Here is a 112,176-nt window from a genome sequence, read left to right on the forward strand (position 1 = left end):
TCGATCAGGGCCTGCGGCGCGATCTCGTCGCGCAGCGCGGCAATGGCCCGCACCTCGTCCACCATCTGCATGGGGGTCTTGCGCACATTGGCCATGGAGTGCGCGGGGCTGGCCGATACGGGCAGGGTGACCTTGTGGACGCCGGCGCGCAGCGCAGCCTCGGCGCCGCGCAGATTGGGGACCAGGGCCATCACGGTGACGCCGGGCAGCGTGATGGCGTGGGCGACCACCTCGGCCGCGTCGGCCATCTGGGGCAGCAGCTTGGGCGAGACGAAGGAGCCGACCTCGATCTCCTGCAGGCCCGAATGGGCCAGGGCGTCGATCCACGCCAGCTTGTGCGCTGTGGACATGGTGGAGGCCACGGACTGCAGGCCATCGCGCGGGCCGACTTCGCTGATGAGTACGTCAAAACGGTGGGAGGACATGGGCAGGGACATCCGGGGGTGGGTGACGATGACCGCAGGATTCGCCTGTTGACATCGGTTGCTTGAGTCGTTCTAATAGATAGAACTTGATTCTCTCTATTGAAATATTCCCTGCTGCACGCGCCATCGTCAAGCCTGCGTGCCTGGGGTTTTCCCTTGGGTGCCTTCGATATGCCTCGCAAATCAGTGACGGAATCGGTAGCCGACGAGAACGCCGCGCCGGGCGGCGTGGCTGCGGTGGACCGGGCCTTGAGCCTGCTGGCCGCCTTTGGCGACGGAGATGACGGGCTGACGCTGGCCCAGCTGTCGGAACGCACGCGCCTGTACAAGAGCACCGTGCTGCGGCTGCTGGCTTCGCTGGAGCATGGCGGCTGGGTGCTGCGCATGGATGATGGCCGCTATGCCGTGGGCCCGGCCGTGGCACGGCTGAACACCGTGTATGCCCGGCATTTCTCGCTGGACAGCGTGGTCATGCCCGTGCTGCGTACCCTGGTGCAGGCCACGGGCGAGAGTGCGGCCTACCACGTGCGCCAGGGGCAGGACCGGCTGTGCCTGTACCGCGTGGATTCGCCCCACCCCGTGCGCGACCATGCGCGCACCGGCGATCTGCTGCCGCTGGGGCAGGGCGCGGGCGGGCGGGTGCTGTCCGCGTTCGATGCCGAGCTGTACGCCGCATCGCGCGGCGGCAGTCGCACGCAGCTGGCCCGCGTGCGCGCCGATGGCTACTGCGCCATGGTGGGAGACAGGCACCGGGAGATCGCCGGGATTTCTGCCCCGGTCTTCAAGCGCGATGGAGAGTTGGCAGCGGCACTGACACTGACCATGCCAGCCCACCGCTACGAGGAGCGCCACGCCCGCCATGTGCTGGCGGCGGCGCGGGAGCTGGGGCTCTTGCTGCCCTGAGCCAGGCGTGCGCGGTGCGCGGACTCAGCCCAGCGCCGTGTCCAGCACCATCATCAGCACAAAGCCCAGCATGAGGCCGCCCGTGGCAAAGGCCTCGTGGCCCTTGCGGTGCGACTCGGGAATGATCTCGTGGCTGATCACGAAGAGCATGGCGCCTGCCGCAAAGCCCAGGCCCCAGGGAAGCAGCGCGGCCGAGCCGCTGACGATGACTGCGCCCAGCACGGCGCCCAGCGGCTCCACCAGGCCCGATGCCATGCCCAGCGCCACGGCAAAGCTGCGCTTGTAGCCCGCAGCCAGCAGGGCCACGGCGACCACCAGGCCCTCGGGCACATCCTGGATGGCAATGCCTGTGGCCAGCGCATTGGCGCGCAGTCCGTCGTTGCCCGCATAGCCCACGCCGATGGCCAGGCCTTCGGGCAGGTTGTGCAGGGCAATGGCAAAGACGAACAGCCAGGTGCGCTGCAGCTTGCGCGCGCCTTGCGGGTCCAGGCCTTCGCGGCCCTTGATGAAGTGCTCGTGCGGCAGCAGCCGGTCCATGAGCATGAGCGCCGCGCCGCCCAGCAGGATTGCCGTGCCGATGACAGCGCCTGCCGCCCAGCTCCCGCCCCCAAACAGGCCCTGCGTACGCACCGCCTCCAGCCCCGGCAGGATCAGCGAGAAGGCGCAGGCCGCCAGCATGACGCCGGCGCCAAAGCCGAACAAGGTGTCCTGCGTGCGCTCGGACAGGCGCTGGGACAGCATCACGGGCACGGTGCCCAGGGCTGTCGCCAGCGCGGCTGCCGAGCCGCCGGCCAGGGCCTGGAAGACCACCGGATGGTTCTGGGCATAGGCCCAGAACTGGCTGGTGAGCGCCCAGGCGCCGGCCATCATGATGGCCAGGCCGATCCACAGGCGGATGTTGGACCGTACGCTGGTCTTGGAGCGGAAGCGTTGTGGCAGATCCATGCTGGTCGGGAATGGGTTGGGGCGTTGGCGGGCAGGCTTGGCCGATCAGCCGCGGGCTGCGGCGTAGCGGCGGGCCACTTCGGCCCAGCTGACTACGTTGTAGAACGCCGCGATGTATTCGGGGCGGCGATTCTGGTACTTGAGGTAGTAGGCGTGTTCCCACACGTCCAGGCCCAGGATGGGGGTGGCTCCGGAGCCGATGCCGGCCATCAGCGGACTGTCCTGGTTGCCGCTGCTTTCCACGGCCAGCTTGCCGTCCTTGCCCACCACGAGCCACGCCCAGCCGCTGCCAAAGCGCGTGAGCGCGGCCTGGGTGAAGGCGGCCTTGAAGGCATCGAAGCCCCCCAGCTCCCTGTCGATGGCCTGGGCCAGCTCGCCCGAGGGGGCGCCTCCGCCACCCTGGTCTGCCGGGGCCATCACGGTCCAGAACAGGCTGTGGTTGGCATGGCCGCCGCCGTTGTTGCGCACGGCGCCGCGCACGCCTTCGGGCAGCAGGGACAGGTCGGCGATCAGCTGCTCCACGGGCTGGCTGCCGTGCCGCGTGTCCTTGAGTGCGGCATTCAGGTTGTTCACATAGGTCTGATGGTGCTTGGTGTAGTGGATCTCCATGGTCTGCGCATCGATATGGGGCTCCAGCGCGTCGTAGGCGTAGTTCAGGGGAGGCAGGGTGTAGTTGCTCATGTGGTTTCTTTCAGGGACTACGGGGGAAATCGGTGCGTCGTAAGGCGTGTGGGGGCGAGACCTGCAGTCAGTGCGCCAGCCGCGAGGGCGGGGCCGTTGCCGCGATGTCGAAGACCCGGGACGAGGCCGGCTGTGCCGCATCGATGGGGGCTGGAACGGGAGAGGGCAGGCTGAGGTCAGGGGTTGCTTGCATCTCTGCTGGCTCCGAGGGTTTCAGAGATTCCTTGATATTGATCTGAGAATTGTATTATTCATGAGAATCATTCTCATTCAAAACAAAAATGACTTCAGTCAAGCCGATGTGTATTTCCTTGCGCGTGCAGGCAGGACCCGCAGTCGTGGGTTCCGGGCGAAAAAAAGCCCCGCAGGCGGCAATGCCTGCGGGGCCGGTCGGGTGGCGGTGGCCGCTTAGACCTGGTCGGCCGACAGGCCTGCAGTCTGGCTGAAGCCGCCGTCCACGTAGGTGATCTCGGCCGTCACGCCCGAGGCGAGGTCCGACAGCAGGAAGGCGGCCACATTGCCCACATCCTCGATGGTCACGTTGCGGCGCAGCGGCGATGCATCGGCCACGCGGCCCAGCAGCTTGCCGAAGTCCTTGATGCCCGATGCGGCCAGCGTCTTGATGGGACCGGCCGAGATGCCGTTGGCGCGGATGGCGCGGCCGTCTGCCGTGCGGCCCACGGCCTCGGCCAGGTAGCGCACCGAGGCTTCCAGCGATGCCTTGGCCAGGCCCATGGTGTTGTAGTTGGGGATGGAGCGCAGCGCGCCCAGGTACGACAGCGTCAGCAGCGAGGACTTGTCATTGAGGTAAGGCAGGGCCGCCTTGGCCATCGCGGGGAAGCTGTAGGCGCTGATGTCGTGCGCGATCTTGAAGCCCTCGCGCGACAGGCCTTCCAGGAAGTTGCCGGCGATGGCCTCGCGCGGCGCGAAGCCGATGCTGTGCACGAAGCCGTCGAACTTGCCCCAGGTGGCGCCCAGGTCGGCGAACAGCTTGTCGATCTGGGCGTCGTCGGCCACGTCGCAGTCGAAGATCAGCTTGGAGTCGAATTCTGCGGCGAACTCGGTGATGCGGTCCTTGAAGCGCTCGCCCACATAGCTGAACGCCAGCTCCGCGCCCTGTGCGTGGCAGGCCTTGGCGATGCCGTAGGCGATGGAGCGGTTGGACAGAACGCCCGTGATCAGCAGTTTTTTACCGGCGAGAAAGCCCATTGTTGTTCTCCAGAGGAAGTGAGTGGAAGTGCGCAGCAGCTGGCGGCGAAGGCGGGGCTCCGCGTCAGCGTTTGCCAGCGGGCGGCTGGCTGCGTGGTGCAGAATTGTCGCATGCGCCATTGGATGATTTCTTCGCTGCTGCTGGCCTCGGCGTGTGTGCCGGCGTGGGGCTCGCATGCCTATGCCCTGTGGGGAGAGCCCCGCTATGCCGAGGGCTTCAGCCATTTCGACTATGTCAACGCCAAGGCCCCCAAGGGCGGCGAGCTGCGCCTGGTGAGCAACCTGCGCATCTCCACCTTTGACAAGTACAACCCGTTCACCATCAAGGGATCGTCTCCGGCCTATCTGGCCGAACTGATGTTCGACACCCTGCTGTGGCCCTCGCTGGACGAGACCGCCACGGGCTACGGACTGCTGGCAGAGGATGTGCAGGCTGCCCCCGACGGCCTGTCGGCCACGTTCCGGCTGCGGCCGCAAGCGCGCTTTCACAACGGCAAGCCCGTGCTGGCTGCCGATGTCAAGTTCAGCTATGACACGCTGGTGGGGCCGCACGCATTGCCTGGCTACCGATCGCTGTTCTTCGATGTGGCGGGGGTCGACGTGCTGGATGAACGCACGGTGCGCTTTCGCTTCAAGCAGCCGAACCGGGAACTGCCGCTGGTTGTGGGCGCCATTCCCGTCTTCAGCCGCGACTGGGGCATGGAAAACGGCAAGCCCAAGCCCTTCGACCAGGTGGTGACGGATACGCCCATCGGCAGTGGACCCTACAGGATAGGACCTGTGCGCTTCGGCAAGGACATCACCTATGTGCGCGACCCGGACTACTGGGGGCGCGATCTGCCCGCGCGCGTGGGCACGGCCAATTTCGACCGCATCTCCGTCAAGATCTACCGCGACAACACGGCGAAGCTGGAAGCGCTGAAGGCCGGCGAGTTCGACCTGATGCGTTTTTACAGCGCTGGCGACTGGGCGCGGCGCCTGTACGGCAAGCGCTTCGACCGGGGCGAGCTGGTCAAGGGCGAATTCAGCAACAAGCTGCCCTCGGGGTTCCAGAGCTATGTGCTCAATACCCGGCGCCCTTTGCTGCAGGACGTGCGCGTTCGCCGTGCGCTGGACCTGGCCCTGGACTACGAATGGATGAACCGGCAGATGTTCTACGGCTCCTACCAGCGCGTGCGCGGGCTGTTCGGCAACACGGCCTGCGAGACCCATGGCGAGCCCTCGCCAGAGGAGCTGGCGCTCATGGAGCCCCTGCGCAAGAGCATTCCGCCGGAGGCCTTCGGCCCCATGGCCGAGCCGCCGCGCACCGATGGCAACAACTCGCTGCGTGCCAACCTGCGCCAGGCGCGGCAATTGCTGGCCGATGCCGGCTGGACCATTCAGGATGGTGTGCTGCGCAATGCGCGGGGCCAGGCCATGGAGCTGGAGTACCTGGACAGCAGCGAGTCGGGCATACGCCAGGTCTCGCCCTGGATACGCAATCTGGAAAAGCTGGGCATACGGCTGCGCTTTCGTTCGGCGGACTTTGCGCTGTACCAGCAGCGCGTGGAGAAGTTCGACTACGACATCATCTCCATTGCCTACCAGGGCACGAACAACCCGGGCCAGGAATTCGCCGACCTGTTCGGCAGTCGGGCGGCGGACACGGACGGCTCGGGCAATTTTCCCGGAGTCAAGAATCCCGCCGTCGATGCCTTGATCCGGCGCATGACCGAGGCCAAGACCGAGGCGCAGCTGTTGCCCGCGTGCCACGCACTGGAGCGTGTCATCGCGCATGGACACTACCTGATTCCGCAGTGGAGCGCGGGAACGCACCGCATGGTCTACGACTCCTGGCGGCTGGTGCGGCCCGCCGTGGTTCCCGCCTACGCGAAGGGCGAGAGCTGGGCCATGGATACCTGGTGGGCCCGCATGCCGGTGCTGACCGCGCCGCCTCCATGAGCGGGCGCTGCCGCCGCATCGTTGCGATCCGTTGCATGATGGGCACGCTCCCGGGCCGGGGTGCCCCCCGGCAATCGACATAATGCAGGACTTCTTATGTGGGCCTACATACTCAAACGCTTGCTGCTGATGGTGCCGACCCTGCTGGGCGTGCTGCTGCTGACCTTCGTGGTCGTGCAGTTCGTGCCCGGTGGCCCGGTGGAGCAGTACCTTGCCGAAGCCAAGGCCAGCGTGGGCCGTGGCGGCGAAGGCGGTGGCCTGGCCTACCGTGGCAACCAGGGGGTGGACCCCCAGCGCATAGAGCAGATCAAGGCCCTCTACGGGTTTGACAAGCCGGCCCATGAGCGCTTCTTCCAGATGCTCGGGCAGTTCGCGCGGTTCGACCTGGGGCGCAGTTTCTTTCAGAACAAGGATGTCTGGCAGCTGATCAAGGAGAAGCTGCCGGTCTCGGCCAGCCTGGGCCTGTGGACCTTTTTCATCAGCTACCTCGTGGCCGTGCCCCTGGGCATTGCCAAGGCCGTGCGTGCCGGCTCGCGTTTCGACTTCTTCACCACGCTGCTGATCCTGGTGGGCTATGCGATTCCGGGCTTTGTGCTGGGCGTGGCGCTGCTGGTGATCTTCGGCGGGCAGCTGCAATGGTTTCCGCTGCGCGGGCTGACCTCGGCCAACTGGGATGAGCTGTCCTGGGGCGCGCGCATCGTGGACTATCTATGGCATATCGCGCTGCCGGTCACGGCCATGGTGGCGGGCAGCTTCGCCATCACCGCCATGCTCACCAAGAATGCCTTTCTGGAAGAGATCCGCAAGCAATATGTGCTGACAGCCCGCGCCAAGGGCCTGTCGGAGCGGCAGGTGCTTTATCGGCATGTGCTGCGCAATGCGCTGATTCCCATCGTCACCGGCTTTCCGGCCGCCTTCATCGGTGCCTTCTTCACGGGCTCGCTGCTGATAGAAACGCTGTTCTCGCTGGACGGCCTGGGCCTGCTCAGCTATGACAGCGTGATACGGCGCGACTATCCCGTGGTGCTGGGCACGCTGTACCTGTTCACGCTGATCGGCCTGGTGACCAAGCTGGTCAGCGATCTTTGTTATGTGTGGGTGGATCCGCGTGTACGGTTTGACTAGGTACCTTCCGAGCCGCTTCGCGGCTTGCCCGGTATGCACGGCGCCCTGTATCACGGGGGGCGGACGGGCGGCGCGTGGCGCCGGGCTTCGTTTCCTGGAGCGACATGGACACTGAAATGCAATCCGTTGTGGTTTCTGGAACGGGGCTGCCGGGGGCTGGGGCGCCTGCACCGCTGGCGGCGGCGGCGGTTTCGCCGGCGCGGCGGGCCTGGCTGCGGTTCAGGCGCAATCGGCTGGGATATTGGAGCCTGGTCGCTTTTTGCGTGATGGTGGTGCTGAGCCTGGGCGCCGAGCTGATCAGCAACGACCGGCCCCTGGTGGTGCGCTACGAAGGCCAGACCTACTGGCCGCTGTGGAACGATTATTCCGAGAAGACCTTCGGCGGCGACTTCGAGACGGCGGCCGACTATCTGGATCCCTACATCCGAGATCGCCTGAGCCAGGGTGGCAACTGGGCGCTGTACACGCTCAACCCCTACGGGCCGCAGGCGCTCAACTACTTTGCGAGCTTGCCCAATCCGGCGCCGCCCTCGCGCGAGAACCTGCTGGGCACGGACGATCGCGGGCGCGATCTGCTGGCGCAACTGATCTACGGCTTTCGCGTGAGCGTGCTGTTTGCGCTGGCGCTGACGGCCTCCGGCGTGGTGCTGGGCGTGGTGACGGGGGCCATCCAGGGCTTTTTCGGCGGCAGGACCGATCTGGCGTTTCAGCGCTTCATCGAGATCTGGGGCTCCATGCCCGAGCTGTATCTGCTGATCATCTTCAGCGCGGTGCTGGCGCCCAGCGTCTCGCTGCTGCTGGTGCTGCTGTCGCTGTTCGGCTGGATGGGGCTGTCGGACTATGTGCGGGCCGAATTCCTGCGCAACCGCCAGCTCGACTACGTGAAGTCGGCGCGTGCGCTGGGCGTGGGCAATGGCGCGCTGATCTGGCGCCATCTGCTGCCCAACAGCATGACGCCCGTGGTCACCTTTTTGCCGTTTCGCATGAGTGCAGCCATCCTGGCGCTGACTTCGCTTGATTTCCTGGGCCTGGGCGTTCCGCCCGATACGCCCAGCCTGGGCGAGCTGCTGAGCCAGGGCAAGAACAGCATCGATGCCTGGTGGATCTCGCTGTCCACCTTTGCGGTGCTGGTGGTGACGCTGCTGCTGCTGACCTTCATGGGCGATGCGCTGCGCGATGCGCTGGACCCGCGCAAGGCCGCTGCCACCGATGCAGCCCCGGCCGTTGATGCGAAGGACGCCGCATGAACGCAGAGCAGCCGGCAATGGACATGCCTTCCGCCCCCGGTCGCGGCCGGACACTGCTGTCTGTGCGCAACCTGCGCGTGCGCTTTGGCAGCAAGGACGTGGTGCACGGCGTGAGCTTCGATCTGGCGGCCGGTGAGAAGCTGGCGCTGGTGGGTGAGTCCGGTTCGGGCAAGACCATCACGGCGCTGTCCCTGCTGCGGCTGGCCGGTGACGCCCAGCTGGGCGGGCAGGCGCTTTTCGACGGCCGCGACCTCCTGCGCCTGCCCGAGCGCGAGATGCGGGCCGTGCGCGGCGGCGACGTGGCCATGATCTTCCAGGAGCCCATGACGGCGCTCAATCCGCTGATGACCGTGGGCGAACAGGTGGGCGAGGTGCTGCGCCTCAAGCAGGGGCTGACGCAGGCGCAGTCCCTGGCCCAGGCGGCCGAACTGCTGGCGACCACGGGCATTGCCGAGCCCGTGCGCCGTGCCCGCGCCTTTCCGCATCAGCTCAGCGGCGGCCAGCGTCAGCGCGCCATGATCGCCATGGCACTGGCCAGCAGCCCGCGCCTGCTGCTGGCCGATGAGCCGACCACGGCGCTCGACGTCACGCTGCGCGGACAGATCCTGCAATTGCTCGATGACCTGCAACGCCAGACCGGCATGGCCGTGTTGATGATCACCCACGACCTGCACCTGGTGCGGCGCTTTGCCGATCGCGTGGCGGTGATGGAGCGCGGGCAGCTGGTGGAGCAGGGCGAGGTGCCGGCGGTCATGGCAGCTCCGCGCCATGCCTACACGCGCAAGCTGCTGGCCAGTGTGCCGCGCCGCGATCTGGTCGAGGCGCAGGCCGGTACACCGGGGGCGGCTCCCGAGCCGCTGGTCCATGCGCAGGGCCTCAAGGTCAGCTACCCGGTGCCGTTGACGGGCGTGCGCGGCTGGTTTGGCCAGGGGCGTTTTGTTGCCGTGCAGTCCGCCGACCTGGACCTGATGCCCGGGCGCACCGTGGGTGTGGTCGGGGAGTCGGGCTCGGGCAAGTCCACGCTGGCCCAGGCCGTGCTGGGCCTGCTGCCGCATGAAGGCCAGCTGCGCATCGCTGGCCAGGCCTGGAGGCAGCCGGCCACGCGCAACTCGCCGGCCAATCTTGCGCTGCGGCGCAAGGTGCAAGTGGTGTTCCAGGACCCGTATTCATCGCTGTCGCCACGGCTGACGCTGGAGCAGATCGTTGGCGAGGGCCTGCGCGTGCACGCCCCGGCGCTCACGGGGCGGCAGCGCCGTGACCGTGTCGTGGACATGCTGTCTGCCGTCGGGCTGACGGATGAGCAGTTCCCCGGTCTGCTCGATCGCTATCCGCATGAGTTCTCCGGGGGCCAGCGCCAGCGTATCGCCATTGCGCGTGCCCTGGTGCTGGAGCCTGAAGTGCTGGTGCTTGACGAGCCTACCAGTGCGCTGGATGTGACCATTCAGCAGCAGGTGCTGGGCCTGCTGCAGCGGCTGCAGCGCGAACGTGGCCTGGCCTATCTGCTCATCACGCACGATGTGGACGTGATCCGCGCCATGGCCCATGACGTGGTGGTGATGAAGGATGGTGCCATCGTCGAATCCGGCCCCGTGGCCCAGGTGCTGGGCGCGCCGCGTGAGGCCTATACCCAGCGGCTGGTGGAGGCTGCTGGCTTTTCGGGTGACGGCATGCCCGAAGGGTTCTGAGTTCGCCGGCCTGCCGCCGGGCCGCTACCAGCTGCCTGTGGGATTGACCCCGTCCTGAAGAATCCACTGCACCTTGTCCACGGGCACGCCCAGCAGCCGGGCCTGGGCCAGCAGGCGCGCTGCCACGCCATCGGGCAGTTCAGGGGTGCGCGAAAGAATCCAGAAATAGCGCAGGTCCGAGCCGACCACCATGGCCCAGCGGTAGTCGGCATCCAGGGCCACCACGTTGTAGCCGCCGTAGAACGGTCCGAAGAACGAGACCTTGAGCGCCGCAACGCCGGGGCCATGCACCGTGCGGGCCTTGCCTTCAGCGGACTTCCAGCGCCGGCGGCCTGCGTCGTAGCCCCGGTTCAGCACATGCACGCTTCCATCGGGAAGCGGCGTGTATTCGGCCTGGGTGCGCTCCAGGCCTTTTTCGAAGCGGTGGTCTATGCGGGCCACCTCGTACCAGCGGCCCATGTAGCGCTGGATGTCCCAGCCGCGTACGGGCTCCACTGTGGCAGGAATGGGCGGGTTGCGCAGGCCCTTCCAAAGCAAGGCGGCTGCAGCGGCCCCGACGGCAAGCCCAGCCAGGCCTGCCGCGGGCCGAACCCAGGCAGGGCGGGGTGTGGACGGGGTGGTGACTTCTGTGCGTGGTTGGCGGGGTGACATCGTGCGGAACTCCGTGTTCAGGCAGAGCGCATGCCAGGGGCATCATGTGCGCTTGGCAGCGTGCTCCTACTTTAGGACAGAACGCCGGGCCGCGGTGTAGGCCGGCGCTGCCGGAACTGCGGCTGTGCGGGCTGCGCAACGCAGGAACTTTCCCTATGCCGGAGCAGGCCATGTGTTTTTTTATGCGCGGGCCTGCAGGTCTATGGCCTAATTGCGCGTTCTCATTTTTTTGAAGAAGGAAATGCCATGGGCAACAAGATCGTTACCGAAGCCGACCGCAAGTTCACTCCCCAGCCTCCCCTGCCCAACGGCGTCACCCTGCCGACGCCCGGCCGTGGCCAGCGCGTGAGCCGCGCCCGTGGCGCCCACACCCATACCAAGAAGAACCCCGGCAAGCGTCACCGCTGAGCACGGCGGGCCGCGTGCGTGCCTGCTGCGGCCGCGTTCTGAAAGCAAGAGCCCTCGAAAGAGGGCTTTTGCTTTTGGGGCGAATGCGCTCAGTGCTGCAGTGCCTGGAGCTTGCGGCGCAGCATTTGCACTTCCTCGATCAGGTCTGCTGTCAGCGCAGCCAGTTGGGGGTCTGCATCAAAGCTGTGTTCCAGATGGGCAATGCGGCGCGCACGCACCAGCATGTGGCTGCTGAAGCGCCACTGTGCCTGCGCGTCGGCCGCGTCGCCGGCCGGCTCGTTCTCGCAGTACAGCACCCCGGTCTGCACGCGCTCCACCACCCAGGCGGTGTTGCGCTGGCAGTGGCGTGCGAGATCCTGCAGGTCCAGAGCGCCTTCGCCCAGCAGTTCTGCGGGCTCGTAGAAGGGATACAGCGGCGTGCTCATCGCGTGGCTCCTTGGCCCGTGCCGTGCTGGCGGGCATCGAACGAGGGGAAGGCCTGGGCCAGTGCCTCATAGGCCTTTCGCTGGGCGTCGGTCTGCGGCTCCGGCAGGCTGATGCCCAGCACCAGATACAGATCGCCCGGCGTGGCGGCGGGCAAGCCCTTGCCCTTGATCCGCAGCTTGCGGCCTGCGCGGCTGCCGGCAGGGATGCCGACATCGAATTCGCCGGCAATCGTGGCGAGACGGACCGTGCCGCCCAGCGCGGCTTCCCAGGGCGCGAGCGCGATGGGCTGATAGACGTCCTTGCCCTCGGCCCACCAGCGCGGGTCGTGACGCAGATGCACCTGCAGCAGCAGGTCGCCTGCAGGACCCTTGCCCAGGCCCTGGCCGCCCTGGCCGGCCAGACGGATCATCTGGCCTTCGCGCACCCCCTTGGGAATGCTGACCTGCAATTCCTTGTCCCGCGCCACCGGCCGCCCGTCCTCATCCAGCACCGTGCTGCGCAGGTGCAGGCTGCGCTGGGCGCCGTGGTAGCTGTCCAGCAGGTCCAGCTCGATGCTGGCGTGCTGGTCCTGCCCGCGCAGGTCGGGTGGAGGTCGGTGCTGCCCGCCGCCCGCATGGCGCGCGCGGGCGCCCTGGCCGAACATCTGCGAGAAGAATTCGCTGAAATCCGCATCGCCGTCCGGCATGGCGCCATCGCCGCTGCGAAAGTGGAAGTCCTGACCTTCCCAGTCCGGTGGCGGCTGGAATCCGCCGGCGCCTGCGCTGCGGCGGGGCGCATCGGCCAGCGCGTCGTAGGCGGCACGCTTTTCGGGATCGGACAGCACGGCGTTGGCTTCATTGATCTCGGCCATGCGTTGCGAGGCATCCGCTTCCTTGCTGATGTCCGGGTGGTACTTGCGCGCCAGCTTGCGGTAGGCCTTCTTGATCTCGTCAGCACTGGCCTGCCGGTCCACGGCCAGGATGCGGTAGTAGTCCTTGTATTCCATGAATTTCCGTCCTCCAGCCCTTGCGGGCGATGTTCTGGACAAGCCAGAAGCCAGCATAGCCCGGTCATGGCAGGGTCTCAACCGATGGGCCTTTTCCTGCTGGACTGGCATCTTGTGACGGGTTTACTACATTCGCGCGTCGGCAGGACGCAACAGGAGGCGTCGGACATGGCACATGGCAGGCGATGGCGGTACGGGACAGGGCTTTCAGGCGTCAAGGGGGCAAGGAGCTTGCTGGGCGCATGGCTGGCGGCCTGTGCATGCGGCGTGATGGCGCAGTCCGCCCAGCCGGCACCGGGCGTGCCGATGGCGGACCTGCCCCCCGCCGTGGTCAGTGCGCCTCTGCCCGATGTGGGCTCCATGGCGTCCAGGGTGCTGGCCTGCACGGCCTGCCATGGTCCCGAGGGACGGGCCACACCCAGCGGCTACTTTCCTCGCATTGCGGGCAAGCCTGCGGGCTATCTTTACCGCCAGCTCAAGAATTTCCAGCAGGGGCGCCGCAGCTATCCGGCCATGAACCGGCTGATCGAATTCATGTCGGACGACTATCTGCGCCAGATCGCCGTGCATTTCGCAAGCCTTGAGCTGCCCTATGCGCCGCCCGTGCCGGCGCAGCTGCCGCCCGCCGACCTCGCGCGTGGCGAGCAGCTGGTGCTGCAGGGCGACGCGCAGCGGGGCCTGCCCGCCTGTGCTGCCTGCCATGGCCAGCGGCTCATGGGCGCGGGCGACGATATCCCGGGTCTGCTGGGCCTGTCACGCGACTATCTCAACAGCCAGATCGGCGCCTGGCGCTCGGGCCAGCGCCAGGCGGCCGCTCCCGATTGCATGGACCAGGTGGCCAAGGCGCTGACGCCGCAGGAAGTCGTGGCCGTCACGGCATGGCTGTCGTCGCGGCCTGCATCGGCGACGCCGGGAGGACATGAGGCCTTGGCGCGCTCCTTGCCGCTGCGCTGCGGTGCGGTGGCCGCTGTGGGCGGTCAGGAGGGCAGGCCATGAGTGTCCAAGTGGAAAATCCGGCCAGCGCGAGCGTACGCGGGCGGTGGCCCCTGCTGGCTCTTGTGGTCCTGGCCCTGGTCCTGGTGGGGCTGCTGCTGGTCTGGCTCAACCTGCGGGGGGAGCAGGGGGTTCATGCCTATGGCCACGGCGGCTGGTCAGGATCGACCGAAACACGGGCCGCCCTGGTCGAGCGCGGCGCCTACCTTGCGCGGGTAGGCAACTGCGCTGGCTGCCACACGGCGGCGGGCGGTGCCGAATATGCGGGCGGGCGGGGCTTGCCCACCGCGTTCGGCACGCTGTACACCAGCAATCTCACCTCCGACAAGGAGACGGGCTTGGGGCTGTGGTCGGCGCAGGACTTCTGGCGTGCGCTGCACAACGGGCGCTCGCGCGAAGGGCGCCTGCTGTATCCGGCCTTCCCGTATGACAGCTACACCCGCGTGACGCGCGCCGATTCGGACGCCTTGTTCGCCTATCTTCAAAGCCTGCCCGCCGTGCGCGCGCAGACGCCGCCGCATGCGCTGGACTTTCCCTATGGCTGGCAGGGGTCGCTGGCCGTCTGGCGGGCGCTGTTCTTCTCGCCGAAGGATTGGCAGGACCAGCCAGGGAAGGCCCCGGCCTGGAATCGCGGCGCCTATCTTGCCCAGGGGCTGGGCCATTGCGCGGCCTGCCATGCGCCGCGCAATGGCCTGGGTGCCTCCGGCCAGGCCATGTCCGGCGGCTTTGTGGCAGGGCAGTCCTGGTATGCGCCTTCGCTGCTCGATCCCGGCGAGGCGGGTGTGCGCGCCGGCCAGGAATCCGCCTGGGTGCAGTTGCTGCAGACGGGGTCCGGCCCTTCAGGCTCGGCACTGGGCCCCATGGCCGAAGTCGTGGCGCGCAGCACCCAGCACTGGCAGCCACAGGATCTGCAGGCGCTGGCTTCCTATCTGCAGGAGCAGGGCGCTGCTGCCCCATCTGCCGGCACAGACGGGCACGGCGCCATCAAGGCTGTGCAGCCTGGGCAGATGGCCTTGGGGCGGGCCGTGTACGAACGGCAGTGCGCGGTCTGCCATGGTGCGCAGGGCCAGGGAACACCGGGCGCGTTTCCTGCGCTGGCCGGCAATGCCTCCGTGACCATGGCCGAGCCGCGCAACCTGCTGCTGGTGCTGCTGGACGGTGGCTATCCCCCGTCCACGCGGCAACAGCCGCAGCCGCATGGCATGCCGCCCTTTGGCCATGTGCTGTCTGACGCACAGGTGGCCGCCGTGGCCAGCTATGTGCGCAATGCCTGGGGCAACAAGGCGGCGGAAATCGGTACCATGGAGGTTTATCGCGCCCGGGAAGGGCGTGGTTTCTGAGAGGTTTTCCATGGATTCAATGGCCGGCAAGCTGCCGGACGACAGCGCGGCAGCCAGCCCCTGGTGGGTGGTTTGCCTGTGTGCGCAATGGTGCGGCGTTTGCAACCAGTACCGGAGCGCGTTTGCGGAGCTGGCCACCCAGTTCCCGCAGATGCACTTCGTCTGGCTTGATGTCGAGGACCGCGAGGATGTGGCCGGGGACCTGGACATCGAAACCTTTCCCTCTGTGCTGATCGCTGACGGCGAGCGCGCGCGCTTTCTGGGGCCGGTGCTGCCCCAGCCGGGCGTTGTGGCGCGCATGCTGCAGTCATTGGCCCAGGACCCTGGCGCGGCCCCGGCCGACCCCGCCGAAGCGCAGGCCCTTTTGCGGCGGCTTCAGTCGGCGCAGGCGCTTGAGCGCGTGGGCGCCTGAGCATCCGGCGGAGGGGTGTCCGCCCTGGCCTGGGCTGCCTTGCGCAGTGCCTGCCAGCGCCTGTTTTTGTACGGCGCGAACTTGGCCTGGAGGTCGTTTGCGGATACAATGGCATATTCACGACCAAACGGGCGGGTACCAACCGCCCTTTTTTTTGGGCGATCTTCGGGCGACCTTAGGGATTGCCATGGGGCTCGGCGCTGTTGGGACATGGCTGCTGCCAAGGTTCCAGGGGCGTTCCGGGTCTTTTGTGTTTGCAGGATTGAATTTAATTACACGTGGCACTACAGCAAATCGTTGAACAAACCGTGACAGGTCTGGGCTATGACCTGGTGGAAATAGAACGCTCGGCAGGCGGGCTGTTGCGCGTCACAATTGATTTGCCTTGGCAGCCCCCGGTGGAGGGCGAGCCGGTGGTGCCGGAGCAGTTCGTGACAGTCGAGGACTGCGAGAAGATCACGCGCCAGCTGCAGTTCGCGCTGGAGGTCGATGGCACGGATTACACGCGCCTCGAGGTCTCCTCCCCGGGCATCGACCGCCCCCTGCGGCATGAGCAGGACTTCATCCGCTTTGTCGGGGAAGTCATCGACCTGACCCTCAAGGAGCCCATCGGCGCCGCCGCTGAAGGGCAGGTCAGCGCCAATCGCAAGAAATTCCGCGGCACGCTGGAGCGTGCCGAAGGTGGTGGCTGGCAGATCGTCTGGAGCGACGAGCCACCCGTCAAGCCTGGCCAGAGGGTCAGCAAGAAGCGTGTTCCCGCGCCCCTGCAGGCGCTGGGTTTCACGCTGGAGGAGCTGCGCGAGGCGCGTCTGGCTCCCCTTGTGGATTTCAAGGGGCGTTCTGCCAAGCCGGTCTGATCGGAGCGGGCAGGGTACGTCGAATCATTGGGGCAGAAGGGCATTGCCATCCCCTTTCTGCGTGATTGAAATAGGAGAGTCGTCGCATGAATCGCGAATTGTTGATGTTGGTAGAAGCCATTTCGCGCGAAAAGAACGTGGAGCGCGATTTGGTGTTCGGTGCAGTGGAATCGGCCCTGGCCCAAGCCACGAAGAAGCTGTACCAAGGTGAAGTGGACATCCGCGTGGCCATCGATCGCGACAGCGGTAACTACGACACCTTCCGCCGCTGGCTGGTGGTGCCCGATGATGCGGGCCTGCAAAACCCCGATGCCGAAGAAATGCTGATGGACGCACAGGACCGCGTCCCCGGCATCTCCGAAGGCGAGTACATCGAGGAAGAGATCGAGTCGGTGCCCATCGGCCGCATCGGTGCGATGGCGGCCAAGCAGGTCATCCTGCAAAAGATCCGCGATGCCGAGCGCGAAATGCTGCTCAACGAGTTCCTTTCGCGCGGCGACCGGATCTTCACGGGCACGGTCAAGCGCATGGACAAGGGCGACATCATCGTCGAGGCCGGCCGTGTCGAAGGACGCCTGCGCCGCAGCGAAATGATCCCCAAGGAAAACCTGCGCAACGGCGACCGCGTGCGGGCCATGATCATGGAAGTGGACGCCACGCTGCGCGGCGCGCCCATCATCCTGTCGCGTTCGGCGCCGGAGTTCATGGTCGAGCTGTTCCGCAACGAAGTGCCCGAGATCGAGCAGGGCCTGCTGGAGATCAAGAGCTGTGCTCGCGATGCCGGCAGCCGCGCCAAGATCGCCGTGCTCAGCCATGACAAGCGTGTCGATCCCATCGGCACCTGTGTCGGCGTGCGGGGCACCCGCGTCAACGCCGTCACCAATGAATTGGCTGGCGAGCGCGTGGACATCGTGCTGTGGTCCGAGGACCCTGCACAGTTCGTGATCGGTGCGCTGGCTCCGGCCAATGTGTCGTCCATCGTTGTGGACGAGGAAAAGCACGCCATGGACGTGGTGGTTGACGAGGAAAACCTCGCCATCGCCATCGGCCGTGGCGGCCAGAACGTTCGCCTGGCTTCCGAGCTTACCGGCTGGAAGATCAACATCATGGACGCGGCTGAGTCTGCGCAAAAGCAGGCGGACGAGTCTGCTGTTGCGCGCCAGCTGTTCATGGAAAAGCTCGATGTGGACGAGGAAATCGCCAACATCCTCATCGAGGAAGGTTTCGAGACCCTGGAAGAAGTGGCCTACGTGCCGCTGCAGGAAATGCTCGAAATCGAGGCGTTCGACGAAGAGACGGTGAACGAGCTGCGCACCCGTGCGAAGGATGCCCTGCTGACGCAGGAAATCGCGCACGAGGAAAACGTGGGCAAGGTGTCGCAGGATCTGCTGACGCTCGAGGGAATGACTCCGGAGATCGTGGACAAGCTGGCCGAGGCCAATGTGCACACTCGCGACGATCTGGCCGATCTGGCCATCGATGAGTTGACCGAGCTGACCGGGCAGACCGAGGAAGAAGCGAAGGCTTTGATCATGAAGGCGCGTGAGCACTGGTTCACCGAAGGGCAAGAGTAAGGTCAGGGAGGTTCAGAGCATTTATGTCCAGTAATACGGTTGCCGAGTTTGCAAAAGAGCTCAACAAGACCCCTGACACGTTGCTGCAGCAGCTCAAGGCTGCAGGCGTCGCCAAGGACAACGCATCGGATGCGTTGACCGACGGCGACAAGCAGCAACTGCTCAGCCATCTGCAGGCCAGCCACGGAAGTGGCGCCAAGAAGATCACGCTGACCAAACGGTCCACCAGCGAGATCAAGCAGGCCGATTCGTCGGGCCGCGCCCGCACCATCCAGGTGGAAGTGCGCAAGAAGCGCACCTTCGTCAAGCGCGACGAGGCCGCCGAAGGCGCCTCCGACCCCGCTGCCGTTGCGGCTGCCCAGGAGCAGCGCGCGGCGTCGGAGCGCGAATCTCAGGAATTGGTGCGCCGCGAAGGGGAAGCACGTCGCCAGGCCGAAATGATCGGCCGGGAGGAGGAAGAATTGGCACAGCAACGCCGTGAGCGCGAAGAGCGCGAGCTAGTCCAACAGCGCGAGCGCGAAGCCGAAGAGCGCGCAGCCGCCTATGCGGCTGCCGAAGCCGCAAAGATTGTCGAGGCCAACCGCGCTAAGCAGGAAGCCTCGCGCGAGCAGGCTGCCGGCCAGATAGCGCGCGCCGAAGCCCAGCTCGCGGCACGCGCCAAGGCCGAGGAAGAGTCCAAGGCCCGTGCGGCCGAGGAAGCCGAACGCGCCAAGGATCTGGAAGACCGCCGCCGCAAGGCGCTGGCCGAAGCCGAAGCCATTCGCGCCATGATGGCCGCGCCCAAGAAGGTGCTCGTGGCCAAGAAGCCCGAAGAGCCCAAGCCCGTGGCAAAGCCTGCAGCGCCTGCTGCCGCCGATGCCAAGAAGACCACGCTGCACAAGCCCGCTGGCACGACCGCCGGCGGAGCCGGTGCGCGCGCGCCTGCCGGCGCCGGCAAGGAAGTCAAGTCCGCCAAGCTCTCCTCGAGCTGGGCCGGCGATGGCAAGAAGAAGGAAATCAAGACCCGTGGCGACAGCTCCGGTGGCGTGGGCGGCCGTTCCAACTGGCGCGGCGGCCCGCGTGGCGGCCGTCGTGGCAATGACCGCAATGACGGACAGCACCAGAGCGCGGCAACGGAATTCCGCGCCATCGAAGTGCACGTGCCCGAGACCATCACCGTGGCCGAGCTGGCGCACAAGATGTCGGTCAAGGCATCCGAGCTGATCAAGGTGCTGATGAAGATGGGCCAGATGGTCACCATCAACCAGCCCCTGGACCAGGACACGGCCATGATCGTGGTCGAGGAAATGGGCCACACCGCCAAGGTCGCTGCGCTGGACGATCCCGAAGCCTTCACGGCCGAGGAAGTGTCCCAGCAGGAAGCTGCCCAGGAGTCGCGCGCCCCCGTGGTCACCGTCATGGGCCACGTGGACCACGGCAAGACCTCGCTGCTGGACTACATCCGCCGCACCAAGGTTGCGTCAGGCGAAGCCGGCGGCATCACCCAGCACATCGGTGCCTACCATGTGACGACGCCCCGCGGCATCGTCACCTTCCTGGACACCCCGGGCCACGAGGCCTTCACGGCCATGCGTGCCCGTGGTGCACAGGCCACCGACATCGTCATCCTGGTGTGCGCTGCCGACGACGGCGTGATGCCCCAGACCAAGGAAGCCATCAAGCACGCGAAGGCGGCGGGTGTGCCCATCGTGGTTGCCATCACCAAGGCCGACAAGCCCGATGCCAACCTCGACCGCGTCAAGCAAGGCCTGGTGGCCGAGCAGGTGGTGCCTGAAGAGTACGGCGGCGAGTCCCCGTTCATTGCCGTGTCGTCCAAGACCGGCCAGGGCATCGACGAGCTGCTGGAACAGGTCCTGCTGCAGGCCGAAGTGCTGGAGCTGACCGCTCCCGTGGAAGCCGCTGCCAAGGGCCTGGTCATCGAAGCGCAGCTGGACAAGGGCCGCGGCCCCGTGGCCACGGTGCTGGTGCAGTCCGGCACGCTGAAGGTGGGCGACGTGGTGCTGGCAGGCCAGACCTACGGCCGCGTGCGCGCCATGCTGGACGAAGACGGCAAACAGACCAAGTCCGCTGGCCCCTCCATCCCGGTGGAAATCCAGGGTCTGTCCGACGTGCCCCAGGCCGGCGACGACTTCATGGTGCTGCAGGACGAGCGCCGCGCTCGCGAAATCGCGACCTACCGCGCCGGCAAGTTCCGCAACACCAAGCTGGCTCGCCAGCAGGCTGCCAAGCTCGAGAACATGTTCGCCGAAATGGGTGCGGGCGAGGTCCAGACCCTGCCCATCATCGTCAAGGCCGACATGCAGGGCTCGCAGGAAGCACTGGGCGCATCGCTGCTCAAGCTCTCCACCGAAGAGATCCGCGTGCAGCTGGTCTACTCGGGCGTGGGCGGCATCAGCGAGTCCGACGTGAACCTGGCGCTGGCCTCCAAGGCCATCATCATCGGCTTCAACGTCCGGGCCGATGCCCAGGCGCGCAAGACGGCCGAGAGCAACGATGTGGACCTGCGCTACTACAACATCATCTACGACGCCGTCGAAGAGGTGAAGGCAGCGATGTCCGGCATGCTGGCTCCCGAGCGCAAGGAAGAGATCATCGGCATGGCCGAGATCCGTACCGTGTTCGTGGCGTCGAAGATCGGCACCGTGGCTGGCTCGTACATCACGCAAGGCCAGGTTACGCGCAATGCGCATTTCCGCCTGCTGCGCGAGAACGTGGTCATCTACACGGGCGAGATCGAATCGCTCAAGCGCCTGAAGGACGACGTCAAGGAAGTCAAGGAGGGCTTCGAGTGCGGTATCAAGCTCAAGAACTACAACGACATTCGCGAAGGCGACGTGCTCGAAGTGTTCGAGATCAAGGAAATCGCGCGCTCGCTGTAATTCGACATGGCAACACGCAAGTCCGCTGCGCCGAACCGCAGCTTCAAAGTCTCCGACCAGATCCAGCGGGATCTGGCGGAGCTGATCGCACGCGAGTTGAAGGACCCGCGCGTGGGCATGGTGACGCTGCAAAGCGTGGAGGTGACTCCGGACTATGCCCACGCCAAGGTCTACTTCAGCCTGCTGATCGGCGATCCGCAGGAGACGCAGGACGCCCTGAACCAGGCCGCAGGCTTCCTGCGCAACGGCCTGTTCAAGCGCCTGCACATCCATACCGTGCCCACGCTGCACTTCATCTACGACCGCACCACCGAGCGTGCGGCCGACATGAACGCCTTGATCGCCAAGGCCGTCTCCTCGCGCGGGAAGGAAGAGTAGCCCCATGAACGCGCCACGCACAAGGGTGCAGCGGCGCCCTGTGCATGGGGTGTTGCTGCTCGACAAACCGCTGGAGCTGTCCAGCAACGACGCCTTGCAGAAGGTCAAGTGGTTGCTGCGCGCCGAAAAGGCCGGACACACCGGCACGCTGGACCCGTTGGCCACCGGCGTGCTGCCGCTGTGCTTCGGTGCGGCGACCAAGTTCAGCCAGTTGCAGCTCGAAGCTGCCAAGACCTACGAGGCGATTGCGCGCCTGGGCCAGACCACGACCACGGCCGATGCCGAGGGCGAGGTGCTGCGCGAGCGCGCCATCGATCCCGCCGCCCTCACGGCCGAGCGGCTTGCCGCCGTGCAGGCGCAGTTCACGGGCTCCATCCGCCAGGTGCCGCCCATGTACAGCGCGCTCAAGAAGGACGGCAAGGCTCTTTATGAATATGCGCGTGCCGGCATCGAAGTCGAGCGACCGGCGCGCGAAGTGACAATCCACGCACTGAAGCTTTCGCTGACGCAAGACAGCCAAGGCCAGCCGGCGATCCGGATGCTGGTGACCTGCAGCAAGGGCACCTATATTCGCACGCTGGCGGAGGACGTGGGAGAGGCCCTGGGCTGCGGCGCGCACCTGCGCGCGCTGCGCCGTATCGACACCGGCGGGCTGGGTGTCGAGCGCTGTATCTCGCTGGAGGCGCTGGCCGCCATGGGCGAGGACGAGCGTCTGCAGCAGTTGCAGCCTGTCGATGCCTTGCTGGCCAGCCACACGGCTGTCACGCTGGGCGAGCAAGATGCGGCCCGTTTTCTCACGGGCCTGCCCCGCAAGGGCGCTTGGGCCGATGCCGAGGCGGTGGCTGTGTATGGCGAGAAGCCACAGGCTCTGCTGGGAGTGGGGCGCGTGGTGCGTGGGGAACTCATCCCCGCCCGCCTGCTCAGTTCACTGGAAATTCAACAGATTTTGGAAGACACGCCGCGCCCATGACGCAGCGGCAATGGGAAAACACTATGAGCAAACAAATCCGCAATATCGCGATCATCGCCCACGTGGACCACGGCAAAACCACCATGGTGGACCAGCTGCTGCGCCAATCCGGAACCTTCGCCGAACACGAGAAAGTCGTGGACACGGTGATGGACAACAACGCCATCGAACGCGAGCGTGGCATCACCATCCTGGCCAAGAACTGCGCCGTGAGCTGGAACGACACGCACATCAACATCCTCGACACACCCGGCCACGCGGACTTCGGCGGTGAAGTGGAGCGTGCCCTGTCCATGGTGGACGGCGTGGTGCTGCTGATCGACGCGCAGGAAGGCCCCATGCCCCAGACGCGCTTCGTGACCAAGAAGGCGCTGGCCCTGGGCCTGAAGCCCATCCTCGTGGTCAACAAGGTGGACAAGCCCGGCGCGCGTCCCGACTACGTGGTCAACGCCGCGTTCGACCTGTTCGACAAGCTGGGTGCCACCGACGAGCAGCTGGACTTCCCCGTGGTGTACGCCTCGGGCATCAACGGCTGGACCTCGCTGGAAGAAGGCGCTCCGGGCGAGCAGTGGGGCCCCGACATGTCGGCCCTGTTCGACACCATCCTGAAGCACGTGCCTTCGGTCAAGGGCGATCCCGCCGCTCCGCTGCAAATGCAGATCTCGGCGCTGGACTACTCCACCTTCGTGGGCCGCATCGGCGTGGGCCGCATCACCTCCGGCACGCTCAAGCCTTCGACCGACGTGCTGGTCATGGAAGGTCCTGACGGCAAGAGCTACAAGGGCCGCATCAACCAGGTGCTGAAGTTCCAGGGCATCGACCGCGTGCAGGTGACCGAAGCCGGCCCCAGCGACATCGTGCTGGTCAACGGTATCGCCGACCTGGGCATGGGCGTCACGCTGACCGACCCGCTGAACCCCCAGCCGCTGCCGATGCTCAAGATCGACGAGCCCACGCTGACCATGAACTTCTGCGTCAACACCTCGCCGCTGGCGGGCCGTGAAGGCAAGTTCGTGACCAGCCGCCAGATCTGGGACCGCCTGCAAAAGGAACTGCGTTCCAACGTGGCCCTGCGTGTCAAGGAAACCGACGAAGACGGCATCTTCGAAGTGTCGGGCCGCGGCGAACTGCACCTGACCATCCTGCTGGAAGAAATGCGCCGTGAAGGCTACGAGCTGGCCGTGTCCAAGCCCCGCGTGGTCTACCGCGACGTGGACGGCGTGCGCCACGAGCCCATCGAGCTGGTGACGGCCGACATCGAGGAAGGCCACCAGGGTGGCGTGATGCAGGCCCTGGGCGAGCGCAAGGGCGAGCTGGTCAACATGGAACCCGATGGCCGCGGCCGCGTGCGCCTGGAATACCGCATTCCTGCGCGTGGCCTGATCGGCTTCACCAACGAATTCCTGAACCTGACCCGTGGTTCCGGCCTGATCTCCAACATCTTCGACAGCTACGAGCCGCACAAGGGCGAAATCGGCGGCCGCAAGAACGGTGTGCTGATCTCCATGGACGAAGGCGAAATCTTCACCTACGCCCTGGGCAAGCTGGACGACCGTGGCCGCATGTTCGTCAAGGCCAACGATCCCGTGTACGAAGGCATGATCATCGGCATCCACAGCCGTGACAACGACCTGGTGGTCAACGCCACGCGTACCAAGCAGCTGACCAACTTCCGCGTGTCCGGCAAGGAAGATGCCATCAAGATCACGCCCCCGATCGACCTGTCGCTGGAATACGCGGTGGAATTCATCGAGGACGACGAGCTGGTGGAAATCACCCCCAAGAGCATCCGCGTGCGCAAGCGCCACCTGTCCGAGAACGAGCGCAAGCGCGCTTCGCGCGCAGGCGCATAAGCGCCGTGGCGCCGAGGGCGCGCGCAAGCCAGCCGGCTTCGCCGCCCTGATTGTCAAAGGCCGCATCCGCGGCCTTTGTCTTTTCTGCGGCGGCTTCTGCCACGCCGTCCGCCAGGCCGTCCGTCAGGCATTCAGCCGCAGCAGCAATTCGCGCAGGCGCTGGCCGGCCGCTGCGCTCTGGTGCGGGTTGAGCGCCAGGGCCAGGCCGATGGAGGGCAGGTTCTCGGTATCTGCCAGCGCGCGGAACACCACCCCCGGCGTGCTGCCCTTGGCCACGACGGCCGGCACCAGGGCCGCGCCCAGGCCCGCGCCCACCAGGCTGACCAGGGTCTGGGCCTGCACCGCATGCTGCTTGACCTGGGGCATGAAGCCCGCGTTCTGGCAGGCCAGTACCACCAGCGCATGCAGGCCGGGCACTTCGCTGGGGCGGTAATTGATGAATGGCTGGTCGGCCAGATCCCGCAGCCGCAAGGCGGGCCGCTGCAGCAGCGGGTTGCCTTCGGGCAGCACGGCCACCAGTTCGTCCTTTTCCACGGGCGTGATGGACAGCTCGGTGGCCTGCGTCACCGGGTAGCGCAGCAGGCCGGCATCGAAATCGCCGCTGGCCACCTGCGCGCAGATCTCGCGCGTGGTCGATTCGGTCAGCACCAGGTCGATCAGCGGATATTCGCTGCGAAAGGCCTGCACCAGCCGTGGAATCAGCGAGAACGTGGCCGAGCCTATGAAGCCTATGTGCAGCCGGCCGCGCTCGCCACTGGCCGTGGCCTGCGAGACCTCCTGCACCTGGCGCGCATGGTGCAGTGCCAGCTCGGCACTTTCCAGGGCTGCCCGGCCTGCCTCGGTCAGCTCCGTGCCCCGGCGGTCGCGCTGGAACAGCTGCACGCCCAGGCTGTCTTCGAGCCGGCGGATGGATTGGGACAGCGGCGGCTGCGACATGTGCAGCTGCTCGGCCGCCTGCCGGTAGTTGAGCGTGCGGGCCAGGGTGACGAAGTGACGCAGTTGGCGCAGGTCCATTGATATCCACCGTGTATCAGCGATGCTGAATTAAGTCTTAGACGCGACTTCAAAGATATCAAATACTGGCTCCCTGAAGCAACATGGAGACCACAGTGCAGGCTGCGTTGACAGGGATTCGGGTGCTGGATCTGTCCAGCGTGGTGTTCGGGCCGCTGGCCAGCCAGGTGCTGGCCGACTATGGCGCCGAAGTCATCAAGATCGAGCCGCCGGCCGGCGACTCCACGCGCCACACCGGCCCGGCCGTGGAGCCCGGCATGGCAGCCATGTTCATGGGCACCAACCGCAGCAAGAAGAGCGTGGTGCTCGATCTCAAGCAGGACGAGGCGCGCCAGGCCCTGCATGCGCTGCTGGCCACGGCCGATGTGTTCATGCACAGCATGCGCCCGCAGAAGCTGGCCCCGCTGGGCCTGAACCCCGACACGCTGCGCGAGCGCTATCCGCGCCTAGTCTACGCAGGCCTGCATGGCTTTGGCGAGGACGGCCCCTATGCGGGCATGCCCGCCTACGACGACGTCATCCAGGGCATGAGCGGCCTGGCCGACCTGATGGAACGCCAGACGGGCGAGGCGCGCTACCTGCCCACCATCGCGGCCGACAAGACCTGCGCCCTGGTGGCCGCGCATGCCGTGCTGGCGGCGCTGTTCCAGCGCGAGCGCAGCGGCCACGGCTGCTTTGTCGAAGTGCCCATGTACGAGACCATGGTGGGCTTCAACCTGGTCGAGCATTTCTACGGCATGCACTTCAGCCCCGCGCTCAGCGGCGCTGGCTACCCGCGCGTGATGGCGCCCTGGCGCAAGCCCTACCGAACGCTGGACGGCCACGTCTGCATGATGCCGTACACCGATGCGCATTGGCAGCGCTTCTTCGCCGCCGTGGGCCAGCCGCAGCTGGCCCTGGACGCGCGCTTTGCCAGCCAGGCCAGCCGCACGGCCCACATTGCCGAGCTGCTGGAGACCGCTGGCGAGCATGTGGCCCTGCACGGCACCCAGTACTGGCTCGATACCTGCCAGCGCCTGGAGATTCCCGCCGCCCCGGTGGCGCGCATGGATGAGCTTCCCGCCGATCCGCATCTGCAGGCCACGGAGTTCTTCGTGCCGCTGCACGACCCCGCCATGGGCACCGTGCACCTGCCGCGTTCATCCGTGCGCATGGATGGCCGGCAGGCGCCCATGGGCATGCCGCCGCGCCTGGGCGAGCACACAGTGGCGCTGCTGGCCCAGGCGGGCTGGAGCGCCGAGCGCATTGCGGGCCTGAATACCCCGCAACAGGAGATTTGAAATGACTGCAGACATCACTCCCCCGCCCGCCGCCTCCGCACCCGCCTGGAACGCCGTGCCCCGCATGGGCCAGGGCTTTTTCTGGCAGGACCTGCAGGTTGGCCAGCAGCTGCGCACCTTCCGCCGCACCGTGACCGAATCCGACCTGGTCGCCTTCATCAACGCCACCGGCATGCTGGAGGCCATCTTCATCGAGGACGGCTATGACGGCGGCGCCATCGCAGGCCGTCCCGTACCGGGCGCGCTGACCTATACGCTGATCGAAGGCTTCATCCTGCAAAGCATGATCCAGGGCACGGGCCTGGCCATGCTGGAGCTGCACCAGAAGATCCTCGGCCCCGTGCTGGTGGGCGACACCATCGAGGCGCTGGTCGAGGTCACCGCCATCAGTCCCACCTCCAAGGGCAACCGCGCCGTCGTCACCTCGCGCATCGAGGTCTTCAACCAGGGCCACCACAAGGTCATGGAATACACGGCCGTGCGCCTGCTGGCCGGGCGCAGCTAGACGGACAAAAGAATTCCCATAACGACACCAGGAGACAACAGCATGGACAAGAAAGGCAACAAGGCCGCGGGCAGACAAGGGCGGCGCAGGGTGCTGGCCGCCGTGGCGGCCTGCATGGCAGCCGCAGCGGCAGTGCAGGGAGCGGCCCTGGCACAGCAGCCCTGGCCCAGCAAGCCCATCACGCTGGTCGTGCCTTTCCCGCCGGGCGGGCCCACCGACCTGGTGGCGCGCGTGCTGGCCCAGCAGGTCGGCCAGCAACTGGGCCAGACCGTGATCGTGGACAACCGGCCCGGCGCCAACGGCAACATCGGCAACGCCCTGGTGGCCAAGGCCGCGCCCGATGGCTACACCGTGCTCTACAACACCTCGTCCATTGCGCTGAGCCCGTCGCTCTACAAGAAGATGAGCTACGACGTGAACAAGGACCTGATGCCCGTGGCGCTGACGGCCGTGGTGCCGCTGGGCCTGGTGGTCAACCCCAAGCTGCCGGTGAAGAACGTGCAGGAGTTCGTGCGCCATGCCAGGGACAAGGCGGGCCAGCTGTCCTATGGTTCGGCCGGCAACGGCAATGTCACGCACCTGGCGGCCTTCCAGGTCGTGCAGCACTACCAGATCGAGGCCAGCCACGTGCCCTACAAGGGCAGCGCGCCGGCCGACGTGGATCTGGTGGCCGGGCAGATCGACTTCATGACCGACACCATCAACTCCGTCGCACCCTTCATCAAGGAGGGACGGCTCAAGCTGCTGGCCGTGAGTTCCTCCAAGCGCCTGCCCAACTTCCCCGATGCACCCACGCTGGCCGAAAGCGGCATGTCCGGCTTCGAGGCCGGGGCCTGGCAGGGCGTGATGGTGCCCGCGAAGACGCCAGCCGCCATCATCCAGCGGCTCAACCAGGAGCTGATGCGCGCGCTCAAGGACCCGGGCGTGGTCGAGAAGCTGCAGCTGCAGGGCGCCGAAGGCCTGGGCTCCACGCCGGAGGAATACGGCGCCTACATCCGCAGCGAGATCAAGCGCTGGGCCGGCGTGGTCAAGAGCACGGGCGTCTCTCTGGACTGAGTGCGCTGCGGTGCGCGGCGGCTGCCCGCCCTGTCGTGCACTTGCGCAAATTGGCACCTGTTTGTCAGGGGTGGGCGCGGATTTTCAGCTATGGTTGCGGCTCATCGCCCCGGGCTGCCGGGGCAGGGCATGCATAGCAACAAGGAGCAAGATATGACGGGAGCTGCCGGCGAAGTCCTCAGCGAAGTGCGGGGCCGCATGGGCATGATCACCTTGAACCGGGCCAAGGCGCTGAACGCGCTGTCGCTGGGCATGGTGCGCGATCTGCTGGCCACCCTGCTGGCCTGGCAAAAGGATGAGCAGGTGCTGGCCGTGGCCATCCGCGGCATGGGCAAGGAAGGGGCCTTCGGCGCCTTCTGCGCGGGCGGCGACATCCGTTTTCTGCACGGCGCAGGCAGCACGGGCAATCCGCAGCTGGAGGACTTCTTCACCGAGGAGTACGCGCTCAACCACCTGATCCACACCTTCGGCAAGCCCTACATGGCCTTCATGGACGGCATCGTCATGGGCGGCGGCATGGGCATCAGCCAGGGCGGCACGCTGCGCATCGTCACCGAGCGCACCAAGATGGCCATGCCGGAGACGGCCATCGGCCTGTTCCCCGATGTGGGCGGCGGCTACTTCCTATCGCGCTGCCCCGGTCACGCGGGTGAGTGGCTGGCGCTGACGGGCGACGTGATCGGCGCGGCCGACGCGCTGGACTTCGGCCTGGCCGATGGCTATCTGCCCTCGGACCAGCAGCCTGCGCTGTGGGAGGCCCTGGCCGCCGGCAGCTTTGCCGATGCAGCGGCCGTCGAGGCGCTGGTGAAGTCGAAGTTCACGGCCCCGGCCAAGCCAGCGGCCCAGCCCCGCGCCGAGATCGACCGCGTGTTTGCCCTGCCCACGGTGGCTGCCATGGTGCAGGCACTGGAAGCGGCGGATGGCGAGTGGGCGCAGCACACGGCAGCCACGCTGCGCAAGCGCTCGCCGCTGATGCTGCACGTGGTGCTGGAGCAGATTCGCCGCGCACGCGGCATGACGCTGGCCCAGGACCTGCGCATGGAGCGCGACATGGTGCGCCACTGCTTTTACCTGCGCCCCGGCCAGAGCGAGACCATCGAAGGCATTCGCGCCCTGGCCGTGGACAAGGACCACCAACCGCGCTGGAACCCCGCGCGCATCGAAGACGTGCAGGACGCGCAATGGCGTGCCTTCTTCGACAGCCCCTGGCCCGCGCACTCGCACCCGCTGGCGGCGCTGGACTGATCGCGCGGCGGTTGCCCAAACCTCCAAGGGTTCAAAAGGCCATCCGGCACCGCGCCGGATGGCCTTTTTTCGGTTCAGCAATCAGCGGGCTCCATGCGGCAGGAATGGCCTGCCAGCAGCCGTACCGCGTCGTCAATGCGCGGGCCCGGATCCCATTCGGGCACGGGCGGCGTCAGGCCCAGGGCCATCTGCCGCAGCGGCTCGGCAATGGCCATGGACAGCAACAGGTCGCAGATGACATCGGGCTGCTCTGCCCTGAGCAACCCCTTCGCGCACTGGCGCCGCAGCCAGTCCACCAGCATGCCGCGGCCGCGCTCTATGCCGTTGCGCTGGTAGACCTCCAGCAACTCGGGCTTGGCGGGGAAATCGGTGGTGAGCAGGCGGAACATCCCCACCGCCTCGGCCGACAGCACGCGCGCGGCAATCACGCGCAGGATCTCGGCCAGCGCCGGAGCCACCTCTGAGGCCGACTGCGCATCGGCCGACAGGGCGGGGCGGAAACCGTCGGTCCAGCTGCGCACCACCAGGGCCACCAGATCCTCGCGGTTGGCGGCAAAGCGGTAGAGCGTTTTCTTGGCCAGCCCCGCGCGCCTGGCCACGGCTTCCATGGTGGTGGCGGCATAGCCTTCGTTGAGCAAGAGCCAAGTGGCGGCGGCCAGGGCGGCATCGTTGGCCTCGTGCTCGGGCCGGGCCGGCCGCCCGCGCGGCCTGGGGGCCGCAGGAGTGATTTCGGATTCCATTGGATTTCTTGTCGTTCCGTTCGGTGTTGTGCAGGGTCGTGCCTGGTTGTGCAGCATTTTGTTACCCGGCTGGGATTATCCGATTGTTTGGAAACGTTGTTCGTTTCTTTAATATAAGATGGCTTTTCCTCATCAACCCAGGAACGGAAAACACCCATGAACTCCCATGCCTTCGAGCCCGACATTTCCCGCATCGACGAGCTGCTGCACATCACGCCGCTGCGGCTGGAGACGGGAATCCAGCGCCTGCCCAGCGGCTGTCTGGTGGTGGCCTGCCGCACCGACCTGCACGGCTGCAGCGGCCGCATGCTGGACTGGTGGTTCAAGTTCTTCGAGACCACGCAGCACATCAAGTGGTGGCATCCGCATGACCACATCGCACATCGCGGCTGGGATGCGCAATGGAAGAAGGGCGAGAGCTACATAGGCGCCTCCATCGAGGCCGTGGAGTCCCTGGCCGATATTCCGCCCGTGGCGGCCAGGCTCAAGTTCCATGATCCGCGCGAGCTGTTCGACCCTGCGCAACTGGAGCTGGCCTTTGCCGAAAAACGCGCCTCGGCCGCCGTGTATGCGCGTATCGGCTTCGGCGAGCATGTGCAGCTGGATGCCAGCGGGGACCCGATGGACGGGCAGATGGTGCACCTGGCGCGCGATACGCCCTTTGGCTGCGTGCTGCGCAGCCGCTTCCTGCTGGGGCAGTCCTGCACGGACCCGGCGGCCGAGCTGCCCGACGCTCTGGGCCTGGGCCTGCTGCGCCACTGCTACACGGAGTTCACCTACCTGTCGCGCTTTCTGCCCTCGCTGTACTACGGCGAACATGGCAACGGCGAGGCGGCGCCGCTGCCCTGGTAACTGCGGCCCCAGGGCTTCAAAGCTGCTGGTGCACGGCCGTGGCCAGCTGCAGCAGCCGGTTGCGTGGCAGGGCGCCGCTGAGGGCATAGCCAAAGCCCTGGTCCACCCAGTAGAAGCTGGGCACGGGGCCGTCGCTGCTGAAGCGAAAGGCGGTCTCGCCACGCGTGGCCGGGTCCTCCAGCGCGCCCAGATACAGGGTGATGCGCTCGCCGGCCGCATCCTGGTACATGAACTGGGCGCGTGCGCCGCTGTCGCCGGGCAGCAGCCGGCCGCCCACCAGCTCATAGCCCAGTTCCGTGAGGGCTGGCAGCTTCAGCGGCCGGCCCAGCCGCTTGGAAAGCCATTGCAGCAAATGGGCCTGTTGCGCTGCCTCGACCTCGACCGGGTGGCGCTGCTCGGGCTGGTAGACCGCGTGGGCGACTGCTGCCTGATGGGCGAAGCGGGCAGGTGCGGCAGCGGCCAGCGTGTCCGCCGTTGAGGGTGCCGCAGGCGCTGCCTGCTGCCCGTGCACCAGCCAGCCCAGGCCGAAGGCCAGCAGCCAGCCTGCGGCCATGCCGCCCCAGCGCCACCATTGCTGCTGGCGCTGTTGCAGGCCCTGCAGCTGCTCGGCGGCGGCGCGCATTTCATCGGGCATGGGCGGTTCGCTGCGGGCGCCGTGCAGGGCGCGCAGCAGCTGCCGCTGGCGCTGCCATTGCTCCACGCGTGCTGCGCTGTCTGCATCCAGCTGCTCGCGCAGCGCCTGTGCCTGTGGGGCCGGCAGGCGGTCATCGACCAGGGCATGCAGCTGCTCGTCGGGGATGGCCGTGGCAGCCGAGACACAGGAGGAGGGGGAGGTGGGGGCGGGGGCAGTCATGGCGGCCTCGTCATTTGAGCCGGCGCAGCGACGGGGCTGCGGCTTGGGGTGCAGCAGTCTGGGCGGGCGAAGCTGCGGGCGGTGCCTCCATCAGCTCGCGCAACCGGGAGCGTGCGCGCGACAGGCGCGACATCACGGTGCCCAGGGGCAGCTGCAGCACGCGCGCCGTGTCGGCATAGCTCATGTCCTCCACGCTGACCAGCAGCAGCACGGCCCGCTGCTCGGCGGGCAGGCGCTGCAGGCAGCGCTCCAGGTCCAGGGCAGCGTCGCTGCTGTCCTCGGGCGCTGCCAGGGACTCGGACAGGCTGTCGATGTCCAGCCACTGCCCTCGTGCGGCAGAGCGCCGCTGGTTCAGGTAGAGGTTGTGCATCAGGGTGAACAGCCAGGCGCGCAGATCGCCATCGGAGCGCCACAGCAGCCATTTGCGGCAGGCGCGTTCCAGCGTGTCCTGCACCAGGTCGTCGGCTGCCCAGGCATCGCCTGCCAGCAGCCGCGCGTAGCGGCGCAGGCCGGGCAGGTGCTCCAGGATCTGGCTGCGGTCCATGGGCAGGTCCGATCGCGCAGGGGGCCGGACTCAGGGGCGTGCGGTATGCCAGACGCCCATGACGCCGTCGCCCGTGGTATCGCCGGCCTTGCCGTCCTTCACCCAGTAGTACAGGGGCTTGCCCTTGTAGGCGATCTGGCTGCTGCCATCGTCGCGCTGGATCACGCTGTAGTTGCCGCCAGAGGGCGCCTGCTTGCCCATCAGGGGTGGCCAGTTGGTCGCGCAGGGGCCATTGCAGACGGACTTGCCACTGCCGGCCGTGTCCTTGTCGAAGGTATAGAGCGTCATGCCGTTGGCGCCGACCAGAATGCCGTTTTGCACGCTGACCGCACTGGGCGGCGTCTGGCCAGAGGCGTTGGCCGCAGGCGCGGAATAGCAGCCTGCCAGGGCCAATGTCAGGGCTGCCGTGAAGGCACAGGTACCAAGTTTCATGCCGAGCTTCTTCATCGCTGTCTCCGGTGCTTGCCGGCGCGCGAAATTGCGGCCGGACACTGCAATGAACACTGGGCCGTGCCGGTTTATTCCGCAGCAGTGCAAAAAAAGCTGCGGATGCCCGTCAGCGGTTGAAGCTCTTCATGGCGCGCTCGACCTCGCGCTTGCCTTCGCGGTCCTTGATCACGTCGCGCTTGTCGTGCTCGGCCTTGCCCTTGGCCAGGGCAATGTCGCATTTGACATAGCCGTTCTTCCAGTGAAGGTTGATGGGCACCAGGGTGAAGCCCTTTTGCTCCACCTTGCCGATCAGGCGCAGGATGTCGTCCTTCTTGAGCAGCAGTTTCTTGATGCGCGCCGCGTCGGGGTTGACGTGGGTGGAGGCGGTCTTGAGCGGGTTGATCTGGCAGCCGAGCAGGAACAGCTCGCCGTCCTTGACGATGACGTAGCCGTCCGTCAACTGCACCTTGCCGCTGCGCAGTGCCTTCACTTCCCAGCCGTGCAGCACGATGCCGGCCTCGAAGCGTTCCTCGAAGAAGTAGTTGAATGCGGCTTTTTTGTTGTCGGCGATGCGCGACTGTGTTTCAGGTTTCTTGGCCATGGAGTAATAGATGCGGCGAAAACCTGGAGATGAAAGGTCTCCCTACAATACTGGATTGCCGTCTTCCCGCCGTGCGGGATTTTAGTTTCGCCTTGCCGTCATTGTGACAGCCGGCTGTGCCATGGCGGCGCTGCCGGTGTTTTGCATGCCGTGCAGCCCGCCCCATTCATGAAAAAAGTCAACAAGTCCGTCCTGATCTGGTACAGCCCCCAAGAAATGTTTGCCCTGGTGACGGACGTGGCCCACTATGCCGACTTCCTTCCCTGGTGCGATCAGGCCAGGGTGCTGGAGCAGGACGAGCAGGGCATGACGGCCGAGGTGGGCATTGCATTCGGCGGCATGCGCAAGTCCTTCGTCACGCGCAACACGCACAGCGTGCTCGACGATGGCGGGCGCCAGGTCAGCATCCGCCTGATCAAGGGGCCGTTCTCGCGGCTGGAGGGCCACTGGATGTTCCGCCCCGTGGGCGACGGATCGCAGCGCGCCTGCCGTGTCGAACTGCAACTGGACTACGGTTTCGACAACATGGCCCTGGCCGCCGTGGTCGGCCCGGTGTTCGACCGCATTGCAGGCTCCATGGTCGATGCCTTCATCAAGCGTGCCGAGCAGGTCTATGGCTGAGCCCCAGCCCGCTGTGCGCATCACGCTGGCCTGCAGTGCGCGCGCCGGCGAAGTCGTCGAGCTGTTTCTGCAATTGCCGGCCGGTGCCACGATTGCCGATGCGGTGGCGGCGGCGGGCGGCTGGCAGGCGCTGGGCTTTGCGCAGGCCGGGCCGGCAGGCCTGTGGGGCCGCAGCGCGCCTTTGACGCAAGCCCTGCGCGACGGTGACCGAGTGGAGCTGTACCGGCCCTTGACCGTGGACCCCAAGGTGGCGCGCCGCGAGCGTTTCGCACGCCAGGGCGCTCGGGCCACGGGGCTGTTCCAGCGCCAGAGGCCTGGAGCCAAGGCCGGCTACTGAGCCGGCCCGGATTCGGCGATCAGCGCATTGCGCCGCAATCGGAGGCGATGATGGCGTCGGCGCGCTTGAGTTCCGCATCGCGCGTGGCGTCGTCCATGAAGCCGCGCTCGCCCTGCTCATTCGTGTAGCCCAGCAGGCGGCCCGAAGACAGCGCGGTCTTGGACTGCTTGGCGCGTGCGCAGTTGTCCTGGCGCTGCTTGGCAATCCGTTCCTTTTCCGCCTTGGCCTTGGCGGCCTCCTGGGCTTCGGCCTTGCGCTTTTGTTCTTCCAGGGCCTTGTCGGTGCCTGCGGGCTTGGTGTCCTTGGCGGCTGCGGCAGGTGCTGCCGGTGCCGCGGCGTCCGCCGCAGGCGCCGTGCCTGCATCCGCAGCTGCCGCAGCGGCGGAGGGCGCGGCGGCAGGCGGCGGTGTGCTGCCGCCAGGCTGGCGCAGGATGTTCTTGGCGGGAATGTCAGGAGGCGGTGCGCGGTCGCTGAAGACCTTGCGGCCTGTGGCGTCGACCCATTGCCACTGGGCGGCTGCGGGCAGCGAACAGGCGGCAAGCGTGACTAGCAAAACAAGCTTGATGGCGTGCATGGTGAGTTGGGGATCGGGCCGAATGGCCTACAGCATACATTGTGATCCGGCGCACGGGTACAATCCTTCTTTTGGAGCTCTCACATGCGCCTTCTCGGTAAAGCCCTGACCTTCGACGACGTCCTTCTGGTCCCCGCTTTCTCCCAGGTCCTGCCCAAGGACACTTCGCTCAAGACGCGCTTTTCGCGCAACATCTCCCTGAACATTCCCCTTGTGTCCGCCGCCATGGACACCGTGACCGAGGCGCGTCTGGCCATTGCCATCGCGCAAGAGGGCGGTATCGGCGTCATCCACAAGAACATGACGGCCGAGCAGCAGGCCGCCGAAGTGTCCAAGGTCAAGCGCCACGAATCCGGCGTGGTGCACGACCCCGTGGTCATCACCCCCGAGCACACCGTGCTGCAGGTGCTGCAGCTGTCCGAGAATCTCGGCATCTCGGGCTTTCCCGTCTGCGACGGCGGCAAGGTGGTGGGCATCGTCACCAGCCGCGACCTGCGCTTCGAGACCCGCTACGACGTCAAGGTCAGCCAGATCATGACGCCGCGCGAGCGCCTGATCACCGTCAACGAGAAGGACGGCACCACGCCCGTGGAAGCCAAGGCCCTGCTCAACAAGCACAAGCTCGAACGCATCCTGGTCGTGAACGACGCCTTTGAACTCAAGGGCCTGATCACCGTCAAGGACATCACCAAGCAGACCACCTTCCCCAACGCAGCGCGTGACAGCGCAGGCCGCCTGCGCGTGGCCGCCGCCGTGGGCGTGGGCGAGGGCACCGAGCAGCGCGTGGAGCTGCTGGTCAAGGCCGGCGTCGATGCACTGGTGGTGGACACGGCCCACGGCCACAGCAAGGGCGTGATCGACCGCGTGCGCTGGGTCAAGCAGAACTACCCGCAGGTGGACGTCATCGGCGGCAACATTGCCACTGGCGCCGCTGCGCTGGCACTGGCCGAGGCAGGCGCCGACGCCGTCAAGGTCGGCATCGGCCCTGGCTCCATCTGCACCACGCGCATCGTCGCCGGTGTGGGCGTGCCCCAGATCATGGCCATCGACAGCGTGGCCCAGGCCCTGCAAGGCACGGGCGTGCCGCTGATCGCCGACGGCGGCATCCGCTTCTCGGGCGACATCGCCAAGGCCCTGGCCGCTGGCGCCTCGACCATCATGATGGGCGGCATGTTCGCCGGCACCGAAGAGGCTCCGGGCGAAGTCATCCTGTACCAGGGCCGTTCGTACAAGAGCTATCGCGGCATGGGCTCCATCGGCGCCATGCAGCAGGGCTCGGCCGACCGCTACTTCCAGGAATCGAGCACCGGCAATCCCAACGCCGACAAGCTCGTGCCCGAAGGCATCGAAGGCCGCGTGCCCTACAAGGGCTCCATGGTCTCCATCGTCTACCAGATGGCCGGCGGCGTGCGCGCTGCCATGGGCTACTGCGGCTGCGCCACCATCGAAGAGATGAACAACACGGCCGAGTTCGTGGAGATCACCGCCGCAGGCATCCGTGAATCGCACGTGCATGACGTGCAGATCACCAAGGAAGCGCCGAACTACCGCGCCGACTGATCCAGGTCCAGCGCCTTGGCGCTAGATGGAAAAGAGGTCCGGGCAGCCGCTGCCCGGACCTCTTTTTTTCGTGCGCTCACGAAGCTCAGATGGCGAAGCTCAGATGACGACGCTCAGATGACGACGCTCAAATGGCGAAGTTGTCCAGCACCGCGCCCGAGCTGGCGCTCGATGCGTTGAACGCGAACTTGGCCTGCACGCCCCGCGTGTAGCGGGGCGCGGGGGCCTTCCATGCCGCACGGCGCTGGGCGAGCACGTCTTCGGGCACGTTCAGCTGCAGCTGCAATGCGTGCGCGTCGATGGTGATCGAGTCGCCCTCGTGCACCAGAGCGATGGTGCCGCCCACGGCCGCTTCCGGCGCCACGTGCCCGACCACCATGCCCCAGGTGCCACCGGAGAAGCGGCCATCGGTGATCAGGCCCACGCTCTCGCCCAGGCCGGCACCGATCAGGGCGCCCGTGGGTGCCAGCATTTCCGGCATGCCGGGGCCGCCCTTGGGGCCCAGGTAGCGCAGCACCATCACGTCGCCGGCCTGTATCCTGCCGTCGAGGATGGCCGCCAGTGCCGATTGCTCATCGTCGAACACGCGTGCCGGGCCGGTGATGACCGGGTTCTTCAGGCCCGTGATCTTGGCCACCGCACCTTCCGGGCTCAGGTTGCCCTTGAGGATGGCCAGGTGGCCCTGCGGATAGAGCGCATCCGAGAGGGGGCGGATGACCTGCGGGTTGGGTGGTTCGTCAGGCACGCCGGCCAGGGTCTCGGCGATGGTCTGGCCCGAGATGGTGATGCAGTCGCCGTGCAGCAGGCCCGCATTCAGCAGGATCTTCATGACCTGCGGGATGCCGCCCGCCTGATGCAGGTCCACCGCCAGGTATCTGCCGCTGGGCTTGAGATCGCACAGCACCGGCACCCGCTGCCGGATGCGCTCGAAGTCGTCGATGGACCAGGGCACGCCGGCCGCATGGGCGATCGCAAGAAAGTGCAGCACGGCATTGGTGGAGCCTCCGGTCGCCATGATCACCGAGACCGCGTTCTCGATGGACTTGCGCGTCACGATGTCGCGCGGCTTGAGGTCCATCTTGATGGCCTCGATCAGCACCCTGGCGGATTCCTTGGCCGAGTTTTCCTTTTCATCATGGGGATTGGCCATGGTGGAGGAGTAGGGCAGGCTCATGCCCAGCGCCTCGAACGCGCTGGACATGGTGTTGGCGGTGTACATGCCGCCGCACGAGCCCGTGCCGGGAATGGCGTGCTGCTCTATGTCCTTGAGCTCCTGGTCGCTGATCTTTCCCGCAGCGTTCTCGCCGACGGCCTCGAACACGCTGACGATGTTCAGGTCCCGGCCTTTCCACCTGCCGGGCAGGATGGTGCCGCCGTAGACATAGATGGCCGGCACATTGGCGCGCAGCATGCCCATCATGCCGCCCGGCATGTTCTTGTCGCAGCCGCCGACCACCAGCACGCCATCCATCCACTGGCCGCCCACGCAGGTCTCTATGCAGTCGGCGATCACCTCGCGGCTGACCAGCGAGTACTTCATGCCTTCCGTGCCCATGGACATGCCGTCCGAGATGGTCGGCGTGCCGAACACCTGCGCGTTGCCGCCGGCTTCCTCGATGCCTGCGATGGCCGCGTCCGCCAGCCTTTGCAGGCCGGAGTTGCACGGCGTGATCGTGCTGTGGCCGTTGGCCACGCCGACCATGGGCTTCTTGAAATCCTCTTCCTTGTAGCCCATGCCGTAGAACATGGAGCGGTTGGCTGCGCGCGCCTTGCCTTCGGTGATGTGGGAGCTTCGGCGGTTGATCTGGTTCGGCGGGGTCATGGCATGTCTCTCGTTGTGGGGGTTGGATGAGTATGGGCCGACTGATTCATCTGATCCAATCCTATTCATCGGCATGATTGATATGCTGCGCATATGAATGAGCCCCCCATTGATCTGCGCGTCTGGCGGCAATTCCTAGCCGTGGCGGACGAGCTGCACTTCGGCCGCGCCGCATCGCGCCTGCACATGACGCAGCCGCCGCTCACCCAGGCCATCGCCCAGCTGGAGCGCAGCCTGGACGTGGCGCTGTTCGAGCGCTCAAGCCGCCACGTCGCGCTGACGCCGGCCGGCGAGGCGCTTGTGCCGCAGGTGCGTGAGCTTCTGGCGCGGGCGGCGGCGCTGCCGGGGATTGCGCGGGCTGCGGCAGCGGGAGAAGTGGGGCGCGTGCGGCTGGCCTTTGTCTCCACCATCGGCTTCACCCGGCTGCCGCTGTGGGTGCGGGACTTCGTGGCAGGCACGCCAGGTGTGGCGCTGGAGCTGGTCGAGGCCACCAGCGATGTGCAGATGGAAGCCTTTGAGCGCGGGCAGATCGATGCCGGACTGATGTTGCATGCCCCCGGGCATGCGCCGGCCGGCCTGGAGCGCCTGGCCGTGGGACGGGAAGCCATGGTGCTGGCCCTGCCGCAGCAGCATGCGCTTGCCGGTGCGGACCGGCTGATGCTCGACGAAGTGCTGGAGCAGCCGCTGGTGATCTTTCCGCGCCGCATCATGCCCTCGCTCCATGACGCGGTGACGGATCTGTACCGACGGCACGGACATGTGCCGCGCATCGCGCAGCAGGCGATACAGATGCAGACCATCGTGAACCTGGTCTGGGGCGGCATCGGCCTGGCCTGGGTGCCCGCCAGCGTGATGCAGTTCTGCAGGCCCGGCGTGGTCTACCGCGAGGCGGTTTTCGCCAGCGCCCGACCAGGCAGCAAACCCGTTGCCCTGCCGGTCTGCGATACCAGCCTGGCCTGGCCGGCCGGAGCCATGTCGCCCGCGCTGGCGCGGTTTGTCGGCTTCGTGCGCGAACAGCGCTGAGTGGCGTTCACCGATAGCCCTCCCCGAGGCAAGGCCCGCGAATATCCGCATGGTTCTGGTCTGAATTTTTGGAAATTCTGGCCAGAATGATAGAATTCGGGCCAGGCCGGACACCAGGCCTGCTTTTGTTTTCAGCCCCGCCATGCAATCTGTCGGCATCTACGAAGCCAAGACCCGTTTCTCCGCCCTGATCGAACTTGTCGAGCAGGGCGAGGAAGTGCGCATCACCCGCCACGGCAAGGAAGTGGTGCGCATGCTGCCGGTGCGCCGCCGCCCCGTGATCACCGACGAGCAGATCGCCCGCGAGCTGGAGCAGATGCAGGCGCTGCAGGCCACGGTGCGGCCGGCCCAGCCGGCACAGGCGCCGGACTCCACCACCCGACTGCGCCACGCAGGCCGGAGCCAGGCATGACCTCCTTCGTGCTCGATGCCTCCGTCACCGCCGCCTGGCTGCTGCCCGATGCCGCCAGCGTGCACACCCAGCGCCTGTATACCCGCATCCGCCGCCATGAAGTGGACCCGCAGGCGCCCAACCTCTGGCAGTGGGAATGCGGCAACCTGATCGCCTCGGGCGTGCACGGCGGCCGCATTCCGCACAGCTCGGTCGAGGGCCTGTGGGGCGTGCTCGAGGCCATCCGCCACCGCGTGGAACTGCACGAGCTGGCACCCGCCCAGCACAAGGCCGTGCTCGACGTGGCGCTGGACACCCGCCTGCCGGTCTATGACGCGGCCTACCTGTGGCTGGCGCAGTCGCTGCGCCTGCCGCTGGCCACCTTTGACGCGGCCCAGGCCGCCGCCGCCCGCAAGCGCGGGCTGGCGCTGCTGGCCCCTGAAGATTTCTGATCCCCTCCCATCACCTTTGCCTGAGATGACCATGCAACACGACAAGATCCTCATTCTTGACTTCGGCTCCCAAGTCACCCAGCTGATCGCCCGCCGCGTGCGCGAAGCCCATGTCTACTGCGAAGTCCACCCCTGCGACGTCAGCAGCGACTGGGTGCGCGAATTCGCCGCCGACGGCCGCCTCAAGGGCGTGATCCTGTCGGGCAGCCACGCCAGCGTCTACGAAGTGGACGACCGCGCCCCCGACGCCGTGTTCGAGCTGGGCATTCCCGTGCTGGGCATCTGCTACGGCATGCAGACCATGGCCACCCAGCTGGGCGGCAAGGTCGAAGGCTCGCACACCCGCGAATTCGGCTACGCCGAAGTGCGCGCCCATGGCCACACCGAACTGCTCAAGGGCATCGAGGACTTCGCCACGGCCGAAGGCCACGGCATGCTCAAGGTCTGGATGAGCCACGGCGACAAGGTCACCGAGCTGCCCCCGGGCTTCAAGGTCATGGCCTCCACGCCGTCCTGCCCCATCGCCGGCATGGCCGACGAGGCGCGCCGCTTCTACGCCGTCCAGTTCCACCCCGAAGTCACGCACACCGTGCAGGGCGCGGCCCTGCTCAACCGCTTCGTGCGCGAGATCTGCGCGGCGAATGCCGACTGGATCATGGGCGACTACATCGAGGAAGCCGTCGCCAAAATCCGCGAGCAGGTGGGTGGCGAGGAAGTCATCCTCGGCCTGTCTGGCGGCGTGGATTCGTCCGTGGCCGCGGCCCTGATCCACCGCGCCATCGGCGACCAGCTGACCTGCGTCTTCGTGGACCACGGCCTGCTGCGCCTGAACGAAGGCGACATGGTCATGGAAATGTTCGAAGGCAAGCTGCACGCCAAGGTCATCCGCGTGGACGCCAGCGACCTGTTCCTGGGCAAGCTGGCCGGCGTCAGCGAACCCGAGGCCAAGCGCAAGATCATCGGCGGCCTGTTCGTGGACGTGTTCAAGGCCGAGGCCGCCAAGCTCAAGGCGGGCGACGGTGGCCACAAGGGCGCCACCTTCCTGGCCCAGGGCACCATCTACCCCGACGTCATCGAGTCGGGCGGTGCCAAGAGCAAGAAGGCCGTCACCATCAAGAGCCACCACAATGTCGGCGGCCTGCCCGAACAACTGGGGCTGAAGCTGCTCGAGCCCCTGCGCGACCTGTTCAAGGACGAAGTGCGCGAACTCGGCGTGGCCCTGGGCCTGCCGCGCGAAATGGTCTACCGCCACCCCTTCCCCGGCCCGGGCCTGGGCGTTCGCATCCTGGGTGAAGTCAAGAAGGAATACGCCGACCTGCTGCGCCGCGCCGACGCCATCTTCATCGAGGAACTGCGCAACTGGACCGACGAAGCCACCGGCAAGAACTGGTACGACCTCACCAGCCAGGCCTTCACCGTCTTCCTGCCCGTCAAGAGCGTGGGCGTCATGGGCGATGGCCGCACCTACGACTACGTCGTGGCCCTGCGCGCCGTGCAGACCAGCGACTTCATGACCGCCGACTGGGCCGAGCTGCCCTACGGCCTGCTCAAGAAGGTGTCTGGCCGGATCATCAACGAAGTGCGCGGCATCAACCGCGTGACCTACGACGTGTCGACGAAGCCGCCGGCGACGATTGAGTGGGAGTGAATTGACGTCCTTCGGGGACTATCGCCTAGTATCGAAAAACTGCCGTAACGTGTTGATTTAAAAGGAAATACGTCTCGGCAGCTATCGGAGGCTATCGCCGGCCAGCGGAACAGGTTGGCGGTAAAAGTGGCGGTAAGAACCGGAGGCCGGATTAAGACCCTCCCGTTCACTATTGAGACCAAACCGGTCTTTGACGGTAAAAGTCTCCTCTGGAAAGCTGATTTCATGCGGCTTTCCAGGCATCAGCAGGTCTCCTGACCCCTGACGGTAAAAGCCGTCACCAACAGGAGGAAAACCTCGATGCTTACCGACACCGCACTGCGCAATTTGAAGCCTAAGTCATTGACTTATAAGGCTTCTGACCGGGATGGGATGTACGTGACGGTATCGCCCACCGGTACCGTCACCTTCCGCTACGATTACCGTCTCAACGGGCGCCGTGAGACCCTGACCATTGGCCGCTACGGGCCGGCGGGTATTTCGCTGGCGATGGCTCGCGAAAAGCTGATCGACGCCAAGAAGGCCGTTGCCCAGGGCAAGTCCCCCGCGCTGGAGAAGCAGCGCGAGAAGCGCCGGCTGACCGCCGCCAAGACCTTTGGCGACGTGACCGAGAAGTGGCTGGCCGGCGCTCGGATGGCCGACAGCACCAAGGCAATGCGCAAGAGCATCGTCGATCGGGACATCCTGCCGGCCTTTCAGAACCGGCGGCTCAACGAAATCACCGCCGATGACCTGCGTGCCCTCTGCAACAAGGTGAAGGCGCGCGGGGCACCCGCCACGGCGGTACACGTCCGCGACATCGTGAAGCAGGTCTATGCCTTCGCCATCCTGCACGGCGAGAAGGTGGACAACCCGGCTGAGGATGTGGGCGCCGCGTCGATTGCGACGTTCGTGCCGAAGGATCGCGCCCTGTCGCCGCTGGAAATCCGGCTGATGGCGAGGCAGATGGAATCGGTGGCGACCTATCCGACCATCCGGCTGGCGCTGCGCATGATCCTGCTAACCCTGGTGCGCAAGAGCGAGTTGATCCAGGCCACCTGGAATGAGGTCGATTTCGAGAATGCGACCTGGACGATCCCGAAGCAGCGCATGAAGGGGCGCAACCCGCACGTGGTCTATCTGTCGCGCCAGGCGCTCGACATCTTCATAGCCCTGCACACCTGTGCGGCCGGCTCCAAGTTCGTGCTGCCATCGCGCTACGACGCCGAGCGCTGCATGTCGAACGCGACCCTGAACCGGGTCACGCAGATCGTCGCGGAGCGCGCGAAGGCCGCGGGCCTGCCGTTGGAGCCGTTCACCGTCCACGATCTGCGCCGCACCGGCTCGACGCTGCTGAACGAAATCGGCTTCAACCGGGATTGGATCGAGAAGTGCCTGGCGCACGAGGATGGGCGTTCCTCGCGCTCGATCTACAACAAGGCCGAGTACGCCGAACAGCGGCGCCACATGCTGCAGGAGTGGGCCAGCATGGTCGATGCCTGGATCGATGGGCAGACCTACGTGCCGAAGCTGATGCCGGAGAACGTGGTGGTGCCGGTACTGAGTGCGACCGTGTGACAGGGGGGATCGCATGCAGATCCTCTTGGTACGTGCTGCTGATGGACAGCGGGTGGTTTACAATTGTCGTAAAAAGATCACTATAAGTGATCGAATTTCTCGTTTATCGAACCAGCGAGTCTTGGCAGGAGTTCGAGAAAGCTGTATTTTGAGCACTATGGGTGAGCAAAATGCAGGAAAACTGAACCGCCTCTTGGCTGATATGGGCGACACGCGCTTGGTGTCCAGCCGCTGGCTGCGGGCGCACGGCTACTCGAACAGCCTCGTCGCGCGTTATGTCGGCAGCGGCTGGCTGGTGTCGCCGGCCCGTGGCGTGTACATGCGCCAGGGCGGGCGTCTGCAGTGGGATGGGGTGGTTCATAGCCTGCAGGCCGGGGAGGGGATGCCGCTGCACGTGGGGGGGCGCTTCGCGCTGACCTTGCAAGGGCACGAGCATTACCTGCGCTTGGGTGATGCCGGGACGATCACCCTCTATGGGCCGGAGCGGCCGCCGGGCTGGGTGGGCAAGCTGCCATTGCAGGAGCGCTTCGCGTTCCTGGGCAAGGGGCCATTCGATCTGCCCCCCGTGTCGTTCGCGGTCGAGATGTCCGAGTCCGCGCTGGCCGAGCAGGGGTTGGCGTGGCATCGGGGCAGCGCGGGCGCCGATGCGCTGGCGTGCTCGACGCCGGAGCGCGCCATGCTGGAGTTGTGCGATGGCGTGTCGGATGCGGCGCTGGTCTATGAGGCCGACGCGCTGATGCAGGCCATGACCACGCTGCGGCCGCAGCGCGCTGGCCTGATGCTGCGCCACTGCGGCAGCATCAAGGCGAAGCGGCTGTTCCTGGCCCTGGCCGAGCGCCACCGGCATGCGTGGCTGGCGCATGTGCCGCTAGAGGGTGTCGATTTGGGCCGGGGCAAGCGCGCGCTGGTGCCCGGTGGGCGCCTGCATCCGACCTATCAGATCACCTTGCCGGGAGACCTCGATGAGCACCTGGCTTGACCATTGGGACCGGCGCTACACCGACCGGGTGCGGCTGCTGGTCGAGATCCTGCCGGTGCTCGCGCAGGAGCCGCGTTTCGCGCTTAAGGGCGGCACGGCCATCAACCTATTCGAGCACGACCTGCCGCGTCTGTCGGTGGACATCGACTTGGCTTGGCTGCCGGTGCACGACTATGCCGAGGATGCGAAGCTGATTGCCGAAGCCCTGGGACGGTTGGCCGACGCGATGCGCGCCCGCCCGTTGCAACTGCAGGTTCAGACCTCGGCGGGCGAGGGCGCAGGGACGGTCACTCGGCTGGTGGCCAGCCGCGGCCGTGCGCGCGTGCAGATCGAGACAACGCCGGTCACGCGCGGCACGGTGCATCCGGAGCGAAGCATGGTCGTGCGTCCAAGGGTGGAGGAGGCGTTCGGCTTCGCCGAGGTGCAGGTGCTGGATTTCGCCGACCTGTACGCCGGCAAGCTGGCGGCAGCACTGTCGCGGCAGCATCCGCGTGATCTCTTCGATGTGGGCCTGCTGCTGCAGGACGAGCGGGCGAATGAAGCGCTCTGGCGCACCGTACCTGACATGCAGCCCCAAGCCGGCCTGGGAGATGCTGGCGCCTCGGGTGCCAGCGGATTTCGAGGCCATCTTCGAGGCCCATTTCAAGGGCATGACGACCGAGCCCGTCGAGGTCGGGGCCTTGCTAGAGAGCCGCAAGCGTCTGTTGTCGCGCGTGGCATCGTGGCTGGATGAGCCGTCGCGCGCCTTTCTGCAATCCGTCGAGGATGAGCGGCCGGATTTCAGCTTGATCGGGCTTGCCCACGCGGCCGATCTGCCCGGCGTGCGGCGCAAGCTGCACAACCTGGCGCAGCGCACGGTGGCCAAGCGTGCTGCGGATCGTGCTCAGTTGGTGGACGCACTGGCGCGCATCATGACGCGCTGATGCGATGGGAAAACAAGAAGAGGGAGCAATCGCGATGATTCACGATTTCACATTTGTCTATGCGCTGAATCCTGAGCTGGATTCGCAGGATGAGGTCATGCACCGGCTGGCAGGCAGTGACTGTGCTGATGCCACGGTGGGGTGGGGGCGGCCTGGGCATGTCGCTCTGGCCTTCAGCCGGGAGGCGATGGATCGCAATGCGGCGGTGGCTCTGGCTATCGCTCAGATGGCGCAGGTATTGCCAGGTGCACCGCTGGTCAGGACGGAGGCAGGGTCGCCTTGAGGACGTTTACTTGACGGGCCGGTACAGGCGCTGCCTTACATCCGGCCCGATGGGTGTGCTGGACTTCGCTGCGCGCGAGGCCTGTTTGCGTTCTTCGATCCATGCCTCTACCTCTTCCAAGTCCCAGACGACGCAGCGAGGCGTGAGCCGAAAGCGCCTTGGGAATTCGCCGCGCTGCTCCATCTCGTAGATCGTGGTTTCGGCAAGGGGCACGATCTGGTGCAGTTCATGGCGGCGGATGGTGCGGCGGAAAGGTAAGGGCGCCGTCGTTGGAAACTGAGGAATGTCGTCGTAGCCGGCCCTGCCTGGATGCGGCAAGGGGCTTGAGGTCGACGGCAATGATGTCGGCATGACGATGACCATGAGCGGATACGTTGTCGTTCATGGTGACCTTCACGGGCGATTGGCACAACTTGTCAGGGCGAAGTCTGGAGTAGCGAACGAGAGCGGCGGCACCATGTTGAATAAGATGCTCAGGCCGATGGTGGCATTGCGCACGTGGTGCTTTAGACGCGGAAAGGCCCCGATGAACGACAGACTTGGAACTGAGGATGGACAACCAGCTTTCGACGACCCGCTGGCGCTGACAGACAAACTTCCCTGGCCTAAGGCGACCGATCGCCTCGTTACGCACGGGGATCCGGATTGGCACAACCGGGCCATGCTGATGCACGGGTACGGCGACCGCTGGGTGGTCTATGCAGAAGGGTATCGGGAGGCTGCCGACGTCGTGGTCGAACGCATCAAGGCAGGGCATGGACACCAGGATTTCCTCGTTTATCCCGTCATGTTTCTGTATCGCCAGTTCCTGGAGCTATCGATCAAGGGGCTGATACGCAGTGCGTGGACTCTCTTCGACATAGAGACAAGTGACGACTTGGGTTCGCACGATCTCCGTCGCTATTGGCGTGTGTGCCGTGAGTTGCTCGAACGGGCCTCGCCCGGCGATTCGGTGGCGGAACTCAGCCACATCAGCCGGCTGATCGGGGAGTTCTGCGACCACGATCCGCAGTCGTTCTCGTTCCGCTACCCGGAGAGCAAGCCCGACAGGAATACGGGTGAGCGCCTTCCGACACTGCAGAAGCTCGAATCGATCAATCTGCGCAACGTGCAGGAGGTGATTGCCAATGTGGCGGGATTGCTGGGGGCGGCTGATGCGCACATCGGTCACCAGCTCGAGCTCAAGGCGGACATGCTGGCCTCCTTTGGTCCCGGGCCTGGCGACTATTGACCATGGCACCGCGAATTTCCCTCGACACGCTACGCGAGCAAATCGCCGGTGCGATCCAGGCCAATGTGAAGGCCTACAGCGTGCCCAGCGCTTGTGTCCGGCTTGGCATCCAGTCGGAAGTAGGAGAGTGTGACGGCCAAGAGGCGTTTGGCAGCAAGCGCATGTATGTCAAGAGCCGCATCCTGGAGTTGAACGAGCCCGAGTTGCTCGCGCTGGGGGCCAGAGTCCTGAACGAATACCCGGCGGACGACCTGGCGGATTCGGTCAGCGAGATGTCGGTGCACGCTGAGCATCGGGTCAGCACCTTGGTCCGGAGCGATGTGCTCAAGGCCATCAACTCACTCGAATCGCTATTCGGCGAGTTGCCACTTCTGGAGAACTTGAGCGAGGTCTTTGGTTCGACGGTCATCCAAGACGATCCCCACGGCCTGCAAGGATTGCTGAGCCTGCAGGGGAGGATCGCCAAGCACTACGTTGGCAATCCGAATTGGTCCAATGAGGAGTTGCTGACTGAGTGTGGGGCCCTCCAGTGCAGCCAGACGCGGTTTTTCAAACTGTTGGAAAAGCTGCTGCATCCGATGGTCCGCCGAGATGCGGAGCAGGCCGAACTGGCGTCCAGGATTGGGACGGCGCTGCGTCGCGATGGCTTCACCGTCAGGCCGACAGGCGTCGAGTCCGGTTACGCAATCTATGGTGTGGTTCGGGCACAAGCCGGTGTCACCGGCGAGATGAAGAACCTGATCTTCGCCTCGATCGGCGAGAAGCCGGAGCTGATCTTCCGCGATGCCGTGAACAACGACGTGGAAATCGTCAAGAACGCGGACAAGGTGCTCATCTTCGACCGGCCGCTGCCGAGCTCAGGACTCTTGCTCTGGAAGGACCTGCGCGACTGGTGGGCCGAACTGCAGGGCGTGGAGGATCCAACCGTTGCCAAGGAGGGGCTCTTTCGGCGGCTGCGCCAGGCCGTTCTCGGCGCGCGATCGCCTGGGGAGTTCGCAGTGTTCCAGGGATACTACGAGCGCTATGGCACCTCACTCGGTGATCGGCTGCCGGCGTTGATCCCTCAGGTCTATCTGCACTATGACCCCTATACGCGGCGGCAGCGTGGCGATGAGCAGTTCCTGGCGCGACAGCGCATGGACTTCTTGCTCATGTTCGAGCAAGGCGTTCGGGTCGTGATCGAGATCGACGGCCGGCAGCACTATGCCGTGCCCGATGCGGATAGTCTCGATCGGTACATCGCTCACCCACAGCGCTACGCGGAGATGGTGGCAGAAGACCGTCGGCTGAAGCTGATGGGATATGAGGTCTACCGGTTCGGTGGCTTCGAGTTCCTAGACGTTGACCTCGATCAGCGAACGGTGGGTGCCCGTGCCCAGCAATGTGTCGGTGATTTTTTTGATCGGCTCTTGTCTCGGCACGGCGTCTTGTGATCCGGGCCCATCGCAGAACTCGGCCTGCTGGGCCTGTCTCAGCCCCCTAAACAGGATTCGCAGGCGGCCGCAGCGATCGCAGGATGTTCGGGCCGAGCCGAGGCGAGGTTCCTGCCTTCCCGGCATGAGGTCATTCGTCAGGAGCTGACTCGGGGCCCTCACAGAACCCCGCCTTATACTACAAAGCTATCGAGACTATCGTTCTTGCCCCAGTGGATCTACCTTGAAGCCCCGGTACAACCAGTTCAACCCGAAGCGCAAGCTGAAGGCGTGTGACGCGCCTGAGTTGGCTTGCTTGGCTGCGCTCGCGCAGCGGGTTGGGTACGGAGGCAATCCGGAGCACAAGAAGAATCCTGGGGATTTCGGTCTGACGCCGCCAGCGGATCCGCGCCCGGGCAAGTCGCTGTGCGACGGTATCGGCGTCTTCACGCGGCTTGAGGCACTGGCACTGCTGAAGGCGGGACTGCTCAAGGGAATGATCAGCGATCGCTTCGTGGGTGACTGGCCCAAAAACATCTGGTCAATGACGGCGGGCGGCCGTCCCTTGGAGGCCCAGCTCGAGAACCCGGACCAGGGCATTTATCACGGCTACCCGATGCCAGTCAGTGACCCATTCGCCAGCGTGGTCGCGCAGCGATGGGCAAATGATCATGCCTAGGCTCCAGTTCGCGCCAGAATGGCAGTCGGCCGGCACCGGGCCGGCCGAATTTCGGGACACTTCCGCGTTCCTCACCGTGCGGGTGGGCGACGCGATCGTGACGAGAAACGAAGACATCTGGTCCAAGACCATCCGCGACAGCGTGCTCGTTTCGACCTATCCGTTGGCGCTTTGGCTCGCGGCCTCTTGGTGGAGGCTGAATTGGGAGCCTTTGCCGAAACAGGGGACTCGGCCCGATGCGGATTGGCGCATGGCGCATGAGATGGGCGCGGCGAATCAGGGCTACGTGTGGCCACATGTTGTCTTTGCTTCAGACAACGAAATGATGTAGGTATGGGCGGCTGCTCCAGAGCCGACGCATGAGCAATCGGTCCGTTACCTTGCGTCCTGTTCCGCTGCCATGCCGCTTGATGAGTTTCGTGCCGGTGTGGACGGCTTCATTGATGTCGTAGTAAGGCGACTCGCGGCCGTGGGGCGTGGCGGGAGCGATCTGGCGCAGCTGTGGGACCTTGTACAGGCGGACCGGCAGGACAAAGACGCTGCGCGGTATCGCCGGATTGAAGCCGCACTGGGCTTCGACCCCGACGAAAGCCCTGATGCTCTGATGCGCCAGGCTTTGTCCTTCGACCACGAGATGGGCGGTGCATCGCTGTCTGAACTCGCACCGTTGTACGGCAAGTTTAGTGGGGAGCAATCCCTCTCGGCGCTTGATGAAATGCGCGATCGACCCGGTCTGGTCGAGACTCCGGACCTGCCGAAGATCAAGGTATCGCGCCCGAAGTCCGCTTCGGAGCCACCGTGGATGCGCGCCGTGTCCGCGGCCCGTGTTCTGCGCAAGGAGCTCGGAGTGAGTGGGGGCAGAGTTCCAAGCGAAACCCTGCGCGATCTGCTCGGCTTGAAGGAGTCTGAGGGCGTGGAGGTCGATACCAAGGGACGCTCTGGAGTTGGCATTCCGCAGGCCGGGGGCCAGATCAAGTTCATTCCTCGAAAGCGACACCCCATTGGCAGACGCTTTGAGCTGTCCCGGTTCATCGCGGATCTCGTGCAAGTCCAGGGCGCCTCTCAGTGGCTGGCATCCACCGATCTCTCGACATCGCGCCAGAAATTCCAGCGCGCCTTCGCCGCTGAGTTTCTATGCCCCATCGACGAGTTGGCGGAGTTCCTCAATGGCGATTACACCGAGTCGGCAATCGAGGACGCTGCGGCGCACTTTGATGTCAGTGAACGAACGGTGGAGTCCTTGTTGGCGAACAACGGGGTGATCCCGTCTGCTTGGATGTCCGACTATCTCGAGATTCGGCCGCCATACCAACTGGGCGTGTAAGCGCGCATGCGGACGCCGGAGAGCCGAGAGGCAGGTGATCAGAAGGACTTCCCTGTATCCAGGTCGAACCCTGCTTCGGCAGTCTCCTGAACCGACTGACGGCTCGCCGCGACTCGACTGCGTACGCGCGCGGTTCAGGGATTCGAACCTGCCGCCTGGACCTTGGCCTTCAGCGCCGGGTTGGGCTTGATCTGGATGGCCTGTCGGTAGACATCCACTGCCGCTCGGTCCGCCCCCTCCTGGCGCAGCAGATCGCCCTTGAGAGACAGTCCTTCCGCCCTTAGTGAGGGAACCTCCTGCATGCGCTCCGACAAGCGCTTCCAGTCCTGGGCGTTGGATGCGTCGATCAAGCTCGGCGCAGGTTTGACGCGCAGCATCTCCTGATCGCTGATTGGCATCTTCACTCCGGGCGCCGGCACGCGGTACTCCGACTGTCTAAGGATCACGTTGTCCAGGCGTTTGACGGCTGCGGCATTGGTGGTGCTGCCCACGGGGTCGATTTGTGCATTGCTCAGTGCCTTGCGCGCGTATTGCGACCATCCGGCGGACGCGAGTACGTCGGCCGTCATGAACCACTCCGCATTCGCTGGCAAGCCCGGTAGCTTGGCCGCCAGGCCTTCCTTGGCCGCCTTCGTGATGGCGTCTACCCGCTGATCCTCGCTGGCGTTTTGCAATTGCTGCACGGTTTCGGGCGAGGACAGGTACCGGTTCAACTGCTCGGCGACCGCGCCCGCGACTTCCGCCTGGGCCGCATGGATGGCTTGCCGGTCTCCCAATCGCACCTTGACCAGGCGCGCACCCATCACTGGGGTCGTGATCGTGAACTGGTACTCGTCCTTCAGATCTCCCCCGCGGGCCAGAAGCACCTTGAGATCCTCCTGATTGCGCGGAGGGACCGTGCGTGGCGTCGGATCCGGCAGTACGACCAACGCAGAGTCGGAGACGTTCGAGATTGTGTAGGTCATCCCGCGAGGGCCCTTGTTGACCAGCCGCGCGGGAGTCCTGCCGTTCGGGTCCAGCAGGCGCATGACCCAGGCGCCATCCTCGCTTGCGAAATCCGGCGTCTCGAGAAAGGCCGTGTCGCTCTTGCTCAGCACGTAGTCCCGCAACGCGTTGACCAGCACCACAATGGAGTCGTGCGTAGGCGTGGTCGGCTTCACGATCCCAATGTGATCGGCACCACCAATCGCCGAGGGCGCGCCATTGCAGAAGGCCACGGCACTGGACCATGGAACGATCATCACAGGGCCGGTCTCGGCCTTTTCGTAGGCACAGATCACCGTGGGCTTGTTGTCTGCGGAAATCAATCCCCAGTCGTCGCTCAACTGCTGCAGCAGGGCGTTGCGATCAGCGGGGAACATCTGCGCCAGGGCAGGATTGCGAACAAAGAACTGGGCGATATTGGTGATGTCCGCCCCTCGCGCGGGGGTGGCATAGAGCACCACCAACGGCACGTTCTCGCGGCGTTCGGGATGGGCAATCAACTCACGCAAGGTGACAAGTCCGCCCATGCTATGCGCCACGAAGACGACATTTTCATAGTCCCACACGCCGTGGAACTTCAAGGACTCTTCCAGCTTGTTGGCGGCTTCTCGGATGTCCAGCGAACCTCCGGCCAGCATGTTGGATGTGAAGCCGAACGCGAAGATGTCTACGCGACTGCCCACGCCGGGCTGTTCATGCAGGAACTTGAAGAAGCCCGTGCCATCCTTGTTGTTCCAGGTCGAAGTTGTCGAGCCGAAAAGCCCATGGACGAACACGACAGCAATCCTGGCCTTCGGATTGGCCTGATGGACCCAGTAAGGTTCCGTGGTGTTGGACGCCTCCTCCGCGGCAGCCGAATTCACGACAGGATTGGGCGTGTCCGGGTTTTCCTTTTTTCCGCATCCCTGGCAAAGCACCAGCGCCAACAAACTGAGTGCCAACGCAAGTGTGCTTCTAAGCTTCTTCCCATTCATACAGACCTCCCGCCTGCCGACGTGGAATATCGTTGGAAGAGCATATTGGCCGGAACTTCAAGGCAAGGCAAGTGCACGTAGCGGAGGGGGGCAGTCCTACGATTGGGCTATCCTGGCGCGGCTAGTCCAAGGCCACCGACCAGAGTTCGCAGCTTGGCCGTCAAAAAAACCGCGGCTATGGGCAACTCAGGCGCCGACACGATGGACGCCAGAGTCCTGATGGATGGCGAAACCAAGCCCGACTCGACGCGAGATAGCATCGAGCGGGATATCCCATAGTGCCGGGCGAGTTCGCTGCCGGAGATTTCTGCCGCCATTCGCAATGCCCGCACGCGATACCCGAGGGCCGCGATGGCGCGATCCCGAGGAGGCGGCGGGACTCGACCACGTGGCCGCGCATCTGCGGGAATGGCGGGAGCCTCGGCGGCGGGAAGGGGTGTGCGTCATCACTAACTGCTGCGCAGCGGTCGCTGCCGGTGGTCATCAGCGAGCGAACTATGCTGACTGGCCCCAAAGCCGCCGCCCACGCTCACATGTCGGCTCAGACGCTGCGGACCGAGTACCCCAAGGCTCGAAGTCCTTTCAACGTGCGGTCGTTTCGTGGCGGGAAGTCATCTGGCCTGGCCCAACCGACAATCTCCCCAAGCGTGCTGAACTGGACCCACGGTAGTCGCCACTGATCGGTGCGGGCGGCGGCCCATATGCGCTCTTCCACGGAGCCCGGTCCCCAAATCGCGTACTCGAGTATCTCAAGGACCGTCTTGCCCTGTGGACTTCGGGCCTCCCACAGTTGCTCCGCATGGAGGCGAATCTTCGTATCGGTCTCCTGCTGAACGGATGGAAGCCCTAGCTCGGAGTTCGGGCGCTTGCGTCCATAGTCGATGACCGCGTGGACCATGGACATCGCGTGGCAAAAATCGCTCTTGCTCAAGGCTCGAATTCGAGCTTGCGACAGCATGCGTTTTAGCTGAGGCGCCCAGTCAAGTAGCGAGCGACGTTCCTGGGTGTTGTCGAACTCGGCGCGACGCCACCAATTCAGTGCCTCATCCAGCGCACCTGCTGGATTGAGCCGATGTTCAGCGTACGCGGCATCGACGAGATGTCCCCCCTTATGCCCTCCCACGAACTGGTAGTAATAGGCATGAATGAATTGGTCGGCCTGCGCACCTGCCGGCGTGCCTTTGGGTATCCAGTCGGGACGATTCTCGTCTCGGACGACCTTGTCGCTAATGTCTCTAAGCACCTGAAGGGATTCTCGCCAGCGCCGCGCAAACTCAGCAAAGGCGCGATCCTGTGCCTTGGCCTTGTCGACGCTGACTAGACCTACGCCTTCGGGAAAGTGGCGCTTCACCCGTTGCTTGAATTCGAACTCCGCGCGGTCAAGGGCAGCTCGCTGGCTTTGCAGATTGAGCAGGTGCCGGTAGAACTGGTCGTCAATGACTTCAGCCCTCAAGTCGGTTACTTCGAAGAACGTGCGGAGCTCTTCTAGCATTGGACCGCTCGCTAGCTCGTCTTCGGTCACGAAGGTACCGGCCTCGATGTTAGACACCCATGCGCGATTCGTGAGGTTTGCGGAGCCGATATACACCCCAACCCCGACCCACCAAACAACCTTCGCATGTAGAACGTCCGGGACCATGCGACAGGTGAAGTTCGGGCTGCGCTGGTCAAGGAACCATTTCACAACAGTTGGAGCCACAGGGACAGACTCGTCATAGCGACCGTAGTACGTCAAAGGTTTGGAATGCCGCTTGCAGGCCTCGAAAAGCTCCAGGTTGTCTGCGCTCGCGTAGGCGACCGCCGCCATGACCTCTGTGCATTCGGGAGTGTGGCGTGCAGCAAGGTTGTGCAGCCAGCGTTTGTTCACAGCTCCGGCTATCAACTCCATCTTGAATCCTTTTTTTGGGGGGGCAGCGGTCGAGATGCCTGGGCGAGAAGGCATGGCTTCTTGGGTTACTCAAGCTCGATTTGTGGCCCATAGGCAACTGCGTCGATGAGCTTCATTGCCTTTCGGGCCGGGGACTGCGCCGGAACCAGATCGCTATCTCGGTGAATCTGCACGAGCATGTCACGGTCTTCCAGGTCTGTAGCAGCTTCTGCCAGCAGTCTGGTCCAATACCGTCTCGCCTCAAGATTGCCCATGACGTTGACAGCAGCAAAAGCTTGGCCAGCGACCAACTCACCTTCGGAGACGCGACGAAGGAACGCTTCGGCGTCCTGTGCAGCTTCGCGGTTTGTCCCGCGGTTGCGCTCGATGGCTACAGCGAGCGCATTTCTACGGCGCTCCGCTGCAGCGAATGCTTCGCGGGCAAACAACGCCAGCGGAGCAGGTGGCGTAAGAAGCCGTCGATCACGCAAAGCCTCAATGGCTGCAAGGGTAGGCACCTCTTGTTGCCTCAAATGGCCGCGGTGGCCTATGGCAAATGCCCTGCGCAACTGAGCAATTAACTGTCCAAGGTCGTCGACCATTGAGACCAAGAACCAGAATGGGCGCGTCGTCCCTTGTGTCGATAGCGCTGTCACGATAAACGGCCAAGCTTCGTGAGCACTGAGCCTATCGCGGTTCAATGCTTGACTGAGCTGGACCAGGCCCAAACTCCACATGTCCAACAGGAAGCTTTCCGGTGGTACATCTAGGTGACCATCATCCAGTCGGCCGTTGGCCGCACCGACGTAGGCCTCGAACTGCCCCAACATGTCGCCAAATGCGCGACGCAGGTGGTGTTGTGCAATAGGCAGAGCATTTGGGTCCTGCTGGCGCACGGCGACGCCCAAACCCTGGCCGGCGGCGTTCAGGCGATGGAACCTAACTGGCGCAGCCTGTTGGAGCGTTTGCAAGAGCAAGTTGATGTCCTCGGTGGTTGGAGCGACGGCGGAGCGATCAAAGGCATCCAGCCATTCCGGAGCAACCTCCGGTACTTCGGGAAGAACTAAGAACAATGAGCGAAGCGTGGCGCTGCGCTCGCCAAGAGTCTCGGACTCACGGAACCGTCTTGCGAGCTCGTCAATGATGACGTCACGGTCTACGTTTGACTCCGGTGGCCGCGGCAACTGCTCTAGGTAAGGTCGGATGCGGCTTGAATCGGCCAGAAGGATGTAGAAGTCCAGAACCTTCTGCGCCTGTAGCATGGCAACCGACCGTGACGGCCCATAGCCTGCGTGCAAGCCGGCGGCTCGCTCGCCGATGATAAGAACGAAGCCTTCAGTTGCCTGATACAACGCGCGACGGTGCGCCGCTCCATCAGCGACTCCGACCGTCAGAAACGAAGCCCTCGGAGGCGGAGCTTGCAGGAGAGCTCGCACATCTCTGAGCACCTCTCTGGCGCTCTTGAACTGGTTGGTGCCAGACATCAGGGCCTCTTCGCCCAACACGTGAACCAAGATTGCAGATAGCACCTGCTCAGCCGCAGCGCCGATTAGGCCCGCAGGCGCAGCGAATCTCGCAGCAGTAACCCGAAGTTCGTGACGGGCTGGCATTCCCAGCCCGATGAAGGCCAAATTCAGCGCCTCCTGGCTCGCTTCAATTAGTCGAACACTGCTGGTTCGGAGGTATTGAGGCATCGTCGCGTGTGCTGATGAAACGGATCACATCGTAAGCCCACTTCTCTGCTGTTGGTCGCAAAAGTCATTCACAGGACGGCTGCGACAGCCGTTGCTGCGATGGCGGCTTGTTGACACTGAAAAGGCAAGCGCCCATGTCCACTTTTGCCCCGTTGGAGCCGCAGCGTCCCGGGAGCTCGGGCTTAAACTGCACCCATGACAAGTCCCAGTCCGGCGCTGCTGCACAAGATAAAGAAGGCACGAGCAAGTGCTTCATCCGATCTACCACTCGTGCGGACCTGTGCCCAGGTAGTGCTCACGTGGCTTGCCAATGATGGAGAGCCAGATGCAGCCGTGAAGCAGCTGAAATCCGCTCATGGCGCAAACTGGTCATTGACTACAGCCTTGCAATTGCTGTCGGGGCGACGTGGTCAATTTGCTGCTGAGGCCGGGGGTATTGATGAGCGGGCAACGCTTTACTTTGCCCACCTTGTCGCAAAGTCTGCATGCAGTGAAGCAGGGCTTGGTGCTGTTCGCAAGCCAACAAAAGAGGAGCTGGTGACGCTGCGTCGGCTTTCCACTGAGCAGGCCGCGATTACGTCGTCTGCCATTGGTTACCCGCCTTGAAGCCCACGAGCCTAATACTGAAGCCTTGCAGGCCCGCATCGGAGAGGTGTTCGCTTAGAGCTTCGCTGGTTCCCGTTGAGTACGTTGCCCCGCTCACTGGGCAGGCAGTGCGAATCGAATGGAATGGCTGGGCCGGTTTGATGCGAGAGGAGCGTTTGGATGCTCACCAGGCTTGGCTGCTGGAAGACCTGTCGGGTTCTCGCGTGCGAATCCTCACGCAGGAGACGCAGGTGGGGGAAGCCAGCACAGGCGCTGTCGCAAGCGAAGCCAAATCCGATGATTGACGGTCATCAAGACCGGCTCGATGGCCTAATGACGGCAGCCCGATGAAGGGCCGTGCCGCAAAGCCGTGCGCTGATGGAGGGCCAGGAGGGCCCGAAGTCAGCGCACACCTGATGTATTGCTAGGCCGCCTTACGCTTAGCAAGTATGGAGATGATGACTGGTTCACTCGGCCCGGGTGCCCTGTTGGGGTTGTAGGCGTCTTGGTACCCGAATTGGCTGCCTTCCCGCTCCCACGCCATTATCTGAACGTCGGTCACTTCAAAGCCATTTGGGTGAAAGACGTACTGATCGTAGTCTTCCCGCTGCGAAAGCTTGGCCTCCTCGTCGGTGAACCCTGAAACGCTTCCTCCACGAATGGCAAGGTGAACCCATTCGACAGAGGGTTGGCACAGGGGAAGGGTCACCACTGCGTCTTCGATGTTCTCTCGGTACTTCTTGGCGCGTTCGAGCCACGCTACATCAGATGCGTGTCTTTCCTGGTCATCCGCGTTTGATCCAACAAACCAGGCCACAACCACTTTGGGTACGAAGGCCTGGATGCGGCCGATGGCCTCGGTTGACGGTGTAAGAAAGTCGGTAACCAGGACCTCTGCGTTGGCGCCAGACGACTGAATACGCGCACGCGCCTTTTCAATCAAATCGACGTTGCTGTCGAGGGCCAGAACGGGCCGTGTGGCAGCCAGTGAGATGGTTCCGAAGCCGACCCCGCAGCCGACTTCCAGGACATTCCCATCAGGAGTGATTGAGCTCAGCAGCTTGTAAGCGCCTTGGTCTTCGATTTGCGTCGACTCGTGCTCCCAGTGCGCTGCATAGGTCTTTGGGTCCATACGTTGGTACATCCTTGATCCTGTTCCAAAACATGTCTGCGTGGCAGAGAGCATGACATCGATTTAACGCACTTCTGCGAAAACACCTGTTTTGATCTTGCGCCACATCACTGCCTATGTCGGGCGGCATCGTGTGCTGGCCGCCCATCGCGGGGGTTGAGAGCTTCGGCGGTAGTCAAGGCGAATATCTGCACGATGCACGACACGCCGGCCGGCGGCCTCCACTGATATGGCACGGGGCGTCGCAAGATGCCCTGTTCAAGGTCTGAACAGATCCGGCAAGCAGTCAGCGAAGGCCGGCTGGATCGTGCTTATGGGCTTGGCCACCGTCTCATCGCCGGTGAGGACCGCCATCGTCATGCCCGTCATGGTGGTCAGGCCGTTGGAGCTGCGCAGCACCTGCAGTGCGAGATGGACGGGAAAACCATCAGCGCTGCGCCGCAGCGGATGGATGCCGCCGTGCACGAACGAGTTCATGGCATGCCAGGATACGTCCTTGAAGTGCGACAGCATCTGGTGCGCCGCCGGTGGCACACCTTGTCCGATCCGCTTGCCGATCTGGTCGATCATTTCGCTTGCGCCGGGGAGGTTCTTGGCGGCCTGCTCGCTCGCGAGCGTCAGAGGAGCCATCAGCTTGTCGATCGCCGCATCGTTGGCGGCATAGAGCAGCCACATCGCCCGCGTCAGGGCCTCGAACTGCAGACGCATTAAGCTGACGGCCGAAGTCGGTAGTCGCAATGCCATCAGGGCGCGCAGGGCGATTGCGTGTTCCATGGCGACCAGGCACATACCCAGGGCGGCTTCACCACGGGGCGAGCCGTCGAATTCGGCGTCGCCCAGCAGCGCGTCCAGCTGTTCGTGCAATGCGTCGGAGCGCTGGAGCATTTGCGCCAGCGGATCGTCACTTTGGATGCGGGGTTCTTCCATGCGGGGATGGTCAGAAGATGCCTTTGGGTTCTTTCCAACGCCAGCGGGCGCAGTCACCAGGGCTTCCAGCGTGGCGGCTGTGCCCGTGGCAGTTCGGCCAGGAGGCGCACCTTCGGCAGCGGATGTGGCGCATCGTTCCTGGGCATGCCAAAGCGGCGGCGCACTTCGCGTTCCAGTTCGTGCGCCATGCCGCGCGCGTCCCTTTCTCCACGCAGCGCTCGCTGTCTCCACTCGCGGGCCTGGGCAATCAGTTCCTCGTCCTGTAGCTCTCGTATGTCCATCGTAGATGTCATTGTGCCGGGGGACGCATGGCCTTCGCACAGCTACTCGGACAGCGGGTTACGGCCATAGCCGTTGGCAAGACGTGGTGCCATCTCGGGGAAAAGCACGCCTAGCAACGCGTCATAGCGCCCGGCCCGCAGGTGCGTCTCGTCGCCAGCGTTCACCTTGTCGATGACGCCTTGCCGCCAGGAGGCATAGCGCTCGACTTGCCCTGGGGTGAGCCGAGCGTCCAGACCGTAGGCCTTAACGGCTATGAGATACAGCGTGTGCCAGTGCTGGTAGCCGGGCGTGCTCTGCATGATCGCGTTGAGCACTTGGTAGCCCGTACTGAATGCATAGCCGATGCCCCGGTTGTGCTGGATCGACAGCAGCCGTGAAACGATGCCGGCGCCCCCCACCATCTCGTGGTCGGCACCGCCTGGATAACCATGCGCAGCCAGGGCTTCCGCGGCCTCCATGAGCCGCAGCCAGGGCTCGCTGTCTTCCCCCAATGGCTCGGGTTCTGGGCCCGGCCCCTGATGTGCACGCCGGGCTTTGTTGATGCGGGTGTTGGTGTCGAGGAATTCCGTGGCGGCGGCCAGATAGATCCCGGCCCACTCCGACGCCGGTGTCGCGACCAAGCGGGGGCGTCGCAGCTCGGCCAGGCGCTCCTGAAACCTTACCGTGACTGGATGCTGGTCCAGTTTTGTTTCGAGGATCTGGTGGCGCCACCGCAGGGCAGGGTGATGCACCCAGCGCTTGCCGATGGTTTCGTTCACCACCAGGTGGCGCAGACCTTCCCGGGTCACCCGGCCACCGAGCGAGCCGATGTCGATTTCCAGCGTCGGCATATTGAGTGCCTGGATGCGGCGCAGCTTCTCCTGATCGATGCCGTGGGTCACGGTGACCTCGATCAGCAAGGTCTGGGGCCAGCGCTGGCTGCTGTGGGTGTCCTCTATCAACTCTTCAAAGCCCTCGTCGAGCCAGATTTCCGTGCCCCCAAAGATGAATGGCCGGGGCTCGCGCAGGGTGCAGATGACATCGGGGACGATGCTGCCCTGGTGCCGTTCCAACTGGGTCTTTTGCAGCGGCAGCGTCGTGGATGCTGTCCACCACTCAGCTCGAAGCGTGTTGTCCTCCCATTCGCCGCTGAACTCGTCCGGGGCGTAGCGGATCACTTTGACCTCGAGGCTGGGCGTTGCAATTTGGGAGGCCTGTTCCAGGATCGCCTTGACCTCACTGTGCAACAGCGTCTCGCGGCGCCATTGCAGGGCAATGGATGGCTCCAGGTCCGGGGGCAGATACTGATGGAACTGTGCTTCGTCTGCGGCTTCCCAGGCATCCATAGCCTCGCGCGCGGCCTGCTGGGCCTGCGCGCTCGCGGCCGCTTGCAACGCCTGGTCGCCCCAGTGCGCGCACCAGCGGATATCGGGAAGCAGGCGCAGGCGTCCGCGGATCTCGTCCGGCGACATCATCGCAATGGCGGGATCGGAGAGGAATAGGGTGACGATGGCCCGCCCTTGGCCATCGCTGCCGGCATCGCGCTGCCCCGTAAGGTCGACCAGGAATTCGCGGCCATCATCCAGCGTCAACAGCGCAGTGGCATGGTCGTGGAGCACCGCGCGAGTGATGGAGACGCGCTCTCCGGGTTTTTCCGCCCAGCCTTCGTAGCCCTGGCCACTGAAGCCGATGGCGTTGGCTGACATCCGGCGCCTGGGCAGATCGATGAAGCCACGTTCCTGCAGATGCCGGATCGCGGCCAGCCGCGCGGCAACGAGGGTGCAGTCATCTTTCTGGGCGCCCTTGGGATGGCGGAAGTGCGCTGTGGGGTTTCTCCGCAGGGGTTGCCCAGCCAACACCGGCGTCAGCGACAGGTCGCAGGCCGGGCATTGGCATTCAGCGCTTCCGTCGATGACCTCAGCGTCGTGGATGTAGCGCGGTTCGCAGGTGCGCGAGTCGCGCGCCCATGTCAGCGGAACGGTGTCGGCGTGGGGCGTGGGACGCGCCGGTGCGGTTTCGGTGTCCACCCGCCAGATGCTCGCGTCGTGTGCCATTGCCGCCCTTTCCTTGCTGAAGCACTACTTGGAACCTTCGCGCTCGCGTTGACGCAGACGCTTCACGTAGGGGCCGTCCACCATGCTATCCGCGTCGAGATCCAGCGCGCAGTTCACCAGGATGGCGAACGTGCTGTCGCTGATCTGCAGCCCATGGGGGAGGTGGCCGAAACTCCGGGCGCTGTTCTCTTCGATGCTCGCGAAGAGGGCCTTGAAGAAATCCGCCAGAGAAGCCCGCGGGGCGGCCGTTGCTGCCGCCGTCAAAGGATCGGAGGCCTGTGCAACCGCCGTCGCGGCATCGCGAGCCAGTTCACGGGCGAAGTCGCTCAATGTTGGCCAGTACTTGAGATCGAACTGTCCTTGCAGATTTTCGAGACGCTCCTGCACATAGCTTTTGAATCCGTAGTTCTGCTGGGAGGATGCCTGGATCACATCACAGACGTGGTAGTACGTATCCGTCCGGAAGCCTGACGTGTTGCCGAGATCCGAGCGCTGCTGAAGCAGTTCAGCCAATTCGGCCGCTTGCCTGGCAATCTGCTGGTTCACCTTGGTGAGATCGCTCCGCGCATTGCGCGCCTCCGCGATCTTCTCGGGATTCCAAAGTGCTGCCGCAGTCAGAACCAGTCCCAGAAATGTCTTGAGGGCGTGCGGATGCCGGTGCAGCTTGCTGTGTAGCTCCTCATAGGCCGGGGTCATTTCCAGGCCTCTCGCCAGAAGCCGATCGGCCACGGCGCTTTCGCTGGGCAGGATGTGGTGCTCGGCGTTGTACCGCTTCTCCTCCATGAGGAGCTCTTCACAGGCGTTCTTGGGGGAGGTGGGGGAGTGCAACGTCATAGATGGTCGTGGCTGCTGGACATGCGGGCAGCATATTGAAGCACTCGGGTTCTGTCGGTACCTGAAGCGATCCGGCGAAGTCTTGCTCCAGGTACATCGGCTCTCTAGGGTGTCATGAGCGTCCCCGGCCAATGGCATGTGGCCGGTCGCGCTCTCGTGCTGGCGCATCGAGCCGCCTGCAGCGTCTCGCCCCCTACGGGCTTCGATCGTTCCCTCGCTCCGCTCGGCTGACGCCTCCGGCCCGGCTTCCAGCTCCGGGCCTGCGCGCTTCGCTTGCCGTGCGGTCGGCGGCGGAAGGGGCCGTTGCCATGTCCAGCCGTCTTCCCTGACTCCATCACCTTATCCGCGACCGTAGCCCGCTCCCGTGGGCCATCAAGGCGCGCAGAGCCGTGTCCTCGGCTGCGCCTGCGGGCCGCCCCCACCCTGCGCTGGTTTCCTTGACGGCCCCCGCCCGCGCGCTCCTTTGGCCGCGGGCGATGAACTCAGGAAAGACGGTGGCAACAGGGCCAACCGGGTTCCTCGTGCCGACCGCACCGAACAGCCGAAAGGCTGGGCTCCGAATCTTGGAATCCGGTGTGCGGTTTTCTTCAACAGCCTTTTTGTTCAGGAGAACGACATGCTTGCAACCCGTTTTGCTTCCCACTCCCCCGCGCTGCGCAGCGAAACCCCGCTGTCCGATGACCAGATTCGCAGGGTGGCTCCGTCCATCTTCGCGGATGCCCCGCATGAGAGCCGTTCCGAGCGATACGCCTACATCCCCACGGCTGCCGTGTTGACCGAGCTTCGCAAGGAGGGATTTCAACCCTTCATGGTGTGCCAGACCCGCGTGCGAAACGAGGGCCGGCGCGAGCACACGAAACACATGCTGCGCCTGCGCCATGCCGACCAGATCAACGCCCGCGAGGCCAACGAAATCATCCTGCTGAACTCGCACGACGGCACGAGCAGCTATCAATTGCTGGGCGGCATGTTCCGCTTCGTTTGCAGCAATGGCCTTGTCTGCGGCGACACCGTGGGCGATGTGCGCGTGCCCCACAAGGGCGACGTGGCCGGGCTTGTCATCGAGGGCGCTTATCAGGTGCTGGGTGGCTTCGAGCATGCGCAGGCATCGCGCGAATCCATGCAGGCCATCACGCTGGACGCCGGTGAATCGGAAGTGTTCGCCCGCGCCGCGCTGGCACTCAAGTACGACGACCCGACCAAGCCCGCGCCCATCACGGAATCGCAAATCCTGATGCCGCGCCGGTTCGATGACCGCCGCCGTGACCTGTGGAGCGTGTTCAACCGCACGCAGGAGAACTTGACCAAGGGCGGATTGCAAGGCCGTGCCGCCAATGGCCGCAGGCAGCAAACCCGGCCCGTGCAGGGCATTGATTCCGACATTCGCCTGAACCGTGCCCTGTGGCTGCTGGCCGATGGCATGCGCGCCCTCAAAGCCTGACCCCCTCTGACCTCTTCTTCGCCGGAGGGGCGGTTTCCCCTCCATTCCCTTGTTTCACTCGATTGGAGATTCACCATGAATGCTGTTACCCAAACCGAAGCCCAAGCCCTCGACACCCGCGCTAATGTGCTGCAAGCCGCCGATCCGAGCAAGCACATGATTCTGGTTCCGCTGTCGCGGCTGGTGCTGCGCCCCACGGGCCGCAACGTGCGCAAGACCGTCCCGCGCATGTCTATCCCCGAACTGGCCGCGAGCATTCAGCGCGTGGGCCTGCTGCAAAACCTGATCGTGATTCCCGCCGCTGATGGTGAGCATTACGAGGTGGTGGCCGGTGGCCGTCGCCTTGCTGCCCTCAAGCTGCTGGCGAAGAAGCACCGCATCGCCAAGGGTTGGCAGGTGCCTTGCCTGCAGGTAGCCGATGGCACGGCCCGCACCGCCAGCCTCACCGAGAACGTGCAGCGCGAGGCCATGCACCCCTCAGACCAGTTCGAGGCTTTCGCCGCACTGGTGGCCGAAGGCCGGCCCATCGAGGACATTGCGGCGGATTTCTCCGTCACGCCGCTGGTGGTGCAGCGCCGCTTGAAGCTGGCGAATGTCTCGCCGCGCCTGATGGCGGACTATCGGGCCGATGCCGTGAGCCTTGACCAGCTGATGGCCCTGGCCGGGACGGATGACCACGCGGCACAGGAAGCCGCCTATTACGACGCCCCGCAATGGCAGCGCCAACCGTCCGCGCTGCGCGAACGCCTCACCGAGCGCGAGATTGACGCCTGCCGCCATCCGCTGGTGCGCTTCGTAGGGCTGGATGCTTACGAGGCCGCAGGCGGTGGTATCCGCCGTGACCTGTTCGCGGAGGGTGACGCGGGCGTATACCTGACCGACGTCGCGCTGCTGGAACGGTTGGCGCAAGACAAGCTGGCAGGTATCGCCGCCGAGGTGAAGGCCGAGGGCTGGGCATGGGCCGATGCCACGCCGGTCATGACCCATGCCGACCTGCATGCCTTCCAGCGTGCGCCGAGGGAGCGGCGCGAGCCGAACAAGCTCGAAGCACAGCGCATCGAGAAGCTGCAAGCCAAAATGCAGGAGGTGGCCGAAGCCATTGATGCGGCGACGGACGCCGACGACGAGGACAAGGCCGATGCGCTGCAAGAGGAGGGCGAGCGGCTGGGCGAGCAGTTGCAGGCGCTGGAAGATGGCTTGCAGGGGTACGGCGCGAACGTGAAGGCCGCAGCCGGGGCTATCGTCACCATCGACCACAACGGCGAGGCCGTGATTCATCGCGGGCTGCTGCGCGAAGCCGAGGCCAAGGCGCTGCGCACGTTGGAGAAGCTGCGCCAGGGTTTCAGCGGCGGGGAGGCCGCCAACGATGACGAAGGCGAAGAAGACGAAGCGCCCAAGACCGCAGCGATTTCCGACCGGCTGGCCCAGCGCCTGAGCGCTCACCGCACCGCCGCACTGCAAATCGAGGTGGCGCAGCACCCGCAAATCGCGCTGGCCGCGCTGGTGCATGGCATGGTGCAGACCGTCTTGCGGAGCCGCTACTACGGCCCGAGCAATGGTTCCCTGCCGCTGGGCGTGCGCCTCACGGTGCAAGAACGCCTGGAAGGCATGGCCCCGGACTGGCCGGAATCACCCGCCGCCGTGGCGCTGCGCGATTTGCAGCAGGCATGGGGCGGCAAGCTGCCCGAGGGCAGCGCCGCACTGTTCGCCGCGCTGCGGGCGATGGAGCAAGGCGAGCTGGTCCAACTGCTGGCCGTGTGCGTGGCGGGGGCCGTGGACGTGGTGACGCCGCGCGCCACGGTGCAGCAGCCGGGCGCGGAACTTGCGCAGGCCGTGGGTCTCGACATGGCCGCATGGTGGAAGCCGACCGCAGAAGGCTACTTCAAGCACGTTTCGAAGGCGGTGGTTCTGCAAGCCGTGGGCGAGTTCGCACCCGAGAGCGTCAACCGACTGACGAAGCTCAAGAAGGCCGACATTGCCAGCGAGGCCGAGCGGCTGGTAAAGGGCACGGGCTGGATGCCTACCATCTTCAAAAAGGCAGACGCACCCGAGGAAAGCCCGCAGGTTGCGCAGCAGGACGGCGCGCAAGAAGCAGCCACCGTGATGCATGAACCTGCCGAGGCATTGGCCGCCTGACCCATGCCGAAGGCAAAGCGCCCTGAGCATGGCCGGGGCGCTTTGCCGTAGGGAGCCGAACCATGCCCACCATCAACACCACTAGCCGCCCGCGCATGGCGGCAATTTACGCCCCCGGCACCGTGCGCGCCCACCGCTGGCACGGCAAGGGCGACGTGCGCGGCTACCGTCCGCCCTCGGGTTGGACGGACCGCGCCGACCTCGCGGATATTCACCCCATCACGGGCCGCGCCTTGCAGCGCGCCGTGTGGTGGATCATCGAGACGAAGGAATAACCATCGTCAGCACCGCGCCCAGGCCGTTCCGTCCTGGGCGCGGTGAACTTCAAAATCCGGGCGCGGCGGTGGCCGCACCCGGTGTTGAAGGCCCAACAGCCCAATCAGAACGCCACTGCATATTCCGATGCGACCTGAGCACCAGGTCCAGCGTTTTATGAGCACGGAATCCGGCGCCTGATGAGCACCTTGTCCGAAGGTGTCGCGCAGGCAGCGTTTACGGCGACTTGGTCAATCGGTCCGGCGCCAAGTGCGGAAATGCTGGCTACTTCAGGCTGTGAGCGATCTGTCGCCGGACGGCAGACTTGATGGGACAGCGCGACAAACCGGAGGTACCCATCAGCTGTCGTTCGTGTCGGCCTGCAATCGACCCAAAGCAGACATTGCCATCCCCAGTTTTAGATGAAGGGGTTCAATATTTCCATTATTGTTGAAATATGGAATAATTCTCGCATGGACGAATCTGCAGTCGTTGACTCCCTCGCCGCACTCGCACACCCGCTGCGTCTGCGGATCTTTCGCGCTCTCGTGGTCGTTGGCCCGGAGGGCCTGACGCCAGGTGTCATGGCGGAAGCCCTGGAGACCCCGGGCACAACACTCTCGTTCCACCTCAAGGAGCTGACTCGCTCTGGGTTGGTGACGCAGGAACGATCGAGTCGCCACTTGGTTTATCGCGCCGCGTTCGAGCACATGAATGGCCTGCTGCGGTACCTCACGCAGAACTGCTGTCAGGGGGCGGAGTGCGCCGTGTCGCAAGACAAGACCAGTTGCTGCTGACTAGGGCCGTTCTCCTTCATCCCATCGTTTCTTCCTCCCGCGTCCTGTCTAGTGCGCCAACTTTCCTGCGCCATGCTCCTCGCAGCCCTCATCTTCGTTGTCACCCTGGCATTCGTCATTTGGCAGCCGCGCGGCCTGGGTATCGGATGGAGTGCCACTGCCGGCGCTCTGCTCGCTCTAGCCCTCGGTGTCGTGCACCTCTCGGACATCCCGGTGGTGTGGAACATCGTCTGGAATGCGACGGCCACGTTCGTCGCGGTCATCATCATCAGCCTGCTCCTCGACGAAGCGGGCTTCTTCGAGTGGGCCGCATTGCACGTTGCACGCTTGGGCAAGGGCAGCGGAAAGCGCCTGTTTGCCTTCATCGTGCTGCTGGGTGCCGTTGTATCAGCCGTGTTTGCCAACGATGGCGCCGCGCTCATCCTGACACCCATCGTCATGGCGATGCTGGTGGCCCTGGGTTTCTCGCCGGCCGCTACCCTGGCGTTCGTGATGGCCGCCGGGTTCATTGCGGACACGGCCAGCCTGCCCCTGGTCGTGTCCAACTTGGTCAACATCGTTTCTGCCGACTTTTTCGGCATTGGGTTCAACGAATATGCGTCGGTGATGGTGCTGGTGAACCTGGCTTCTGTAGCGGCCAGCCTAGTTGTTCTGTACTTGTACTTCCGCAAGGACCTGCCGACCACCTATGACCGAGGGTCGCTGAAGCCTCCAGCAGCTGCCATCAAAGACCTAGCCACATTCGGGGCTGGTTGGGTGGTGCTGGTCCTGCTGCTGCTCGGCTTCTTCGTGCTGGAGCCAATGGGCGTCCCAGTCAGCGCTGTGGCAGCCGTCTGCGCTGCGATGCTGCTGGCAGTTGCTGCCCGGGGGCACGTCATCAGCACACGCACGGTCGTGATGGGGGCACCCTGGCAAATCGTGCTCTTCTCGCTGGGCATGTACTTGGTGGTCTACGGGCTTCGCAACGCCGGGTTGACCAGTGCGCTGGCGGGCTTGTTGGACCGATTGGCTGCGGGTGGTATCTGGAGCGCTGCTCTGGGAACCGGCTTCCTTGCCGCAGGACTGTCCTCCGTGATGAACAACATGCCCACTGTACTCGTTGGTGCGCTGTCTATCGACCAGTCCTCCGCGACAGGGCTGGTGAAGGAAGCCATGGTGTACGCCAACGTCATCGGCTGTGACCTGGGTCCAAAAATCACGCCCATTGGCAGTCTGGCGACCTTGCTATGGCTGCATGTGCTTGCACGCAAGGGCACGACCATCAGCTGGGGGCAGTATTTTCGCGTGGGGGTCGTCCTGACGGTTCCCGTGCTGGTGGTCACCCTGGCCGCACTCGCTTTTCGCCTGTCTTTGGCGTAGCACTCATTCTCAAGGAGTCTCATGAGCAACATCACCATCTTCCACAACCCTGCGTGCGGCACATCGCGCAACACGCTGGCGATGATTCGCAATTCCGGTGAGGAGCCCACGGTCGTTGAGTACCTGAAGACACCACCAGACCGACAGACGCTCCAGGCTCTCATCGCAGCCATGGGGGTTCCAACGCGCCACGTGATACGTCAGAAGGGCACGCCCTACGACGAACTGGGTCTGGACGACCCGAAATGGACTGACGAGCAGCTGGTGGACTTCATGCTTGAGCACCCCATCCTCATCAATCGACCCATCGTTGTCACCCCGCTGGGAACGCGGCTGTGCCGCCCATCCGAGCTGGTCCTGGACATCCTGCCGAATGCTCAAGAGTCGGCCTTTGCCAAAGAAGACGGCGAACAGGTCATTGACGCGGAGGGACGCCGTGTCGCAGAGTGAACTTCCCAGCCTGGATACGGCATCGTTTCAACCGTTAGACCAAGCCCGGCTGTTTCCCACGCAGCGGGCCTCGCATCCTCCGCGCATCCTGCTCCTGTATGGCTCAGTCCGGGACCGCTCGTACAGCCGCCTACTCGCCGAAGAGTCCGCACGGCTGTTGCACGCCCTGGGAGCGGAGACCCGGGTGTTCGACCCACGCGACTTGCCGCTACCGGACGGGGCACCTGATGACCATCACAAGGTGAAGGAGCTGCGGGAGCTGGTGCTGTGGTGCGAGGGCATGGTGTGGAGTTCCCCTGAGCGCCACGGCGCCATGTCCAGCATCCTGAAGGCGCAGATTGACTGGATTCCCCTGGCGCTTGGAGCCGTGCGGCCGACGCAAGGCAAGACGCTGGCTGTCATGCAGGTGTGTGGAGGCTCGCAGTCGTTCAACGCCGTGAACCAGATGCGCGTGCTAGGCCGGTGGATGCGCATGCTCACCATCCCCAACCAGTCTTCTGTGGCCAAGGCGTTCCTGGAGTTTGACGAGGCCGGGCGGATGAAGTCTTCCTCGTACTACGAGCGCGTGGTGGACGTGGTCGAGGAACTGATGAAGTTCACCTGGCTGACACGGGATGCGACACCGTACTTGGTGGACCGCTACAGCGAGCGCAAGGAGAGCGTCGAGGCGCTATCTGCGCGGGTGAATCTTCGGAGCATCTAAGGGGGGACGACGTCCGCTTTTGGTCAACCTACGGCTGTCGCATGCCGACCCATTGCGGTCGTTCATTGAAGCACCAGTGGATGCCTGCTGTACAGCGATTGCCGCCGGCAAGCATAGGTCAACGACTGCTCGGCTACCCCTCACTGCTGCCCAAGAAAGACCTACTTTTGTGCAGGTGACGAGGTCCAGTATTCATTGATGTGACGTCATCGATTGGCGCAAGCCTGCCGCGACATCATCGGTCAAATTCTGGGCGAGGACCTGACCGCATGAACACGGCTAACGCTTGCGCCGCTCCCATCGCCAATTGGCGCCACGATGGAGTGGAAAGCAACTCATCGAGACGAGGGAGGTTTGACGGCGTGGCATTGCACACGTCCTCCCATACCAACTGAAAGCACCTCATAGCCCTAATCTCCTCAGACGTGAAGGCAGGTTTGTACTCGAGCCAATCTCCGCTCGCCCAGTCTTCCCATTGATTTAGGATCTCGTTCGGCACTCGCAAGCCGGGAACAGAAGCTTGATACACGATCTGCGCATCGAACAACGATGCCAGTTCGAGGTACTCGATGATTCTGTTGCGGGTCCGTTGGAGAACGGCGATAGGAGTTGTGGGCATGTTGCCTTGCCGAGAAACGCCAGAAAGCTCAAGACTCATATCTTCCCACAGATCTTGGTGACTGAAGTCTGCTTTTGGCTGACCTGCGGCTGTCGCAGGTTGATCCATCACCGTCGTTTGCAATTTTTTGATTAACGTCTGCTTTGCTATATTTCGCCAGTTTCTCGATGCAACCCAGTAGGATCGAACGAATTATATTGCATGAACCTTGACGTGCGGGGAAGCTCACAACTCTTCAACGTCTGTATCAATACCAAAACCAAGCCGATTGCGAACTTCATCGCTCATATAGAAGTCGTGAAGTGTCCGGTATGTGGTGGCCTCTGTTTTGATGGCCTTGATCTTGTGAAAGCGAAGAGATCCGCTTATGATCGCAAGCTTTTCATTTGATGCAAAAGTAACTGGCAAATTGACATCCAAGGCTATATTCATCTCATGAGGTGGTTCATATTGATGTTTGCTGATGACACCAGCCTCTGGGAATAATACAACGTTAGTGCCTTTGTTTCCTGTCTGCACAGACGGAAAGACAAGGCCGTCTACCTGCTTGCCAAAATGAAGCCGTAGGTACTCAAAGACAACCTGAGTGGATAGATAGCTCAACTCATCGTTTCTACTCTTGGGCTTAGACATCTTTTTCACCAACGACCTCAAGAATGTCTTAAGGTGCAAAGCATCGCGATAGCCAATGTCTAACAAAGTTAGCTTAGGAGCTTCGACATCCTCCAGTTTGGTTAAGTCCAATAATTTCAAGGTTGTAGTCGGGGTCAGTGAAACACTGATCACATCATCGCCAGTAATAGAGCGAATTTCGCTCAAGCACGTGCTCCGTTCCAAGGCGCAGTACAAAGCTGAGATTCCGTTCGGAGTCATCCGTTGGCTGCTGGCTTTATCCTTAGGTGTAGGGCCAAGCTGTGAAGCTGGGCTCGCAGTAATCTCCTTTGCTTTTTCGTAGCTCTCGGCGCTGCGAGCACGAAACAGTTGAGTTCCTTGATTTAGTGTTCGAATAACTTCAGGCTTTAGCTCATCGTTGCTTGATACAAGGAATTTGAAAACTGAATCAAGGAAGCTACGAGCATTTGGATTGAAAAATCGGTGTGAGTGTCTAATTTCGTCAATGAAATTGGCCCACTTTATTTCATAGAAGTTGTGCTCCAAAAGCCCAGTATCTTCGTAGAAATGGGTTTCTTTGCCGTGATTGTTGATTTTGAAATCGTCAGGAACTCTATCACAGAGCTCATCATAGAAAACCTCGTCCTGAAGATTGAACCAATCCTCAAAAATTACGTCGCAGGTGCTGATTGCAATCTCGTCAGAACCACATTCGTAGAGCATTGTATGCTCAAAGTGCGACAGGTCGTCTTCAGCGGCCACGTTCTCCCTTACACGTTCGTAGATGTAGTCAAAAAGAAATTTGGTTTCAACAGTGGTTCCGTTTTTTTTGCAATACCTACATGTACCGATATGCCCATTGCGGTTGACTAAATCTTTGAGAGACGGATGCGTGACACAAGCTGAACAAATCATTTTTACCCTATGCGTTTTTTGACCAGTGTAGACCTGCATCGACAATGCATTGAGCGAGCAACTGGTCTCTGCCGTTGCTAAAAAGTCTAACGCCTATGGGGACCTAAAGCGGCCAGCCAATCTGATTAGGCGTCTGGCAGCTTCTGGCCGAAGCCGGGCCTAGCTACTTGTGAGCGCAGCGCCGCAAAGGTGACCTTCGGGGCTGCACCTTGAGCGTCCGGTTTAGGTTGGACGTCAACGGGTGCGGGCCGGTGTCAGTCGGCCAGGAGAGGGCAGCCGCAGCGAAGCTCCGCACGGCAACTATCTGCTTCTGACTGGTCCGCAACCGTCGCTTGTAGCTCCCCACGAGTCGCCCGAAAGGTCGCCCGCCGGCGCTAACTTTGCAGCGATTGCTGCCATTGCCACTACGCGGCTGAGTGGGCGCTACAGCGCTGAGTTGGAACGCTTGCACTGGCACCACAGCTGAACTCCTCCGTTAAATTAGATGCCACTTGCACGCTATTCCTGCTTATCTTTGGCTGGTTGTGACAATAAGTTGGTGTACATCGCGTGAAGCAAGGGCTCAACCTTGCTGTAGGTAATATCCCATTCTTCCTCGATGAGGACCGAGTACTTCCGCTCGAGGTGTAGTTCGTAATCGAACGGAAATTCTGTGCTCGTCTCGAGACCTACGATAAGCTGGATATCGTCCGGCAAGTCCTTAGCAATGAACTCAAGCACTGCCGGAAGGTTGATGTCATCTTGCGCCTGCTGGTTGGGGGAATCGATGACCACCGGAATATCGTACGTGGCGTTAGAGCCGTGCGCAGTGCGCCAAATCGCCGCGTAGTAGGCTAGTAAGGAGCGTGGACCTCCACTGCCCGAGAGGTCGGGCCGGCCTGCAAGCTTCATCTTGGATACGTCAATGGAAGGAAGCTTGAGTGCAACCCGGCCTGCGGCGTAGAAGTCTCTGAAGTCGGAAAGTATTGCTTTCGTCCGCTTTATCGCTCGCAGTTCCTTCATTGTCTCGTCTAGCTTGTCAACGGCTACGACAGCTTCGTCAATGGCTCGCTGAAGCTGCTGGCGTTCGGCGTGAAAGGCGGCCAAAGCACTCTCGGCACCGATACCTCCGACCACGTCGCGGAACTTGAGCTCGCCCTTTTTGGTGTCCAGCATCCGAGATATCCGAAGATAGCTCTCGTTGAGAGTAGCCAATTCGCTAAACGCCTTTTGGCACCGAATGCGGACAATGGCCGCGTCGTCGCGAAGGCGGGCGGCTAGTTCACGCAGGACGCGCGCATCCTCTGCAAACCGCAACAAATCTAGGAACGGCTTTTTGTGCTCTGCGTGGCATGTGGGACAAACCAGCGGCTCGCCTCCTTCGTTCCGAATCCATGCCGCGTCACTGTTGTAAGCCTTTAGCGCATCGTCGGCCATGCGAATCTGATGGTCTAGGCTGGTCAGCAACTCCTGTTCGCGAACTGCGTCACTTCGGAGCTTCTCTTGGTGTTCGTTGAGCTCAGATACCTCGCGGATCAGGTGTGCGATTTCGGCCTCAAAGTTCTCAGCGCTCAACTTGGGACCATGCACCGGTACAGTGCGACTGAAACGGTCCAGTGTGCGCTGCAACAACTTCAGCTCTCGACGGTGCTCTTCCAGTATACGCGCCTGCTGGCCTTTCTTTGCCCGCGCTTCGTAGTACGCAGGAGGGCAAACGCCGGTGAAGTACTCAAGGATGGCGGACCAGGGCGCCTTGAAGCGCCGGAGGCCTTTGAAAGTGTTCCATTCAGACTGCCAGCTTCCGTCTTGATTCACATAGAAGGGCAAGAAAAAGCACGCAGCGTCTGCCGAAACAATATTCGAGTCGTTTTTGTCTGAGAAGACTAGGTTGAAGTTAGTGATATCGCAGAAGACTCTCGTCCATTCGACGAACTTACCGGTTGTAGCAACCAACTGAAGGTCTGCATTGAACAGTGCTCGGCGGCCATTCTGGTGGAGAACAAAGAAGTGCTTACCGTCGAACGAGAACTCGAGTAGCGAGACGGCGTCTTCATCCCAAGACTCGAGAGTTCCCTCTGGGGTAGCGCCCAAGGTCTCAAACAGACTCCGAATCAGTGTCGTCTTGCCCATGTGATTCCGGCCCCTGATGAGGTTCTTCCTCGGGTGGAATTTCACGTGGCGTGCCTTTTTGTCCCGTAGTGAGAGCAGCCAAATGTTTTGAAATCGGAAGCGATGCATAGGTCTTTGTTCTCAAGCTACGAACGAGAAGTCTCAGTTCGGGTCCATTCATATCGTCACAGCCCTCATGACAAAGCGCGCCAGAAGATCTTCGTCCCGGTACCCCCCGAAATTCGCTTTCATCGCGACCAGAGCAGCATCGACGTATGGCCTCAAATTTGCTCCACACGGGTTTGTCTGCATCCAGTTGTCGCAGAACGCGTCAATCGCTTGGGCTTCAGGTGATGCTCCGGTGAGTCGCTCCACCGCACCTCTAGCTGCAGCGATTCGCATCGTCGTTAGAGCTCTGAAGTCAAAGCCCTCCTGTTGAAGCTTCGTGAGCCAACTCTCGAAGAGCACGTTTCGATCAGGGATGCTTGCAAGTGAGCTTAGTGCCGCTTGTAACTCAGCTCTAGAAAAGCCGCGTTCTTTGATCAAATCAGCGAATGTCGCGCACGTCGCCGTGTGCCGACCTAGCGCAGATATCTTCATGACAAGCGACTCTACAAACGCACGAGCCTGTGCAGCGTGCCCTGGGCTGCGTTGTGTAAGCAGCTCTAAGGCTCTTGTCACCGCTGGCGCGGAAGGGTCATCAGGATGAATTGCCACACGAGCGAGTCGCACCTTCTTGAGATCTGGAGCCGGCGCGCCCGAAGTGCCTAGAGTGTGGAGCGCGTCGGTCAGGAGCTGTGCGTGGTCGGCTGCCAAGTCTGATAGCGAGCACGGCAGCGATGTTGCTGCATTCGCCCCGGAGGCGAGTGGGACGTCACAACCGGCGTTTGAGATGAAGAAACCCTCAACTGGCAATTTTTCGAACGCAGTCAAACTCAGATGGAGCTTGCCGAGGACACTGTCGCCAACTTTATCGAAGCTTGGGGTTGCGGTAGGTACTTGTGCGGCGGGGGCGACGTTCTTTTTCTTCTTGGTGGTCTTCGGCTGCTTTGGCGCGGAGGTACCGGTCAACACTGACCAGGACCAAGTTCCAGTGTCCTTCTTCTTGACTTGGTAAACAACGGCCTTGGTAGGTGCGCTAATGGAATCGAGCTCGGTGACGTCCTGGACTGCCTCGAAAAGAAGCAAGAAGTCAGGGGCATTTGACTGCTCCAGTTCGACCATCCTGAGAACAGCCCACCATCGCTGAAAGTCAACGCCTTTAGCTCCGTGTCCGCCCCCCGTCTCAGTGAGGCCCGGCTTGTTGGCAACCAGCAGAACTTCCGCCGATCCTGTAGCAATGGTCAAAGCATTCCTCCATAAACACCGTTGCTCAATCGAAGGCAATTCGTTGTTGCTCGTAGGCGAGCGATGTGTAACTCGTGGGATTGTACAAGTTGTAACGATAAAGCCAGAAATCGATTAATTTTCAGTGCGCATCGCGGTTACTCACAATGGGGGTTTTTCAGCAATAGCGGGTGCCCGAAGGGCTCGAGGAGACTGACGGTTCAAGCCTGAAGCCGTCGCTCGGAAGTCCGCAGCGTCCGGCAGCTATTGGCCGATAGTGCACGGTCGGCGTCCAAGTCTGGACGACAGCAACCGCTGCGGAGGTGCCACTCGTGCTGGGCAGCTGCCGGGATCGCATGCTCGTAAGCGCACGGCGATCCCATTTTGGCCGCAGCCAGCCGCACAGGTATCCCCACCGCGCAGGCTTGGCGCCCCACGACGCCGCCGAACCGGCATTGCCGGATCGGCCCGGCCAGCGCCCCGACGCATGGGCAGTGCTCGGTGGGTGCGCAGTGGGTTGCTGCGGCAGGTTGTGCGAATGCGTGCCATCCCCAACGCTGGTGGGTCTCACCCATCACGTCACGAAGTACGGTTCACGGACATCGCGCCCGGCATCGCTATGGGGCTTCCACGCTGTGCCTCAAGACTGGCGCCGCAAGGTGTGGCGTGGGCGTTCTCGCTTGTCGTCGCGTGGTTGACCTGGCCCGCGTCAGTGGGCGAGCCGGTGAAGCCTTCGTGCGGGAATGCCGAGTCGGTCCTGTCTCCTTTCGGTGCAGTTCGGCCCAAGGCGTCCTTGTGTTGTTGTGAATCCTGGCGGTGGCGCGGCTGCGCCTCGGGCTTCCTGGCTGCAACCGTCCGGCGAAAACAATTTCCCCTCTGCTGCGCAGATTCCTCGCGGGCCAAATTCTTTTCGCCTTCCGGCTCTCCACTGCGTTGCGACCGCAAGCGGTGCAGCCCGCCCGTCCCCCGCCGGCCGGATCACAACAAGGACGCGATGGGCGTGAACCTTGTTCCACCAAAAGGAGATCCATCATGGCCAACATCGGCAGCTTCACCGCAGACAAAGACGGCTACACCGGCACGCTTCGCACCCTGACGCTCAACGTCAAGGTCAAGCTGGTGCCCAACGACAAGGGGGACAACGAGAAGGCTCCTGACTTCCGCCTGCAGGCCGCCAGTCACGACATCGGCGCGGCGTGGAAGAAGACAAGCGAGGCCGGGCGCGAGTACATCTCCGTGACCCTGGACGATCCTTCGTTCCCGGCCACGGTCTACGCCCGCCTGATCGAGGGTGAGGACGGCACGCACGACCTGATCTGGTCGCGCAGCAAGCCCCAGGCGGCCTGACGGCCGCCAGCGCCCCGCCCACGTGGCGGGGCGCAGTGCTGCCTTCGCGGCACTCAAGGAGGCAACATCAGCAACACCATCGCCAAGGCTGCGCCGTGTCGAGCCGCTTTCGCATGTGTTGAGTTGCCCGCTGCAAGCGGTGGCCGGGCGTGTCGGTGCCTTGCACCGCCGGGCTTTGCGGGTTGCGCCCCGTGCCGCCTTTGCCGTCACGGCCATCCGGCTCCAATCCCTCACGCCTTAGCGCCTGAGGCGCTGCGCGCTTTGCTTGCCTCCAGGGGAAAGCCCTGCGGCCTATCCCCGCCGCGCGATGCTTGGCGCCCCTGCAGTCCCCGAACCGGCTGAGCCGGATCGGCCATGCCAGCGCCGTCGCTCGCTATGGCGTGTCACTCTTCTTCGCCACAGTCTCCAACTCCTGGCGCACCTGCACCAGAAGCTGATCGACCTGCTGCAGATCGTCGCCGGCATAGGCCAGCGTCAGCAGCGTGAGCGGGTGCACCTCCATGACCTCGCACAGCTCGGCCAGCTTGTTCAAGGTGGGGCTTTTTAGGTCGCGCTCCAGCGTGCTCATGTAGGTGCGGCTGGACACGTCGGAGAACGCCTCCTGGCTCAATCCACGCGCTTTCCTGATGGTCTTTAGTGCCTCCGACAATGTATGTTTCGCTGCCAACCCTGGATCTCCCCAAAATCCAAGATGACAGCCGATTGCGTCCTATAGGACTACAATCTATAGTGTTCAACTATGCTTGCCTGCCGCCTTCGTGCTTTTACGGAAAGCCGTATCTGCGGCTTCTCACAGAAGCGCAAAGCCGCATCCGTGCCTTTCCTCAAACCCGCCGATGCGGTTTTGCGCTTTCACGTTTCGGCGGTTTTGTGCGAATGAGGGGACGCCCATGAACCAGCTCATCACCGAGGACGAGCGCAGGCTGTGGCTGGAACACGGCCAGGCCCGCGCCGCTGACCGGGTCATCGACCCGCTGCCCGTGGTGCGGCTGTTCACGCCGGATGCACACGCCGCCTGGCTGTTGGTGTCGCTCGACCCCGCCGACGGCGATGCGGCCCATGGCCTGATCGACTTGGGGATCGGCATGCCCGAGCTGGGCGAGATCAAGCTGTCCGACCTCGCATCCATCGTCGGGCCGTGTCAGCAGCCCGTGATGCGGGATCCGTATTTCCGGGCGGTGCGCCCGTTGTCGGAGTACCTGCGGCTTGCCCAGGAGAATGGTGCCGTTCTCGATTGAGCCATTCGTGCTCTGGCTAAGCCGGGCGCATTGAGACTACTTCTGTCCTGCTCCAGACCCCTTAGGTCTTAGTCCGCACTGTTGCACCAAACCGGTGCCATCTTGACGTAAACGGTCATGATGTCGGCCGTGGCATCGGGCACGGTGGATATCGCAGGAGGCGCGCATGTTCTCGCGCGCGAGCGTCGCATTCAGACGATCCATGCAACCCATCGAATGCATCTCGTCTGGACACAAGTGACCAATCTATCAGCTTGTTCACGATTGGATGTTAAGTTCGATGCGGTGACGTTTGCGTGTGAAACCGGTGACGGTTGTCCTGCTCTACGGGAGCTTGCGTCATGGCCGAGCCACACCACCTTGCGCACTGGTATCCGACCGCCGCCTACCTTTACGTCCTGTGCCTGGACACGCTGGCACTGGCCTGGGAGTATCTGCGCCGCCATCCCGACTACCGGCTCGACTGGCTGCGCCGTCATCGCCGAGCACAAGCAATGCATGAGGCTGCGCATCGCTGGGGCCTGCGTCTGCTGGAAGACCCGGCCTTGGATGCGCGTGACGCGCATCCAGCCTGGCTCCCCGGCCATGAGGCAGTGGTGCAGCTTCACCCCAATGCCGATCCGCCACCGGATGCCGAACCGTTCGCGTTTTGGCGCATTCCCGGCCACAAGCAACTGCTCCACGACGGTAGGGGCCTGGCGCTGATCGCGCGCAGCCCCGGCCTTTGCCAGCGCTATGCGCTGGCGCCTGGCCTGGAGGACGGCATGGCCGTGGCCCATGCCTACCGTCGCCGTGGGGCTATCCACGTGCCTGACACGCCAGCGCCCATGGCTCGCCCCCGACCGCCCCCTGCGGCGCTGCTGGAGCTGCACACCCTGCAGGCGCTCGACGCCACCCTGGCGGGTGCGTCCTTGCGCGACGTGGCCGAGGGCTTGTTCGGCGTGGATGCCGCAGCCGGTTGGTACAGCGATGGCGGTCTGCGCTCCAAGGTGCGCCGCCTGGTGCGGCGTGGCGATGCGCTGATGCGCGGTGGCTATCGCCGGCTAGCACAGCTGTCACCGCTTGAGAAGGGCCGTTCTGAAGGGGACGCAAAGCGACCCTGAGCAGGAGCGCTTCGTTTTCTGAGACTGCCTCCATCCGGTTGCGCTGTGTGGCCGGAGCCCTGCAATCGATGGAGATTCTCACCATGCGTCCCGCTCCCTTGCGGCCTGCCGCCGCACCCGAAGCTACCTCGGCCACTGCCGCGCAGCCGCAGCGCTATCTCACCAACGACGAAGCCGCCGACTACCTGCGGCTGTCGCCGCGCACGCTGGAAAAGCAGCGCGTGCTGGGTGGCGGCCCCAAGTTCCGCAAGTTCGGCCGCCGCGTGATGTACGCCGTGGCCGACCTCGACGCCTGGGCTGCGGATCGCAGCTTCGAGAGCACGTCCGATCCCGAGTACGCCGAGCAGCATTCGGCGGACAGCCGTGCGCGCTGATCGCTGGCGCGCGGGTGGCCTTCGCCATGTCCAGCCCTGCGCTGCCCATGCGGCAGCGACCGATGCAGGAGCGCGAACAGCTCGACCTGTTCCGCGCCTTGCCGGGCGCCATGGCGCCGCGCGACAGCCAGGACTTAATGGCCTTTCCGTTCTTCTCGCTAGCGAAGTCCCGGCGTATCGCGCCGATCGACTTCCGCGCCAGTGGCATCACGATCCGCGTGGAAGGCACGCAGGAGCATGGTATCGCCACGATCTGGGATGCGGACGTGCTGATCTGGGCAGCCTCGCAGATCGTGGAGGCGCGCGACGCGGGCTTGCGCCCGTCGCGGCTGATGCAGGCCACGCCCTACGAGATCCTGCGCTTCATCGGACGCGGTACGTCGCTGCGCGACTATCAGCGCCTCAAGGCCGCCCTGGATCGGCTGCAATCCACGACGGTGGCGACGTCCATCCGCGAGACGACCGGGCGGCGCCTGCATCGCTTCTCGTGGATCAACGAGTGGAAGGAGCTGGCCGATGCCAAGGGCACGCCCTTGGGGCTGGAACTGATCCTGCCGGACTGGTTCTATGCGGGCGTGCTCGATGCTGCCCTCGTGTTGACCATCGACCCGGCGTATTTCCGGCTGACGGGCGGAATCGAGCGGTGGCTATACCGATTGGTGCGCAAGCATGCCGGGCGCCAGCTTGGCGGCTGGCAATTCGACTTCCGACACCTGCACCGCAAGTCGGGCAGCACGGCCAAGCCCTACGACTTTGCCTGCGACCTGCGCGCGCTGGTCGCGCGGCAGTCGCTGCCGGGCTACGTCCTGGGGATCGAGCGGCTGGATGGCGCCGAGCTGCTGACCTTCCGTCCCATGCGTCCCGTGCCGCCCACGGCACGGGGATAACCGGTGCGCGTCCTGTGGACGGGCTCGTGCTATCAGGCGTGCCCGGTATCGTGCTATCAGGCGTGGGACTATCGTGCTATCAGGCGTGCCCATCGGCCGCAAAGCCAATGCTGGCGCGGGTTTCGGCCTCCCTTAACTTCCCTAACTTAAATTCTCTAACTGGTAGTAGCAGCGCCGCGTTTCGGTGGACAACTACCCAATCGGCGAACGAGAGCCACGAAAACCAGCAGCGACAGCCAGGTTCTCCAGCAGGGAGGCCCAGGCCATGATCGTCGCGCTGCTCAACCAAAAAGGCGGCGTGGGCAAGACCACGCTCGCCACCCACATCGCCGGCGAGCTGGCGATGCGCGGGCAGTCGGTCATCCTGCTGGATGCCGATCCGCAGGGCTCCGCGCTGGACTGGACGCAGCGCCGCAGCCAGCAAGGCTTGCCAAGGCTGTTCAGCGCCGTGGGCCTCGCACGCGAAACCCTGCACCAGGAAGCGCCAGAACTCGCCAAGCGGGCCGATCACATCGTCATCGACGGGCCACCACGCATCGCGGCGCTGGCGCGCTCCGCGCTGCTGGCCGCCGAGCGCGTGCTGATTCCCGTGCAGCCCAGTCCCTACGACCTGTGGGCCAGTGCCGAGATGGTGGCGCTGATCCGCGAGGCGCAGGTGTTTCGCCCCGCATTGCGCGCTGCCTTCGTCATCAATCGGCGCGTCAGCACGACGGTGATTGGGCGCGAAGCACGCGGCGCACTGGCCGAGCAGCCGATGCCCGCGCTGCGCGCGGAAGTGCATCAACGCATCGTGTTCGCCGACAGCGTCGCCGCTGGCCGGCTCGCACGCGAGACGGCGCCTGGCAGCGCCGCCGCCCGCGAAATCACCGCGCTGGTGGACGAACTGCTGCGGTGGCCGTCATGAGCAGTCCCTCCAGCAAACGCACGGGCAAGCGCGTGGGCATCGGCGCGCGCCCGCCCGCGAATCCGCACGCCGAGGCGTGGATTCGGCAGGGCAGCGCCGACGAGCTGCACAAGGGCGATCTCTACACGGCTCGCCTCACCCTCGACATCACGCCCGCCATGCGCTCGCGCATCAAGGTATCGGCCTTCACGCAAGGCGTGACGGTGGCCGATCTGTTGCGCGCGCTGCTGGAGCGGGAATTTCCGGAGAAGTCTCCATGACCACACCAGTTTCGACAGCATTGCCGCCTTCATCTGCCCCGCCGATCGGCCGAGCCGACGGCGTGCCGCTGACGCGCGTTGCACTCGCCTACATCGACCAACGCTTCGACCTCTATCTGCGCTTCGGCGATCCTGCGCGCATCATCCGGTTCGACCGCTGGCGTCGCTGCGCGGTGTTCACGCCGAACGCGGTTCTCTGCCGCATTCGCTGGCAGGCCAACGACTACGGCACGATCCGCTGGCAGCTCATGGTGATGCAAGCGTGCATGCCGATGGATGGCGCGCAGCGCATCCCCGGTGTGCAGCCGGGCGCGCGCTTGTTGCTGCACGTCGAAGGTGAACAGTCGGTGCACGCCGTGCTGGAGCGCATCGACGGCATCGAGACGCTGGGCATCGCGCCTGCAGGCGCGTCGCCCGGGTACTGGCGCACGCTGGGCAACCGGCTCGCGGCGCGCTTGCCGCTGCCCGAGTACACCGCCGAGCGGCATGCCGCCTGGCTGGCCGGGAGGGTGCTGTCATGACGGTCACAACAGCATCACTTTCTAGCTCGCCAGCGCACTCACGTTCGCGCGCTCGCCTCATGTTGGCAGGCCTGTCCGCCTGCGGCCTCGCTGCGCTGGCCTGGGCGTCCTTCGTGCACCCGCTGCCGCGCTTGACCTACAACCCGTCCGACAGCGTGGCGGCCGGCTGGTATCGCGTCGATCCACTCGACCGTCGCACCAACTCGCCGCTACGTCCTCTGCAACCTCCATTGCACGTGGGCAGCATCGTGCTGGTGCCGCTGCCCGCCGAGGCCGCCGCGCTCGCTGCGCAGCGCGGCTACCTGCCGACGCGCATCCCGCTGCTCAAGCGCGTGGGCGCGGTGTCGTCTCAAGAGGTGTGCATCGTCGGCGGCAGCGTCCGCATTGATGGTGTGCCTTCGGCCGCCGTACTGGCTGCTGACCGCTGGGGCCGGCCGCTGCCATCCTGGCCGCAGTGCCGCCGCCTTCGGCCTGGCGAGCTGTTCCTGCTCAGCGTCACCAATCCGGCATCGTTCGACAGCCGGTATTTCGGGCCGGTCAGCGCAGCCGCCGTGATCGGCGTTGCGCGCCCGGTCTGGCTGGAGTCTCGCCCATGATGGCCGCCGATTCGCTGCACGTCGCCGTGCATCTCATCGTGCCATCGGGCGTGTCGCGCCGCTGTTCGTCGCCGTGTCGTCGCGCGTGCAGTGCGTGTGCATTCGCACCGCACTTCGCGCTGCCTCCGGCGCAGCCGTCCTACGTGCAGGCGTCTTGCCTCGTATGCGGCTGGCCTGTGGCCATCGCCGTGTCCGCCGGGGCGCTGGCAGCGGGGGCTGCAGCGCCGCCGGGCCGCAAGTGCTGGGAGCGAGAGCCTGGGGTGTCAGGGGAGGCAAATGCGGAAGGCAAGACAAAAGGGGGCGGCACCTGTCGGCCCGCAAAGCCAGTCTGCACATGGAGGAGGCGCGGCACGGAGCGGCTTCGCCGCCGTGCCGCTGGGGGCGCCAGATCCGCGTCAATGCCGGCTTGCCCGAGTGCTGCGCACGATGGCCTACGCCCCAGCTTCCAGGGAGAGATGTCATGACCGACCGCCGCGACGACGATTTCCGTATCAGCCCAAGCGCCCCGAAGAACAGGGGTCAGGGCTTCATCGCCAAGGTGCTCGAGCAGACCGGCAAGGCCAGTGGCGGCAAGTCCTCGCTGCGCCGTCCGGCATCGACCGGCGGCGGCAAGAGCACCGGCCAGCGGCCTGGCTCGCGCCTGGGGCGCGGCCATACGGCGGCGCGGTTTGCGGGCGCGAAGCTCACGTCCATGTCGCGGCGTGTGACTATCAAAACATTGCTGGTCAACCAGCAGCGGGCCAGCCCGCAGTCGCTCGCCAAGCACCTGCGCTACGTGGAGCGCGATGGTGTGGGCCGTGATGGTGAGCAGGGCCGGGCCTATGGACCGCAGAGCGACGATGCCGATCTTGACACCTTCAAGGAACGCTGCGCCGAGGATCGGCACCATTTCCGCTTCATCCTTTCGCCCGAGGATGGCGCGGAGCTGGAAGACTTGCGCACATACACGCGGCACCTGATGGGGCGCATGGAAGCCGACCTGGGCACGCGGTTGGAATGGGTGGCGGTCGATCACTGGAACACCGACAACCCGCACACCCACCTGATCGTGCGCGGGCGCGACGATACCGGTAGAGACCTCATCATTGCGGGCGACTACATCGTCGATGGATTCCGACATCGCGCCGCCGAACTGGCGACCGAATGGTTGGGGCCGCGCACCGAACTGGAGATCCAGCAGACCTTGCGACGCGAAGTGGAACAGGAGCGGTGGACGAGCCTGGATCGCACGTTGAAGCGTGAGGCTGGCGACAATGGCCACGTGCAGATTGAACGCTTTAACGAACCGCGGCTGCAACACCAGCGCCTGCTGCTGATCGGCCGCCTGCAGCGGTTGCAGCGTCTGGGCCTGGCCGACGAAGTTCAGCCCGGCACCTGGACCATTCATGCTGATGCCGAGAAGACCTTGCGCGCCCTGGGCGCGCGTGGCGACATCATCCGCGCGATGCAGCGGGCCATGAGCGGTCAACCGCGCGAACTGGCGGTGTTCGAACCAGGGGAGGATGGCCGCACGATCGTCGGCCGCGTGGCCGCCAGGGGGCTGGCAGACGAACTGCACGACCGGGGCTATCTAGTCATCGACGGGACCGATGGAAAAGCCCACTATGTTGCGCTGAACGCCCGCGACGAGTTGGCCAACTACCCGGTCGGCGCGGTGGTGGAAGTGCGCGGTTCCGCTGACGTGCGCATGGCCGACCGCAACGTCGCTGCGCTGGTGAGCAATGGCCTGTACCGCACCGACCATCACCTCGCTATCGTGCAAGGGCAGGCCGTGTTGGGCCGCGACCCGCATGAGGTGGTGGCGGCCCATGTGCGTCGGCTGGAAGCTCTGCGCCGGGCCGGCATCGTGGAGCGTCTGACCGAGGGGTTGTGGAAAGTGCCTGCTGACCTGCCCGAGCGTGGCCGTCAGTACGACGCCCAACGCCCTGGCGGCGTAGCCGTGGAGCTGAAATCGCGCCTGCCCATTGAGCGGCAGGCCCGTGTCATCGGTGCTACCTGGCTCGACCAGCAACTGATCCGCGGTGGCCGAGGACTGGGTGACATGGGCTTTGGTGGCGAGACGAGGCAGGCCATGCAGCAGCGTGCCGATTTCCTGGCCGAACAGGGACTGGCTGAGCGGCGCGGCCAGCGGGTGATTGTTGCGCGAAACCTGCTGGCGACTCTATGCAACCGGGAACTGACGCAGGCCGCCAAGGACATTGCCGCCGAAACGGGTTTGGTGCATTGCCCCGTAGTTGATGGTCAGCGTGTGGTCGGCATCTACCGACGCAGCCTCATATTGAACAGCGGACGTTATGCACTGGTCGATGACGGAAGGGGTTTCAGCCTGGTGCCGTGGAAGCCGGTGATTGAAAAGTCCCTGGGGCAGCAACTTGCCGCGACGGTGCGCGGCGGTGGAGTGTCATGGGAGATTGGTCGATCACTCGGAAAAAGCATAGGGGGCACCTGACAGATGTGAATAGATCAATTCGCCAGCAGAAATCCAATTTGGCGGACTACTTCAACCTACGTGACGAAGTACGTCGAGTGTTCTGGATCCGACTTGTCGTCGCAACAACAACACGCCTTTGCCATCCCGGCTATCTGCTGCTGGCTTTCAGAAATGGACCTTTTCGCCGCAGTTCCACGGCGTCGATCTGCGACAAAGTGGCTTCACCGCGCTCGAGGCGGAACAGGCGCATTGAGTTGCTCACACCGTGCACTTGACCTCGCAGCGACTGCGCGGCTGCAGCCAGCTCCTCCACCATCGCAGCGTTCTGTTGGGTGATCGAGTCCATATGGGCCACTGCGGCATTCACCTGCGATATCCCGGTTTGCTGCTCCTCGGCCGCGGTGCTGATTTCCCCCAGCAAGGCACTGACGCGTTGCACGGCGGTCAGTGCTTCCGCCATGCGATCACGCGCTTCGCCTGTAGCCTTGGTGCCCGATGTCACGCGTTCAGCCGACTCGGCGATGAGCTGCTTGATATCGCGCGCCGCCTGCGTGGTGCGTGCAGACAGCGTGCGCACCTCCGAAGCCACCACCGCAAAGCCCCGCCCAGCGTCGCCTGCACGTGCCGCCTCTACGGCGGCGTTCAACGCAAGAATGTTGGTCTGGAATGCCACACCTTCGATAAGGTGCACGATGTCGCCGATGTGCCGCGACGATTCAGTAATGCCTTGCATCGTCTGGCTCATGGCCTGCACTGCATCGTTGCTGCGCTGTGTGATGCCAGATGCCTCTTGTGCAAAACGGGCACCACGGCTGGCAGCCTGAGCGCTGTTTTGCACCGTGACGTTGATCTCTTCCATTGCTGCGGCAGTTTGCTGCAGGCTGCCCGCCTGGTTCTCAGTACGGGATGAGAGGTCGTGGTTACCGGCAACGACCTCCCGCACGGCAACCTCCAGGTTTCCTACCTCCTGGCGCACATCGCTCACCACAGTTCGCAGATTCACGCTAAGTTGGAAAAGTGCGCGCTGAAGGTTGCCGACGTTGCCGCTGGCCCCTGTATGCACGGAATGCGACAGGTCTCCTGACGCCAATTGATTGGCATCGTGAACGAGCTCCTGCAGTGGTGCGACGGCCAGCGTGTGGGTCAGAAACGACGATACACCCACGGCTATCACGGCCGCAGTCCCGGTGAGGCGCCAGGGCGCATCTGCCCACGAGAGCAGTAGCGGAACCATCACTGCCAGGGCTATCACCAGCAGCAGGCGCATGGAAACGGAAGGGGCCAGCAGCCGAACCAGTCGGCCGCCCAGGTCCTGCCGCAGTACGGCACCATGGCGTAGCGTATGGACAAGACGGTCTGCCTGAGCCTCGGCGCGCATGGTGGCATAGAGCCTTTCGGCAAACAGCACCTTTCTGCGATCAGGAAGCGTGCGCACCGACAGGTAGCCTGTGATCTGGTCGCCCTCACGCAATGGCGTGACGTTTGCCTGCACCCAGTAAAAGTCTCCGTTCTTGCGTCGGTTCTTTACGAGACCTGTCCAGGGAAGGCCTGCAGATATGGTCTGCCACAGATCGCGGAAAGCTTCGGCGGGCATGTCAGGGTGGCGGATCAGATTGTGGGGATGGCCCAGCAACTCCTCTTGTGTAAAGCCGCTCACGTCAATGAACGCGGGGTTGCAGTATGTGATACGGCCTTTGGTATCGGTGACCGAGACCAAAGTGTCAGACTCTGGAAACTTGTACTCCTGGCTGGTGACAGGCAGATTGACTCTCATAGGGAACTCGCGCTTTTTATTGCCGTGGGGAAAGGCCAGACGGCTGAGCTAACCAGTTGCTCGCCAACTCGCCTGCTGAAACAGCTTTTGAAAAGAAGAAGCCTTGCACCTCGTCGCACTGCAGCTCACGAAGTTTGTCTACCTGGCTTTGTGTTTCCACGCCTTCTGCGATCGTCGACAACTGGAGTGCATGGGCCATGTGAACAATGGCGGTCACGATGGCGAGGCTGCTGGGTTCGCTGAACATGCAGCGCACAAAAGACATGTCGATCTTGAGCCGCGACACGGGAAAGCTCTGAAGCCGCGCCAGCGAGGAGTAGCCCGTGCCGAAATCGTCGATGGAAAGAGTGAAGCCGTATCCCACCAGTTGGGACGCCATCCGCTCTGCCCTCTCAGGGTCGTGCATCAGCGCCGACTCGGTGATCTCCAGTTCGATGAAGCGAGGGTCCACATCGTGCGCGCGCACGATCGCCAAAGCACGCTCATGGAAAGAGTCACTCATCATCTGCGCGACCGATACATTCACGGCAATGGAAGGCGGTTGCGCAATGCCGGCAGAACGCCAATCTCGCCACTGACGAGCCGCTGCATCCAAGATCCAGTCACCGAGCGCGATGATGAGGCCACGCTCTTCAGCGACGGGGATGAACTCACTTGGGCTCACCCAGCCAAATTCGTCGTCCTTCCAACGCGCGAGCGCTTCCACTCCACGCAACTCAAGTGAACCCAAGGCGATCTTCGGTTGGAAGTGCAGTTCCAGGCGTGATTGCGCCATGGCCTCCCTCAGCTTGGCTCCGATGACGATGCGCTTCTGGACCTGTTGGCCCATTCGTGCCTCATAGAGTTGACAAGCACCGCCGCCTTGCATCTTGGCCTGGTACATGGCGATATCAGCCTGCCGTATCAACTCGTCCACGCTGCGCCCGTGCTCGGGGTAGAGAGCGACTCCGACGCTGGCCCCCACTTCCACGCAAAGGTTGTTCAGCATCATGGGACTTCCCAATGTTGAACAGACCTCACGGGCCAAGGCCATCACATCCTCGCCGTCAGGGAGTACACGCACGCACAGAAATTCATCGCCGCCCAAGCGGGCGACAACACCATCGCCGACGACCATGGCCTCGCAGCGCGTTGCCACTTTGGTAAGCAGTTCGTCTCCCACGACATGGCCTTGCGAGTCGTTGATCTCCTTGAATCGATCGAGATCGACAAAGAGCACCGTCGCCCGCTGGCCTCGTTTGCCTGCGACGTCAAGCAGGCGCTGAGCCTGATTAATTCCGTGAACGCGATTGGGTAAGCCTGTGAGTGCGTCGAAGAACGCCAGCTTCTCCATGCGCTGTTCGGTCAGTTTGCGGCTCGTGATGTCCATCAACGTGCCATAGCCTCTGACAGGCTGGCCGGTCTTGCCATGCTCGAAGGTTCCAAGTGCCTCCACCCAGCGGATGCTGGTGCCTTCCTGGATGCGCATTTCGAAACCGAAGTGGCCGGTGGCCATCCCCTTTTTCCACTGCGAATCGGCGTAGGTGCGATCGTCAGGATGCACGCAGCCCAGTACATCGGCATAGGTGAATCGCTGACCCACCGGCCAGCCCATGATGCGTGACGCTTGAGGCGTGACGAAGGGTCTGCCTTCGAAGCTGATGTGCCAGATGCCGATGTTGGCTGCCTCTTGGGCATTGAGCAAACTGCGATTGAGCTGCTCTTGTTCTCGCAGATCCTCAACGGTGATCAGCAAGCGTGGCGGCGCTTTGTCGTCGGTTGGCGGCAACGCGTGGACGGTGATAGAAACCGGTATCGCCGTTGCTTGATCAGGGAATTGCAGACGCGATCGCCCCACGGCATGCTCGCGCTGCAGCGCTATGCTCACCAGCTCCGTCAAGCTCCCTACATCCATGATGGACGGGAGCGCTTTGCCAGCGGTGAACTCTACTCGTGACTGGCCTGCCAGTTGTGCGAAGGCTTCGTTGACAAACACCACCTCCAGCTTGGCCGTGACCACGAGCGCGCCGTAGGGCAAGTGCTCGAACACTGCTCCGTAGTCCCGGAACTCTGCGACCAGCGAATCGCGATGGGTGATGTAGCTATCGATGACCAGTCCAACGTCCAGCAAGACGACCTTGATGAACGCCTGGATCGCATCGGCAGTCTGCTCTGGGGCCAGTCCAGGCAACTGGGCGATATGCGGCAGGAGTTCGGTGAGGTAGTGGCTGTAGGCACCCAAATACCAGCCGGGCGACAGCCCAATGCGAGCATGGGCCAGGCCCACACGTTGGCGCTCATCGGCATACACCTCGTCATAGGCTCCTGCCGTGAGCCTCACAAAGTAGCTTCTGTGGAGCCCCTTGAGCTTTTCCAACGCCAGATCAGTTGGAAGCAGCGCGCGCATCTCCGGAAACGAAAGCAGGTGACGATAAAACCCTTCCAGAAAGACTTTCGCCTGGCTCCCGAGGGTCTCGTGCACACTTGACATCACCTGCTCATCCCGAAGGGTGAGGGAGAGAAAGTCCTTGCGACGTTGGATATCTTGTGAGCTCTCTATCAAGGGCTTGTGTCCTTTCTCTTCAATAGGCAATGTTTGGAAAATCCAAAGTTCTCCATGTTTGGCTGTGCACCGTCGGGATCAGCGCACGTCGAGCCTCCATGCATGGGGCCAGCAACCATCACTGGTTTGCGACGCTTGACTGCAGGCGGCACGTCAAGACCAATTTCAGAAGGTGCCGATGGCACCAGTACCTCGGGCTCCTCTGCGCCGTCTTCCGAGCGCGCGCTGCGTTGGGCAATCGCTCGTGCGAAGGGGTCAGGCAGAGGGTCAGCCAGTAACGTCGGTCAGAAACCGTTCGGCCAGCCGCACCCAATAGGCGCTGCCCACCGCGACGTTCCGGTCTTCGAAGTCGTAGTTGGGGTTGTGCACCATGCAGGCGCCATGGCCTCCGATGGCGGCGTCGCCGTTGCCGATCAGCAGATAGCTGCCGGGCACTTCTTCGAGCATGAAGGCAAAGTCTTCGCTTCCGGTCTGGGGGGCGGCTTGCTCGATGACATGGTCGGGCCCTACGAGTTCGCAGCCGACCTGACGGGCGAGTTCGGTCTCTGCAGGTGTGTTCACCAGCACGGGGTAGCCGCCGAGGAAATCCATTTCAGCGCGGACCCCGTAGCTTTGCGCCTGAGCGTCGACGAGTTCGCGGATACGGCGGTTGAGCAACTCATGCACGCTTCGGTCCAGAGAGCGCACGCTGAGCTTCAGCGTGGCCGTCTGCGGGATGACATTGTTGGCTTCGCCGGCCAGGAACGCTCCCACGGTGATCACGGCCATCTGCAGCGGTGGAACGTTGCGCGCGACGATACTCTGCAGTCCGAGCACGATGGCAGAGCCTGCCACCACGGGGTCCGCCGCGTGGTGTGGCATGGCACCGTGACCGCCCACCCCGTGCAGGGTGATGACAATGTTCTCGCTCGATGCCATGAAAGCACCGGTGCGAAACAGCAGGTGTCCCGGCGGGTGGCCCGGCATGTTGTGCATGGCAAAAATGGCGTCGCACGGAAACCGCTCGAACAGTCCATCGACACATCATCTTGTGGGCGCCACCCAGACCTTCCTCGGCAGGCTGGAAGATCAGGTTCAGTGTCCCGCTGAACTGTCCGTGGTAAGCCAGGTGGTGCGCTGCCGCAAGCAGCATCGCAGTGTGGCCGTCGTGTCCGCAGGCGTGCATCAGTCCAGGGTGGCAACTGGCATGTGGCAGTCCCGTCGCTTCGGTGATGGGCAGGGCGTCCATGTCAGCCCGCAGGCCCAAGTGGCGGATTCCGTTGCCGCGCCGCAGTTGGCCCACCACGCCCGTGCCACCCAGGCCGCGCGTGACTTCGTAGCCCCATTCGGTCAGTTTTTCCGCCACCAGCGCACTGGTGCGTAGCTCTTGAAAGCCCAGTTCGGGGTGGCGGTGCAGGTCGCGCCGCAGTTCAATGAAGGTATCGACGTGCCTGAGCAGAGAGAGGGGAAGAGGGTGGCCCATGGTCTACTGCGCCTGCAGGTTGATCGAGCTGGCAATCGCCCGAAACTGAGCGATGCCGTCGGTGTAGGCCTTGGCCGCATCGGTGATCGATAGTGGCGGCGCAGGCGTCTGACTGGACGCCTCTAGGTTGGCGCGCACCGTCGGGTCGCTCAGCGTTCCGGCAATCGCTTTGTTCAGCACTGCCACCGTCGTCTCAGGTGTGTCGCGGCGCACGAAGTAGCCTGTCCAGATGGTGAAGGTGAAATCCTTGAGTGATTTGCTTTCGGTAATCGCTGGGATGTCCTTGGCCGTGTCCAACCGGGCAGAGCTTAGAAGCGCCAACACCTTAATTCGCTTGGTCTTGCGTAGATCAAGGTGCTTGGTTGCAAAGGGCGACAGGAAGATGTCCACCTGGCCAGACATCAAGTCCTGCTCTGCCGGTCCTCCCCCTTTGTAGGGCACATGAACCATGGGGATCCCAGTGACCTTGGACAGGTGCTCTCCCAGCAGGTGGTAGAACGAACCTGGGCCTACGCTGGCGTAGGTGACTGGACGTCCCTCCTTGGCTTGCTTGCGGGCGTATTCCAAGAATTCATCGACGCTGTTCACCGGCAAGTCGCCACGGGTGAGAAAGCCGATCTGGGCGGTCGCGATCATGTTCACCAAGCGGAACTCTTCGCTCTTGAACTTCACGGCAGATATAGCCAGCGGAGCTAGGACGAGTTCGTTGGGGGAGCCTTGGAACACCACATAGCCATCGGCTGGCTGGTTCAAAGCCCTTTGCGCCGCGATGGATCCACTGGCGCCGCCCAGGTTTTCCACGATGACCGGCTGGCCCAGCTGTTTGCTCAGGGCGTTGTGCACCGTGCGCGCAATCACGTCCGATACACCGCCAGCCGGGTATGGCACCAGGAGCGTCACCGGCTTGGACGGGAAGCTCTGGGCTAACGCGCTGATGCTCAGTAACAGACCGCCGATGAGTACAGCGGTGTGCCCGACAAGGCGGTGTATGGAAACGTGCATGTTTTTTCTCCTCCCCTTTGTTGAAATGGGTATAGGTATTCATGCTAGACAGCACACATCCATGCGTCCAATGTGTTATTTTTCTAAAAATAATTCGTAAAACTCATAGGGATATGAATCTGCGACACCTGGAGCATTTGCTGGCGATCGCCGATACCGGCTCGTTTATCCGAGCCGCTGGACGCCTGTTCATCACGCAGTCGGCCCTGAGCCGCAGCATCCAGGGCCTGGAGATGGAACTGGGTGGTCAGGTGCTAGACCGGCTGGGAAAGCGCAACACGCTTACGCCCTTGGGGATGGAGGTGGTGGCGCGCGCACGGCCCATCCTGAGCGATTTAGAGGCGCTGCGCGACAGCGCGCGTTTGATCCAAGAGGGCAACCTGGGTCGCATCAGCGTCGGGCTGGGTTCGGGTCCCGCCGTGCTGCTCACGGTGCCGCTGTTGACGACCGTGGCGCGTGACTACCAGAGCTTGCGTGTATCGGTGGTCCATGGACCAGCCGAACTGCTCGTTATGCAGCTACGCAATCGCCAGTGTGATGCCTTGGTGGTGGATCTGCGGCGCGTTGTGCCGGCACCCGATTTGCAGATTGAGGCGCTGGCCGAGCAGCGCGCAGGGTTCATCGCGCGGGCAGGGCACCCCCTGGTGGGTGCGGCCCGTTTGACTTTGGCGCAGGTGCTGGCCTACCCAGTGGCCTGCACGCCGCTGTCGGACGAGGTGATCCGCCTGATCGTGGACCAGTTCGGGCTGCAAGCGCACCCCTCGGAGATGGTGCGCTTGGAGTGCGATGACGTCTCTGCCTTGTTGATGGCGGTGGAGCAGTCGGATGCTGTGTTCCTCGGCGTGCACGCTGCGGCGAGGGCGGGATTGAGCTCGGGCCGGCTCGTGCTCCTGCCGCTGTATCCCGACATTCGGGCCAAGGTACGCTACGCAGTCATCACCTTAGCGGGCCGTACCCCCCCACCGGCGATGGCTACCTTCCGCCGGATCCTGCAGACGCACCTGTACGACGACCCGCCGCCAGGCACTGCTCGATGAGCCAGGCGGCCTTTACCAAGCAGTGGGGGACGTGAGTGCAGAAGCGGGGGAGTACTGATGTTGGCGATGCGAAGCATGTAGCCTGTGTCTCGAATGATCGGAGTTTCATAATGACCCCTGCTATCCATACCCGCCACCGAGCCGACTAGGAACATGATCCTGGTCCCCCTCTCGCGTTTGGTGTTTGCCCCAGGCCGGAATGTGCGAAAAGGCCTCGCGTATCCATTTCTGGCTTAGGCCTTCCGTGAGTAGTGCTGGATCCAACCGATGAGTTGGCTTGCCGCGGGCGTCAGGGGCAGGTCGTGGCGGCGCACGACGAAGACAGTCGGGCTGGGTAAGACATCCGCGACACTGATCTCGCTCATTTCCGAACGAAAGCTGTTCACCTCGAACAGCATGCGAGGCATGGTCGCGAGCATGTTTGATCGTGCAACTATGCCTGGCAAGGCCAGGAACGACTCACACACCATTCCCCGCCGTGGCTTTCCCAGCCCGGCGGCTGCAAAAACGTCCTCTATGACTGCGCCTGGTCCGCGAGGTGCGCTTGAGAAGATCCATTGGGCATCCGTGAGGTCGGCGATGGATGTAGCCGACTTCAGTGGATGCGACCGGCTGCACGCGATCACGAACTCGGTGTCGAACAGCGGCTCGGTGATTAAGTCGGCTTCCAGCTTCAGCCTGTGCACGGGAGTGAGGCCAAAGTCCAAGGTGCCGTCTCGAAGCGCTGGGGTGATTCCCGGATAGAGCCCATCCTGCACATGCACCTGCACTTTTGGGTGTCTGTGCGAGAACTGTTGCAGGGCTAGCGGGAGGATCGACAGTGTCACGGCCGGGGAGGCTGAAAACCGCACGCTGCCTTCCCAGCGGCCTCGGAGCTGGTCGACTTTCTCGCGCGCGCGCCGGCTCTCCGCCACGATCAGTCGGGCATGCACCATGAAGGCGTGTCCGAACTCAGTGAGGGTGGCGCCCTGGCGGGTGCGGACCAGCAACGGTGCGTTCAACTCTTCTTCGAGTTGCTGGATGGCGGCTGTGAGCGCGGGCTGAGACAAGGCCAAGACCTCTGCCGCGGCTCTGATGCTGCCTAGCTCTTCGATGTGCATCAGTGCCTGCAGGGTGGTCAGCTTCAAGGTTCGCCTCAGGGTAGACAGGGTGATCAGGATTTTCGATCGGAAACGGAGAAACGCGAATTCACGATTTCACGCACCAGCCATAGAGTCTGGTATGTGAAGACTCATCGAGCGCCCATGACCACAACGCACACTCGGCCACGGTCGGGTTCTTCGGTTCGATGAATTCCCTGACCTACGACTGCACATGCGATGCGCTGTGACGTCTCGAGCGAAGCTGACTTCCACAACCTGGTGGAGGGCACACGGCGCGAACTCGGAGGCCTGCACATCGCGGTCAACAACGCTGGAAAGACACACCGCAATAAGCCCGCCCTGGACGTGACCGAGGAAGAGTTCGATGGCGTGTATCGCGTCAACCTGAAGAGCCTCTTCTGGTCCACGCAAGCCGAGAGTGTCGGGCGCCATGTCACGGTGGTGTTGGTCCTGAAGAGAGCCGCCTACAGCCGGCTTTCCATGCTGTTGCGCATAGCCACCTGCGCCACGGTATCCAGAGCGTTATCCACCACGTTCTGCTGAGTGAGGATGCGCAGCGTGCCTTGCTGGATCATGCGGTCGACGAGCCGCAGCGTCATAGACTGGGAGCGCCCGGTGGCGCTGGTGAACAGGAAGAGCTTGCCGCTGGGGCCGATCCAGGACAGCTTGGTGCGCTCCCATTTGCCGCCTACCAGCAGGATCACCCAGCAGCCCATGACCAGAGCCGACCGTTCGGGTGTGTTGCCCGGGGCTGCGGGGGCCGGCGCCGATGCGGGGCTTTCGGGCTCGGGCAACTGATCGAACTCCATGAAGCCGGAATCCCGCGCTTCCAATGGCGCCACCCAGGGCTCTTCGTCTTCCAGCGCGGCGAGCTGCAAGGTGTTGTTCATCAAGTCCAGGTTCAGGTCCAGGTCCATGGGTGAAGGCGCCTTGGGGCGGCGTTGGTCGCGTGGTGGGCGCGGTGCGGCTGCCGCCTTGGGCGCTGGCTTGAAGGCCTGCTGGTGCAACTGCATCAGCAGGTCGAACACGGCCTTGGTGCGTTCGGGCGGGTAGTCGATGGACTCCAGTCCCTCGCGCAGCTTGGCCAGCAGCTTGGGCAGCAGTTGGGCCAGTTGCCCGGTGTTGGCGCGGGTCAGCTCGGGCTGGGAGCTCCAGATCAAGGTATCCACCAGCTCTTGGTAGCGGCCGGGGTCGGGGCTGTTGCTCTCGTCGGTCAGGCGCGCCTGCGCCAGCACCTTCGCCCAGGGGCCCAGCAGGAAACGCGCAATCTTGTGTGGCACGTTGCCGATCTGCGGCAGCAGCCAGATGTCACGCGAGATCTTGGCCGCCAGCTGATGGCGCTGTTCGGCGTGCTGCAGGGCCTTGATGGCGCGCTGGCGCTCTTTCTCGGCTTCTGCCCAGGTGGCTTGCAGCTGTGCGAGGATGGGGTCGAAGACGTCCGGGCCCTCGATGGTGGCGGTGGCCAGCGGGCCCGCAATGTTCATCAGCGACAGCATGAATGCCTGGAAGCCTGGGGCTTCGTGGCTGTCGAACGCCAGGCTGCGCTCGGTGATCTCTTGCAACAGGCGGCGTGCGGAATGCTGCTTGTTGCTAAAGAAGCGGGGGTCAACCAGTGCCAGCTGCATCAGTGCGGGCTCCAGGGCCCGCACGAACTGCTGCACGGGCCAGGGCAAGCGGGTGTCGCTCGCGATGTTGTCCACCATCAGCGCCACCACTTCCATGCTCAGCGCTCCGCCCAGGCCGCCGGTGTGTTTGCGCAGTAGCTTGGCCGGTGTGCCGCCAGCGCCGCTGCCCAGGCGCTCCATCATGTGGCCGACCTGGCCCATCTCCTGCAAGGCCTCGAAGGCGGCAGGCATGGTCATGATGGCGTCGGTGGCAGGCGGTTCGTTGCTGGGTAACTGGCGGGGCGACTCGAACTCTCGGTCGAAATGTTCGGCAAAACTCTCCGCGCGTGTCTTGGGCTGCGATGGCGTGTCGTCCGGCGCATCGCTCAGCTCGCCCTGCAGCAGGCGGCGCAGGCGGTCGAGCGTGAGCAGCGGGTCGGAGGGGCTTTCACCCGGTCCCGATGATGACCCGGATGTCGAGGCGGATGCAGATGTGGACGCCTCCTCCACGAAGTCGTTGTCGAAGGAGAACCCTAGCGATGCACCGCCGCTGGCGGTACTCAAGTACACATACTGACCATCGGCCTGGCGCACGGCGTAGCCCACAGGCTGTACGCCACTTTGCCTGAGGCGCTGGATCTGCGTGAGGTAGAGAGCGCGCAACTCGCTGCCCAGCGCCGGCGAGATGGATGCCATCCAATCGTGCCGGACCTGATCGGTCACCTGCATCTGCGAAATCACGGTCTGCAATGCCTGCAGGAAAACTTCGGGGCGCAGGGGGTTGTACTGGGGCTCGACCTTGGCGATGCCCTGGGCCGCGCAGAACAGCGCGTCCAGGTTGGCCAGCGGCTCCTCTACGCTGTTGATCAGCACCTGGCGTGCGCGGGCGCGTTCGACGCTTTCGCTGACCTGCTCTTCATCCATCAGCTCCAGCTCATCGAAATGCACGGTGAACAGCGAGCGCGAAGCTGTCTTGGGCTGCTGTCCTCCGAGCGATTGCTGGCTGATGACCTTACGCAGCGCCTCGGGGTAGCGGTCGCTCATCACAAGGGCGAGCTTGATGATCTGCTGCTTGGCCTCCAGCATGGCGTTGTGCTCGCCGGGCGTGCGGGCCACGTCCAGGCGCGCTTGCAGGCCCCTGCGGGTGGCTTCGCACACGCGTTCCATCATGGGCCTGGATACGGAAAGCACCTCGTTCACGATGCGTTCGTACATCGCGGGGTCGCTCTGGAACAGGGCGGGAGCAGACAGTGCAGATTGTTTCAAGGCCATCTTCTCCGGGGGAACCCGTACCTAGCCTGGTACGCGGCGAATAGGGGCACGATGCCCCTTGCAAGCTTTACTGCGCCTGCAGGTTGATCGAACTGGCAATGGCCCGAAATTGAGCGATGCCATCGGTGTTGGCCTTGGCGGCCTCGGTGATCGACAGGGGTAGCGCAGGCGTCTGGCTGGACGCCTCCAGGTTCGCGCGGACTGTAGGGCCGGTCAGCGTCCCGCTTTGTGCAGCACAGCCACTGTCGCCTCAGGTGCGTCGCGGCGCGCGAAGTAGCCAGTCCACATGGTGGAGATGAAGTCCTTGAGCGATTTGCTTTCGGTGATCGCGGGGTTGTCCTTGGCTGTGTCTAACCGGTCAGTGCCTAGAAGCGCCAACACCATGGTGCGTTTGGTCTTGCGCATCTCAAGGTGTTTTGTGGCGAAGGGCGACAGGAAGATGTCAACCTAGCCAGACATCGGGTCCTGCTCTGCCAGCAGGTGCTCGAACGGACCCGGGCCCACGCTGGCGTAGGTGACGGGGCCTCCCTCCTGGGCTTGTTGTCGAGCGTATTCCAAAAACTCATCGACGTTGTTTACCGGCAATTCGCCACGGGTGAGGAACCCGATCTGGGCGGCGGCGAGCATGCCCGATACACCGCCAGCCGGGTATGGCACCAAGAGCGTCACCGGCTTGGACGGGAAGCTCTGGGCGAACGCGCTGATGCTCAGCAGCAGACGGCCGAGGAGTACAGCGGTGTGCCCGACGAGGCGGTGTATGGACACGTGCATGGCTTTTCTCCCCCCCTTTATTGGAATCGGTATGGGTACACATGCTAGATGGCGTGCATCCATGCGTCTAATGTGTTTTTTTCTCAAAATAATTCGTAAAACTCATAGGGATATGAGCCCGCGACACCTCGAGCATTTGCTGGCGGTCGCCGATACCGGCTCGTCGAGAGTGGCTAACACCACGACGTCGTAGCCCCTCGTATTGATGGCTCCTCGGTACCAAGCCCCCGGGGGCCAGTAAGGGGCCCGAATCCTACGGACAGAGGCAAGCTCGGCTCAAACGACCCATCGTCGTCGATGCACAGGCGTGATCTTGGTCAGCGGTGCGAACAGGCTGTCTCCAAGATGTTCGAGAAATGTGTGGACGCGATTCCTGCGACTGCAGACCAGCAGCGGTGCGTTCACGTCTTCTTCAAACTGCTGGATTGCGGCCGTAAACGCGGGCTTCAAGGTTCGTCTCAGGGTAAGTAGGGTGATCAGGATTTTCGATCAGAGCCGCAGAAATGTGATTTCACGTTTTCACACGCCAGCCATAGAGTCAGCCACGTAAAGACGCAGCTCGACCCCATGGCCGCAACGCTCACCAGGCCACGGTTGGGCTTCGGTTCGATGAATTTCCTGATGTACGAAAGACGAGAGATTGCTATGCAGATAACAGACAAGGTGGCTATCGTCACCGGAGGCGCCTCCGGCTTTGGCGCCTCTATCGCCGGCCGCCTCGCCAAAGCTGGCGTGAAGGTGATGATTGCTGACCTCAATCTTGAGGGCGCACGGAATGTGGCCGCGCAACTGAATGCCCAGGGCCAAACCGCGCATGCGATGCGCTGCGACGTTTCGAGCGAAGCTGAATTCCACAACCTGGTAGAAGGCACGCGGCGTGAACTCGGGGGCCTGCACATCGTGGTCAATAACGCTGGAACGACACACCGCAATAAGCCCGCTCTGGACGTGACCGAGGAAGAGTTCGATCGTGTCTATCGCGTCAACCTGAAGAGCCTCTTCTGGTCCACGCAAGCCGTGATGCCGGTGTTCATCGCGCAAGGCGGTGGTTGCTTCGTCAATGTCGCTTCCACCACCGGTGTTCGCCCAGGGCCCGGTCTCGTCTGGTACAGCGGTAGCAAGGCCGCAATGATCAACCTCACCAAGGGGCTGGCTCTGGAATTCGCGCGCCACAACGTGCGGGTGAACGCAGTGAACCCGATGATTGGTGAAACAGCGATGCTGGCGGACTTCTTGGGCATGGAGGACACGCCGGCGAACCGCGAAAAGTTTCTCGCGCGTATCCCGCTGGGACGATTCACCCGTCCGGCAGATGTCGCATCCGCTGTGGCATTTCTGGCGTCCGATGATGCTGAGTTCCTCACCGGCGTCTGCCTGGACGTGGATGGGGGGCGCAACATATGAGCCCTGTTTCCTATCAAGCGCCACAGTTGCTCGTCAACGGGGAGTGGCGCCGCGGTGGCAGCGGGAAGACGATGACCGTGGTGAATCCCGCTGACGGTCAACCTCTGGATACGCTCGGCTTGGCCAGTGAGCAGGACCTCCAAGACGTTTTGGCCGCTGCCGATCGTGGCTTTCATGCCTGGAGGATCGTGCCTGCGCACGAGCGCTGCGCCCGCCTTGAACGAGGCGTGGCCTTGATGCGAGCGCGTAGCGAGCACATCGCGCACTTGCTGACCTTGGAGCAAGGCAAGCCTCTTGCCGAAGCACGGATGGAGTGTGCTTTGGCCGCCGATTTGATCAAGTGGTACGCAGAGGAAGCCAGACGTACCTATGGCCGCATCATCCCTGCACGCGCCGCTGGAAGCCGGATGGACGTGCTCAAAGCGCCGGTGGGGCCCGTGGCTGCGTTTTCGCCGTGGAATTTCCCCTTGGTGCTTTCCGCGCGCAAGCTGGGCGGCGCGCTGGCGGCTGGATGTTCCATCGTGCTGAAGGCAGCGGAGGAGACTCCGGCCAGCGTCGCCGCCATGGTCGAATGCCTCGCGCAGGAGCTTCCAGCTGGCACGCTCCAATTGGTGTACGGCGTACCTTCCGAAGTGTCGAAGGCTTTGATTGCTTCACCGGTCATTCGCAAGATCACCTTCACTGGTTCCGTTCCTGTAGGGCGGCACTTGGCGCAAATGGCAGGCGAACGGTTGAAGCCCATCACACTGGAACTGGGTGGGCATGCACCAGTCATCGTGTGTGGGGACGCGGATCTCGATCGTGCCGTTCCCTTGCTCGTTGGGCACAAATATCGCAATGCTGGCCAGGCCTGCCTGGCACCGACACGCTTCTTCGTCGCGCGGCGCCTTTACGGTGACTTCCTCGATGCTTTCGCTGCGGGTGCGCGCCAGTTGCACGTGGGAAACGGGATGGATGAGGCATCGCAGATGGGTCCTGTAGCCAGCGCGCGTCGGCAGGCAGCGGTGCTCGACTTGGTCGATCGCACAGTTGCCCAAGGAGCTCTGCTGTTGGCGGGCGAGAAGCCGGATTCGGGGTTCTTCTTGCCGCCGATGGTGCTGGCAGGTGTGGACGACCTGGCTCCTGCCATGCAGGAGGAGCCTTTCGGACCTGTCGCCTGTGTCACGCCTTTCGACACACTTGAAGAAGCCATTGGACGCGCCAACGCGAATTCCTATGGCTTGGCCGGCTACCTGTTCACGGACTCTGCAAGCAGCATCCATGCGGTCTCGCAAGGACTCGAGGTCGGCTGTCTGGCCGTGAATGGCATCGGGGTTTCTGTGCCCGAGGCCCCATTCGGAGGCGTCAAGGACAGCGGCTATGGCAGCGAGTCCGGAACGGAAGGGATGGACGCCTTCATCGACAGCAAGTTCTTGCACTACACCACCTGATGGCGAATACGAGGAGACAAAAATGACAATTATCAAGACCAAGCGTCGCGGCCTGCTGGTCAGTCTGGGGGCGCTGGCGCTGGCTGCCCTGGCACCCGGCGGCGCGTCAGCCCAGAACGACAAGCCCCTGCGCGTGATCGTCGGCTGGCCGGCAGGGGTGGCCATCGACGTGGTGTCGCGCATCGTGTCAGATAAGCTGAAGGACGAACTCAAGCGCCCCGTCATCGTCGACAACCGAGGCGGGGCGGGAGGCCGTTTGGCGGCGGAGCTGCTGAAGGCTGCGCCTGCGGACGGGAATACCGTCATGATCACACCGGTTGTCGTGCCTGTGCTGGCGCCGATGGTGTTCAGCAAGCTCAACTACAACGCTGCCACTGATTTCACGCCGATCATCCGCTTGTGCGACTTCGGTTTTGGCCTGGCGGTTGGACCTGCGACGCCTGCGAAGACGCTCAAGGACTACGCTGCATGGCTGAAGGCGAATCCTGAGAAGGCCACCTTTGGATCTCCGGCTGCAGGAAGTTTGGCGCACTTCTTCGGCGTGATGATTGGCGGTGCCCTGGGGGTAGACATGGTCCACGTACCCTTCAATGGCGGTGCGGCTCTGCAGTCCGCCGTGCTTGGCGGCCATGTGCCCGCGGGCATCGATGTAGTGATGGAGTGGCAGCAGAATGCCAAGGCAGGGAGGATTGCCATGCTCGCAACCTCCGCTACCACTCGCAGTACGGTCATGCCGGAGGTGCCCACTTTCAAGGAGCAGGGCTATCCGGCTATCGTGGGACACGGGTGGTTCGCCATGTATGCACCTGCGAAGACGCCGGCCGTCCAGGTAGATGCCCTCAACAGGGCGGTCAACAAGGTGCTGGCGCTACCCGAAGTGCGGGAACGCTTCGCCAGTCTGGGCCTGGATGCCGGAGGCGGCACGCCTGCCGATCTTCAGGCGACCATGCAGAACGATGCGCGGCTTTGGGAGCCAGCGGTAAAGAAGTCAGGCTTCCGCGCGGATTGACCGACTTGAAATGTCGAGCTTTGATATGCGCCCCAAACTGATGTTCATTGTGGCCGATGACAGTCACAGCACTCGCTGAGAGGGCGGAAACGTGAGCGAGTCCGTTTATGCGAGCCCTTGACGCAACAGGTAGGCCTCATCTGTCTGAGCCAATTGATTGACCAAGAGTTTGGGCAACGTCATTTGCAGGCTTCAGCGGCTTCCGATCGGACGAAAGGATTAGTCTGAAACCTAGCAAGTTAGAAGGAACAGAGGAAGATTTGGGAACTGGTTGTATGGAGTTACGTCATCTACGCTGTTTTCTTGTCTTGGCCGAGGAATTGCACTTTGGCCGCGCTGCGGAAAGATTGCATGTTGACCAGTCTCCCTTGTCGCGCACCATCAAGGAGCTGGAAGAAGACCTCGGGGCGCAGTTGTTCAAGAGAACCACACGAAGCACTTGCTTGACTCCTGCCGGAAAGGCGTTCCTTGAGCGCGTGCCACGTGTCTTTCAGGCATTGGAGCAGGCGCGAGAGGGAGTCAGGTCGGCCGTTGGCGGCTTTCAAGGACAGCTGCGCATTTCATTATCCGATGGCATTACACCCTCAAGAATGCCTATGCTGTTAGCGCGGTGCCGAGAGGAGGAACCCGAGATCGACATTCGACTGTTTGAGGTACCTCTGGACCAACAAATCAAGGGTCTGGACGATGGCATGTATGACGTTGGATTCTCGATGGCAGACGAAGTGGGCGAGGGTATTTTGGTGCGTCGTGCGTGGGAGGACGAGTTAATGGTGGCTGTCCCGGCGCGTCACCCTGTACTGGCCTACAAGCAGGTTCCGCTTGAAGAAGTGTTGCGCTATCCATTGGCACTGTGCGATCCGGAGTTGTGCGAAGGTCATGCTCGCCAGGTGGATCGTGTCTTGCGTCGTTACGAGCAAAGACCACTGATCGCCCAGCATGTGGCTTCCTATGAGGTCATGTTGACTTTGGTCTCCGCTGGATTGGCGCTGGGATTAGCAGGCGCCGCGCACATTGCGTCCGGTCGTGATCCGGGGGTCGTAGCTCGGCGATTGGCAGGCAAGCCACCGATGCTGACTACCTACCTCCTGCGCCCTGACGTGAGGCCTTCCGAAATGCTGGCTAGGTTCATTGATCGAGTAGCGACTCTTGGCTAGACGGGTGCACAAGGTTTTAAGTAGGGCTTCTCATTCAGGCCAGGCAGATAAAGATCGGTAGATCGCTTTCATAGCGCCACCGCGTCGCACTATTGCTACACATTGGGTTCTGTTACCTCGATACGCTGCAGTACCTTCTGGCCGGCAGCGTTTTTACTGTGTTCGCCACAGCAATAAATATGGCTTTTTAAGTCTCGGCCCCTGCGCCTCCCGTCTTTGACGGCACTGCCTGCCGCATCGATCCTGATGCGAGCGGCACTTTTTTTGTGCCGCATTCGGAGGCAGTCCGATGCAAGGGACAAACGTGCTGTTTGGTCAGATCGCCGTGGTGTTCGGCATCGTGATCGCTGGTGTATGGAGCGCCACGCAATGGACAGCAGCTGCTTTGGGTTATCAGCTGCGCCTGGGCTCGCCCTGGTTTGATTTCTTCGGCACACCGATTTACTACCCGTGGCGCTTGTTCGAGTGGTGGTTCTTTTTCGATGCCTACGCGCCACATGTTTTCGACACGGGTGGCTCCATTGCGGCGAGCAGCGGCCTGTTCGCCGTGGTGGTCGCGATTGGTATGTCCATCTGGCGCTCGCGTCAGTCCAAACTGGTCACCACTTACGGCACTGCGCGTTGGGCCAATGCCGATGACATCCATAAGGCTGGCCTCACGCAAGCGGCCGGCGTATTCCTTGGTCAGCACGATCAACAGTACCTTCGCCACGAAGGCCCAGAACATGTTCTGACCTTCGCGCCCACGCGCTCGGGCAAGGGCATCGGCCTGGTGGTGCCGACGCTGCTGTCCTGGCCGGCCTCGGCCGTCATCCATGACATCAAGGGCGAGAACTGGCAGATCACCGCCGGCTGGCGCTCGCGTTTCTCGCATTGCCTGCTATTCAACCCCACCGATGCTCGGTCGGCAGCTTACAACCCGCTGCTGGAGGTTCGGCGGGGCGCGCATGAAGTGCGCGACGTGCAGAACATCGCGGACATCCTGGTCGATCCCGAAGGCGCGCTGGAGCGGCGTAACCACTGGGAGAAGACTTCGCACGCGCTGCTGGTGGGCGCGATCCTGCATGTGCTCTATGCAGGCGAGGACAAGACGCTGCGCGGTGTCGCCAACTTCCTTAGCGACCCTGCTTGCCCATTTGAGTTGACCTTGCACCGGATGATGACCACGCCGCACCTCGGGAACGAGGAAGGTGGTGTGCCGCATCCGGTGGTGGCTTCAGCGGCGCGCGAAGTGCTCAACAAGAGCGACAACGAGCGCTCGGGCGTGCTGTCGACTGCCATGAGTTTCCTCGGCCTGTACCGTGATCCCACGGTGGCCGAAGTCACGTCGCGCTGCGACTGGCGCATCGCTGACCTGATCGCGGCCGAGTATCCGGTCTCGCTGTATCTCGTTGTGCCGCCCTCGGACATCAGCCGCACCAAACCGCTGATCCGCCTGATCCTCAACCAGATCGGCCGACGCCTGACCGAATCGCTCGATGGCTCAGACGGCATCCAGCGCCGCCACAAGCTGCTGTTGATGCTCGATGAGTTCCCCGCGCTCGGACGGCTCGATTTCTTCGAGACAGCCTTGGCCTTCATGGCCGGCTACGGCATCCGTAGCTTCCTCATCGCCCAGTCGCTCAACCAGATCGACAAAGCCTACGGCCAGAACCATTCGATTCTCGACAACTGCCATGTCCGGGTGACGTTCGCCACCAACGACGAGCGCACTGCCAAGCGCATCTCCGAAACGCTGGGCACAGCGACTGAGCTGCGCGCGCAGCGGAACTACGCCGGCCACCGGCTCGCGCCATGGCTCGGGCATCTCATGGTGTCGCGCCAGGAGACGGCACGTCCGCTGCTCACGCCGGGCGAGGTGATGCAGCTTCCGCCCGACGAGGCCGTGGTGATGGTGTCCAGCGTGGCGCCCATCAAGGCCAAGAAGCTGCGCTACTACGCGGACAGCAATTTCAAGCGGCGAGTACTGCCGCCGCCGGTGCTTGCTGTCGGGCGCTATGCCGACGTTCCGCAGGCCCGTCTTGACGACTGGAGGAGTTGGGCGATTCCGTCGGTTCCGCCGGCGCCGGCCGTCGCAGCCGTCGATGGCGTCGATGGCGTCGGCAGTGCCGACGAAGGCGGCCCACGCCGCCAGCCCGAACTCTCCGAAACCGTCACCTACGACCCCGACCTGGCTGCGCCTGCAACCGACCTCGGGCTGCTCGATGACGACGACGACATACCGCTTCCCCTTCCTCGCCAGCTCGATCCGGCTCTGCAGCGCACGGCCCGGCTGGCCTCCCTCGACCCTGACGACGGAATCGACTTATGACCCAACACCGCCTCAATGTGTTTATCCAGCCGGAGCACAGCAAGCGGCTAGATGAACTGGCCACCAAGAAGGGCGTGTCCAAGTCCAGCATCGTCGCGGCGGCCCTGGCCTCCTGGCTTTCGCCCGATGCAGCCGACCAGCGCGAGGCTGCGATTGCCAAGAGGCTGGACCGCCTGTCGCGCCACGCCGAGCGTCTGGAGCGCGACCAGAACATTGCCATCGAAACATTGGCGCTGTTCATCCGCTACTTCCTCACGGTGAGCACGCCCGTGCCCGAGGCCCATCAGGATGCCGCTCGCGCCCAGGGCAAGGCCCGCTTCGAGCAGTTCGTGGAACAACTCGGGCGCCATTTGCTGCGCGGGCGCAGCTTGGTGCGGGATGTGGTGGAGGAACTGCACCCCGATCCGACGCGATCGGAGGGCGCGGCGGCCGTCGCGGATGCCAAGGAGCGTGCCTTGTGAGCGCCGTTCCTTCCTCCTTCACGGCCACCTCGCTGGATCGACGCATCCAGATGCTGCGCACCGCCATGGGGCCGCTGATCGCTGCCGCGCTCGAAGACCCGGACGTGGTGGAAATCATGCTCAACCCGGATCGAACCCTGTGGATCGACCGGCTTTCATCGGGCCGCTCGCCGATGGGCGTAGAGTTGTCCGAGGCCGATGGCGAACGCATCATCCGGCTCGTGGCCGCCCACGTCGGCGCGGAAGTCCATCGCGGCCAGCCGCTTTTGACGGCAGAGCTGCCCGAGACCGGAGAACGCTTCGAGGGCATCCTGCCGCCCGCTGCGCCGGGGCCGGCCTTCGCCCTGCGCAAGCGCGCCTTTGGCGTGATCCCGCTGTCGCGCTACATCGAGGACGGGATGATGACCGCCGCGCAGGCGGGTTTGCTGGTGCGCGCCGTGCGCGAGCGCCAGAACATTCTGATCGCCGGTGGGACGAGTACCGGCAAGACCACCTTGGCCAATGCGCTGTTGGCCGAGATCGCCGCCACGGGCGACCGCGTGCTGGTGCTCGAAGACACGGTGGAGCTGCAATGCGCGGCCCGCGACCACGTACCGCTGCGCACGCGCCAGGGCGTGGTGTCCATGACCGAGCTGGTGCGCTCGTCCATGCGCCTGCGGCCGGATCGCGTCGTCGTCGGCGAGGTGCGCGGCGCCGAGGCGCTGGATCTCATCAAGGTCTGGGGCACTGGCCATCCGGGCGGCATCGCCACGATCCATGCCGGCTCCGCGCTGGGCGCGCTCCTGCGCCTGGAGCAACTGATTCTCGAAGTGGCGGTGAACCCGCCCCGTGCGCTGATCGCGGAAGCGGTCAACGTGGTCATCCACATCGCCGGGCGCGGGCGCAAGCGCCGCATCGAGAGCATCGCCCGCGTCGTCGGCTTCGACGGCGCGGGCTACCGACTGGCGGATGCGCTGGAGGCTCCATTCCCGGAGCTGCTGCCGCAGTCCAACCTTTCTTCCCCGTCCCCTGACCAACCTGGAGAACTGCCATGACGCAGATGATCGTTCCTGCTCTTCGTATTTCTGTAAACCCGCTTTCCCTGCGCTGCCGCCCCGCGCGTCTGGATAGCTTGGCGCGCCCGGCCCTGCAGGGCCTGACGCTCGCGGCGCTGACGCTGCTGCTCGCGGGCACTGCGCAGGCTGCAGGTTCCTCGATGCCCTGGGAGGGGCCGCTGCAATCCATCCTGGAGTCGATCCAGGGTCCGGTGGCCCGGATCATCGCGGTCATCATCATCATCTCCACGGGCCTGGCACTGGCCTTCGGCGATACCTCGGGCGGGTTTCGCAAGCTGATCCAGATCGTCTTCGGTCTGTCGATCGCGTTTGCCGCGTCCTCGTTCTTCCTGTCGTTCTTCAGTTTCTCGGGCGGGGCTGTCGTATGAACGCGGCCCACGATGGGGCGCAGGGGTTTGCTTCGCGCTTCGCCCCTGGTTTCGAGATTCCACTGCACCTCTCGCTGACCGAGCCGATTCTGCTGGGCGGCGCGCCGCGCACGGTGGCGATTGCCAATGGCACCTTGGCCGCCGCCGTGGGCTTAGGCCTGCAACTGTGGATTCCGGGTGTGGTGCTCTGGATCGCCGGCCATGCGCTTGCGGTTTGGGGCGCGCGTGTCGATCCGCAGTTCATGCAGGTCTTCGCGCGCCACATCAAGCACCGGGCGCTGCTGGACGTGTGAGGGGAATGCCATGCTGAACCTTGCCGAATACCGCCAACGGCCCGCGCTGCTGGCCGACTGGCTGCCCTGGGCCGGACTGATCGCACCGGGCGTCGTGCTGAACAAGGATGGCTCTTTCCTGCGCACGGCGCGCTTTCGGGGACCAGACCTCGACAGCGCCACACAGGGCGAGCTGATCTCCACGTCGGCGCGACTAAACAACGCGCTGCGCCGCCTGGGTTCGGGCTGGGCGCTGTTCATCGAAGCCGACCGCCGGCCCGCGGCCAACTACCCGCACTCGGAGTTTCCTGAGTCGCTGTCCTGGCTGGTGGACGAGGAGCGCCGCGCCGCCTTCGAAGACTCGGGCAACCACTTCGAGAGCGGCTACTACCTCACGCTGATGTACCTGCCGGCCGAGGAGTCGCGCGCCCGCGCAGCGGGCCTGCTGTACGAGAACCGTCCGACCGAAGGCGTGGACTGGCGCGAGCGGCTGACTGCCTTCATCGCGGAAACGGATCGCATCTTTGACCTGCTCGACGGCGTGATGCCGGAGATCGCCTGGCTCGACGACAGCCAGACGCTGACCTACCTGCATGCCACCGTGTCAACGCGGCGTTACCGTGTGGGCGTGCCCGAGGTGCCATTCCACCTCGATGCGCTGCTGGCCGACGCGCCGCTGATCGGTGGCCTGGCACCGATGCTGGGCGACCAGCATCTGCGCGTGGCGACGGTGCGGGGATTTCCGACCTCGACCTGGCCGGGGATTCTGGACGACCTCAACCGCCTCGGCTTTGCGTACCGCTGGAGTACGCGCTTTCTCTGCCTTGACAAAGCCGATGCGGAAAAAGAACTTGCCCGCCTGCGCCGCCAGTGGTTCGCCAAGCGCAAGAACGTCATCGCGCTGCTGCGCGAGACGATCTTCCAGCAGGAAAACCCGCTGGTCGATACCGACGCCAGCAACAAGGCCACCGATGCCGATGCCGCCTTGCAGGAGCTGGGCAGCGATCAAGTGGCCTTCGGCTACGTGACGGCAACCGTCACCGTCATGGACGCGGATGCCGCCGTGGCCGACGAGAAGCTGCGCAGGGTGGAGCGCGTCATCCAGGGGCGTGGCTTCGTCACCATCCCCGAAACGCTCAACGCCGTGGATGCGTGGTTGTCGTCCATTCCGGGCCATGCCTACGCCAACGTCCGCCAGCCCATCGTCTCCACGTTGAACCTGGCGCACCTGATGCCAGTGTCGGCGGTATGGGCCGGGCCGGAGAAGAACGCGCACCTCGACGGCCCGCCGCTGATCGTCACACGCACTGAGGGCGCGACGCCGTTCCGACTGGTGACGCACATCGGCGACGTAGGCCACACGCTGGTGGCTGGCCCTACGGGCATGGGCAAGTCGGTGCTGCTCGCCACCTTGGCGATGCAGTTTCGGCGCTATCGCGGCTCGCGCATCTTTGCCTTCGACATGGGGCGCTCGATGCGCACCACCATCCTCGGGCTGGGTGGTGAGCACTACGACCTGGGTATTGATGGAGAGATCGCCTTCCAGCCCTTGGCACGCATCGACCGCGAAGGCTACCGCACCTGGGCGGCCGAATGGATCGAAGGCCGGTTGCGGCATGAGGGCGTGGCCGTCGGCCCCGAAGAGAAGGCCGCTATCTGGTCGGCGCTCGGCAGTCTCGCCGGTGCGCCGATCGAACAGCGCACGATGACGGGCCTGTCGGTACTGCTGCAATCGAATGCGCTGCGCCAGGCGCTCGCGCCGTATGTGCTGGGCGGCGCCCACGGCAAGCTGCTGGATGCGGATTCTGATCGCCTGGGCATGGCCGACGTGCAGGGTTTCGAGATGGAAGAACTGATGCACAGCAAGGCTGCCGTCATGGCCGTGCTGCATTACCTCTTTGCGCGTTTCGACGAACGCTTTGACGGTGCGCCGACGCTGCTGATCCTCGATGAAGCGTGGCTGTTCCTCGATGACGCGGTGTTTGCGGCGCGCATTCGGCAATGGCTCAAGACGCTGCGCAAGAAGAACGTGAGCGTCATCTTCGCCACACAGAGCCTGGCGGACATCAAGGATTCGAGCATCGCTCCCGCAATCATCGAGAGCTGCGCGAGCCGCATCTTTCTGCCGAACCCGCAGGCGACCGAGCCGCAGATTCGCACCATCTATGAGGGCTTCGGCCTCAACAGGCGGCAAATCGAGATCGTCGCCACGGCGCAGCCCAAGCGCGACTACTACTACCAATCCCGTCTCGGCAACCGTCTGTTCGACCTCGACCTGGGGCCGGCAACGCTGGCCTTTGCGGGTGCGTCCACGCCGCAAGACCAGCGCGACATCGACGCGGTGCTCGCCGCCGCTTCATCCGCCTCCACCCCGTTCGCAGCCGCGTGGCTGCGCCACCGAAGCCTCGATTGGGCGGCCGATCTGCTGCGCGATTTCCCCGGCCCCGCGCCGGGTGCAGCCCCCATCCCCAGCCATCCCCAGGAGAACCTGCCATGAAAACCCATATCCACAAGCTCGCCGCGCTGACCACCGCGTGCGTGCTCGCCTTCGGCATCGCGCAGCCCGCGCATGCACTGTTCGGCGTCGGCGACATCGTGTTCGATCCGACCAATCTGGTGCAGAACACTCTCACCGCCGTTCGCACGCTGGAGCAGATCAACAACCAGATCCGCCAGCTCCAAAACGAAGCGCAGATGCTCATCAACCAGGCGCGCAACCTGGCCAGCCTGCCTTCCAGCGTGGTGGGCCAGCTGCGTGCCAACCTGGCGACCACCCAGCGCCTCATCGCCCAGGCCAAGGGCATGGCCTACGACGTGGCGAACATGGACCAGATGTTCCAGCGCCTGTACCCCGAGCAGTATGCCGCCACCGTCAGCGGCAATCAGATGTACCGCGATGCGCAGGAGCGCTGGAAGAACACGCTCACTGGCCTGCAGACCACCATGCAGATGCAGGCCCAGGCGTCGCAGAACCTCAGCGATGACGAGGGCGTGCTGGCCGACCTCGTGGGCAAGAGCCAGTCCGCCGTGGGCGCTCTCCAGGCGATGCAGGCCATGAACCAGCTGCTGGCCCTGCAGGCCAAACAGTCCATACAGACGCAGCGGCTGCAGATCACGCAGGACCGCGCGGCCTCGCTGGAGCTGGCGCGGCAGGCCGCCGCCGTGGAGCGTGGCCGCGAGGTGAATCGGCGCTTCGTGGGCACTGGTACGCCGTACACGCCGCAGCCCGTGAACTTCTACCGCCGCTGACGGAGCCGGACCATGAACGACGTTTCGGTCATTGACCGCTTCCTCGACGTTTTCTCGCGCTACATCGATTCGGGCTTCGGTTTGCTGCAAGGCGAGGTGGCGTTCCTGACCGCAACGTTGATCGTCATCGACATGACGATCGCCGGATTGTTCTGGGCGATGGGGCATGCCACCGGCCAGGGCGAGGACGTGATCGCCAAGCTGGTCCGTAAAGTGCTGTACGTCGGTTCCTTCGCCTACATCATCGGCAACTTCAACAACCTGGCGGGCATCCTGTTCCGGTCTTTTGCCGGGCTGGGCCTGACGGCCAGCGGCTCGACCTTGAGCATGGGCAACTTCCTGCAACCGGGACGGTTGGCCAAGGCCGGTATCGACGCGGCGGCGCCCATCCTCGACCAGATCCGGGAGATGGCGGGCTTTCCCGAGGTGTTCATCCACATCGCACCCATCGTCGTGCTGTTCCTCGCGTGGCTGGTGGTCATCGTCAGCTTCTTCGTGCTGGCGGTGCAGCTCTTCGTCACGTTGATCGAGTTCAAGCTGACCACGCTGGCGGGCTTCGTGCTGGTGCCGTTCGCCCTCTGGAACAAGACAGCGTTCCTCGCCGAGAAGGTCTTGGGCAACGTGGTGTCCTCAGGCATCAAGGTACTGGTGCTCGCTGTCATCGTGGGCATCGGCTCGGGGCTGTTCGCCGAATTCCAGATACCGCCTGGCTCCGAGCCCTCCATCGACCAGGCACTGGTCATCATGCTGGCCTCGCTGTCACTGCTGGCTCTGGGCATTTTCGGGCCGGGGATTGCGACGGGCTTGGTATCGGGCGGCCCGCAGCTCGGCGCGGGCGCGATGGTCGGTGCTGCTGTTGGGGCGACCGGCGCCGCCGTGGCGGTCGGCGCAGCTGCCTCTGGCGTCGGCAGCGCCGTGGCGGCTGGGGCGCGCATGGCACCCGCCGCCGCCAGGATGGCCGGAGATGGTGCCCGCGCGATGGCATCGACCGCCAGCAGCGCCCGGTCGGCGTACCAGGCGGGCTCGGCTTCGGCCGGTGGCGGCCTCAAGGGTGCCGCCGCCGGCGTGGGCAACTTGGCCAAGACCGGCGCGCAGGCCGCCGGACAGAAGGTGGCCGACGGAGCGCGCTCGATGAAGGAGCGCGTCGCCGCCGCCTTCCGACCCGATGACGCCGGATCGACGTCGGGGGCAGTTGCTGGGACGCAGAGCACCAGCGAAGCCGCCGCACCGCCTCCATCCACAGACCAGCCCGCCTGGGCCAAGCGCCTGCATCGCAGGCAGCAGCTTACCCATGCCGCGACCACTGCCGCCCACACGCTGCGCGGCGGCGATGGCGGCAGCTCCAGCCAGGGCCCAAGCCTTCGCGATTCCGATTCATAAGGAGAACTCCTATGCGATTCAAACGACCGCAGGTGCGCTACGCCGACACACCGCAGCCTGCCACTCCGTACCAAGCCGCAGGCCAGGTGTGGGACGAGCGTATTGGCTCGGCCCGCGTACAGGCAAAGAACTGGCGTTTCATGGCACTGGGCTGCCTCACCTTGGCCGTGCTGATGGCCGGTGGCCTGGTCTGGCGTTCCGCGCAGTCCATCGTGACGCCCTTCGTGGTGGAGGTGGACAACGCGGGCCAGGTGCGCGCGGTCGGCGAGGCTGCTACGCCATATCGGCCCAACGAGGCCCAGATGGCCTACCACCTGGGCCGCTTCATCGGGCTGGTGCGTTCGCTGTCCATCGACCCCGTCGTCGTGCGACAGAACTGGCTCGATGCCTACAACTACACCACGGACAAGGGTGCCGTGGCGCTCAACGAGTACGCCCGCGTGAACGATCCGTTCGCGCGCATCGGCAAGGAGTCGGTGACGGTGCAGATCACCAGCGTGACCCGCGCCAGCGACCAGTCGTTCAACGTGCGCTGGACAGAAACCCGCTTTGTGAACGGTGCGCTGGATCGCACCGAGCGCTGGAACGCTGTGGTTTCCATCGTGCAGCAGACCCCTCGCACCGAGCAGCGGCTGCGCAAGAACCCCCTGGGCATCTACGTCAACGGCCTGTCGTGGAGCCGCGAACTGGAAGGAAACGAAGGAGCAAAACCATGAATGATCTTTTCCGTAAATCCGCTTTGCCGGCGATCCTGTTGGCATCCACCGTCCTGTTTGCAGGCTGCGCTTCGCAGGTCAAGCCGCCGCCAGTCATCTCGCTTGACGAGCCGGTGCAGGCCCAGCCGCTACCGGAGCCACCGAAGCCGGTGGAGGTCGTCACGGTGCCACAACCGCTCGCGCTGCCGTCGCAGTTGAAGCCACTGCCCGAAGGCGAAGAAGCCAAGCCTGCGCCAGAGCCTGCCGACGAAAAAGTGCGCGTTTCGCGTGCCAATGCCGAGGCCCGTGTGGCGCCCTCGCGCGAGGGTTACGTCAACGCGATCCAGGTGTGGCCCTTCACCGATGGCGCGCTGTACCAAGTCTATGCGGCCGTGGGCCGCGTGACGGTAGTTTCGCTGCAACCGGGCGAGGAACTGGTGACGGTGGCCGCTGGCGATACCGTGCGCTGGATCGTTGGGGACACATCGAGCGGCAGCGGTGATGCGTTGCGCGTGAACGTGATGGTCAAGCCCATCCGCTCGGGCCTGAAGACCAATCTGGTCATCACCACCAGCCGGCGCACCTACCTGCTGGAACTGACCTCGACCGAGAAGACGTGGATGGCGTCGGTGTCCTGGGAGTACCCCAAGGACCGGATGCTGGCCTTGCAGCGCCAAGCGCACGCGGCGAGCGCCGCCGCACCGGTCGATGCGGGCCTGTCACTGGAGAAGATCCGTTTCCGCTACGTGGTCAGCGGCAGCAATCCGCCGTGGAAGCCGCTGCGCGCCTTCGACGATGGCGAGAAGGTCTACATCCAGTTTCCGCCGGGTATTGCCCAGGGCGAGCTGCCGCCGCTGTTCGTGATCGGTGCGCAGGGCGATGGGCAGTTGGTGAACTACCGCTTCCGCTCGCCGTACTACATCGTCGATCGCCTGTTCGGCGCGGCCGAGCTGCGCCTGGGGGACGGCAAGGGCACTGAAGGCGACGTGGTGCGGCTTGAGCGCACGGATGGCGCTTCGAGTGGCACGGGGAGGAACTGACCATGAGCCGTGATGATTCTCCTGACCTTGCACCGCAGGCGGGCAAGGTGGCACCCGAGGCGGTGGCGCTGCGCGCACAGCCGCGTCCGGTCACGCGCCTGAACCGGCGCTCGCTGGCCATCCTCACCGGCGGCCTGTCGGTCGCCGTGCTCGGGGCCACGATCTGGTCGCTGCAGCCGCATCGGCGCGGTGCAGGCGAGCAGACCGAGCTGTACAACGTCGATCGTGTCTCGAAGTCAGAAGGATTGGATGGCCTGCCTTCGGACTATTCCAAGCTGCCGG

General features: G+C 64.0%; 108 protein-coding genes and 3 pseudogenes (2 of these 111 running past the window's edge). 72 read left to right on the forward strand and 39 right to left on the reverse strand.

Annotated elements, in window-relative coordinates; translation table 11 throughout:
- Positions 1-437, reverse strand: the 5' portion of a protein-coding gene (locus ACN20X_RS13805) for a hydroxymethylglutaryl-CoA lyase (protein ID WP_016452394.1). Its footprint begins 517 nt before the window's first position; 437 of the gene's 954 nt are visible here — the first part of the coding sequence; its start codon is at positions 435-437; its stop codon lies beyond the left edge, outside the window.
- Between the two features lie 159 nt (positions 438-596).
- Here ACN20X_RS13805 and ACN20X_RS13810 point away from each other — a divergent pair, with 159 nt between their 5' ends.
- Complete coding sequence (locus ACN20X_RS13810) at positions 597-1,328, forward strand: IclR family transcriptional regulator (RefSeq protein ID WP_016452393.1); 732 nt, start codon at positions 597-599, stop codon at positions 1,326-1,328.
- Positions 1,329-1,352: 24 nt separating this feature from the next.
- Here the strand turns inward: ACN20X_RS13810 and ACN20X_RS13815 are convergent, their stop codons facing one another.
- From ACN20X_RS13815 to fabI, 4 genes are all read right to left on the reverse strand, one after another.
- Positions 1,353-2,273: a ZIP family metal transporter gene (locus tag ACN20X_RS13815; protein ID WP_016452392.1), complete on the reverse strand. Its 921-nt coding sequence runs from the start codon at positions 2,271-2,273 to the stop codon at positions 1,353-1,355.
- Between the two features lie 45 nt (positions 2,274-2,318).
- Positions 2,319-2,954 (reverse strand): superoxide dismutase, encoded by a 636-nt coding sequence (locus ACN20X_RS13820; protein WP_016452391.1) that lies wholly within the window; start codon positions 2,952-2,954, stop codon positions 2,319-2,321.
- A gap of 67 nt (positions 2,955-3,021) precedes the next feature.
- Complete coding sequence (locus ACN20X_RS13825; protein ID WP_016452390.1) at positions 3,022-3,147, reverse strand: hypothetical protein; 126 nt, start codon at positions 3,145-3,147, stop codon at positions 3,022-3,024.
- Positions 3,148-3,362: 215 nt separating this feature from the next.
- Complete coding sequence (gene fabI, locus ACN20X_RS13830) at positions 3,363-4,163, reverse strand: enoyl-ACP reductase FabI (protein ID WP_016448897.1); 801 nt, start codon at positions 4,161-4,163, stop codon at positions 3,363-3,365.
- A gap of 111 nt (positions 4,164-4,274) precedes the next feature.
- On the opposite strand from fabI, the gene ACN20X_RS13835 reads away from it, so the two are divergent.
- The 4 genes from ACN20X_RS13835 to ACN20X_RS13850 all read left to right on the forward strand — a co-directional run bounded on the left by ACN20X_RS13835 (position 4,275) and on the right by ACN20X_RS13850 (position 10,161).
- A complete protein-coding gene (locus ACN20X_RS13835; protein ID WP_034348785.1) occupies positions 4,275-6,104 on the forward strand; it encodes an extracellular solute-binding protein in 1,830 nt (609 codons plus the stop codon).
- Positions 6,105-6,200: 96 nt separating this feature from the next.
- Positions 6,201-7,229: a microcin C ABC transporter permease YejB gene (locus ACN20X_RS13840; protein WP_016448895.1), complete on the forward strand. Its 1,029-nt coding sequence runs from the start codon at positions 6,201-6,203 to the stop codon at positions 7,227-7,229.
- 104 nt (positions 7,230-7,333) lie between these two features.
- Positions 7,334-8,476 carry an ABC transporter permease gene (locus tag ACN20X_RS13845; protein WP_074924285.1) on the forward strand — a complete coding sequence of 381 codons (1,143 nt, stop codon included), beginning with the start codon at positions 7,334-7,336 and terminating at the stop codon, positions 8,474-8,476.
- Positions 8,473-10,161, forward strand: a complete 1,689-nt coding sequence (locus tag ACN20X_RS13850) for an ABC transporter ATP-binding protein (protein WP_473210714.1) — start codon at positions 8,473-8,475, stop codon at positions 10,159-10,161. Before ACN20X_RS13845 ends, ACN20X_RS13850 begins: the two co-directional genes overlap by 4 nt.
- 24 nt (positions 10,162-10,185) lie before the next feature.
- On the opposite strand, the gene ACN20X_RS13855 is transcribed toward ACN20X_RS13850, so the two are convergent.
- Positions 10,186-10,812 carry a lipocalin family protein gene (locus ACN20X_RS13855; protein ID WP_016448892.1) on the reverse strand — a complete coding sequence of 209 codons (627 nt, stop codon included), beginning with the start codon at positions 10,810-10,812 and terminating at the stop codon, positions 10,186-10,188.
- Between the two features lie 246 nt (positions 10,813-11,058).
- Here ACN20X_RS13855 and ACN20X_RS13860 point away from each other — a divergent pair, with 246 nt between their 5' ends.
- Positions 11,059-11,220, forward strand: a complete 162-nt coding sequence (locus tag ACN20X_RS13860) for a hypothetical protein (protein ID WP_012204826.1) — start codon at positions 11,059-11,061, stop codon at positions 11,218-11,220.
- A gap of 89 nt (positions 11,221-11,309) precedes the next feature.
- Here ACN20X_RS13860 and ACN20X_RS13865 read toward each other — a convergent pair whose 3' ends face one another.
- Together ACN20X_RS13865 and ACN20X_RS13870 are read right to left on the reverse strand one after the other, a co-directional pair.
- Positions 11,310-11,645, reverse strand: coding sequence for a MerR family transcriptional regulator (locus tag ACN20X_RS13865; protein WP_047217228.1), 336 nt, complete (start codon positions 11,643-11,645; stop codon positions 11,310-11,312).
- On the reverse strand, positions 11,642-12,631 hold the full coding sequence (locus ACN20X_RS13870; RefSeq protein ID WP_473210715.1) for a DnaJ C-terminal domain-containing protein: 990 nt from the start codon (positions 12,629-12,631) through the stop codon (positions 11,642-11,644). The genes ACN20X_RS13865 and ACN20X_RS13870 overlap by 4 nt, the downstream gene beginning before the upstream one ends.
- Before the next feature lie 168 nt (positions 12,632-12,799).
- Here ACN20X_RS13870 and ACN20X_RS13875 point away from each other — a divergent pair, with 168 nt between their 5' ends.
- The 9 genes from ACN20X_RS13875 to typA all read left to right on the forward strand — a co-directional run bounded on the left by ACN20X_RS13875 (position 12,800) and on the right by typA (position 23,887).
- Entirely contained in the window at positions 12,800-13,627 is an 828-nt protein-coding gene (locus tag ACN20X_RS13875; protein ID WP_016452385.1) for a c-type cytochrome, read from the forward strand.
- Complete coding sequence (locus tag ACN20X_RS13880) at positions 13,624-14,964, forward strand: c-type cytochrome (protein WP_016452384.1); 1,341 nt, start codon at positions 13,624-13,626, stop codon at positions 14,962-14,964. Before ACN20X_RS13875 ends, ACN20X_RS13880 begins: the two co-directional genes overlap by 4 nt.
- Before the next feature lie 10 nt (positions 14,965-14,974).
- Complete coding sequence (locus tag ACN20X_RS13885; protein ID WP_016452383.1) at positions 14,975-15,376, forward strand: thioredoxin family protein; 402 nt, start codon at positions 14,975-14,977, stop codon at positions 15,374-15,376.
- A 278-nt stretch (positions 15,377-15,654) separates the two neighbouring features.
- Positions 15,655-16,233: a ribosome maturation factor RimP gene (gene rimP, locus ACN20X_RS13890; RefSeq protein WP_026062108.1), complete on the forward strand. Its 579-nt coding sequence runs from the start codon at positions 15,655-15,657 to the stop codon at positions 16,231-16,233.
- Positions 16,234-16,319: 86 nt separating this feature from the next.
- Complete coding sequence (nusA, locus tag ACN20X_RS13895; protein ID WP_016448885.1) at positions 16,320-17,807, forward strand: transcription termination factor NusA; 1,488 nt, start codon at positions 16,320-16,322, stop codon at positions 17,805-17,807.
- A 23-nt stretch (positions 17,808-17,830) separates the two neighbouring features.
- On the forward strand, positions 17,831-20,686 hold the full coding sequence (gene infB, locus ACN20X_RS13900) for a translation initiation factor IF-2 (protein ID WP_016448884.1): 2,856 nt from the start codon (positions 17,831-17,833) through the stop codon (positions 20,684-20,686).
- 6 nt (positions 20,687-20,692) lie between these two features.
- Entirely contained in the window at positions 20,693-21,064 is a 372-nt protein-coding gene (gene rbfA / locus ACN20X_RS13905) for a 30S ribosome-binding factor RbfA (RefSeq protein ID WP_016448883.1), read from the forward strand.
- Positions 21,065-21,068: 4 nt separating this feature from the next.
- On the forward strand, positions 21,069-22,034 hold the full coding sequence (gene truB / locus ACN20X_RS13910) for a tRNA pseudouridine(55) synthase TruB (protein WP_047327207.1): 966 nt from the start codon (positions 21,069-21,071) through the stop codon (positions 22,032-22,034).
- Positions 22,035-22,057: 23 nt separating this feature from the next.
- Complete coding sequence (gene typA, locus ACN20X_RS13915) at positions 22,058-23,887, forward strand: translational GTPase TypA (RefSeq protein ID WP_034364351.1); 1,830 nt, start codon at positions 22,058-22,060, stop codon at positions 23,885-23,887.
- A 123-nt stretch (positions 23,888-24,010) separates the two neighbouring features.
- Here the strand turns inward: typA and ACN20X_RS13920 are convergent, their stop codons facing one another.
- Positions 24,011-24,901, reverse strand: coding sequence for a LysR family transcriptional regulator (locus tag ACN20X_RS13920; RefSeq protein WP_473041606.1), 891 nt, complete (start codon positions 24,899-24,901; stop codon positions 24,011-24,013).
- An 83-nt stretch (positions 24,902-24,984) separates the two neighbouring features.
- Here ACN20X_RS13920 and ACN20X_RS13925 point away from each other — a divergent pair, with 83 nt between their 5' ends.
- The 4 genes from ACN20X_RS13925 to ACN20X_RS13940 all read left to right on the forward strand — a co-directional run bounded on the left by ACN20X_RS13925 (position 24,985) and on the right by ACN20X_RS13940 (position 28,987).
- Positions 24,985-26,181 (forward strand): CaiB/BaiF CoA transferase family protein, encoded by a 1,197-nt coding sequence (locus tag ACN20X_RS13925; RefSeq protein WP_473210716.1) that lies wholly within the window; start codon positions 24,985-24,987, stop codon positions 26,179-26,181.
- A 1-nt stretch (position 26,182) separates the two neighbouring features.
- On the forward strand, positions 26,183-26,686 hold the full coding sequence (locus tag ACN20X_RS13930) for a MaoC family dehydratase (protein ID WP_473210717.1): 504 nt from the start codon (positions 26,183-26,185) through the stop codon (positions 26,684-26,686).
- 42 nt (positions 26,687-26,728) lie between these two features.
- Entirely contained in the window at positions 26,729-27,742 is a 1,014-nt protein-coding gene (locus ACN20X_RS13935; RefSeq protein ID WP_046240366.1) for a Bug family tripartite tricarboxylate transporter substrate binding protein, read from the forward strand.
- 153 nt (positions 27,743-27,895) lie between these two features.
- Positions 27,896-28,987, forward strand: a complete 1,092-nt coding sequence (locus ACN20X_RS13940; protein ID WP_016452377.1) for an enoyl-CoA hydratase/isomerase family protein — start codon at positions 27,896-27,898, stop codon at positions 28,985-28,987.
- A gap of 74 nt (positions 28,988-29,061) precedes the next feature.
- Here ACN20X_RS13940 and ACN20X_RS13945 read toward each other — a convergent pair whose 3' ends face one another.
- Positions 29,062-29,727: a TetR/AcrR family transcriptional regulator gene (locus ACN20X_RS13945; protein WP_016452376.1), complete on the reverse strand. Its 666-nt coding sequence runs from the start codon at positions 29,725-29,727 to the stop codon at positions 29,062-29,064.
- A gap of 156 nt (positions 29,728-29,883) precedes the next feature.
- Here ACN20X_RS13945 and ACN20X_RS13950 point away from each other — a divergent pair, with 156 nt between their 5' ends.
- Positions 29,884-30,579, forward strand: a complete 696-nt coding sequence (locus ACN20X_RS13950) for a DAPG hydrolase family protein (RefSeq protein WP_016448874.1) — start codon at positions 29,884-29,886, stop codon at positions 30,577-30,579.
- A 16-nt stretch (positions 30,580-30,595) separates the two neighbouring features.
- On the opposite strand, the gene ACN20X_RS13955 is transcribed toward ACN20X_RS13950, so the two are convergent.
- From ACN20X_RS13955 to smpB, 4 genes are all read right to left on the reverse strand, one after another.
- The gene (locus tag ACN20X_RS13955) at positions 30,596-31,432 is read right to left on the reverse strand and encodes an anti-sigma factor family protein (RefSeq protein ID WP_016448873.1); all 837 of its coding nucleotides are present in this window, start codon (positions 31,430-31,432) and stop codon (positions 30,596-30,598) included.
- A gap of 10 nt (positions 31,433-31,442) precedes the next feature.
- Entirely contained in the window at positions 31,443-31,976 is a 534-nt protein-coding gene (locus ACN20X_RS13960) for an RNA polymerase sigma factor (RefSeq protein ID WP_016448872.1), read from the reverse strand.
- Positions 31,977-32,006: 30 nt separating this feature from the next.
- The gene (locus tag ACN20X_RS13965; protein ID WP_016448871.1) at positions 32,007-32,423 is read right to left on the reverse strand and encodes a COG4315 family predicted lipoprotein; all 417 of its coding nucleotides are present in this window, start codon (positions 32,421-32,423) and stop codon (positions 32,007-32,009) included.
- 109 nt (positions 32,424-32,532) lie between these two features.
- Positions 32,533-33,006: an SsrA-binding protein SmpB gene (gene smpB, locus ACN20X_RS13970; RefSeq protein ID WP_016448870.1), complete on the reverse strand. Its 474-nt coding sequence runs from the start codon at positions 33,004-33,006 to the stop codon at positions 32,533-32,535.
- A gap of 168 nt (positions 33,007-33,174) precedes the next feature.
- Here smpB and ACN20X_RS13975 point away from each other — a divergent pair, with 168 nt between their 5' ends.
- Positions 33,175-33,627 carry a type II toxin-antitoxin system RatA family toxin gene (locus tag ACN20X_RS13975; RefSeq protein WP_016452375.1) on the forward strand — a complete coding sequence of 151 codons (453 nt, stop codon included), beginning with the start codon at positions 33,175-33,177 and terminating at the stop codon, positions 33,625-33,627.
- Complete coding sequence (locus ACN20X_RS13980) at positions 33,620-33,964, forward strand: RnfH family protein (RefSeq protein WP_016448868.1); 345 nt, start codon at positions 33,620-33,622, stop codon at positions 33,962-33,964. The genes ACN20X_RS13975 and ACN20X_RS13980 overlap by 8 nt, the downstream gene beginning before the upstream one ends.
- A 19-nt stretch (positions 33,965-33,983) precedes the next feature.
- On the opposite strand, the gene ACN20X_RS13985 is transcribed toward ACN20X_RS13980, so the two are convergent.
- Entirely contained in the window at positions 33,984-34,538 is a 555-nt protein-coding gene (locus ACN20X_RS13985) for a DUF4124 domain-containing protein (RefSeq protein WP_034364364.1), read from the reverse strand.
- 84 nt (positions 34,539-34,622) lie between these two features.
- Here ACN20X_RS13985 and guaB point away from each other — a divergent pair, with 84 nt between their 5' ends.
- Complete coding sequence (guaB, locus tag ACN20X_RS13990) at positions 34,623-36,098, forward strand: IMP dehydrogenase (protein WP_013803023.1); 1,476 nt, start codon at positions 34,623-34,625, stop codon at positions 36,096-36,098.
- Between the two features lie 127 nt (positions 36,099-36,225).
- Here guaB and ilvD read toward each other — a convergent pair whose 3' ends face one another.
- Positions 36,226-37,920, reverse strand: coding sequence for a dihydroxy-acid dehydratase (gene ilvD / locus ACN20X_RS13995; protein ID WP_013803022.1), 1,695 nt, complete (start codon positions 37,918-37,920; stop codon positions 36,226-36,228).
- 93 nt (positions 37,921-38,013) lie between these two features.
- On the opposite strand from ilvD, the gene ACN20X_RS14000 reads away from it, so the two are divergent.
- The 8 genes and pseudogenes from ACN20X_RS14000 (at position 38,014) to ACN20X_RS14035 (ending at position 45,176) form a co-directional block, all read left to right on the forward strand.
- Complete coding sequence (locus ACN20X_RS14000) at positions 38,014-38,943, forward strand: LysR family transcriptional regulator (RefSeq protein WP_016452373.1); 930 nt, start codon at positions 38,014-38,016, stop codon at positions 38,941-38,943.
- A 142-nt stretch (positions 38,944-39,085) separates the two neighbouring features.
- Positions 39,086-39,355, forward strand: coding sequence for a type II toxin-antitoxin system Phd/YefM family antitoxin (locus ACN20X_RS14005; protein ID WP_016452372.1), 270 nt, complete (start codon positions 39,086-39,088; stop codon positions 39,353-39,355).
- On the forward strand, positions 39,352-39,786 hold the full coding sequence (locus ACN20X_RS14010; protein WP_012204856.1) for a type II toxin-antitoxin system VapC family toxin: 435 nt from the start codon (positions 39,352-39,354) through the stop codon (positions 39,784-39,786). The genes ACN20X_RS14005 and ACN20X_RS14010 overlap by 4 nt, the downstream gene beginning before the upstream one ends.
- A 31-nt stretch (positions 39,787-39,817) precedes the next feature.
- Positions 39,818-41,434 (forward strand): glutamine-hydrolyzing GMP synthase, encoded by a 1,617-nt coding sequence (gene guaA, locus ACN20X_RS14015; protein ID WP_473210718.1) that lies wholly within the window; start codon positions 39,818-39,820, stop codon positions 41,432-41,434.
- A gap of 300 nt (positions 41,435-41,734) precedes the next feature.
- A complete protein-coding gene (locus ACN20X_RS14020) occupies positions 41,735-42,991 on the forward strand; it encodes a tyrosine-type recombinase/integrase (protein ID WP_473210719.1) in 1,257 nt (418 codons plus the stop codon).
- A 157-nt stretch (positions 42,992-43,148) separates the two neighbouring features.
- Complete coding sequence (locus ACN20X_RS14025) at positions 43,149-43,970, forward strand: type IV toxin-antitoxin system AbiEi family antitoxin domain-containing protein (protein WP_473210812.1); 822 nt, start codon at positions 43,149-43,151, stop codon at positions 43,968-43,970.
- A pseudogene (locus tag ACN20X_RS14030) lies at positions 43,954-44,893 on the forward strand (nucleotidyl transferase AbiEii/AbiGii toxin family protein). Before ACN20X_RS14025 ends, ACN20X_RS14030 begins: the two are co-directional and overlap by 17 nt.
- A 4-nt stretch (positions 44,894-44,897) precedes the next feature.
- Positions 44,898-45,176 carry a transcriptional regulator gene (locus ACN20X_RS14035; protein ID WP_473210720.1) on the forward strand — a complete coding sequence of 93 codons (279 nt, stop codon included), beginning with the start codon at positions 44,898-44,900 and terminating at the stop codon, positions 45,174-45,176.
- Between the two features lie 6 nt (positions 45,177-45,182).
- Here the strand turns inward: ACN20X_RS14035 and ACN20X_RS14040 are convergent, their stop codons facing one another.
- Positions 45,183-45,539, reverse strand: a complete 357-nt coding sequence (locus tag ACN20X_RS14040; RefSeq protein ID WP_473210721.1) for a helix-turn-helix transcriptional regulator — start codon at positions 45,537-45,539, stop codon at positions 45,183-45,185.
- Between the two features lie 163 nt (positions 45,540-45,702).
- Here ACN20X_RS14040 and ACN20X_RS14045 point away from each other — a divergent pair, with 163 nt between their 5' ends.
- The 5 genes from ACN20X_RS14045 (at position 45,703) to ACN20X_RS14065 (ending at position 49,822) form a co-directional block, all read left to right on the forward strand.
- Complete coding sequence (locus ACN20X_RS14045; protein ID WP_473210722.1) at positions 45,703-46,407, forward strand: hypothetical protein; 705 nt, start codon at positions 45,703-45,705, stop codon at positions 46,405-46,407.
- Between the two features lie 2 nt (positions 46,408-46,409).
- Positions 46,410-47,840: an AbiJ-related protein gene (locus tag ACN20X_RS14050; protein WP_473210723.1), complete on the forward strand. Its 1,431-nt coding sequence runs from the start codon at positions 46,410-46,412 to the stop codon at positions 47,838-47,840.
- 223 nt (positions 47,841-48,063) lie between these two features.
- Complete coding sequence (locus ACN20X_RS14055) at positions 48,064-48,498, forward strand: hypothetical protein (RefSeq protein WP_473210724.1); 435 nt, start codon at positions 48,064-48,066, stop codon at positions 48,496-48,498.
- Entirely contained in the window at positions 48,491-48,829 is a 339-nt protein-coding gene (locus tag ACN20X_RS14060) for a hypothetical protein (RefSeq protein WP_473210725.1), read from the forward strand. Before ACN20X_RS14055 ends, ACN20X_RS14060 begins: the two co-directional genes overlap by 8 nt.
- A gap of 69 nt (positions 48,830-48,898) precedes the next feature.
- On the forward strand, positions 48,899-49,822 hold the full coding sequence (locus tag ACN20X_RS14065) for an ImmA/IrrE family metallo-endopeptidase (RefSeq protein ID WP_473210726.1): 924 nt from the start codon (positions 48,899-48,901) through the stop codon (positions 49,820-49,822).
- Between the two features lie 134 nt (positions 49,823-49,956).
- Here ACN20X_RS14065 and ACN20X_RS14070 read toward each other — a convergent pair whose 3' ends face one another.
- From ACN20X_RS14070 to ACN20X_RS14085, 4 genes are all read right to left on the reverse strand, one after another.
- Positions 49,957-51,780, reverse strand: a complete 1,824-nt coding sequence (locus ACN20X_RS14070; RefSeq protein WP_473210727.1) for an esterase/lipase family protein — start codon at positions 51,778-51,780, stop codon at positions 49,957-49,959.
- Between the two features lie 107 nt (positions 51,781-51,887).
- Positions 51,888-52,097, reverse strand: coding sequence for a helix-turn-helix domain-containing protein (locus tag ACN20X_RS14075; protein WP_473210728.1), 210 nt, complete (start codon positions 52,095-52,097; stop codon positions 51,888-51,890).
- A gap of 224 nt (positions 52,098-52,321) precedes the next feature.
- On the reverse strand, positions 52,322-53,668 hold the full coding sequence (locus ACN20X_RS14080; RefSeq protein ID WP_473210729.1) for a phospholipase D-like domain-containing protein: 1,347 nt from the start codon (positions 53,666-53,668) through the stop codon (positions 52,322-52,324).
- A 65-nt stretch (positions 53,669-53,733) separates the two neighbouring features.
- Positions 53,734-55,131: a hypothetical protein gene (locus ACN20X_RS14085; RefSeq protein WP_473210730.1), complete on the reverse strand. Its 1,398-nt coding sequence runs from the start codon at positions 55,129-55,131 to the stop codon at positions 53,734-53,736.
- A gap of 543 nt (positions 55,132-55,674) precedes the next feature.
- Here ACN20X_RS14085 and ACN20X_RS14090 point away from each other — a divergent pair.
- A complete protein-coding gene (locus ACN20X_RS14090) occupies positions 55,675-55,947 on the forward strand; it encodes a hypothetical protein (RefSeq protein ID WP_473210731.1) in 273 nt (90 codons plus the stop codon).
- A 403-nt stretch (positions 55,948-56,350) separates the two neighbouring features.
- Here the strand turns inward: ACN20X_RS14090 and ACN20X_RS14095 are convergent, their stop codons facing one another.
- The 5 genes from ACN20X_RS14095 to ACN20X_RS14115 form a co-directional block, all read right to left on the reverse strand.
- Positions 56,351-57,058: a class I SAM-dependent methyltransferase gene (locus tag ACN20X_RS14095; protein ID WP_473210732.1), complete on the reverse strand. Its 708-nt coding sequence runs from the start codon at positions 57,056-57,058 to the stop codon at positions 56,351-56,353.
- Between the two features lie 258 nt (positions 57,059-57,316).
- The gene (locus tag ACN20X_RS14100) at positions 57,317-57,985 is read right to left on the reverse strand and encodes a DUF6988 family protein (RefSeq protein ID WP_473210733.1); all 669 of its coding nucleotides are present in this window, start codon (positions 57,983-57,985) and stop codon (positions 57,317-57,319) included.
- Between the two features lie 53 nt (positions 57,986-58,038).
- Complete coding sequence (locus tag ACN20X_RS14105) at positions 58,039-58,266, reverse strand: hypothetical protein (protein ID WP_473210734.1); 228 nt, start codon at positions 58,264-58,266, stop codon at positions 58,039-58,041.
- Positions 58,267-58,308: 42 nt separating this feature from the next.
- Positions 58,309-60,300, reverse strand: a complete 1,992-nt coding sequence (locus ACN20X_RS14110) for a hypothetical protein (RefSeq protein ID WP_473210735.1) — start codon at positions 60,298-60,300, stop codon at positions 58,309-58,311.
- A gap of 24 nt (positions 60,301-60,324) precedes the next feature.
- Complete coding sequence (locus ACN20X_RS14115; RefSeq protein WP_473210736.1) at positions 60,325-61,134, reverse strand: hypothetical protein; 810 nt, start codon at positions 61,132-61,134, stop codon at positions 60,325-60,327.
- A 616-nt stretch (positions 61,135-61,750) separates the two neighbouring features.
- Here ACN20X_RS14115 and ACN20X_RS14120 point away from each other — a divergent pair.
- The 7 genes from ACN20X_RS14120 to arsH all read left to right on the forward strand — a co-directional run bounded on the left by ACN20X_RS14120 (position 61,751) and on the right by arsH (position 68,275).
- A complete protein-coding gene (locus tag ACN20X_RS14120) occupies positions 61,751-62,575 on the forward strand; it encodes a DUF932 domain-containing protein (RefSeq protein ID WP_473210737.1) in 825 nt (274 codons plus the stop codon).
- 75 nt (positions 62,576-62,650) lie between these two features.
- Positions 62,651-64,711: a ParB/RepB/Spo0J family partition protein gene (locus ACN20X_RS14125; RefSeq protein WP_473210738.1), complete on the forward strand. Its 2,061-nt coding sequence runs from the start codon at positions 62,651-62,653 to the stop codon at positions 64,709-64,711.
- Between the two features lie 62 nt (positions 64,712-64,773).
- Complete coding sequence (locus ACN20X_RS14130) at positions 64,774-64,986, forward strand: hypothetical protein (RefSeq protein ID WP_473210739.1); 213 nt, start codon at positions 64,774-64,776, stop codon at positions 64,984-64,986.
- A gap of 453 nt (positions 64,987-65,439) precedes the next feature.
- Entirely contained in the window at positions 65,440-65,763 is a 324-nt protein-coding gene (locus ACN20X_RS14135; protein WP_473210740.1) for an ArsR/SmtB family transcription factor, read from the forward strand.
- A gap of 72 nt (positions 65,764-65,835) precedes the next feature.
- The gene (locus ACN20X_RS14140) at positions 65,836-67,122 is read left to right on the forward strand and encodes an arsenic transporter (RefSeq protein WP_473210741.1); all 1,287 of its coding nucleotides are present in this window, start codon (positions 65,836-65,838) and stop codon (positions 67,120-67,122) included.
- A gap of 21 nt (positions 67,123-67,143) precedes the next feature.
- A complete protein-coding gene (arsC, locus tag ACN20X_RS14145; RefSeq protein ID WP_473210742.1) occupies positions 67,144-67,572 on the forward strand; it encodes an arsenate reductase (glutaredoxin) in 429 nt (142 codons plus the stop codon).
- Positions 67,559-68,275: an arsenical resistance protein ArsH gene (arsH, locus tag ACN20X_RS14150; RefSeq protein ID WP_473210743.1), complete on the forward strand. Its 717-nt coding sequence runs from the start codon at positions 67,559-67,561 to the stop codon at positions 68,273-68,275. Before arsC ends, arsH begins: the two co-directional genes overlap by 14 nt.
- A 235-nt stretch (positions 68,276-68,510) precedes the next feature.
- On the opposite strand, the gene ACN20X_RS14155 is transcribed toward arsH, so the two are convergent.
- From ACN20X_RS14155 to ACN20X_RS14170, 4 genes are all read right to left on the reverse strand, one after another.
- Positions 68,511-69,002, reverse strand: a complete 492-nt coding sequence (locus tag ACN20X_RS14155) for a hypothetical protein (protein ID WP_473210744.1) — start codon at positions 69,000-69,002, stop codon at positions 68,511-68,513.
- Between the two features lie 117 nt (positions 69,003-69,119).
- Positions 69,120-70,460, reverse strand: a complete 1,341-nt coding sequence (locus ACN20X_RS14160) for an RES family NAD+ phosphorylase (RefSeq protein WP_473210745.1) — start codon at positions 70,458-70,460, stop codon at positions 69,120-69,122.
- Positions 70,461-70,919: 459 nt separating this feature from the next.
- Positions 70,920-72,530, reverse strand: coding sequence for a hypothetical protein (locus tag ACN20X_RS14165; RefSeq protein ID WP_473210746.1), 1,611 nt, complete (start codon positions 72,528-72,530; stop codon positions 70,920-70,922).
- A gap of 156 nt (positions 72,531-72,686) precedes the next feature.
- Positions 72,687-73,856 (reverse strand): dsDNA nuclease domain-containing protein, encoded by a 1,170-nt coding sequence (locus ACN20X_RS14170; protein ID WP_473210747.1) that lies wholly within the window; start codon positions 73,854-73,856, stop codon positions 72,687-72,689.
- A 1,011-nt stretch (positions 73,857-74,867) separates the two neighbouring features.
- Here ACN20X_RS14170 and ACN20X_RS14175 point away from each other — a divergent pair.
- Positions 74,868-75,182: a DUF736 domain-containing protein gene (locus tag ACN20X_RS14175; protein ID WP_016452552.1), complete on the forward strand. Its 315-nt coding sequence runs from the start codon at positions 74,868-74,870 to the stop codon at positions 75,180-75,182.
- Positions 75,183-75,555: 373 nt separating this feature from the next.
- Here ACN20X_RS14175 and ACN20X_RS14180 read toward each other — a convergent pair whose 3' ends face one another.
- Entirely contained in the window at positions 75,556-75,849 is a 294-nt protein-coding gene (locus ACN20X_RS14180) for a helix-turn-helix domain-containing protein (protein WP_016452551.1), read from the reverse strand.
- A 223-nt stretch (positions 75,850-76,072) separates the two neighbouring features.
- Here ACN20X_RS14180 and ACN20X_RS14185 point away from each other — a divergent pair, with 223 nt between their 5' ends.
- The 9 genes from ACN20X_RS14185 (at position 76,073) to ACN20X_RS14225 (ending at position 83,514) form a co-directional block, all read left to right on the forward strand.
- Complete coding sequence (locus ACN20X_RS14185; RefSeq protein ID WP_473210748.1) at positions 76,073-76,420, forward strand: DUF2958 domain-containing protein; 348 nt, start codon at positions 76,073-76,075, stop codon at positions 76,418-76,420.
- Positions 76,421-76,761: 341 nt separating this feature from the next.
- Complete coding sequence (locus ACN20X_RS14190) at positions 76,762-77,523, forward strand: DUF2285 domain-containing protein (protein ID WP_473210749.1); 762 nt, start codon at positions 76,762-76,764, stop codon at positions 77,521-77,523.
- Positions 77,524-77,606: 83 nt separating this feature from the next.
- Entirely contained in the window at positions 77,607-77,897 is a 291-nt protein-coding gene (locus ACN20X_RS14195) for a helix-turn-helix transcriptional regulator (protein WP_473210750.1), read from the forward strand.
- A 26-nt stretch (positions 77,898-77,923) separates the two neighbouring features.
- Positions 77,924-78,784, forward strand: coding sequence for a replication initiator protein A (locus tag ACN20X_RS14200; protein ID WP_473210751.1), 861 nt, complete (start codon positions 77,924-77,926; stop codon positions 78,782-78,784).
- A gap of 265 nt (positions 78,785-79,049) precedes the next feature.
- Positions 79,050-79,688 carry a ParA family partition ATPase gene (parA, locus tag ACN20X_RS14205; RefSeq protein ID WP_473210752.1) on the forward strand — a complete coding sequence of 213 codons (639 nt, stop codon included), beginning with the start codon at positions 79,050-79,052 and terminating at the stop codon, positions 79,686-79,688.
- Positions 79,685-79,948: a chromosome partitioning protein ParB gene (locus ACN20X_RS14210; RefSeq protein ID WP_473210753.1), complete on the forward strand. Its 264-nt coding sequence runs from the start codon at positions 79,685-79,687 to the stop codon at positions 79,946-79,948. The genes parA and ACN20X_RS14210 overlap by 4 nt, the downstream gene beginning before the upstream one ends.
- Positions 79,945-80,469, forward strand: a complete 525-nt coding sequence (locus ACN20X_RS14215) for a DUF2840 domain-containing protein (RefSeq protein ID WP_473210754.1) — start codon at positions 79,945-79,947, stop codon at positions 80,467-80,469. Before ACN20X_RS14210 ends, ACN20X_RS14215 begins: the two co-directional genes overlap by 4 nt.
- Before the next feature lie 59 nt (positions 80,470-80,528).
- Complete coding sequence (locus ACN20X_RS14220; RefSeq protein WP_473210755.1) at positions 80,529-81,065, forward strand: S26 family signal peptidase; 537 nt, start codon at positions 80,529-80,531, stop codon at positions 81,063-81,065.
- A 460-nt stretch (positions 81,066-81,525) separates the two neighbouring features.
- Complete coding sequence (locus ACN20X_RS14225; protein WP_473210756.1) at positions 81,526-83,514, forward strand: DUF3363 domain-containing protein; 1,989 nt, start codon at positions 81,526-81,528, stop codon at positions 83,512-83,514.
- Between the two features lie 130 nt (positions 83,515-83,644).
- Here ACN20X_RS14225 and ACN20X_RS14230 read toward each other — a convergent pair whose 3' ends face one another.
- The 4 genes and pseudogenes from ACN20X_RS14230 to ACN20X_RS14245 all read right to left on the reverse strand — a co-directional run bounded on the left by ACN20X_RS14230 (position 83,645) and on the right by ACN20X_RS14245 (position 90,276).
- Positions 83,645-85,270 (reverse strand): methyl-accepting chemotaxis protein, encoded by a 1,626-nt coding sequence (locus ACN20X_RS14230; RefSeq protein WP_473210757.1) that lies wholly within the window; start codon positions 85,268-85,270, stop codon positions 83,645-83,647.
- 16 nt (positions 85,271-85,286) lie between these two features.
- Positions 85,287-87,812 carry an EAL domain-containing protein gene (locus ACN20X_RS14235; protein ID WP_473210758.1) on the reverse strand — a complete coding sequence of 842 codons (2,526 nt, stop codon included), beginning with the start codon at positions 87,810-87,812 and terminating at the stop codon, positions 85,287-85,289.
- A 267-nt stretch (positions 87,813-88,079) separates the two neighbouring features.
- Positions 88,080-89,274, reverse strand: a pseudogene (locus tag ACN20X_RS14240) (M20 aminoacylase family protein).
- 3 nt (positions 89,275-89,277) lie between these two features.
- The gene (locus ACN20X_RS14245; RefSeq protein WP_473210759.1) at positions 89,278-90,276 is read right to left on the reverse strand and encodes a tripartite tricarboxylate transporter substrate binding protein; all 999 of its coding nucleotides are present in this window, start codon (positions 90,274-90,276) and stop codon (positions 89,278-89,280) included.
- A 113-nt stretch (positions 90,277-90,389) separates the two neighbouring features.
- On the opposite strand from ACN20X_RS14245, the gene ACN20X_RS14250 reads away from it, so the two are divergent.
- Positions 90,390-91,313 carry a LysR family transcriptional regulator gene (locus ACN20X_RS14250; RefSeq protein WP_473210760.1) on the forward strand — a complete coding sequence of 308 codons (924 nt, stop codon included), beginning with the start codon at positions 90,390-90,392 and terminating at the stop codon, positions 91,311-91,313.
- Positions 91,314-91,546: 233 nt separating this feature from the next.
- On the opposite strand, the gene ACN20X_RS14255 is transcribed toward ACN20X_RS14250, so the two are convergent.
- Positions 91,547-92,440: a LysR substrate-binding domain-containing protein gene (locus tag ACN20X_RS14255; protein WP_473210761.1), complete on the reverse strand. Its 894-nt coding sequence runs from the start codon at positions 92,438-92,440 to the stop codon at positions 91,547-91,549.
- 192 nt (positions 92,441-92,632) lie between these two features.
- On the opposite strand from ACN20X_RS14255, the gene ACN20X_RS14260 reads away from it, so the two are divergent.
- Positions 92,633-92,959, forward strand: coding sequence for an SDR family oxidoreductase (locus tag ACN20X_RS14260; protein WP_473210762.1), 327 nt, complete (start codon positions 92,633-92,635; stop codon positions 92,957-92,959).
- Here the strand turns inward: ACN20X_RS14260 and ACN20X_RS14265 are convergent.
- From ACN20X_RS14265 to ACN20X_RS14275, 3 genes are all read right to left on the reverse strand, one after another.
- Positions 92,881-95,292, reverse strand: a complete 2,412-nt coding sequence (locus ACN20X_RS14265) for a DUF1631 family protein (protein ID WP_473210763.1) — start codon at positions 95,290-95,292, stop codon at positions 92,881-92,883. The two genes, ACN20X_RS14260 and ACN20X_RS14265, sit on opposite strands and share 79 nt — an antisense overlap.
- Before the next feature lie 213 nt (positions 95,293-95,505).
- Entirely contained in the window at positions 95,506-95,697 is a 192-nt protein-coding gene (locus ACN20X_RS14270; RefSeq protein ID WP_473210764.1) for a hypothetical protein, read from the reverse strand.
- A gap of 42 nt (positions 95,698-95,739) precedes the next feature.
- Positions 95,740-96,063 (reverse strand): hypothetical protein, encoded by a 324-nt coding sequence (locus tag ACN20X_RS14275; RefSeq protein ID WP_473210765.1) that lies wholly within the window; start codon positions 96,061-96,063, stop codon positions 95,740-95,742.
- A 201-nt stretch (positions 96,064-96,264) separates the two neighbouring features.
- Here ACN20X_RS14275 and ACN20X_RS14280 point away from each other — a divergent pair.
- From ACN20X_RS14280 to ACN20X_RS14355, 16 genes and pseudogenes are all read left to right on the forward strand, one after another.
- Positions 96,265-96,441 (forward strand): annotated as a pseudogene (locus tag ACN20X_RS14280) (IS5/IS1182 family transposase); the annotation flags it as partial.
- A 267-nt stretch (positions 96,442-96,708) separates the two neighbouring features.
- Positions 96,709-97,467, forward strand: a complete 759-nt coding sequence (locus ACN20X_RS14285; protein ID WP_473210813.1) for an SDR family oxidoreductase — start codon at positions 96,709-96,711, stop codon at positions 97,465-97,467.
- Positions 97,464-98,897, forward strand: a complete 1,434-nt coding sequence (locus tag ACN20X_RS14290; RefSeq protein WP_473210766.1) for an NAD-dependent succinate-semialdehyde dehydrogenase — start codon at positions 97,464-97,466, stop codon at positions 98,895-98,897. Before ACN20X_RS14285 ends, ACN20X_RS14290 begins: the two co-directional genes overlap by 4 nt.
- A gap of 22 nt (positions 98,898-98,919) precedes the next feature.
- A complete protein-coding gene (locus tag ACN20X_RS14295) occupies positions 98,920-99,906 on the forward strand; it encodes a Bug family tripartite tricarboxylate transporter substrate binding protein (protein WP_473210767.1) in 987 nt (328 codons plus the stop codon).
- Between the two features lie 275 nt (positions 99,907-100,181).
- A complete protein-coding gene (locus ACN20X_RS14300; protein ID WP_473210768.1) occupies positions 100,182-101,063 on the forward strand; it encodes a LysR family transcriptional regulator in 882 nt (293 codons plus the stop codon).
- Positions 101,064-101,352: 289 nt separating this feature from the next.
- On the forward strand, positions 101,353-103,374 hold the full coding sequence (locus ACN20X_RS14305) for a conjugal transfer protein TraG (protein WP_473210769.1): 2,022 nt from the start codon (positions 101,353-101,355) through the stop codon (positions 103,372-103,374).
- Positions 103,371-103,835 carry a CopG family transcriptional regulator gene (locus ACN20X_RS14310; RefSeq protein WP_473210770.1) on the forward strand — a complete coding sequence of 155 codons (465 nt, stop codon included), beginning with the start codon at positions 103,371-103,373 and terminating at the stop codon, positions 103,833-103,835. The genes ACN20X_RS14305 and ACN20X_RS14310 overlap by 4 nt, the downstream gene beginning before the upstream one ends.
- Entirely contained in the window at positions 103,832-104,869 is a 1,038-nt protein-coding gene (trbB, locus tag ACN20X_RS14315) for a P-type conjugative transfer ATPase TrbB (protein ID WP_473210771.1), read from the forward strand. The genes ACN20X_RS14310 and trbB overlap by 4 nt, the downstream gene beginning before the upstream one ends.
- Positions 104,866-105,258, forward strand: coding sequence for a TrbC/VirB2 family type IV secretion system protein (locus ACN20X_RS14320; protein WP_473210772.1), 393 nt, complete (start codon positions 104,866-104,868; stop codon positions 105,256-105,258). Before trbB ends, ACN20X_RS14320 begins: the two co-directional genes overlap by 4 nt.
- On the forward strand, positions 105,255-105,551 hold the full coding sequence (locus ACN20X_RS14325; protein WP_473210773.1) for a VirB3 family type IV secretion system protein: 297 nt from the start codon (positions 105,255-105,257) through the stop codon (positions 105,549-105,551). Before ACN20X_RS14320 ends, ACN20X_RS14325 begins: the two co-directional genes overlap by 4 nt.
- Before the next feature lie 10 nt (positions 105,552-105,561).
- Complete coding sequence (trbE, locus tag ACN20X_RS14330; protein WP_473210774.1) at positions 105,562-108,027, forward strand: conjugal transfer protein TrbE; 2,466 nt, start codon at positions 105,562-105,564, stop codon at positions 108,025-108,027.
- Entirely contained in the window at positions 108,024-108,779 is a 756-nt protein-coding gene (trbJ, locus tag ACN20X_RS14335; protein ID WP_473210775.1) for a P-type conjugative transfer protein TrbJ, read from the forward strand. The genes trbE and trbJ overlap by 4 nt, the downstream gene beginning before the upstream one ends.
- Positions 108,780-108,791: 12 nt before the next feature.
- A complete protein-coding gene (trbL, locus tag ACN20X_RS14340) occupies positions 108,792-110,159 on the forward strand; it encodes a P-type conjugative transfer protein TrbL (protein ID WP_473210776.1) in 1,368 nt (455 codons plus the stop codon).
- Positions 110,160-110,170: 11 nt separating this feature from the next.
- Positions 110,171-110,875 carry a conjugal transfer protein TrbF gene (gene trbF, locus ACN20X_RS14345; RefSeq protein ID WP_473210777.1) on the forward strand — a complete coding sequence of 235 codons (705 nt, stop codon included), beginning with the start codon at positions 110,171-110,173 and terminating at the stop codon, positions 110,873-110,875.
- Positions 110,872-111,894, forward strand: a complete 1,023-nt coding sequence (trbG, locus tag ACN20X_RS14350) for a P-type conjugative transfer protein TrbG (protein WP_473210778.1) — start codon at positions 110,872-110,874, stop codon at positions 111,892-111,894. Before trbF ends, trbG begins: the two co-directional genes overlap by 4 nt.
- A gap of 2 nt (positions 111,895-111,896) precedes the next feature.
- On the forward strand, positions 111,897-112,176 hold the beginning of the coding sequence (locus ACN20X_RS14355) for a TraB/TrbI/VirB10 family type IV secretion system protein (RefSeq protein ID WP_473210779.1). It continues 989 nt past the right edge of the window; the window shows 280 of its 1,269 coding nt (coding positions 1-280); it begins with the start codon at positions 111,897-111,899; the stop codon falls past the right edge of the window.

Source organism: Delftia sp. PX-1 (genome assembly GCF_055797465.1).

Coding starts and splice junctions, on each gene's coding strand:
- ACN20X_RS13810 (WP_016452393.1), top strand. CDS start 597: ATGCCTCGCAAATCAGTGACGGAATCGGTAGCCGACGAGAACGCCGCG.
- ACN20X_RS13815 (WP_016452392.1), bottom strand. CDS start 2,273: ATGGATCTGCCACAACGCTTCCGCTCCAAGACCAGCGTACGGTCCAAC.
- ACN20X_RS13820 (WP_016452391.1), bottom strand. CDS start 2,954: ATGAGCAACTACACCCTGCCTCCCCTGAACTACGCCTACGACGCGCTG.
- ACN20X_RS13825 (WP_016452390.1), bottom strand. CDS start 3,147: ATGCAAGCAACCCCTGACCTCAGCCTGCCCTCTCCCGTTCCAGCCCCC.
- fabI (WP_016448897.1), bottom strand. CDS start 4,163: ATGGGCTTTCTCGCCGGTAAAAAACTGCTGATCACGGGCGTTCTGTCC.
- ACN20X_RS13835 (WP_034348785.1), top strand. CDS start 4,275: ATGCGCCATTGGATGATTTCTTCGCTGCTGCTGGCCTCGGCGTGTGTG.
- ACN20X_RS13840 (WP_016448895.1), top strand. CDS start 6,201: ATGTGGGCCTACATACTCAAACGCTTGCTGCTGATGGTGCCGACCCTG.
- ACN20X_RS13845 (WP_074924285.1), top strand. CDS start 7,334: ATGGACACTGAAATGCAATCCGTTGTGGTTTCTGGAACGGGGCTGCCG.
- ACN20X_RS13850 (WP_473210714.1), top strand. CDS start 8,473: ATGAACGCAGAGCAGCCGGCAATGGACATGCCTTCCGCCCCCGGTCGC.
- ACN20X_RS13855 (WP_016448892.1), bottom strand. CDS start 10,812: ATGTCACCCCGCCAACCACGCACAGAAGTCACCACCCCGTCCACACCC.
- ACN20X_RS13860 (WP_012204826.1), top strand. CDS start 11,059: ATGGGCAACAAGATCGTTACCGAAGCCGACCGCAAGTTCACTCCCCAG.
- ACN20X_RS13865 (WP_047217228.1), bottom strand. CDS start 11,645: ATGAGCACGCCGCTGTATCCCTTCTACGAGCCCGCAGAACTGCTGGGC.
- ACN20X_RS13870 (WP_473210715.1), bottom strand. CDS start 12,631: ATGGAATACAAGGACTACTACCGCATCCTGGCCGTGGACCGGCAGGCC.
- ACN20X_RS13875 (WP_016452385.1), top strand. CDS start 12,800: ATGGCACATGGCAGGCGATGGCGGTACGGGACAGGGCTTTCAGGCGTC.
- ACN20X_RS13880 (WP_016452384.1), top strand. CDS start 13,624: ATGAGTGTCCAAGTGGAAAATCCGGCCAGCGCGAGCGTACGCGGGCGG.
- ACN20X_RS13885 (WP_016452383.1), top strand. CDS start 14,975: ATGGATTCAATGGCCGGCAAGCTGCCGGACGACAGCGCGGCAGCCAGC.
- nusA (WP_016448885.1), top strand. CDS start 16,320: ATGAATCGCGAATTGTTGATGTTGGTAGAAGCCATTTCGCGCGAAAAG.
- infB (WP_016448884.1), top strand. CDS start 17,831: ATGTCCAGTAATACGGTTGCCGAGTTTGCAAAAGAGCTCAACAAGACC.
- rbfA (WP_016448883.1), top strand. CDS start 20,693: ATGGCAACACGCAAGTCCGCTGCGCCGAACCGCAGCTTCAAAGTCTCC.
- truB (WP_047327207.1), top strand. CDS start 21,069: ATGAACGCGCCACGCACAAGGGTGCAGCGGCGCCCTGTGCATGGGGTG.
- typA (WP_034364351.1), top strand. CDS start 22,058: ATGAGCAAACAAATCCGCAATATCGCGATCATCGCCCACGTGGACCAC.
- ACN20X_RS13920 (WP_473041606.1), bottom strand. CDS start 24,901: ATGGACCTGCGCCAACTGCGTCACTTCGTCACCCTGGCCCGCACGCTC.
- ACN20X_RS13925 (WP_473210716.1), top strand. CDS start 24,985: ATGGAGACCACAGTGCAGGCTGCGTTGACAGGGATTCGGGTGCTGGAT.
- ACN20X_RS13930 (WP_473210717.1), top strand. CDS start 26,183: ATGACTGCAGACATCACTCCCCCGCCCGCCGCCTCCGCACCCGCCTGG.
- ACN20X_RS13935 (WP_046240366.1), top strand. CDS start 26,729: ATGGACAAGAAAGGCAACAAGGCCGCGGGCAGACAAGGGCGGCGCAGG.
- ACN20X_RS13940 (WP_016452377.1), top strand. CDS start 27,896: ATGACGGGAGCTGCCGGCGAAGTCCTCAGCGAAGTGCGGGGCCGCATG.
- ACN20X_RS13945 (WP_016452376.1), bottom strand. CDS start 29,727: ATGGAATCCGAAATCACTCCTGCGGCCCCCAGGCCGCGCGGGCGGCCG.
- ACN20X_RS13950 (WP_016448874.1), top strand. CDS start 29,884: ATGAACTCCCATGCCTTCGAGCCCGACATTTCCCGCATCGACGAGCTG.
- ACN20X_RS13955 (WP_016448873.1), bottom strand. CDS start 31,432: ATGACTGCCCCCGCCCCCACCTCCCCCTCCTCCTGTGTCTCGGCTGCC.
- ACN20X_RS13960 (WP_016448872.1), bottom strand. CDS start 31,976: ATGGACCGCAGCCAGATCCTGGAGCACCTGCCCGGCCTGCGCCGCTAC.
- ACN20X_RS13965 (WP_016448871.1), bottom strand. CDS start 32,423: ATGAAGAAGCTCGGCATGAAACTTGGTACCTGTGCCTTCACGGCAGCC.
- smpB (WP_016448870.1), bottom strand. CDS start 33,006: ATGGCCAAGAAACCTGAAACACAGTCGCGCATCGCCGACAACAAAAAA.
- ACN20X_RS13975 (WP_016452375.1), top strand. CDS start 33,175: ATGAAAAAAGTCAACAAGTCCGTCCTGATCTGGTACAGCCCCCAAGAA.
- ACN20X_RS13980 (WP_016448868.1), top strand. CDS start 33,620: ATGGCTGAGCCCCAGCCCGCTGTGCGCATCACGCTGGCCTGCAGTGCG.
- ACN20X_RS13985 (WP_034364364.1), bottom strand. CDS start 34,538: ATGCACGCCATCAAGCTTGTTTTGCTAGTCACGCTTGCCGCCTGTTCG.
- guaB (WP_013803023.1), top strand. CDS start 34,623: ATGCGCCTTCTCGGTAAAGCCCTGACCTTCGACGACGTCCTTCTGGTC.
- ilvD (WP_013803022.1), bottom strand. CDS start 37,920: ATGACCCCGCCGAACCAGATCAACCGCCGAAGCTCCCACATCACCGAA.
- ACN20X_RS14000 (WP_016452373.1), top strand. CDS start 38,014: ATGAATGAGCCCCCCATTGATCTGCGCGTCTGGCGGCAATTCCTAGCC.
- ACN20X_RS14005 (WP_016452372.1), top strand. CDS start 39,086: ATGCAATCTGTCGGCATCTACGAAGCCAAGACCCGTTTCTCCGCCCTG.
- ACN20X_RS14010 (WP_012204856.1), top strand. CDS start 39,352: ATGACCTCCTTCGTGCTCGATGCCTCCGTCACCGCCGCCTGGCTGCTG.
- guaA (WP_473210718.1), top strand. CDS start 39,818: ATGCAACACGACAAGATCCTCATTCTTGACTTCGGCTCCCAAGTCACC.
- ACN20X_RS14020 (WP_473210719.1), top strand. CDS start 41,735: ATGCTTACCGACACCGCACTGCGCAATTTGAAGCCTAAGTCATTGACT.
- ACN20X_RS14025 (WP_473210812.1), top strand. CDS start 43,149: ATGGGTGAGCAAAATGCAGGAAAACTGAACCGCCTCTTGGCTGATATG.
- ACN20X_RS14035 (WP_473210720.1), top strand. CDS start 44,898: ATGGGAAAACAAGAAGAGGGAGCAATCGCGATGATTCACGATTTCACA.
- ACN20X_RS14040 (WP_473210721.1), bottom strand. CDS start 45,539: ATGGTCATCGTCATGCCGACATCATTGCCGTCGACCTCAAGCCCCTTG.
- ACN20X_RS14045 (WP_473210722.1), top strand. CDS start 45,703: ATGAACGACAGACTTGGAACTGAGGATGGACAACCAGCTTTCGACGAC.
- ACN20X_RS14050 (WP_473210723.1), top strand. CDS start 46,410: ATGGCACCGCGAATTTCCCTCGACACGCTACGCGAGCAAATCGCCGGT.
- ACN20X_RS14060 (WP_473210725.1), top strand. CDS start 48,491: ATGCCTAGGCTCCAGTTCGCGCCAGAATGGCAGTCGGCCGGCACCGGG.
- ACN20X_RS14065 (WP_473210726.1), top strand. CDS start 48,899: ATGCCGCTTGATGAGTTTCGTGCCGGTGTGGACGGCTTCATTGATGTC.
- ACN20X_RS14070 (WP_473210727.1), bottom strand. CDS start 51,780: ATGAATGGGAAGAAGCTTAGAAGCACACTTGCGTTGGCACTCAGTTTG.
- ACN20X_RS14075 (WP_473210728.1), bottom strand. CDS start 52,097: ATGGCGGCAGAAATCTCCGGCAGCGAACTCGCCCGGCACTATGGGATA.
- ACN20X_RS14080 (WP_473210729.1), bottom strand. CDS start 53,668: ATGGAGTTGATAGCCGGAGCTGTGAACAAACGCTGGCTGCACAACCTT.
- ACN20X_RS14085 (WP_473210730.1), bottom strand. CDS start 55,131: ATGTCTGGCACCAACCAGTTCAAGAGCGCCAGAGAGGTGCTCAGAGAT.
- ACN20X_RS14095 (WP_473210732.1), bottom strand. CDS start 57,058: ATGGACCCAAAGACCTATGCAGCGCACTGGGAGCACGAGTCGACGCAA.
- ACN20X_RS14100 (WP_473210733.1), bottom strand. CDS start 57,985: ATGGAAGAACCCCGCATCCAAAGTGACGATCCGCTGGCGCAAATGCTC.
- ACN20X_RS14105 (WP_473210734.1), bottom strand. CDS start 58,266: ATGGACATACGAGAGCTACAGGACGAGGAACTGATTGCCCAGGCCCGC.
- ACN20X_RS14110 (WP_473210735.1), bottom strand. CDS start 60,300: ATGGCACACGACGCGAGCATCTGGCGGGTGGACACCGAAACCGCACCG.
- ACN20X_RS14115 (WP_473210736.1), bottom strand. CDS start 61,134: ATGACGTTGCACTCCCCCACCTCCCCCAAGAACGCCTGTGAAGAGCTC.
- ACN20X_RS14120 (WP_473210737.1), top strand. CDS start 61,751: ATGCTTGCAACCCGTTTTGCTTCCCACTCCCCCGCGCTGCGCAGCGAA.
- ACN20X_RS14125 (WP_473210738.1), top strand. CDS start 62,651: ATGAATGCTGTTACCCAAACCGAAGCCCAAGCCCTCGACACCCGCGCT.
- ACN20X_RS14130 (WP_473210739.1), top strand. CDS start 64,774: ATGCCCACCATCAACACCACTAGCCGCCCGCGCATGGCGGCAATTTAC.
- ACN20X_RS14135 (WP_473210740.1), top strand. CDS start 65,440: ATGGACGAATCTGCAGTCGTTGACTCCCTCGCCGCACTCGCACACCCG.
- ACN20X_RS14140 (WP_473210741.1), top strand. CDS start 65,836: ATGCTCCTCGCAGCCCTCATCTTCGTTGTCACCCTGGCATTCGTCATT.
- arsC (WP_473210742.1), top strand. CDS start 67,144: ATGAGCAACATCACCATCTTCCACAACCCTGCGTGCGGCACATCGCGC.
- ACN20X_RS14155 (WP_473210744.1), bottom strand. CDS start 69,002: ATGGATCAACCTGCGACAGCCGCAGGTCAGCCAAAAGCAGACTTCAGT.
- ACN20X_RS14160 (WP_473210745.1), bottom strand. CDS start 70,460: ATGCAGGTCTACACTGGTCAAAAAACGCATAGGGTAAAAATGATTTGT.
- ACN20X_RS14165 (WP_473210746.1), bottom strand. CDS start 72,530: ATGGGCAAGACGACACTGATTCGGAGTCTGTTTGAGACCTTGGGCGCT.
- ACN20X_RS14175 (WP_016452552.1), top strand. CDS start 74,868: ATGGCCAACATCGGCAGCTTCACCGCAGACAAAGACGGCTACACCGGC.
- ACN20X_RS14185 (WP_473210748.1), top strand. CDS start 76,073: ATGAACCAGCTCATCACCGAGGACGAGCGCAGGCTGTGGCTGGAACAC.
- ACN20X_RS14190 (WP_473210749.1), top strand. CDS start 76,762: ATGGCCGAGCCACACCACCTTGCGCACTGGTATCCGACCGCCGCCTAC.
- ACN20X_RS14195 (WP_473210750.1), top strand. CDS start 77,607: ATGCGTCCCGCTCCCTTGCGGCCTGCCGCCGCACCCGAAGCTACCTCG.
- ACN20X_RS14200 (WP_473210751.1), top strand. CDS start 77,924: ATGTCCAGCCCTGCGCTGCCCATGCGGCAGCGACCGATGCAGGAGCGC.
- parA (WP_473210752.1), top strand. CDS start 79,050: ATGATCGTCGCGCTGCTCAACCAAAAAGGCGGCGTGGGCAAGACCACG.
- ACN20X_RS14210 (WP_473210753.1), top strand. CDS start 79,685: ATGAGCAGTCCCTCCAGCAAACGCACGGGCAAGCGCGTGGGCATCGGC.
- ACN20X_RS14215 (WP_473210754.1), top strand. CDS start 79,945: ATGACCACACCAGTTTCGACAGCATTGCCGCCTTCATCTGCCCCGCCG.
- ACN20X_RS14220 (WP_473210755.1), top strand. CDS start 80,529: ATGTTGGCAGGCCTGTCCGCCTGCGGCCTCGCTGCGCTGGCCTGGGCG.
- ACN20X_RS14225 (WP_473210756.1), top strand. CDS start 81,526: ATGACCGACCGCCGCGACGACGATTTCCGTATCAGCCCAAGCGCCCCG.
- ACN20X_RS14230 (WP_473210757.1), bottom strand. CDS start 85,270: ATGAGAGTCAATCTGCCTGTCACCAGCCAGGAGTACAAGTTTCCAGAG.
- ACN20X_RS14245 (WP_473210759.1), bottom strand. CDS start 90,276: ATGCACGTTTCCATACACCGCCTTGTCGGGCACACCGCTGTACTCATC.
- ACN20X_RS14250 (WP_473210760.1), top strand. CDS start 90,390: ATGAATCTGCGACACCTGGAGCATTTGCTGGCGATCGCCGATACCGGC.
- ACN20X_RS14260 (WP_473210762.1), top strand. CDS start 92,633: ATGCGCTGTGACGTCTCGAGCGAAGCTGACTTCCACAACCTGGTGGAG.
- ACN20X_RS14265 (WP_473210763.1), bottom strand. CDS start 95,292: ATGGCCTTGAAACAATCTGCACTGTCTGCTCCCGCCCTGTTCCAGAGC.
- ACN20X_RS14270 (WP_473210764.1), bottom strand. CDS start 95,697: ATGCGCAAGACCAAACGCACCATGGTGTTGGCGCTTCTAGGCACTGAC.
- ACN20X_RS14275 (WP_473210765.1), bottom strand. CDS start 96,063: ATGCACGTGTCCATACACCGCCTCGTCGGGCACACCGCTGTACTCCTC.
- ACN20X_RS14285 (WP_473210813.1), top strand. CDS start 96,709: ATGCAGATAACAGACAAGGTGGCTATCGTCACCGGAGGCGCCTCCGGC.
- ACN20X_RS14290 (WP_473210766.1), top strand. CDS start 97,464: ATGAGCCCTGTTTCCTATCAAGCGCCACAGTTGCTCGTCAACGGGGAG.
- ACN20X_RS14295 (WP_473210767.1), top strand. CDS start 98,920: ATGACAATTATCAAGACCAAGCGTCGCGGCCTGCTGGTCAGTCTGGGG.
- ACN20X_RS14300 (WP_473210768.1), top strand. CDS start 100,182: ATGGAGTTACGTCATCTACGCTGTTTTCTTGTCTTGGCCGAGGAATTG.
- ACN20X_RS14305 (WP_473210769.1), top strand. CDS start 101,353: ATGCAAGGGACAAACGTGCTGTTTGGTCAGATCGCCGTGGTGTTCGGC.
- ACN20X_RS14310 (WP_473210770.1), top strand. CDS start 103,371: ATGACCCAACACCGCCTCAATGTGTTTATCCAGCCGGAGCACAGCAAG.
- ACN20X_RS14320 (WP_473210772.1), top strand. CDS start 104,866: ATGACGCAGATGATCGTTCCTGCTCTTCGTATTTCTGTAAACCCGCTT.
- ACN20X_RS14325 (WP_473210773.1), top strand. CDS start 105,255: ATGAACGCGGCCCACGATGGGGCGCAGGGGTTTGCTTCGCGCTTCGCC.
- trbE (WP_473210774.1), top strand. CDS start 105,562: ATGCTGAACCTTGCCGAATACCGCCAACGGCCCGCGCTGCTGGCCGAC.
- trbJ (WP_473210775.1), top strand. CDS start 108,024: ATGAAAACCCATATCCACAAGCTCGCCGCGCTGACCACCGCGTGCGTG.
- trbL (WP_473210776.1), top strand. CDS start 108,792: ATGAACGACGTTTCGGTCATTGACCGCTTCCTCGACGTTTTCTCGCGC.
- trbF (WP_473210777.1), top strand. CDS start 110,171: ATGCGATTCAAACGACCGCAGGTGCGCTACGCCGACACACCGCAGCCT.
- trbG (WP_473210778.1), top strand. CDS start 110,872: ATGAATGATCTTTTCCGTAAATCCGCTTTGCCGGCGATCCTGTTGGCA.